The sequence below is a fragment of the Aquamicrobium defluvii genome (assembly GCF_004363725.1).
GTDB lineage: Bacteria > Pseudomonadota > Alphaproteobacteria > Rhizobiales > Rhizobiaceae > Mesorhizobium > Mesorhizobium defluvii.
In genome coordinates this window covers 1-101,723 of sequence record NZ_SNZF01000012.1, presented here as the reverse complement: position 1 = coordinate 101,723, position 101,723 = coordinate 1, and the positions used below count along the sequence as shown (strand labels likewise).

General features: G+C 59.0%; 103 protein-coding genes and 6 pseudogenes. 62 read left to right on the top strand and 47 right to left on the bottom strand.

Features of this window, described 5'->3' with window-relative positions:
* Nucleotides 1-107 precede the first annotated feature (107 nt).
* From DES43_RS11070 to DES43_RS23355, 3 genes and pseudogenes are all read right to left on the bottom strand, one after another.
* Entirely contained in the window at nt 108-986 is an 879-nt protein-coding gene (locus DES43_RS11070; protein WP_133675163.1) for a TniB family NTP-binding protein, read from the bottom strand.
* A complete protein-coding gene (locus tag DES43_RS11065) occupies nt 983-2,182 on the bottom strand; it encodes a transposase family protein (RefSeq protein WP_245514553.1) in 1,200 nt (399 codons plus the stop codon). The genes DES43_RS11070 and DES43_RS11065 overlap by 4 nt, the downstream gene beginning before the upstream one ends.
* 6 nt (nt 2,183-2,188) lie before the next feature.
* A pseudogene (locus tag DES43_RS23355) lies at nt 2,189-2,587 on the bottom strand (DNA-binding domain-containing protein); the annotation flags it as partial.
* Between the two features lie 73 nt (nt 2,588-2,660).
* On the opposite strand from DES43_RS23355, the gene DES43_RS11060 reads away from it, so the two are divergent.
* A complete protein-coding gene (locus DES43_RS11060; RefSeq protein ID WP_133675254.1) occupies nt 2,661-3,383 on the top strand; it encodes a hypothetical protein in 723 nt (240 codons plus the stop codon).
* A 218-nt stretch (nt 3,384-3,601) separates the two neighbouring features.
* Here DES43_RS11060 and DES43_RS11055 read toward each other — a convergent pair whose 3' ends face one another.
* Both DES43_RS11055 and DES43_RS11050 read right to left on the bottom strand, forming a co-directional pair.
* Nucleotides 3,602-4,114 carry a transposase gene (locus DES43_RS11055; RefSeq protein ID WP_133675252.1) on the bottom strand — a complete coding sequence of 171 codons (513 nt, stop codon included), beginning with the start codon at nt 4,112-4,114 and terminating at the stop codon, nt 3,602-3,604.
* A 544-nt stretch (nt 4,115-4,658) separates the two neighbouring features.
* Nucleotides 4,659-5,015, bottom strand: coding sequence for a hypothetical protein (locus DES43_RS11050; protein ID WP_133675250.1), 357 nt, complete (start codon nt 5,013-5,015; stop codon nt 4,659-4,661).
* Between the two features lie 1,091 nt (nt 5,016-6,106).
* Here DES43_RS11050 and DES43_RS23265 point away from each other — a divergent pair.
* The 24 genes from DES43_RS23265 to DES43_RS10935 all read left to right on the top strand — a co-directional run bounded on the left by DES43_RS23265 (nt 6,107) and on the right by DES43_RS10935 (nt 30,409).
* On the top strand, nt 6,107-6,304 hold the full coding sequence (locus tag DES43_RS23265) for a Fic family protein (protein WP_342636617.1): 198 nt from the start codon (nt 6,107-6,109) through the stop codon (nt 6,302-6,304).
* A 101-nt stretch (nt 6,305-6,405) separates the two neighbouring features.
* Nucleotides 6,406-6,777 (top strand): Fic family protein, encoded by a 372-nt coding sequence (locus tag DES43_RS22910; protein WP_245514561.1) that lies wholly within the window; start codon nt 6,406-6,408, stop codon nt 6,775-6,777.
* Between the two features lie 77 nt (nt 6,778-6,854).
* Entirely contained in the window at nt 6,855-7,316 is a 462-nt protein-coding gene (locus DES43_RS11040; RefSeq protein ID WP_133675248.1) for a hypothetical protein, read from the top strand.
* 91 nt (nt 7,317-7,407) lie between these two features.
* Entirely contained in the window at nt 7,408-7,917 is a 510-nt protein-coding gene (locus DES43_RS11035) for a FecR family protein (protein WP_166647736.1), read from the top strand.
* Nucleotides 7,918-8,129: 212 nt separating this feature from the next.
* The gene (locus DES43_RS11030; protein WP_133675244.1) at nt 8,130-8,939 is read left to right on the top strand and encodes a tyrosine-protein phosphatase; all 810 of its coding nucleotides are present in this window, start codon (nt 8,130-8,132) and stop codon (nt 8,937-8,939) included.
* 4 nt (nt 8,940-8,943) lie between these two features.
* On the top strand, nt 8,944-9,702 hold the full coding sequence (locus DES43_RS11025) for a polysaccharide biosynthesis/export family protein (protein WP_245514560.1): 759 nt from the start codon (nt 8,944-8,946) through the stop codon (nt 9,700-9,702).
* Between the two features lie 151 nt (nt 9,703-9,853).
* Nucleotides 9,854-12,226: a GumC family protein gene (locus DES43_RS11020; RefSeq protein ID WP_133675240.1), complete on the top strand. Its 2,373-nt coding sequence runs from the start codon at nt 9,854-9,856 to the stop codon at nt 12,224-12,226.
* Nucleotides 12,198-13,373, top strand: a complete 1,176-nt coding sequence (locus DES43_RS11015; protein ID WP_133675238.1) for a tetratricopeptide repeat protein — start codon at nt 12,198-12,200, stop codon at nt 13,371-13,373. Before DES43_RS11020 ends, DES43_RS11015 begins: the two co-directional genes overlap by 29 nt.
* Complete coding sequence (locus tag DES43_RS11010; protein WP_133675236.1) at nt 13,370-14,737, top strand: O-antigen ligase family protein; 1,368 nt, start codon at nt 13,370-13,372, stop codon at nt 14,735-14,737. Before DES43_RS11015 ends, DES43_RS11010 begins: the two co-directional genes overlap by 4 nt.
* Nucleotides 14,738-15,223: 486 nt before the next feature.
* Nucleotides 15,224-16,459 carry an exopolysaccharide biosynthesis polyprenyl glycosylphosphotransferase gene (locus DES43_RS11005; protein WP_245514559.1) on the top strand — a complete coding sequence of 412 codons (1,236 nt, stop codon included), beginning with the start codon at nt 15,224-15,226 and terminating at the stop codon, nt 16,457-16,459.
* A gap of 56 nt (nt 16,460-16,515) precedes the next feature.
* Complete coding sequence (gene glmS, locus DES43_RS11000) at nt 16,516-18,342, top strand: glutamine--fructose-6-phosphate transaminase (isomerizing) (RefSeq protein ID WP_133675232.1); 1,827 nt, start codon at nt 16,516-16,518, stop codon at nt 18,340-18,342.
* Between the two features lie 67 nt (nt 18,343-18,409).
* A complete protein-coding gene (locus DES43_RS10995) occupies nt 18,410-19,423 on the top strand; it encodes an NAD-dependent epimerase/dehydratase family protein (protein WP_133675230.1) in 1,014 nt (337 codons plus the stop codon).
* Nucleotides 19,420-20,721 carry a Vi polysaccharide biosynthesis UDP-N-acetylglucosamine C-6 dehydrogenase TviB gene (gene tviB, locus DES43_RS10990; protein WP_280960261.1) on the top strand — a complete coding sequence of 434 codons (1,302 nt, stop codon included), beginning with the start codon at nt 19,420-19,422 and terminating at the stop codon, nt 20,719-20,721. The genes DES43_RS10995 and tviB overlap by 4 nt, the downstream gene beginning before the upstream one ends.
* A 16-nt stretch (nt 20,722-20,737) precedes the next feature.
* Complete coding sequence (locus tag DES43_RS10985; RefSeq protein ID WP_133675228.1) at nt 20,738-21,679, top strand: Gfo/Idh/MocA family protein; 942 nt, start codon at nt 20,738-20,740, stop codon at nt 21,677-21,679.
* Nucleotides 21,679-22,266: an acyltransferase gene (locus DES43_RS10980; protein WP_133675226.1), complete on the top strand. Its 588-nt coding sequence runs from the start codon at nt 21,679-21,681 to the stop codon at nt 22,264-22,266. The genes DES43_RS10985 and DES43_RS10980 overlap by 1 nt, the downstream gene beginning before the upstream one ends.
* A complete protein-coding gene (locus DES43_RS10975) occupies nt 22,263-23,366 on the top strand; it encodes a DegT/DnrJ/EryC1/StrS family aminotransferase (RefSeq protein ID WP_133675224.1) in 1,104 nt (367 codons plus the stop codon). The genes DES43_RS10980 and DES43_RS10975 overlap by 4 nt, the downstream gene beginning before the upstream one ends.
* The gene (locus tag DES43_RS10970) at nt 23,356-24,705 is read left to right on the top strand and encodes a lipopolysaccharide biosynthesis protein (RefSeq protein WP_166647735.1); all 1,350 of its coding nucleotides are present in this window, start codon (nt 23,356-23,358) and stop codon (nt 24,703-24,705) included. The genes DES43_RS10975 and DES43_RS10970 overlap by 11 nt, the downstream gene beginning before the upstream one ends.
* Before the next feature lie 6 nt (nt 24,706-24,711).
* Complete coding sequence (locus DES43_RS10965; protein ID WP_133675220.1) at nt 24,712-25,293, top strand: acyltransferase; 582 nt, start codon at nt 24,712-24,714, stop codon at nt 25,291-25,293.
* A gap of 161 nt (nt 25,294-25,454) precedes the next feature.
* Entirely contained in the window at nt 25,455-25,796 is a 342-nt protein-coding gene (locus tag DES43_RS23350) for a UDP-N-acetylglucosamine 2-epimerase (RefSeq protein ID WP_208110834.1), read from the top strand.
* Complete coding sequence (locus tag DES43_RS10955) at nt 25,735-26,229, top strand: UDP-N-acetylglucosamine 2-epimerase (protein WP_133675218.1); 495 nt, start codon at nt 25,735-25,737, stop codon at nt 26,227-26,229. The genes DES43_RS23350 and DES43_RS10955 overlap by 62 nt, the downstream gene beginning before the upstream one ends.
* On the top strand, nt 26,226-27,515 hold the full coding sequence (locus DES43_RS10950; protein ID WP_133675216.1) for a glycosyltransferase family protein: 1,290 nt from the start codon (nt 26,226-26,228) through the stop codon (nt 27,513-27,515). The genes DES43_RS10955 and DES43_RS10950 overlap by 4 nt, the downstream gene beginning before the upstream one ends.
* Nucleotide 27,516: 1 nt before the next feature.
* A complete protein-coding gene (locus tag DES43_RS10945; RefSeq protein WP_133675214.1) occupies nt 27,517-28,722 on the top strand; it encodes a hypothetical protein in 1,206 nt (401 codons plus the stop codon).
* Nucleotides 28,723-28,871: 149 nt separating this feature from the next.
* A complete protein-coding gene (locus DES43_RS10940; RefSeq protein WP_245514563.1) occupies nt 28,872-30,017 on the top strand; it encodes a glycosyltransferase family 4 protein in 1,146 nt (381 codons plus the stop codon).
* Between the two features lie 74 nt (nt 30,018-30,091).
* Complete coding sequence (locus DES43_RS10935) at nt 30,092-30,409, top strand: hypothetical protein (RefSeq protein ID WP_133675210.1); 318 nt, start codon at nt 30,092-30,094, stop codon at nt 30,407-30,409.
* Nucleotides 30,410-30,513: 104 nt separating this feature from the next.
* Here the strand turns inward: DES43_RS10935 and DES43_RS10930 are convergent, their stop codons facing one another.
* The 6 genes from DES43_RS10930 to DES43_RS10905 form a co-directional block, all read right to left on the bottom strand.
* Complete coding sequence (locus tag DES43_RS10930) at nt 30,514-31,542, bottom strand: succinylglutamate desuccinylase/aspartoacylase family protein (RefSeq protein ID WP_133675208.1); 1,029 nt, start codon at nt 31,540-31,542, stop codon at nt 30,514-30,516.
* 1 nt (nt 31,543) lies between these two features.
* A complete protein-coding gene (locus DES43_RS10925) occupies nt 31,544-32,353 on the bottom strand; it encodes an amino acid ABC transporter ATP-binding protein (RefSeq protein ID WP_133675206.1) in 810 nt (269 codons plus the stop codon).
* Entirely contained in the window at nt 32,350-33,009 is a 660-nt protein-coding gene (locus DES43_RS10920; protein WP_133675204.1) for an amino acid ABC transporter permease, read from the bottom strand. The genes DES43_RS10925 and DES43_RS10920 overlap by 4 nt, the downstream gene beginning before the upstream one ends.
* Entirely contained in the window at nt 32,999-33,658 is a 660-nt protein-coding gene (locus DES43_RS10915; protein WP_133675202.1) for an amino acid ABC transporter permease, read from the bottom strand. The genes DES43_RS10920 and DES43_RS10915 overlap by 11 nt, the downstream gene beginning before the upstream one ends.
* Nucleotides 33,655-34,545, bottom strand: a complete 891-nt coding sequence (ehuB, locus tag DES43_RS10910; RefSeq protein WP_133675200.1) for an ectoine/hydroxyectoine ABC transporter substrate-binding protein EhuB — start codon at nt 34,543-34,545, stop codon at nt 33,655-33,657. Before ehuB ends, DES43_RS10915 begins: the two co-directional genes overlap by 4 nt.
* A gap of 88 nt (nt 34,546-34,633) precedes the next feature.
* Entirely contained in the window at nt 34,634-35,182 is a 549-nt protein-coding gene (locus DES43_RS10905; protein ID WP_133675198.1) for a hypothetical protein, read from the bottom strand.
* Nucleotides 35,183-35,532: 350 nt separating this feature from the next.
* On the opposite strand from DES43_RS10905, the gene DES43_RS10900 reads away from it, so the two are divergent.
* Nucleotides 35,533-35,835: a helix-turn-helix domain-containing protein gene (locus DES43_RS10900; RefSeq protein ID WP_245514557.1), complete on the top strand. Its 303-nt coding sequence runs from the start codon at nt 35,533-35,535 to the stop codon at nt 35,833-35,835.
* Nucleotides 35,836-35,846: 11 nt separating this feature from the next.
* Here DES43_RS10900 and tnpC read toward each other — a convergent pair.
* From tnpC to istA, 3 genes and pseudogenes are all read right to left on the bottom strand, one after another.
* Nucleotides 35,847-36,623, bottom strand: a pseudogene (gene tnpC, locus DES43_RS10895) (IS66 family transposase); the annotation flags it as partial.
* 603 nt (nt 36,624-37,226) lie between these two features.
* Nucleotides 37,227-37,982, bottom strand: coding sequence for an IS21-like element helper ATPase IstB (istB, locus tag DES43_RS10890; protein WP_133675196.1), 756 nt, complete (start codon nt 37,980-37,982; stop codon nt 37,227-37,229).
* A 14-nt stretch (nt 37,983-37,996) separates the two neighbouring features.
* Entirely contained in the window at nt 37,997-39,532 is a 1,536-nt protein-coding gene (gene istA / locus DES43_RS10885) for an IS21 family transposase (RefSeq protein WP_342636616.1), read from the bottom strand.
* Nucleotides 39,533-40,821: 1,289 nt separating this feature from the next.
* On the opposite strand from istA, the gene DES43_RS10865 reads away from it, so the two are divergent.
* Nucleotides 40,822-41,772, top strand: coding sequence for a GHMP family kinase ATP-binding protein (locus DES43_RS10865; protein ID WP_133675188.1), 951 nt, complete (start codon nt 40,822-40,824; stop codon nt 41,770-41,772).
* The gene (locus DES43_RS10860) at nt 41,762-42,793 is read left to right on the top strand and encodes a pyridoxal-phosphate dependent enzyme (protein WP_133675290.1); all 1,032 of its coding nucleotides are present in this window, start codon (nt 41,762-41,764) and stop codon (nt 42,791-42,793) included. Before DES43_RS10865 ends, DES43_RS10860 begins: the two co-directional genes overlap by 11 nt.
* 24 nt (nt 42,794-42,817) lie before the next feature.
* On the opposite strand, the gene DES43_RS10855 is transcribed toward DES43_RS10860, so the two are convergent.
* Nucleotides 42,818-44,098 (bottom strand): pyridoxal-phosphate dependent enzyme, encoded by a 1,281-nt coding sequence (locus tag DES43_RS10855; protein WP_133675186.1) that lies wholly within the window; start codon nt 44,096-44,098, stop codon nt 42,818-42,820.
* A gap of 219 nt (nt 44,099-44,317) precedes the next feature.
* Between DES43_RS10855 and DES43_RS10850 the strand changes: the two genes are divergently transcribed.
* The 4 genes from DES43_RS10850 to DES43_RS10835 all read left to right on the top strand — a co-directional run bounded on the left by DES43_RS10850 (nt 44,318) and on the right by DES43_RS10835 (nt 47,610).
* Nucleotides 44,318-44,509 (top strand): helix-turn-helix domain-containing protein, encoded by a 192-nt coding sequence (locus DES43_RS10850; RefSeq protein WP_245514556.1) that lies wholly within the window; start codon nt 44,318-44,320, stop codon nt 44,507-44,509.
* A gap of 320 nt (nt 44,510-44,829) precedes the next feature.
* Nucleotides 44,830-45,333 (top strand): GNAT family N-acetyltransferase, encoded by a 504-nt coding sequence (locus DES43_RS10845; protein ID WP_133675182.1) that lies wholly within the window; start codon nt 44,830-44,832, stop codon nt 45,331-45,333.
* Between the two features lie 825 nt (nt 45,334-46,158).
* A complete protein-coding gene (locus DES43_RS10840; RefSeq protein ID WP_133675180.1) occupies nt 46,159-46,887 on the top strand; it encodes a LuxR family transcriptional regulator in 729 nt (242 codons plus the stop codon).
* Between the two features lie 57 nt (nt 46,888-46,944).
* Complete coding sequence (locus DES43_RS10835; protein ID WP_133675178.1) at nt 46,945-47,610, top strand: acyl-homoserine-lactone synthase; 666 nt, start codon at nt 46,945-46,947, stop codon at nt 47,608-47,610.
* 608 nt (nt 47,611-48,218) lie between these two features.
* On the opposite strand, the gene DES43_RS10830 is transcribed toward DES43_RS10835, so the two are convergent.
* A complete protein-coding gene (locus DES43_RS10830) occupies nt 48,219-48,905 on the bottom strand; it encodes an outer membrane protein (RefSeq protein ID WP_166647733.1) in 687 nt (228 codons plus the stop codon).
* 281 nt (nt 48,906-49,186) lie between these two features.
* Here DES43_RS10830 and DES43_RS10825 point away from each other — a divergent pair, with 281 nt between their 5' ends.
* The gene (locus DES43_RS10825; protein ID WP_245514555.1) at nt 49,187-50,017 is read left to right on the top strand and encodes a thermonuclease family protein; all 831 of its coding nucleotides are present in this window, start codon (nt 49,187-49,189) and stop codon (nt 50,015-50,017) included.
* Between the two features lie 225 nt (nt 50,018-50,242).
* Here DES43_RS10825 and DES43_RS10820 read toward each other — a convergent pair whose 3' ends face one another.
* The 10 genes and pseudogenes from DES43_RS10820 to DES43_RS10775 form a co-directional block, all read right to left on the bottom strand.
* The gene (locus DES43_RS10820) at nt 50,243-50,893 is read right to left on the bottom strand and encodes an alpha/beta fold hydrolase (RefSeq protein ID WP_133675174.1); all 651 of its coding nucleotides are present in this window, start codon (nt 50,891-50,893) and stop codon (nt 50,243-50,245) included.
* 354 nt (nt 50,894-51,247) lie between these two features.
* Nucleotides 51,248-51,433, bottom strand: a complete 186-nt coding sequence (locus DES43_RS10815; RefSeq protein WP_133675172.1) for a hypothetical protein — start codon at nt 51,431-51,433, stop codon at nt 51,248-51,250.
* A 106-nt stretch (nt 51,434-51,539) separates the two neighbouring features.
* Nucleotides 51,540-51,848: a HigA family addiction module antitoxin gene (locus tag DES43_RS10810; protein WP_133675171.1), complete on the bottom strand. Its 309-nt coding sequence runs from the start codon at nt 51,846-51,848 to the stop codon at nt 51,540-51,542.
* A 10-nt stretch (nt 51,849-51,858) separates the two neighbouring features.
* Entirely contained in the window at nt 51,859-52,155 is a 297-nt protein-coding gene (locus DES43_RS10805; protein ID WP_133675169.1) for a type II toxin-antitoxin system RelE/ParE family toxin, read from the bottom strand.
* A 63-nt stretch (nt 52,156-52,218) separates the two neighbouring features.
* Nucleotides 52,219-52,467, bottom strand: a complete 249-nt coding sequence (locus DES43_RS10800; RefSeq protein WP_133675167.1) for a hypothetical protein — start codon at nt 52,465-52,467, stop codon at nt 52,219-52,221.
* Between the two features lie 376 nt (nt 52,468-52,843).
* A protein-coding gene (locus DES43_RS10795; protein ID WP_245514554.1) for an IS3 family transposase occupies nt 52,844-54,213 on the bottom strand; the annotation gives its coding sequence in 2 pieces (ribosomal slippage) (nt 52,844-53,863 and nt 53,866-54,213; 1,368 coding nt in all).
* A gap of 657 nt (nt 54,214-54,870) precedes the next feature.
* Complete coding sequence (locus DES43_RS10785) at nt 54,871-55,749, bottom strand: TniB family NTP-binding protein (RefSeq protein WP_133675163.1); 879 nt, start codon at nt 55,747-55,749, stop codon at nt 54,871-54,873.
* On the bottom strand, nt 55,746-56,945 hold the full coding sequence (locus DES43_RS10780) for a transposase family protein (RefSeq protein ID WP_245514553.1): 1,200 nt from the start codon (nt 56,943-56,945) through the stop codon (nt 55,746-55,748). The genes DES43_RS10785 and DES43_RS10780 overlap by 4 nt, the downstream gene beginning before the upstream one ends.
* A 6-nt stretch (nt 56,946-56,951) precedes the next feature.
* Nucleotides 56,952-57,350: pseudogene (locus DES43_RS23345) on the bottom strand (DNA-binding domain-containing protein); the annotation flags it as partial.
* 156 nt (nt 57,351-57,506) lie between these two features.
* A pseudogene (locus DES43_RS10775) lies at nt 57,507-57,656 on the bottom strand (IS6 family transposase); the annotation flags it as partial.
* Between DES43_RS10775 and DES43_RS23165 the strand changes: the two are divergent.
* The 3 genes from DES43_RS23165 (at nt 57,622) to tssE (ending at nt 59,951) form a co-directional block, all read left to right on the top strand.
* A complete protein-coding gene (locus tag DES43_RS23165; RefSeq protein ID WP_208110833.1) occupies nt 57,622-57,828 on the top strand; it encodes a type VI secretion system contractile sheath large subunit in 207 nt (68 codons plus the stop codon). The pseudogene DES43_RS10775 and the gene DES43_RS23165 overlap by 35 nt on opposite strands.
* Nucleotides 57,829-57,943: 115 nt before the next feature.
* On the top strand, nt 57,944-59,473 hold the full coding sequence (tssC, locus tag DES43_RS10765) for a type VI secretion system contractile sheath large subunit (RefSeq protein ID WP_133675159.1): 1,530 nt from the start codon (nt 57,944-57,946) through the stop codon (nt 59,471-59,473).
* A 4-nt stretch (nt 59,474-59,477) separates the two neighbouring features.
* On the top strand, nt 59,478-59,951 hold the full coding sequence (tssE, locus tag DES43_RS10760) for a type VI secretion system baseplate subunit TssE (protein WP_133675157.1): 474 nt from the start codon (nt 59,478-59,480) through the stop codon (nt 59,949-59,951).
* A 15-nt stretch (nt 59,952-59,966) separates the two neighbouring features.
* Here tssE and DES43_RS10755 read toward each other — a convergent pair whose 3' ends face one another.
* Both DES43_RS10755 and DES43_RS10750 read right to left on the bottom strand, forming a co-directional pair.
* Complete coding sequence (locus tag DES43_RS10755; protein WP_133675155.1) at nt 59,967-60,818, bottom strand: sulfite exporter TauE/SafE family protein; 852 nt, start codon at nt 60,816-60,818, stop codon at nt 59,967-59,969.
* Nucleotides 60,819-61,116: 298 nt separating this feature from the next.
* Entirely contained in the window at nt 61,117-61,767 is a 651-nt protein-coding gene (locus tag DES43_RS10750) for a helix-turn-helix domain-containing protein (RefSeq protein ID WP_133675153.1), read from the bottom strand.
* A gap of 138 nt (nt 61,768-61,905) precedes the next feature.
* Between DES43_RS10750 and dctP the strand changes: the two genes are divergently transcribed.
* The 5 genes and pseudogenes from dctP to DES43_RS22680 all read left to right on the top strand — a co-directional run.
* Entirely contained in the window at nt 61,906-62,898 is a 993-nt protein-coding gene (dctP, locus tag DES43_RS10745; RefSeq protein ID WP_133675151.1) for a TRAP transporter substrate-binding protein DctP, read from the top strand.
* A gap of 179 nt (nt 62,899-63,077) precedes the next feature.
* A complete protein-coding gene (locus DES43_RS10740) occupies nt 63,078-63,602 on the top strand; it encodes a TRAP transporter small permease (RefSeq protein ID WP_133675149.1) in 525 nt (174 codons plus the stop codon).
* Nucleotides 63,599-64,894 carry a TRAP transporter large permease gene (locus DES43_RS10735; RefSeq protein ID WP_133675146.1) on the top strand — a complete coding sequence of 432 codons (1,296 nt, stop codon included), beginning with the start codon at nt 63,599-63,601 and terminating at the stop codon, nt 64,892-64,894. The genes DES43_RS10740 and DES43_RS10735 overlap by 4 nt, the downstream gene beginning before the upstream one ends.
* Before the next feature lie 230 nt (nt 64,895-65,124).
* Complete coding sequence (locus DES43_RS10730) at nt 65,125-66,210, top strand: alanine racemase (RefSeq protein WP_208110832.1); 1,086 nt, start codon at nt 65,125-65,127, stop codon at nt 66,208-66,210.
* 161 nt (nt 66,211-66,371) lie between these two features.
* Nucleotides 66,372-66,554: pseudogene (locus DES43_RS22680) on the top strand (ATP-binding protein); the annotation flags it as partial.
* A 40-nt stretch (nt 66,555-66,594) separates the two neighbouring features.
* Here the strand turns inward: DES43_RS22680 and DES43_RS22375 are convergent.
* Nucleotides 66,595-66,882, bottom strand: coding sequence for a hypothetical protein (locus tag DES43_RS22375; RefSeq protein WP_166647731.1), 288 nt, complete (start codon nt 66,880-66,882; stop codon nt 66,595-66,597).
* 26 nt (nt 66,883-66,908) lie between these two features.
* Here DES43_RS22375 and DES43_RS10710 point away from each other — a divergent pair, with 26 nt between their 5' ends.
* Together DES43_RS10710 and DES43_RS10705 are read left to right on the top strand one after the other, a co-directional pair.
* On the top strand, nt 66,909-67,361 hold the full coding sequence (locus DES43_RS10710) for a DUF2924 domain-containing protein (protein ID WP_133675142.1): 453 nt from the start codon (nt 66,909-66,911) through the stop codon (nt 67,359-67,361).
* Nucleotides 67,358-68,500: a recombinase family protein gene (locus DES43_RS10705; protein WP_133675141.1), complete on the top strand. Its 1,143-nt coding sequence runs from the start codon at nt 67,358-67,360 to the stop codon at nt 68,498-68,500. Before DES43_RS10710 ends, DES43_RS10705 begins: the two co-directional genes overlap by 4 nt.
* 45 nt (nt 68,501-68,545) lie before the next feature.
* Here DES43_RS10705 and DES43_RS10700 read toward each other — a convergent pair whose 3' ends face one another.
* Together DES43_RS10700 and DES43_RS10695 are read right to left on the bottom strand one after the other, a co-directional pair.
* Nucleotides 68,546-69,058 carry an IclR family transcriptional regulator domain-containing protein gene (locus DES43_RS10700; protein WP_166647730.1) on the bottom strand — a complete coding sequence of 171 codons (513 nt, stop codon included), beginning with the start codon at nt 69,056-69,058 and terminating at the stop codon, nt 68,546-68,548.
* Nucleotides 69,059-69,170: 112 nt separating this feature from the next.
* Nucleotides 69,171-69,671, bottom strand: a pseudogene (locus tag DES43_RS10695) (P-type ATPase actuator domain-containing protein); the annotation flags it as partial.
* A gap of 379 nt (nt 69,672-70,050) precedes the next feature.
* On the opposite strand from DES43_RS10695, the gene DES43_RS10690 reads away from it, so the two are divergent.
* The 3 genes from DES43_RS10690 (at nt 70,051) to DES43_RS10680 (ending at nt 72,700) form a co-directional block, all read left to right on the top strand.
* Nucleotides 70,051-70,437 carry a DUF302 domain-containing protein gene (locus DES43_RS10690; RefSeq protein ID WP_133675134.1) on the top strand — a complete coding sequence of 129 codons (387 nt, stop codon included), beginning with the start codon at nt 70,051-70,053 and terminating at the stop codon, nt 70,435-70,437.
* A 530-nt stretch (nt 70,438-70,967) separates the two neighbouring features.
* A complete protein-coding gene (locus DES43_RS10685) occupies nt 70,968-72,278 on the top strand; it encodes a sulfite oxidase (RefSeq protein WP_166647729.1) in 1,311 nt (436 codons plus the stop codon).
* Nucleotides 72,279-72,289: 11 nt separating this feature from the next.
* The gene (locus DES43_RS10680) at nt 72,290-72,700 is read left to right on the top strand and encodes a cytochrome C-552 (protein ID WP_166647728.1); all 411 of its coding nucleotides are present in this window, start codon (nt 72,290-72,292) and stop codon (nt 72,698-72,700) included.
* On the opposite strand, the gene DES43_RS10675 is transcribed toward DES43_RS10680, so the two are convergent.
* The 3 genes from DES43_RS10675 to DES43_RS10665 are packed head-to-tail and all read right to left on the bottom strand — an operon-like array spanning nt 72,682 to nt 75,980.
* Complete coding sequence (locus tag DES43_RS10675) at nt 72,682-73,530, bottom strand: TlpA disulfide reductase family protein (RefSeq protein WP_133675130.1); 849 nt, start codon at nt 73,528-73,530, stop codon at nt 72,682-72,684. The genes DES43_RS10680 and DES43_RS10675 overlap by 19 nt on opposite strands.
* Nucleotide 73,531: 1 nt before the next feature.
* Nucleotides 73,532-75,355, bottom strand: coding sequence for a protein-disulfide reductase DsbD (gene dsbD, locus DES43_RS10670; protein WP_133675128.1), 1,824 nt, complete (start codon nt 75,353-75,355; stop codon nt 73,532-73,534).
* A 37-nt stretch (nt 75,356-75,392) separates the two neighbouring features.
* Nucleotides 75,393-75,980 carry a DsbA family protein gene (locus tag DES43_RS10665; protein WP_133675126.1) on the bottom strand — a complete coding sequence of 196 codons (588 nt, stop codon included), beginning with the start codon at nt 75,978-75,980 and terminating at the stop codon, nt 75,393-75,395.
* A gap of 355 nt (nt 75,981-76,335) precedes the next feature.
* On the opposite strand from DES43_RS10665, the gene DES43_RS10660 reads away from it, so the two are divergent.
* Nucleotides 76,336-76,998 carry a response regulator gene (locus DES43_RS10660; RefSeq protein ID WP_133675124.1) on the top strand — a complete coding sequence of 221 codons (663 nt, stop codon included), beginning with the start codon at nt 76,336-76,338 and terminating at the stop codon, nt 76,996-76,998.
* On the top strand, nt 76,998-78,329 hold the full coding sequence (locus DES43_RS10655) for an ATP-binding protein (protein ID WP_133675122.1): 1,332 nt from the start codon (nt 76,998-77,000) through the stop codon (nt 78,327-78,329). Before DES43_RS10660 ends, DES43_RS10655 begins: the two co-directional genes overlap by 1 nt.
* A 15-nt stretch (nt 78,330-78,344) precedes the next feature.
* Here the strand turns inward: DES43_RS10655 and DES43_RS10650 are convergent, their stop codons facing one another.
* From DES43_RS10650 to trxC, 9 genes are all read right to left on the bottom strand, one after another.
* Nucleotides 78,345-79,070 (bottom strand): L,D-transpeptidase, encoded by a 726-nt coding sequence (locus DES43_RS10650; RefSeq protein ID WP_133675120.1) that lies wholly within the window; start codon nt 79,068-79,070, stop codon nt 78,345-78,347.
* A 60-nt stretch (nt 79,071-79,130) separates the two neighbouring features.
* On the bottom strand, nt 79,131-79,748 hold the full coding sequence (locus tag DES43_RS10645) for an SAM-dependent methyltransferase (protein WP_133675118.1): 618 nt from the start codon (nt 79,746-79,748) through the stop codon (nt 79,131-79,133).
* 11 nt (nt 79,749-79,759) lie between these two features.
* Nucleotides 79,760-80,245 carry a thioredoxin family protein gene (locus DES43_RS10640; RefSeq protein ID WP_133675116.1) on the bottom strand — a complete coding sequence of 162 codons (486 nt, stop codon included), beginning with the start codon at nt 80,243-80,245 and terminating at the stop codon, nt 79,760-79,762.
* 29 nt (nt 80,246-80,274) lie between these two features.
* On the bottom strand, nt 80,275-81,057 hold the full coding sequence (gene dsbG, locus DES43_RS10635; RefSeq protein WP_208110830.1) for a thiol:disulfide interchange protein DsbG: 783 nt from the start codon (nt 81,055-81,057) through the stop codon (nt 80,275-80,277).
* A 112-nt stretch (nt 81,058-81,169) separates the two neighbouring features.
* Nucleotides 81,170-81,649 (bottom strand): cytochrome b, encoded by a 480-nt coding sequence (locus DES43_RS10630; RefSeq protein ID WP_133675112.1) that lies wholly within the window; start codon nt 81,647-81,649, stop codon nt 81,170-81,172.
* Entirely contained in the window at nt 81,650-82,069 is a 420-nt protein-coding gene (locus tag DES43_RS10625; protein ID WP_245514551.1) for an MAPEG family protein, read from the bottom strand.
* Between the two features lie 67 nt (nt 82,070-82,136).
* Complete coding sequence (locus DES43_RS10620) at nt 82,137-82,505, bottom strand: DUF5368 family protein (protein WP_133675110.1); 369 nt, start codon at nt 82,503-82,505, stop codon at nt 82,137-82,139.
* Nucleotides 82,506-82,517: 12 nt separating this feature from the next.
* Nucleotides 82,518-83,810: an NAD(P)/FAD-dependent oxidoreductase gene (locus DES43_RS10615; protein ID WP_133675108.1), complete on the bottom strand. Its 1,293-nt coding sequence runs from the start codon at nt 83,808-83,810 to the stop codon at nt 82,518-82,520.
* Between the two features lie 17 nt (nt 83,811-83,827).
* Complete coding sequence (trxC, locus tag DES43_RS10610) at nt 83,828-84,292, bottom strand: thioredoxin TrxC (RefSeq protein WP_133675106.1); 465 nt, start codon at nt 84,290-84,292, stop codon at nt 83,828-83,830.
* A gap of 89 nt (nt 84,293-84,381) precedes the next feature.
* Between trxC and DES43_RS10605 the strand changes: the two genes are divergently transcribed.
* From DES43_RS10605 to DES43_RS10560, 10 genes are all read left to right on the top strand, one after another.
* Nucleotides 84,382-84,702: an ArsR/SmtB family transcription factor gene (locus DES43_RS10605; RefSeq protein WP_133675104.1), complete on the top strand. Its 321-nt coding sequence runs from the start codon at nt 84,382-84,384 to the stop codon at nt 84,700-84,702.
* A gap of 56 nt (nt 84,703-84,758) precedes the next feature.
* Nucleotides 84,759-85,964 (top strand): MFS transporter, encoded by a 1,206-nt coding sequence (locus DES43_RS10600; protein ID WP_133675280.1) that lies wholly within the window; start codon nt 84,759-84,761, stop codon nt 85,962-85,964.
* A gap of 115 nt (nt 85,965-86,079) precedes the next feature.
* The gene (locus DES43_RS10595; RefSeq protein WP_208110829.1) at nt 86,080-86,964 is read left to right on the top strand and encodes an MBL fold metallo-hydrolase; all 885 of its coding nucleotides are present in this window, start codon (nt 86,080-86,082) and stop codon (nt 86,962-86,964) included.
* Nucleotides 86,964-87,278, top strand: a complete 315-nt coding sequence (locus tag DES43_RS10590; protein WP_378228759.1) for an ArsR/SmtB family transcription factor — start codon at nt 86,964-86,966, stop codon at nt 87,276-87,278. Before DES43_RS10595 ends, DES43_RS10590 begins: the two co-directional genes overlap by 1 nt.
* A gap of 113 nt (nt 87,279-87,391) precedes the next feature.
* A complete protein-coding gene (locus DES43_RS10585; RefSeq protein ID WP_133675100.1) occupies nt 87,392-87,613 on the top strand; it encodes a YgaP family membrane protein in 222 nt (73 codons plus the stop codon).
* Nucleotides 87,610-88,038: a YeeE/YedE family protein gene (locus tag DES43_RS10580; RefSeq protein WP_133675099.1), complete on the top strand. Its 429-nt coding sequence runs from the start codon at nt 87,610-87,612 to the stop codon at nt 88,036-88,038. Before DES43_RS10585 ends, DES43_RS10580 begins: the two co-directional genes overlap by 4 nt.
* On the top strand, nt 88,038-88,481 hold the full coding sequence (locus DES43_RS10575; protein ID WP_133675097.1) for a YeeE/YedE family protein: 444 nt from the start codon (nt 88,038-88,040) through the stop codon (nt 88,479-88,481). The genes DES43_RS10580 and DES43_RS10575 overlap by 1 nt, the downstream gene beginning before the upstream one ends.
* Nucleotides 88,482-88,483: 2 nt before the next feature.
* Complete coding sequence (locus DES43_RS10570; protein WP_425359067.1) at nt 88,484-88,846, top strand: protein tyrosine phosphatase family protein; 363 nt, start codon at nt 88,484-88,486, stop codon at nt 88,844-88,846.
* An 84-nt stretch (nt 88,847-88,930) separates the two neighbouring features.
* Entirely contained in the window at nt 88,931-90,715 is a 1,785-nt protein-coding gene (locus DES43_RS10565) for a SulP family inorganic anion transporter (RefSeq protein WP_208110828.1), read from the top strand.
* A gap of 8 nt (nt 90,716-90,723) precedes the next feature.
* Nucleotides 90,724-91,080, top strand: coding sequence for a response regulator (locus tag DES43_RS10560; RefSeq protein ID WP_133675272.1), 357 nt, complete (start codon nt 90,724-90,726; stop codon nt 91,078-91,080).
* Between the two features lie 15 nt (nt 91,081-91,095).
* On the opposite strand, the gene dinB is transcribed toward DES43_RS10560, so the two are convergent.
* The 3 genes from dinB to DES43_RS10545 are packed head-to-tail and all read right to left on the bottom strand — an operon-like array spanning nt 91,096 to nt 95,011.
* Entirely contained in the window at nt 91,096-92,241 is a 1,146-nt protein-coding gene (gene dinB / locus DES43_RS10555; RefSeq protein WP_133675095.1) for a DNA polymerase IV, read from the bottom strand.
* Between the two features lie 13 nt (nt 92,242-92,254).
* Nucleotides 92,255-92,926, bottom strand: a complete 672-nt coding sequence (locus DES43_RS10550) for an SOS response-associated peptidase (protein ID WP_133675093.1) — start codon at nt 92,924-92,926, stop codon at nt 92,255-92,257.
* A 15-nt stretch (nt 92,927-92,941) separates the two neighbouring features.
* On the bottom strand, nt 92,942-95,011 hold the full coding sequence (locus tag DES43_RS10545) for an ATP-dependent helicase (RefSeq protein WP_133675091.1): 2,070 nt from the start codon (nt 95,009-95,011) through the stop codon (nt 92,942-92,944).
* A gap of 193 nt (nt 95,012-95,204) precedes the next feature.
* On the opposite strand from DES43_RS10545, the gene DES43_RS10540 reads away from it, so the two are divergent.
* The 4 genes from DES43_RS10540 to DES43_RS10525 are packed head-to-tail and all read left to right on the top strand — an operon-like array spanning nt 95,205 to nt 100,936.
* Nucleotides 95,205-95,966, top strand: a complete 762-nt coding sequence (locus DES43_RS10540; RefSeq protein ID WP_133675089.1) for an ImuA family protein — start codon at nt 95,205-95,207, stop codon at nt 95,964-95,966.
* On the top strand, nt 95,881-97,404 hold the full coding sequence (locus DES43_RS10535) for a Y-family DNA polymerase (RefSeq protein WP_133675087.1): 1,524 nt from the start codon (nt 95,881-95,883) through the stop codon (nt 97,402-97,404). Before DES43_RS10540 ends, DES43_RS10535 begins: the two co-directional genes overlap by 86 nt.
* The gene (locus DES43_RS10530) at nt 97,401-100,661 is read left to right on the top strand and encodes an error-prone DNA polymerase (RefSeq protein WP_133675085.1); all 3,261 of its coding nucleotides are present in this window, start codon (nt 97,401-97,403) and stop codon (nt 100,659-100,661) included. The genes DES43_RS10535 and DES43_RS10530 overlap by 4 nt, the downstream gene beginning before the upstream one ends.
* Before the next feature lie 8 nt (nt 100,662-100,669).
* Nucleotides 100,670-100,936 carry a hypothetical protein gene (locus DES43_RS10525; protein ID WP_208110827.1) on the top strand — a complete coding sequence of 89 codons (267 nt, stop codon included), beginning with the start codon at nt 100,670-100,672 and terminating at the stop codon, nt 100,934-100,936.
* Between the two features lie 164 nt (nt 100,937-101,100).
* On the opposite strand, the gene DES43_RS10520 is transcribed toward DES43_RS10525, so the two are convergent.
* Nucleotides 101,101-101,723 (bottom strand): LysR family transcriptional regulator substrate-binding protein (locus DES43_RS10520; RefSeq protein ID WP_245514548.1); only part of this gene is annotated, 623 nt, incomplete at its 5' end.

The following is a 101,723-nucleotide window of genomic DNA, read 5'->3' as shown; positions in this document are numbered from 1 at the left end:
TGTCGATTTACACTTCAATCTGGGACTCTGGCTTTCTGCGCGAGAAAGTTACACTCCAATTGAGACTCAGGGCAGGAGAGTCTCAATTGGAGTGTAACGTCTGGTGGCTATGCGAACGCTGCTTCCTTTTCCAGGGCTGGTCTCCAGGATTCGATGCTTTCATCAGTGATGCGCTCGATTCCGTCCTTGATCGCCTCGATTGCGAGTTCGTTTAATATCCCGAACACCCGAGCCGTGATGCCATCACCGAGGCGAGAAAGATGGCGAAGGCTTTGGCTCGATAAACCCGATGGAAGTCTGAGCGGCAGGCTGCGCAGGATCGCGGTTACCAATTCCTGGAACTCCTCATCTGCCTTCCACCTGGGCAGTACGAACTGATCCAGCCGCCGGGCCAGTTGGGTGTCGCCGGCAATTGCGTCGCGTGCTTCCGACACGCCAAGACAGACAAGCGAGGCTTTGATCTCGTTGCTGAGATATCGCAGAAGCTGCAGGATCACGCGCTGTTCCCTCGGCGTCCCAGCGAGAAGGTTATGGACCTCGTCAAACACCAGAACGCGCACATTATTGCTTTTCAGCAAGAGGACGGTTCTGATCTCAAGTTCCATGAGGGTCAGGCGTTCGTTGATGCTGGCTCCCATTGCCATCAGCAACTGCCCATATATCCGGCGCTCTGTTGGGCGCGACGTCAATGTAATTGCCAGCACCGGCATGCTCTCCACGCCGGTGCTGTGGTTCATGGTGGGCGGATGATCGCGCTTGAACTTTTCGACGAGCATGGTCTTGCCCATACCGCTATGACCATAAATAGCGAGGCCGGGTGGGCGTGTTGTTGGCGGATGGTCGCATAACGCATCAAGATGCCGTAATACTCTACGAGCGCGATCAAAGCCGACCCATCGATCGGACCGAATGGCACGAATTCTTGTATGGTTTGGTCCATTTGCCAATGCGGCGGCGCCGGGTGCCAGGTGAGGGAATTCAATCATTGATCCCAATATTCCGTGTCGTCGTCTGAATGATTATGTTTTGTCAAATCGATAGATTGAACAGTGCTATGTCCTTCACGACTCGGTTCAGCTGGTCTTCTTGTAACACTCCGGCGTGCTTTTGCGCTTGAGGATGCTGCGATATCCTCGATCTGTCTCTGTTGTGCGATAGCCGCAAATATAACGTCCTCATGCAATTCAAGCCGTCCCTGGTCTCGAAGTGCCTTCTTGGCGTGCTTCCACTCCCACCAGGAAACAGGTGGGAATGCGAGATTGCGGTACCGTGCTTCAATAAACCTGCCATCTGATTGGCGAACGAATATTCGGGACAGGTCTCGTGGGTCATATTTGATCTCGAGTTCGGCGCCACGACCGACATCGCGTGATAATGCATCAGACCAGTACCGGATCTTTTCCAGATGGATGCCGTCTTTCAGCAGGCGCCGCCTTTCGCCAGGCAGGAAGCTGGTCCAGAATGCCATTCGATCAGATGGCAGGTTGAAGTCGACTTCGCCTTGCCGTTCGCGCCAGACCGCCAGGGGAGGGCGCAACAGCGAGGTATGTATCCGCTGGTGATATTTGCCAACGATCTCCAGCGCGATCCATTTTTCCAACTCGCGCAATGTAAGATTCGCGCGGCCCTCTGAATCGTAGCCGCCTCTGGTCTTCACGCTGCTGAAAGTTGTGCCGGGCAGCAGATGCACTGCTCCCATCATTGTGCCGATCAACCGTTCGATATGTCCGCCGAACCGGGGTGTGGCCGGCGGCCTGAACAGGAGTTTCATGCCGTACTCCCTGCAAGCATCGGCCAGCGCTCGTGACCTGAAATCTGCACCATTGTCGCAGTGAAGAACCTCGGGCAATCCGGCAACAGGCCAGGGGATGTCAATTCCTCGCTCATCCAGCCAGGCAGTCTTGTCGTATACGGAATGCAGGAGGCATAGACCGACTGACGTACTCGATGGGGCTTCCAATGATAGATGGAAACCCGCGACCATTCTCGTGCAAACGTCGATGGCGATCGTCAGAACCGGTCGGCCGATGGGCCGACGAAACTTTTCGTCAACAACAATGACGTCGACGATGGTATGATCGATCTGCCAAAGGGCATTCGGCTTTGCGACAGTGAACTGACCAGGGCTTGGCGTCGAGGCGGCTTCAATCTCGCGTTCCCCCCGTTTGCGGGCCGCTGCCATAGGGATAAGTTCGGACACTCTACGCTGGACGGTGCTCCGGTGAGGAGGGGACAGACCTTCCGTCAGGCAGACTTCCCGAATACGCCGCAAGAGTGCAGCAAAGCTTGGTTTTTCCTTTCTAAGCCAGAAGCCATCCACTTGCTCGGCAATGACACGCTCGGTTCTCGGGTCCAGCCTGACAGCACCTGCTTGTGTGCCGCGTTTTCTGGGGCAGAGACTGGATGTTCGTTGCGTCTTTCTGAACCGTGCAGCCAGCCGAAACAGCGTTGATCGCGGGATGCCAAATTTTTCACGTGCAGCCGCAACGACCTCCGCAGTTACCACACCGCCTGTACGGCGGAGCAGATATCGAAGGAATTCCTCCGGGCAATTATCGTGATCAGGGCAATCTGGGGATGAGATCATACGCGAGACTACGGTCGATCGACCGGTCGATCAATCTCATTTTGAGTGTAACGTATGCCTGATGGAGTCTCATTTGGAGCGTAAGGTGTTACACTTCAATCTCAAACAAGCCATTGAAATCACTCACTACGTGAGTCCCAGTTTCAAACATAAATCGACATGTGACTGGCCGTTCGAGTGCCAGCTCAGAACCTTCCCTTTGAATATCTTGCTGGATGTCGAGCGACGGTTGGCGGCTTTTCCGCTCCATGTCCCGTCCCAGGAAAAATCGGCTGCGAAGGCGCTTGAGGCCGACATCACGGCTAAACCATTGCGGCGGTGCTTGTTAGAAACGTGCGACGGTTCAGCATTTTTAACCTCGTTCCCCCAAAGCAATCAGACCAGATTATCCGACCTGGAACAGGTGCCGTCACCAAATTGGGTGACGCGGAGCCAAGCCAGACATGGTTCAATCGCCTTTTGCAAAGGTGGGAGGACAGACATGAGATTGATCATTGCGGGCGCGGCTATGCTTTTGATGCCGCATGTTGCATTTGCTGCGGATGTTCCCGTGCCGGCGGCAGAGCTGAAAACAATGGTCGTCGGCAAGACCATCAAATCTTCGGGAGCCAGGCTGCGATACGGAGCCGATGGCCGCTACACCTTTAACGGCGCGTCTCCCGGAAAATACACGATCTCATCCGGCAAGATTTGTGTGAAATTCGACGCTGGAGACAGCCGTTGCGACAGAATCGTGAAATCGGGGAACAAGTACTTCATGATCAACAGCCGGGGGAAACGTTTCCCATTCAACTGATGTCAGCAGATCTTCAGAATTTGAATGCAAGAATCTACCTTGTGATCCAGATGCCGTAATGGGCCGGCGCTCCTCGCATAATAGTCCATGGATGTCCCTCGCTTGATGCTTGCGGCCGACACGATCGGACCCCGTTCAACATCATCACTCTGAGGGACAGCCGCCTTCCTGGCTATGCGAGGAGCGCCGGGCCATTACGGCATCTAGCGCGCCCGAAGCTATGCGAGCCCCAGCTTCCTCTTGAGTTGGGCGTTTTCCTGGCGCAACTGTTCGGCCAATTGCTTCTTCAGACGCTCGTTCTCTTTTTCAAGAGCCAGCAGGTTCTGCAACTCTCCGCCCATCGACGCCGCTGCCGGCGCGGATGTCGCAGCCTTCTTCCAGTGATAATAGGTCTGCTCGGAAATGCCGGCCTGCTTGACGGCGTTCCTGATGCTTTCGCCGCGACCGACCGAACGATCGATTTGTGTCAGTTTCTGCGTGCGCTCTTTCTCGGAGTAGGCCTTACGCTTGCCATGCACTACGGCAGCGGGAGCCGCGGTCGGTTTCGCAATTTCCTTGACCTTGCTCTTGCGGGTTGACGGGGCAGGTGCCGCCTTCGTTTTGTCGGCCTTAGGCTTTCCCGCCTTGGCCCTTTTCTGCCGGGTGGCTCCCTGCTCCGGCTCCGGCGCCTCAACCTTGGCAGGTTCTTCGGTGACAACCGGCACTGCTTCAACTTCCTGAGGGTCTGCCATTATATGCTCCGTCCGCGTTTGTTGGCCTTCGCCAGCATTGTTGTGGGCCTGATCGGAGTCAACAGGCCGGGCGCCTTGATATTGAGCTGTTCCGATCTCATCTGTTCTTTCACTGAACGCCGCCAGGTCGACATCGCTCCACAGGGAGCTCCGGGTTCCCTGATTGCCGCGCTTGCGTTTGATTTCGACAACGAATGATTAGATCTTGCGCCGCATAATCCTTCTCTGTAACCGATGTTTCACTTTAAAAGAAGTTTGCCGGCTCATGTCGTTTGATGATAGCCGAACCTCAATGCTGCCGATCGCGCCAACGCGCATTTACCAGCCCATTAACGTCTACTTCAGGGGCAGTAACGTCATCAAGCTGAAACGAAAAAGGATAGATGTAAAACCGCTACACAACGCCCCTTGCTCCATGGCAACGCGGCCGCCAAATATGAACCCTTGGTAGGCCAGAGCCCCCGTTACCCCAGCCCTTTGCGATGACAAATCGATCGCGTCGCCCGCTACAGACCAAGTTTATTCTGACGATGGCATGTGGGCTTCATTTACATGAAAGGTTCTTCGCGCTGATCACCCCATCGATCACAGCGAGAACGAATGTCGCGCCTTCTCCTTCCACGATCACGCCATTCGGAGAATACAATTGAGCGACAAACCAATCTGACGGCTGATTGACGCCATCACCGATCTCCCATTCCGGCAAAACCATTGCGAAAAGGCCCATAACCGCGCAAAGGTCACCCTCGAGAGCTCCGCCTATAAGTGTGTCTGTAGAATAGCCGCTATCTTCTTCAATTTGCAGAGCTTGTGCGATACGCCTAGTTAAACGCATTTCTTCCTCGGTTCCCCGACGGACTGGCGCCTTCAGGCTTCGTATCGCTTTTGTAAGGCTACTCATCGATATAATTTCTCTGGCTGATGGAAGGTCTACTGCGTTGCATTGCTTGCGGCAACGGAGTGGCTCCCAGGAGTACAACTGCTGCTTTTAGCTTCGATCCTGGCGTGCCGACACCATAGTCACCCAGCCTCGGCAATCAGAAGGGAATTGACAGGCTCCGCTCACGCTTACCAGAATCTCCTTCGGAAAAGGAAGCCGCTGGCCAGCCAAAAGCTGCGCAACTGCAGCCGTTTCCGTTAGTTGCGGGAATTATGGATTGTTAAGAGTTTTCAAAACGGGCTAGGATATCCGGAGTGGTTCTCTGAGTGTTGGGTGTCTCGGAATGTCAGAAGTGCCGCCCCCATTTAAGTCTCAGGCATGGAAAGATTGTATACGACTGCATGCACAGTAACGTCGATTGCTATTTTATGGGGCCAAAACTGCGCCGATCGGTGGTCGATCTGCGGAGAGCGGCGCTTGTTGCAGTTTCATTTAGATGTATTTTTTCCAGCAAGAACGACACTCATCAGGAACAGGGAGGGCCGTTTACAAGCCAAGAGCCCGTATTTCCGATTTCAAAAGACCTGTTTTCTTAATATTCAGAATGTTTTTCCATTTTACCTCCCATGAGGCGCATCGATCTTGCAATTTCCACGTGCGCAAGGGCAGGAGCAGGCGTGGTCTGCACCCCTTGGAAAGGTGTTTGAGCGGTGACCATCGTACATAAATCTACAGAATATTACTTTGAGATGGAGGATGATTATCAAAAAATCATAACAATAAATGACATTAGCAATGAAGAAACTGAAATAAAAGTATTTTACTATGAAAGATTCGCAATTGCTAGAAGTTTTTCTAAAATAATCCCTAGTAAAAGATTAATAAGTATATCGAAGTACGATAAGTTCATTAAGGTGAAGTTATCATTATTTTCATTTACTCATTATATATGTAAGTCTTATTATATATAATATATTATTATATTTCATATCTTATGTCTAATCATCAAGATTACATTGTGACTAGAAATGGATTGCTCGGCTTTTATTGAGAAGCGTTAGCTTGGGATGCAAAATTGCGTGGCGTGAAAGGTTTCCCCGTAAGCGTAGCGAGTGGCGGGAAAATGGTCGAGCACCCGTATCATTGCCATCGCTTCCGCTCACCATCGTTTCAACTACATCCACCCGTTCCCTGACGGCAACGGCCGTGTGTCCCGGTTGATGTCGCATGTGATGGCGCTGAAAGCAGGCGTCGGGGGACATGGCTTGTGGTCGATTTCCAGAGGCCTGGCCCGGGGTCTCAAGGATTGAGGCGAATACAAACGGATGATGGACCACGCAGACAGCCCTCGTCACGGAGACCTCGATGGTCGAGGCAATCTCTCGGAAGCAGCCTTCAAGGATTTTTGCGAGTGGTTCCTTACCGTGCACTCGATCAGATGCGCTTCTCCACAGCGATTTTCGACCTCGATCGCCTGGAAGATAGGTACCGTCAATTGATCAAGGACATCAGCGACGACAAACGCGCGCCCGATCTCCTGGCAGCTGTCCTAAAATACGGATCGCTGGAGCGCGGTGATGTTCATCTCGTTCTCAAGGCATCGGAAAGAACGGCACGGAACACGATGTCAGCAATGGTTAGACAAGGCTTTCTTAAGTCGGGAACGCCCAAAGCCCCTGTCCGCATTGCTTTCCCGCTGGACTATCGCGAGAGACTCTTTCCGAATCTGTCCACCGATGCCGAATTGACTATACCTGATCCGCAACCCCTATCATTGCGCTGACAGCAGTTGACCTGACAAGCTTGATCTGGTGGCGGTTGCTACCGAATAGCGGAAAATTCCATAAACGAGATCTCTCAATGGGTACGAAGAAAATAGTTGTGTTGATACTCGCTGCGCTCGGTTTCGCGACCCTCATGCTTTATATGCTTACAACGCAAAATCGCCCTTTAACGCCATCGGCCGAGCGGAATACCCGGCAGGCGCTTGTTTTCAGCGGCAAGCTGGATATCCGTACAATGGACGATCTACGGATTGGTGGGCGGAAAATCCTGCTGTGCGGTGTCGGCTTCACAAGACCGCGAGCCCTTGAGCCCATGGCGCGGGAACAGGCACGCAAGGCTCATCAGAGGCAGCAGTTTGATTGCGTACAAGTCGGAGGGGGGACCCCTTGCGACGGGCGGATGGGGACGAGCTTCGATGGCGTGGCTGTGGTCCAATGCCGCACTGCACAAGGAGCCGATCTTGCGCAGGAACTGAGCGAACAGGGCTATTTATGCGATTTGCCGGCTCAGTCCGGGGGTATTTATCGCAACTGCTAACTGATGAATCTCTCGCTTAAAGGTTGCTTAACCCGGTCTGTGATGGTATCCACCGACCACTTTTCATGATGCGGAGAGCGTCGGAATGCGCATGTTTCCTTTGAGCCAGGTTCGGTCAGCTTCCGGTGCGGCGGTTGCCGCCGTCGTCTTAGCCGCGGCCGGCGGTCTTGCTGGCGTCAATGCCGCGAGCGCGCAGGCGGCTTCGTCTTGCGCCTGTCAGGTCCCCGTGGGGGCGTCGGGCGTCGTGGAAAGCGCTGCCGGAAACGTATTCGTGACGCAGGCGGGCGGCTCTTCACCGGCCCAGCCCGCCATGCGGCTTGTCGCGGGTGATGCCGTGCTGGTCGGTCCGCAGTCGAGTTCGGTCGTCAATTTCGGCGGCGGATGCACCTTGCGCCTGAGCGCAAACACCACTTTCGAGGTGCTTCCGCAGGGCGAGCAACTGTGCCTTGCCGTGAATCAGAACGCCGCAGAGGCTGGAGCCGTTGCTGAGGGCGGTGTCGGCGGCAGCGTGATGTCGGCGCCCGCCGGGATCGCAGCCGGCATAGGTCTGGGAGCCGTGGTTCTCTCGGTTTCTGACAAGGACAAGTCGGTCAGCAGGTAGTTCGGCGCTTGCCCCGTATTGGTGTTTTCCAGTTCGGGCACCGAAGAACGCCTTGGAATTCTTTTGCGCCAATGAGGTTGAAGCTTCATTGGCGCTATGCGGCTTGGGGCAGGGTGACTCTGCGGGCTCCGGAGAGCGTTTATTAAGGGTAGAGGAAATAGAGTAACGGTCATGGCCATTGCCGCGCCTCTCCAGTTCCGGCTGTGCTGTAGATGATCGACCTGCATTCCCACATCCTGTCCGCTCTGGATGACGGCGCATCCGATGTCGCCACATCGGTCGAGATGGCGCGGATCGCGGTGGCGGACGGCATCACGCATATGGCGTGCACGCCGCATATATTCCCGGGCAAATACGAGAATTCGGCGACGACGATCATGCCGGCCCTGCACAGCTTGCAGGCCATGCTCGACGCGCAATCCATTCCCCTTACCCTCTATTGCGGGGCCGATGTTCATATCGCGCCGGATCTTGTCGAGCGCCTGAAAAGCGGCGAAGTGCCGACTTTGAACCGTACGCGCTATTTTCTGCTTGAGCCGCCGCATGAAATCCTGCCGCCCCGGCTGGAGGACTTTGCGAGCCGTTTGCTGGAGGCAGGTTTCGTTCCTGTCATCACGCATCCGGAGCGGCTTTCGTGGGCCGGCCGGCATTTCGATGTCATCCAGCGCCTGTCCGATCTTGGCTGCCCGCTTCAGCTCACCGCGGATTCGCTGACCGGCGCTTTCGGCAGCGCGGCAAGACAGCTTTGCGAGCGTATCCTGAAGGAAGGCCGAGCGAGCTTCTTCGCCAGCGATGCGCATGGCGTGTCCTGGCGCAAGCCAGGCCTGTCCGGAGCCTATGCGATGATCGCCGAACAGTTCGGTCAGGAGGAAGCGGACCGGATGTTCCGCCGTCGCCCCGCAGCCATCTTGTCCAATGCGGAACCGGCGGCGGTTTTGCCTTCGTCTCGCGAAACGGTCGGTGCTGCGGCGGGACAGGGTTTCACCCGACGCCTCATCGACCGAATTTTCAGGAATGGATAGAGCCATGACCGCGCAAGGAATCCTTTCTGCGATCATGCTGGCGGCACTTTGCTTCGTGGCAGGCTGCACCAGCACCGCCAATACCGGATCGGCGCCCGGCGACGTGCTTTCGTTGCAGTCGGGGGCAGGGGGCGCGACCGCGGATGGTAGCCTGCGGCTGGTCACGAGCCTGCCTGCCCCGGCGGGCACCCGTGACGGAGCTGACCAGTTGCTGTCGGCGAACGATGTTCTGGAAATCAACGTCTATAGTGCCGACTCCCTCAACCGCACGGTTCAGGTCGATTCTTCCGGCCGCGTATCCCTGCCGCTGATCGGCGTGAAGACTGCGGCCGGCAAGTCCGTGCGCCAGTTCGAGGAAGAGCTGGAGAAGGCCTATGGCGCTTCCTATCTGCAGTCGCCGGATATCACGGTCTTCGTGAAGGAATCGGCCAGCCAGCGGGTGACGATCGACGGCGAGGTCGCCAAGTCGGGTCTTTACCCAGTCTCGGCCGGCACCACCTTGCTGGACGCCATCGCCCTTGCAGGCGGCTTCCGCGACGTCGCCGACCAGAGCAAGGTCTATATCTTCCGCGACGTGGGCGGTAGCAAACTGGTCGCCAACTACAATGTCGAGCAGATCCGAAGCGGCCGGCTGGCCAATCCGCGCGTCTATGGTGGCGACGTGGTCATGGTGTTCACATCGAAAAGCCGGGTGGCTATCAACAACCTGAAAGAGGCCCTGGGCATGGCGGTCAGTGCGAGCCGTCTGGCCGTCATTCCCTGATGAGTAAAGTGTATGGAAACGGCAGACCAACGGGACGGAATTCAGGTGAGACCTTTGAACCGATGCTGGATAGGGGATATCCGGCATCTGATTGAACCGGCCGCACAGCAGAGGCAGGTTGCCTGTCAGCGGCAAGGATTGGAATACAGGCATGCTTGATCGTCAACGCCAGATCGGCCCGAATCATTCCGGCGGCGGAGCGGTGGCCTTGCCCGGCGGCTACTACGATCCGCGCCTGCATATTCAGGATTATGCCTACGAGCCTTCTTCGCAGGAGGAAGGCATCGATGTTTTGCGGATCTTCCTTTATCTCGTGCATTATCGCTGGCTGCTGGCCACGCTGGTCGCGGTCGGCATCGTCAGTGCGTTGGCCGTGACCATGATGATGACGCCTCAATACCGGGCCACGGCCCAGCTGGAAGTTCTGGTGCCGTCGGCGAAAGTCTTTCAGGACATCGAGGTCACCGCGGAAGGCAGCGACATACGCTCCTACCTGACGGCGCGTGAAAAACTCCAGAGCCGCTCGCTTGCGCAGCGCGTGGTGTTCAACCTGGGCCTGGGGGAGCGTCAGGACTTCCTGTTCCCGAGGCCCAGCTTCTCGCCTTTGAATATCCTCAGCCGCGCCTTTGGCGGATCGACCAATACCGATATCTCTCAATATTCGGCAGATGAGCGCGCGCGCATGGCCGCCGAACGCGTGCTCGCCAACCTTTCCGTCGATCCGATCACCAACACCAGCCTGCTGTCCATCTCCTATTCCGACCAGCAGCCAAAATATGCCTATGAGATCGCCAACCAGATCGCCGAGAGCTTTATCGACCAGCGTGTCGACCAAGCCAGCGACACCTCTTCGCAGGCGCGCAAGTTCATTCAGGAACAGGTGTTGCAGGTCAAGGAACGGCTTCAGAGGTCCGAAGAAGAACTGGTCGACTACGCCAAGAGCGCCGGCATCACCATCACCGGCAGCGACAGTTCGCTGATCGCGGCGAACCTGACGGAGATCAACAAGGCGCTGGCGCTCGCCATGCAGGAAAGCCTGGATTACGGGCGCCTGGTCCAGCAGATCGACAATGGGCAGGGCGCCAGTCTCGAACAGGTGCTCAAGAGCGAGGGGCTGGAAAAGCTGCGCGGCAAGCTCGCGGAACTCAATGGGGAGTACCAGCAGAAGCTGGCGTTCTTCAAGCCGGGCTTTCCCGAGATGCAGCAGTTGCGCTCGCAGATTCGCGAGATCGAGAACCAGTTGAACCTGGGCGTCACGGCCGTGACGGATTCAATTCGCATCAAGTATGGAGAGACGCAGGCCAAGGTCGAGGATCTGAGGAACAAGCTGGCCGAACTGGAAGCCGAACAGGTCGCCTACCAGGATAAGAACATCCAGTACACGATCCTGAAGCGGGAGGTGGATTCCAACCGCTCCCAGTACGACAATCTCATCACCAAGCTGAACGAGGTTTCGGTCGGCTCCGAACTGCGGAACCAGAATGCAGCCGTGGTCGATATGGCGGTCATGCCGCGTTCCGCCTATTCGCCGCGCCTGTCTCTCAATCTGGCGCTCGGACTTGTCCTGTCCATGGCGGTCGGGGCAGCGGCGATCTATGTGCTCGAACTGCTTAATAACACCTTCACCAATCCCGAGCAGGTGGAGAAGGAGTTGCGGCTGCCGATCCTCGGCATCTTGCCGGCGCTTGAGGAAAAGGATTTCGGCCAGGCGGTGGCCGATCCGAAATCGGGCCTGTCGGAATCCTACCGGTCGCTGCGCACCTCGCTTCAGTTTTCCGGCGAGGAGGGCGCGCCACGCACGCTGCTCGTCACCAGCTCCGAGCCTTCGGAAGGCAAATCTACCACCGTCTACAAGCTGGCCGAGGACTTCGGCGCTCTGGGCGCGAAGGTTCTGGTCGTGGATGCGGACCTGCGCAAGCCGGCCGTGCATAAGATTTTCAAGGTCGACAATATCGTCGGGCTTTCGAATGTGTTGACCAACACGATTCGGCGCGAGGACCTGCCGAAGCTCATCAAGCCGGTCAACGCCAATGTTAGCGTGATCACGGCGGGAATGATCCCTCCCAATCCCGCCGACCTCCTGTCTTCCTCCCGCATGGGGCTGCTGCTGCAGAAGCTCTCGCGAAGCTACGATATGGTCCTGATCGACTCGCCGCCGATCATCGGTCTTTCCGATGCTCCGATCCTCAGCCGTCTGACCGAAGCGACGCTTCTGGTCGTCTCTTCAAATCAGGTGACGCGCAAAGCCGCGCGAGCGGCGCTGAGGCGTATCCAGGCCGCAGGTTCCAACGTGCTTGGCGTGGCGATGACCAAATTCGCGGTCCGCAAGCTCGATTACAACTACAGCTATAAATACCTCAGCTACAACTACTACAGCTATGGCGACGAAACGCCGAAGCTGGAAAGCAGGGCCGGTGAGGGGGGCTCGTCACAACATGCGAAAAACTGGTCGCTGGCTTCTGTGTCTGAGCGCATGCGCAAGCATTTGCGCGATCTTGGCGATCGCATCAAGTCGGCATCTTGAGGCAAGCGATCCTGAAGCGGCGCTGGCGCTTTATCCGCTGAACACGGAAGCGCTGCTTGCCGGGGCCGTCGCCCGGCTGAACAGACAGGATGGGGACAGCGCCATCGACGAGATGGAAGAGCAGGTCCGCGCGGCAGTGCCGGACAATGCCGGCGATGCGCGTATCTACAGCCTGCTTGGCGAAATCCTGCGCCGGCAGGGCCAGACCGAGGCCGCCTATGCCATGTTCGACCACGCCCTGACGCTGGCGAGCACCGAAATCCATGCGCTGCAATGGTCCATCCACAGAGCTGTGGAAGCCGGGGACCATGACAAGGCGGTGGCGGCGCTGGACGTGATGTTCCGGCGCTGGCCCGACAGGATCGGGCCGTTCGCGGCCGCGGTGCCGCAGGTGTTCTCGCTGCCCGACAGCTACGCCGCCTTGCTGGAGACGATTGCGCGAACGCCGCCCTGGCGCACGCCGCTGATCGTGGCCCTTGCGGATTTCAGCTCCGGAAACCTCGCCTTCACGGCGCGGCTTTTGCAGGATCTGACACTGGGTTCCACGCCGCCCACGAACCCGGAAACGGCCCATCTGCTCGCCAGCCTGTTCCGGCACAAACAATACGATCTGGCGTACCGCACCTTCCTGTTGACGCTGACGCCGCAGGAAAAGGATTTGTCGGGTTTCGTGTTCAATGGCCAGTTCCGTCAGGGACCCTCGGGCAGGAGGTTCGACTGGATGATCCGGCAGCAGCCCGGCATCGTCCTGACCCTGCCTGCCGGATCAGCCGACAGCGCATCGGGGCAGGGCCTTCTGCTGGAATTCGGCGGCACGCCCGTGCTTCGCATTGGGCTGGAGCAGAACCTCCTGCTTCCTCCGGGAGCCTATCAGTTGGAGTTTTCGGCTTCGGCCACCGGGGCCGAACTGCCCAAATCGCTGTTGTGGGCCATTGATTGTATCGATCCGGGCCAGCCGGTGCAGCGCGTCGAGGTGCCGGACGGGACTTATCAGAACCGTACCGTTCGCGGCGCGTTCACCGTCCCGCAGAACTGCCCCGTGCAAAACCTGACATTACGTACCAACGCCATGGTCGAGAGCTGGAGCAGTCGCTACAGCGGCAGGGTTCTGTTCCACAGCATTCGTATCTCGGCGGTGCAATCATGACGGTCGTCGAGGCGGGCGCTGTGAAAGGGCTGCGCGGCAGCCGCAACGCGCTGGGCCTTTGCCTGCTCGCATGTCTTCTGGTGGGCGGCGCTACGCAGCGCGGCGTACTGGTCGACGCCATCCTCCAGATGATCGTCATCGCCGGCGCGGCCTATGCGCTGATGTCGGCGCAGATGACGAAGCCGATGCGTGCGGGCATCGTCCTGCTGGTGCTGATCCTTGTGCTCGGCATTATGCAGCTTTTGCCACTGCCGCTCACGCTGCTCGAACTCGCCCGCCCCGCCGACCTGCTTCCGTTTGTCGGAAACGACCTGTCTGAGGCGGTCAGCGCCGCGCCGATCAGTCTCAGCGTTTCGCGCACCGTCGAGGCCACGATCTTTGCCTTGGCGCCGGTCGTGTTCTTCATCGCCGCAGTGAGCCTGCCGCAGGAAAAAATCGCCAACCTGCTGCCGTTTTTCGTCATAGGCCTCGTCTGCAACCTGATCGCCGGCGGCCTGCAATACTCATTCAGCACGGACGCTACGCTCGGCGACCTGCTCGGCTACGGCGTCATGGTCGGCATGTTCGCCAATGTGAACCATTTCTCCACACTGGTGTTCGCAAGCCTGCCGCTGATCGTCTATTTCGGCTTTTTCCACGACCGTGCGGCCATCGCCACGCTCCTGCTGGTGTTGACATTTCTCGTCCTGCTGGCGGCAGGCTCGCGCGCCGGAATCCTGATCGGGCTCGGCGTCGTCGCCATCTCCGTCGGTTCGCTCATCTGGCGCGGCCGCGTCGGCACCATCGCGATGGTGGTTCTGTTCGCCAGCTTTGCCGCCTATGGCTATGGCGCGTTGATCCAGATCGGCTCCCAGCAGCTCGACCCGGATTTCGGGCGCAAGGAATTCGCGCTCACCACCTGGAACGCAATATTGGACAACTGGGTATGGGGCACGGGGTTCGGCACTTTCGATCTCGTCTACCCGGCCTATGAAAAGCGCGACATGGTGCATAATCTATACGTCAATCATGCCCACAATGATTTCCTCGAATTGCTGCTCGAAGGCGGGGCAGCAGCGATGGTGGTCTTTGCCGTCTACGTCGCAATGGTGATCGTGCGCGCCGTGAAAGTCTACAATCGCCCGCTCCAGCGTCTGGCGCTGTTGTCGATCGTCGTTATCCTGCTCCACTCCATTGTAGATTATCCCTTGCGAACCATGGCGATCGCCATGACGTTCGCATTCTTCAATGTGCTGTTCTTTTCCGACATCGGTACGCGGCCGGGATTGCGGAAAGGTTACGAAGACAAACGCCGCCGAGCGCGCGAGGAGGTTTTGCCTCCCTATGCTAACGGAAGGAGGGAGGATTTACACGATTTCCAATAAGCATATTTTATCAATACTCAATATCATGTAATAATTATGAATGAAAATTCAGGAATTTTAAGAAAAAAATTGCGACAAAGCGTTTATTTTCTTGTCATGAATATTACATAAAAGTGAATATTGACTATCCAGAAATATTTGTTAAGAGAAGTCGCCAAGCTGTGTTTTTACATTGGGCGCTGACTGCGTTTTAGGAATGGACTGATGAGCATGCACTGGTTTTATGTCTGACTGGGTCGCCATAGCGACCAAGCTTCTGAGCAAGAACAGGCGGCATTTAATCTCAATAACCGAACTTGGCAGTTTGGTGTTGGCATCACACGCCACCCGACGAGCCAACCTGATTCTTACCGGAAGAGTGCTGAATTTAACAGCATTCCAGCTTGGGATACGGATATCAGGCGCTGGGTTCATGGTATCTGAAATTACGAAATGAACTCAGCTCCAAAATCTCAAACAATGGCCGTTGCGAGGCGTCATCCCCTTTTGCGGCTGCGCTATCAACTGGCGGGCGGCCTGCTGCTGGCCATCGGCCTGCCGCTGCTGGCGCGCATGGTGCTGGACCCGAGGGTGGTGTACTCGATCAACCATCAGGTGACGATCACCGCGGCCGTGGTTGCCCACATACTGGGCTACATGATCTACAGGCGTCTGGATTCCTTCCCCGGCGTTGCGAACTTCAGCACCATTTTGCCTGCTTTCGCGCTGGGCTACGGGCTCGTATTCATAGCCATCTTCTTTTTCCGTCTCGACTACAGCCGCTTTCAGGCCGCAGGCTCCTTCCTGGTCTCGATCCTGTGGTATTTCAGTCTCAGCGCCGTCTCGAACCGGCTGGAGCCAAATCGGCTGGCGATGGTGCCGGTGGGCGATGTCGACCGGCTTGAGGTCGTGGACAATGTGGTCTGGCACACGCTTCATACGCCAGGCATGATTCCGGAAAGGGTGCAGGGGGTGGTTGCGGACCTGCGGGCCGATCTTTCGGAATCCTGGCTTCGCTTCATCACCAATTGCGTGCTGTCGGGAATGCCCGTCTACCATGTGAAGCAGGTACTGGAGTCGCTCACCGGGCGCGTCGAGATCGAGCATCTGTCCGAGAACACGCTGGGTTCGCTGAATCCGAACCAGGCCTACATCAAGATCAAGCAGGCGATCGACTGGTTGGCCGCGCTGGCTGTTCTCGTCGTCGTCTCGCCGCTTCTGTTGATCATCGCGGTGCTGATCCGGATGGAGACGCCCGGTCCGGCACTGTTTCGTCAGGAACGTGTTGGCTATAGAGGCGCTGTATTCACCGTCTACAAATTCCGCACCATGCGTCAGGGCAGCGACAGCGCGCTGGCCGCCCGTGACAGGGCCATCACCCGTGAGAGTGATCCGCGTATCACACGTCTCGGCCGTTTCCTGAGGCGCACCCGGCTGGACGAACTGCCCCAACTCATCAACATATTGCGCGGCGAGATGAGCTGGATCGGACCCCGTCCCGAGGCGGTGGTCTTGTCACGCTGGTATGAGAGTGAACTGGCCTTCTATCCCTACCGCCACATCGTGCGGCCGGGCATTACCGGCTGGGCGCAAGTGAATCAGGGCCATGTCGCCGACGTCGATGAAGTGCATGAGAAGCTGCATTACGACTTCTACTACATCAAGAATTTTTCGCCCTGGCTCGACCTGGTCATCGTTATGAGAACGATCCACATCATGCTGACCGGGTACGGGGCGAAATGAATCGTTTCATCCAGAATTTTTTCCCACGATAGAATGATTGAAAAGAAAGCGTATTCATGTGCGGAATCGTAGCAATCGTGGGCAAGACGCAGGTTGCGCCCCTTATTGTCGATGCCCTCAAGCGTCTGGAATATCGCGGCTATGATTCGGCGGGCGTCGCCACCATCGAGCGGGGCGAGCTTGCCCGTCGCCGTGCCGAAGGCAAGCTGGTCAATCTGGAAAACCGCCTGAAGGATGAGCCGCTGTTCGGCACGATCGGCATCGGTCATACCCGCTGGGCGACCCATGGCGTGCCGAACGAAACGAACGCCCATCCGCATTTCTCGGGCGGCGTCGCGGTTGTCCATAACGGCATCATCGAGAATTTCGCCGAGCTGCGCGACGAGCTCGCCGCCGATGGCTACCAGTTCACCTCGCAGACCGACACCGAGGTCGTCGCGCATCTGGTCGAGCGCGAACTGAAGCGGGGCGCGGCTCCGGTGGAGGCGGCCCATGCCGCACTGAAGCGCCTTCAGGGCGCTTTCGCATTGGCCATCATGTTCAGGGGTGACGACGACCTGGTGGTGGGCGCGCGCAATGGGCCGCCGCTGGCTGTCGGCCACGGCGAAGGTGAGATGTTCCTTGGCTCGGACGCCATTGCGCTGGCGCCTTTCACCAACTCCATCACCTATCTGGAGGACGGCGACTGGGTGGTCGTGCGCCATGCCGGGGTTTCGATCTTCGACATTGACGGCAATGCGGTCGAGCGTCGTCGCCAGCAATCTCTGGGCGCTTCCTATCTGGTCGACAAGGGCAACCATCGGCACTTCATGGAAAAGGAAATCCATGAGCAGCCGGAGGTGATCTCGCACACGCTGGCCAATTATCTCGACTTCGCGAATGGCGCGACCCGGAAGATCGACCTGCCTTTCGATTTCAACTCCATCGATCGTCTGGCGATTTCCGCCTGTGGCACGGCCTATCTTGCCGGCCTGATCGGCAAATACTGGTTCGAGCGCTATGCGCGCCTTCCCGTGGATATCGATATCGCCTCGGAATTTCGCTATCGCGAGATGCCGCTTTCGGCGCGCGACGCGGCGCTGTTCATATCGCAATCGGGCGAGACGGCCGACACGCTGGCCTCCCTGCGCTACTGCCGCAGCGCCGGCATGACCATCGGCGCGGTGGTCAATGTGCGCGAATCGACCATTGCGCGCGAATCGGACGTGGTGCTGCCGACGCTGGCCGGCCCCGAAATCGGCGTCGCCTCCACAAAGGCCTTCACCTGCCAGCTATCGGTCTTGGCTTCGCTGGCGGTTCGGGCCGCCGCCGAGCGCGGCAAGATTTCCCCCGAGCAGGAGAAGGCGCTGGTGCGGGCCCTCTCCGAAACCCCGCGCTACGCCAATCAGGCTTTGCAGAAGGTGGAGCGCCAGATCGAGAAGCTGGCGCGCGAGTTGTCGCACTACAGGCATGTGCTCTATCTGGGCCGCGACACCAACTACCCGCTGGCCATGGAAGGGGCGCTGAAGCTCAAGGAAATCTCCTATATCCATGCCGAGGGCTATGCGGCCGGCGAATTGAAGCACGGCCCGATCGCGCTGATCGACGAAAAGATGCCGGTGGTGGTGATCGCCCCGCATGACCGCATTTTTGAAAAGACCGTCTCCAACATGCAGGAGGTGGCGGCGCGCGGCGGCAGGATCATCCTGATCACCGACGAGAAGGGGGCGGCCAACGCCACGGTCGAGACGATGGACACCATCGTGCTGCCGGACGTGCCGGAGATCATCTCGCCCATCGTCTATGCGCTGCCGATCCAGCTTTTGGCCTATTACACGGCCGTGTTCATGGGCACCGATGTCGACCAGCCGCGCAACCTCGCCAAGTCGGTGACGGTGGAGTAAATACTTTACGAATGATGATACGCTTACTATTAGGCAGAAGATAAACACCAGAACGAATGCATCAGTTATGACGAAAGTACTCATCACGGGCACGGCCGGATTCATTGGCTTCCATCTTGCAAAACTCCTGCTTTCTGAAGGATACCAAGTTCACGGCTATGACGGGATAACGAATTACTATGATGTGGGGCTCAAACGACGGCGCCACGCCATGCTGTTGCAGGATGGAAATTTCGCTGCCACCGAAGGCATGCTTGAGGACCAAGAACTATTTGACCAAGTAGCCGACAACTTCCGTCCCGACGTGATCGTTCATCTCGCGGCCCAAGCGGGAGTGCGCTATAGCCTCGAGAATCCACGCGCCTACCTCGACGCCAATGTGATCGGGACCTTCAACGTGATGGAAGCAGCGCGCCGGCTGGTGGTGAAACATTTGCTGATGGCTTCGACCTCGTCGGTATATGGCGCCAACGACGATATGCCCTTCGTAGAAACAGAGAAGGCTGATACACAGCTCACAATCTATGCTGCGACCAAGAAAGCCAATGAAAGTATGGCGCATGCTTATGCGCATTTGTGGGGTCTTCCCACCACCATGTTCCGGTTCTTCACCGTCTATGGTCCATGGGGGCGGCCAGATCTGGCGCTATACAAATTCGTCGATGCCATCCTCGATGGCAGGCCGATCGATATCTACAACCATGGCGACATGTATCGTGATTTCACTTATGTCGAGGATCTGGTGCGCGGCATCCGGGCTTTGATCGAGGTTGCACCGGCACGCCCTGCATCGAAAGAGGAAATCGAGCCTGGTGACAGCCTGTCTCCGGTCGCGCCTTTCCGCATCGTCAATATCGGCAATTCCGACAAGGTGCGACTTCTGGATTTCATTGACGCCATCGAAGATTGTCTCGGGAAAAAGGCCATCCGCAATTACATGGAGATGCAAAAGGGCGACGTGCCTGCTACTTGGGCAAACGCCGAGCTTCTGCAGCATCTCACAGGTTATCGGCCGCAGACAAATGTCCGGGACGGAATCGCCAAATTCGTGTCTTGGTTCCGTGATTATTACGGCAAATGATCGAGGCCCTGACGGACAATATGATAATGAGCGAAAATCCAACTCTTGCGGTCATTGGCCTTGGTTATGTTGGACTGCCGCTGGCAGTTGAGTTTGGCAAAAGGCGTCCAGTGATCGGCTTCGATGTCAACCATGCTCGCATCGATGAACTTCGTCGCGGAAATGATCACACGCTGGAGACGTTGTCTGAAGAATTGGCCGAGGCGCGGCATCTGAGCTTCACCGCCGATCCAGCCGACCTGGCTGGAGCTTCGATCTTTATTGTCACCGTCCCGACTCCGATTGATCCAAGCAAGCGTCCTGATCTGACTCCTCTGATCAGGGCCTCGGAAACTCTCGGTACAGTGCTGAAGAGGGGTGACATCGTTGTCTATGAGAGCACCGTCTACCCCGGTGCGACCGAAGAAGATTGCGTGCCGGTACTTGAGCGCGTTTCGGGCTTGACGTTCAACGAGGACTTCTTTGTTGGCTATTCGCCTGAGCGCATCAATCCGGGCGACAAGGCGCATCGTCTGACCACTATCCGAAAGGTAACCTCGGGCTCGACACCGGAAGTAGCTGAGGTAATTGACGAGCTCTATGCCTCGATTATCGAGGCAGGCACCTACAAGGCTGAAAGCATCCGCGTGGCAGAGGCTGCCAAGGTAATCGAAAACACCCAGCGTGATCTTAATATCGCATTGATCAATGAACTTGCCATTATTTTCAACCGCATGGGTATCGATACCGAAGCAGTGCTCAAGGCTGCAGGTACCAAATGGAACTTTCTACCCTTTCGGCCCGGTCTGGTAGGTGGGCATTGCATCGGCGTCGATCCTTATTATTTGACCCACAAGGCGGAGGCGCTTGGCTATCACCCGCAGGTTATCCTTGCCGGGCGGCGCATCAATGATGGAATGGGAGCGTATGTAGCCGGACAGATGGTCAAGGCCATGCTGAGGCGAAGGATTCAAGTCGAAGGCGCACGAGTGTTGATCCTGGGGTTGGCCTTTAAGGAAAATTGTCCCGATTTGCGCAACACCAAGGTTATAGATGTCGTCGCCGAGTTGAAGGATTATGGGATCAGCGTCGATGTCTACGATCCTTGGGTCAACAGCGACGAGGCCGAGCGGGAATACAGCCTCCGCCCCGTGGAGCAAGCGTCGCATGGAGGATATGATGGTGTTATTCTAGCCGTCGCGCATCAGGAATTTACAGAGCTGGGAGCCGAAGGCATTCGTGCATTCGGACGAGCCGCGCATGTGCTTTACGACCTCAAGCACATCCTGCCGACGAATGCCTCCGATCTTCGGCTTTGACCAAGGAATTGAAATCATGAAATCTTTTGCCCTGATTGGTGCCGCGGGCTATATCGCCCCTCGCCACATGAAAGCAATCCGTGAAACCGGCAACGAGTTGGTTGCGGCCTTTGATCCAAACGACTCGGTAGGAATCATTGACAGCTATTTTCCCGATTCCGACTTTTTCACCGAATATGAGCGGTTCGACCGCCATATCGACAAGTTGCGTCGCCAGGGTAAGGGTGTTGACTACGTCTCCATCTGCTCGCCCAACTACCTGCATGACAGTCATATGCGCTTCGCCTTGCGCGCAGGCGCGGATGCGATCTGCGAAAAGCCGCTAGTGCTGAACCCATGGAACATCGATGGGCTCGCGGAGATCGAGCGCGATACCGGCAGGCGGATCAACACCGTCCTCCAGCTTCGCTTGCACCCCGCTATCATCGCTCTGCGCGAGAGGGTGCAAACCGCAGCGCTCGACCGCAAGGTCGACGTGGATCTCACCTACATCACCTCGCGCGGACACTGGTATCTGCGGAGTTGGAAGGGGGACGATCGCAAGGCTGGCGGCATCGCAACCAATATCGGCGTACACTTCTATGACATGCTGCATTTCGTCTTTGGTGCACTGCAGGAAAACGTCGTCCATTTGCATGATCGCACCAAAGCCTCAGGCTATCTGGAGTATGAACGTGCGCGGGTGCGCTGGTTCCTGTCAGTCGATGTGAACGATGTTCCCGCTGCAGAGCGGGAGAAGGGGAAGCGAACCTATCGCGCCATCACTGCCGATGGCGAGAATATCGAATTTTCAGATGGGTTCACCGATCTTCATACCCGCAGCTATGAGGAGATTCTTGCCGGGCGAGGTTTTGGCCTCGAAGAGAACCGCGTGGCCATCGATACCGTCGCCCATATCCGCAACGCACCCATCACGAATGGCGGCGAGATGCATCCTTTCGTGCGAAAGGCACTATAATGCCCGTCAGCATCCATCCTTCCGCTGTTGTCGATGAGGGTGCCCGGATCGGGGAGGGGAGCCGGGTCTGGCATTTCGTGCATGTCTGCGGTGGTGCGCAGATCGGGCGGAACGTGTCGCTTGGGCAGAATGTCTTCGTAGGCAACAAGGTCGAGATCGGCGATCGCTGCAAGGTGCAGAACAATGTCTCGGTTTACGACAATGTGACACTCGAGGACGGAGTGTTCTGTGGACCTTCGATGGTGTTTACTAATGTTCACAATCCTCGCGCGCTGATCGAACGCAAGAGCGAATATCGCGATACACTGGTGAAGCGCGGAGCGACGCTGGGTGCGAACTGCACCATCGTCTGTGGCGTGACGGTCGGAGCGTTCGCCTTTGTTGGCGCGGGTGCGGTGGTTAGCCGCGACGTTCCGGACTTCGCGCTGATGTTGGGCGTGCCCGCCCGTCAGGTCGGCTGGATGAGCGCATTTGGCGAACGGCTCGATCTGCCGCTGGCGGGCGAAGGTGAGACCGTCTGCCCGCACACGGGGGACAACTACGTGTTGCGGGACGGGCGCGTGATCCGCACGGAGGGGGCCGCATGATTCCATTTGTCGATCTCGCCGCACAGCAGGATCGTCTCCGCGATCGTATCGAGGCGGGCATTGCCCGCGTTCTCGCGCATGGCCAGTATATCCTGGGCCCGGAGGTGGACGAACTCGAGGAAAAGCTCGCAGCTTACACCGGTGCCGCCCATTGCATCAGCTGCGCAAATGGCACCGACGCATTGCAGATCGCGCTTATGGCTCTGGGGGTCGGGCCGGGGGACGAGGTCATCACCCCGGGCTTCAGCTATATCGCGACTGCGGAAGCTGCCTTGCTGCTTGGCGCCAAAGTGATTTATGTGGACATAGAGCCGGCGACCTATAACCTCGATCCGGCCCTGCTCGAAGCTGCGATTACACCTAGAACGCGCGCGATCATCCCGGTTTCGCTTTATGGCCAGCCTGCCGATTTCGATACCATTAATGCCATCGCCGGGCGTCATGGTATTCCGGTCATCGAGGATGGGGCGCAGAGCTTCGGAGCCACTTATAAAGGCCGGAAGTCCTGCAACTTGACAACCATAGGCTGCACGAGTTTCTTTCCCTCAAAGCCGTTGGGTTGCTATGGCGACGGTGGTGCAATCTTTACTTCGGACCCTGAACTGGCGCGGGTCATCCGGCAAATTGCGCGCCACGGGCAGGAAAAGCGATATTATCATGTCCGTGTAGGCGTCAACTCACGGCTCGATACGTTACAGGCGGCAATTCTCCTGCCGAAGCTCGAGATACTTGACGAAGAAATTGCCGCGCGCCAGCAGGTTGCTGCACGTTATGATGCCGGTCTTGCCGAGCTGGATGTGACGCCGCCGCGAATTATGTCAGGTCATATTTCAGCTTGGGCGCAATATACGGTTCGTGTGCCAGAGCGGTCCAGGGTTCAGACGACGCTGAAGGGTGCCGGCATCCCCACCGCCATACATTATCCTCTTCCCCTTAACAGACAGCCGGCAGCTGCCGATTCCGCTGCACATCTGCCGGTGGGTGATCGGGCCGCTGACGAAGTCCTGAGCCTGCCTATGCACCCCTATTTGGAGGCAGAAACTTGCGGGCGGGTTCTCGATGCCCTTCGGCGGGTTCCCTCCGGCGAACATGAAGTTTAAAACCAATCTTAGCGCCTTGACCGGCAATGAAATCCTGCGGGATGTGGCGCGGCTGGTTTCGGGCACGCTCGGCGGGCGGCTTATCGTACTTGCTGCTCTGCCCTTGGTAACGCGGCTTTATTCGCCCGCAGATTTCGCGTTGCTGGCAGTGTATCTGGGGCTGGTTTCGATGATCTCGATCGTAGCCTGTCTTCGCTTCGACATTGCGATTCCCGTAGCCACTGATGAAGAAGATGCCGTGCATCTTCTGGTCCTGGCCCTTAGCTTTGCGGGCGGGATCGCAGCACTGGGATTTTTCGTGGTGCTGGTGTTTCCGAAAGGCGTGACGCGACTTCTGGGGCAGCCCGGTCTTGAGCCGTGGCTGTGGCTGGCACCTATCGGCATATTCATGGCAGCGGCATATTCTGCGCTGCAATTTTGGACGACCCGTGCGCGGCGCTTCGGTAGTATTGCAGTAACGCGGGTAACGCAAGCAGCGGCTGGGGTTGGCACCATGCTGGCTCTCGGCTGGGCCGGAATCGCGCCGTTGGGCCTGCTTCTCGGCAATATGCTGAACATCGGCGCGGGCAGTCTGCGGCTTGCACTCGATACGCTACGCCATGATCGGATCGCCATGACGAGGTTTCGTCGACAGGATCTGCCCCGTACTTTCCGCACCTATCACCGCTATCCCTTATATTCCACGTCGGAGGCTCTGGCCAATATAGCAGGCTTGCAGGTCCCGGTGTTGTTTATCGCCGCCCATGCCGGTGCTGAGGCGGGGTTTCTGCTTCTGGCCCAGCAGATCATGACCGCACCAATGACGCTCCTTGGCTCCTCAATCTCTCAAGTCTATACCTCGCGGGCGCCGGAGGAAATGCAAGCTGGACGTCTGGCGGAATTCACTGCTACCATTCTGCGCCGGTTGATGCAGATCGGGATCGCTCCGTTGATCCTCGTCGGACTGGCAGCGCCATATGTCTTCCCACTGATCTTCGGCGCGGAATGGACACGCGCTGGCGAGATCGTCGCCTTGATGGTGCCGTGGATTATCCTGCAGTTTCTTGCTTCGCCTGTGTCAATGGTTATGTTCGTGGCGGAGCAGCAGAGAACCATGCTCCTTGTGACATTATCTGGAGCAATATTGCGTATTGGAGCTGTTGTTTTGGCCACAGCTATGGGCGGCGACCATATAATTGCCGCGCTTGTGAGCTCCTCAGCGCTCTATTATGGGGGGTGCCTGGTGGTGTTCAGCAAAGTCGCTGGAATACGGTTCAAGGGAAAATTCCTGGGGTTGATGCTTGCGCTGCCGACTATTTTGATAGCGTACAGCTTATTTCTCCTCTTTCAGTATTTGTGAATAGCCATGAATGAGCGTATAAAATCCCTAATTTTTCTTGCCAAACCGGTGATGAAAGCCGTCTTGACACTGTTTTTTGATAGGCGTTATCTTGCAGGAAGGTATTTCGATAACTCCCTTTCCGGATATCTCTGGGGATTTCGAGCGATTTGGCAACGAAATATCTTAAGGCTTGGCCGTCCCATGCCATTTCCAGTTGGATTGACCTGTCGTGTATCGAATGGAAAAAGAATTTTATTCCATCCGGATGATCTCAATAATTTTCAAAGTCCTGGTACGTATCTGCAGAATTTCTCTGGAACTATAAAGCTGGGACACGGTTGTTATATCGGACCTAATGTTGGTATTATAACCTCCAATCATGATCCCCTCGATCTAGACAATCACCTTCCTCCTAAAGACGTAGAGATTGGCGAAAAATGCTGGATCGGAATGAATAGTGTTCTTCTGCCCGGTGTGGTTTTAGGGCCAAAAACCATTGTGGGAGCCGGCTCTGTCGTCACTAAATCTTTTCCAGAGGGTAAGTGTATCATTGCTGGAAATCCCGCAAGGAAAATCAAGATCCTTTCTGAGAACGTGCCGATCTAGAGAAGGCGCACGTGAAAATTTCTACTATTGTCGGTGATCGTTCACAAGTCATCAAAGCAGTTACTGTATCGGCAGATAGCTACCCATAATGGGATCAGGGAAATAAACATTCATACAGGTCAGCATTATGATGCCACTATGTTCGACGTGTTATCAACGAAATGGATATTCCCCAGCCAGATTACAATTTAGGAATTTGTGGCGGCACTCATGGCGTAGTGTCCGGGCACCAGCTTGAATCAATTGATGATGTTCTCATTTCCGAGAAACCGGACTGGGGACTTGTTTATGGTGATACTAACTCTACATTGCTGGGCGTGCTCGTGGCGGTGAAACCCCCTATCCTCGCGTCCTCATTGATTACGCTTGGGAAATGCCGTCTGATTGGCGATGTGATGTATGATGCCCCCTATTCTATCGTGATAGCGCACGGCAGCCGGTATGGCTTTCCTCTCTCGGACTTGCGCCCGGAACTTCATCCTCACCACCATCCATCGAGCTGAGAAAGCAGACGATCCGCTGCGACTGGCAGGCATTATGCGTGGAATGGAGAATGCCGGACTGCCGGTTATCCTGCCGCTGTACCCCCAAACCCGTGGTAAGCTGCGAGAATACAGGATCACGCCATCCGCCAACTTGTATATCGTCGATCCGGTCGGCTATCTGGAAATGGTGTGGCTTGAGGCGAACTGTAGCTTGGTGACCACGGATTCGGGTGGAGTGCAGAAGGAAGCCTATTTTTTCGCCAAGCTCTGTGCCACCTTGCGCGACGAAACGGAATGGGTGGAACTGGTGGAGAGTGGCTGGAACATATTGGCGGATGCGAATGAAGAGACAATCAGCGGCGCGATAGACACCGCGTGGGCACCCACTATTTGGACGCCCATATATGGGCAGGGAGCTGCATCCCTCAGGATAGTTGAGGCCTTCGTATGACCGGACCGCGTATTTTAATCGTCACCTATAACTGGCCACCGCGCAATGCCATCGGAACCCATCGACCCTATGCCTGGGCCAAATACTGGAGCAATGCCGGTGCCCAAGTGACCGTGTTGACCGCAGCAAAGCGCATATTTGATGCGCCACTTGACTTGCATTTGCCCGATCTGAACGGTGTGCGGGTGATTGAGGTGCCTTATGGGGGAGCGGGTTTATCACTGCTCGACCAACTGGTCCGAAATTTGAAGGTGCGCAGTTATCTGAAACGGGTCAGATCTTACTTGCGTCGTAGTTCTTCTTCTGCACCTGCTGATCCCCGGTCAGGCTGGAGAGGGGCGGCGATACCGCTTATTGCTGAACTCGCAAAGGATAACGATTTTGTCGTAAGCACGTATGGCCCTGATGCAAGCCATCTTATCGCCAATGATGCAAAGAGCGCGAATCCGGACATCATTTGGGTCGCGGACTACCGTGACCTTTGGAGCCAGAACCCCATGGCTGGATGGTCAGATGGCGTGCGGGCAAGCATTCGCTCTTTGGAGGAGGGAAGCGTCGGCCGGAATGCCGATCTCGTGACCGCCGTTTCTGAAGATATGATCCGTCAACTGGGGGAGTTCTGCAAAGGACGCCTCCTTCTGGCTCCAAACGGCTTCGATCTGGACATGGAGGATCTGGAGCAGGTTTTCGCCAGCCCGTCCAGACATTGTGCAAACCCGCTCAGAATTGTCCACACTGGGACGGTCTATCCCCCACATGGCCCGACGCCCCTCCTTGAGGTACTTGCCGGCATGGCAGATAAGGGGGACTTGGAACTCGGCGAGGTTACGGTCGACTTCTATGGCAGCCGAGTGGAACTGATTGTGCAACTGATGTGCAATCCACGCTTCCGACCCTTTCTGAGAACTCCGGGTCATGTCGCGCGGGAGGATGCAATCGAAATCCAGAGGGAAGCTGATCTGCTTCTCCTTCTTGCAAGCTCCGCACCCGAAGGGCGCGGGGTCCTGACAGGTAAAGTTTTTGAGTACATTTCTGCCGGCCGTCCGATCATTTGTGTCGGCAGCCGTCCGGATTTTGAGATCGGCCAGCTTTTGCGCCGCACTGGAACAGGCATCGTCTTCGATTACAATGAACCCGCCTGCATCGCGCAGGTCATCCGGGCTCAGTTGGACGGAAAGGGCTCGCCGGAATGGTTTGCTCCAAAGCTGGAGGAGATCGGTCGGTACACGAGAAAAAAGCAAGCTCTCGCACTTTTGGCGGAACTGACGGATGATAGGAGCAGATAATATGGGTTCTTCCCCATCTTGGTTTCCCGGGGGAAAGCTGCTCCTTCTCGCGGTTGCGCTATTTCCGTTCTATATTTTCCCCTCCGGCTCCCTACAACCTTCACATTTTGCTTTCTTACTCCTGTCGCTCGTGACAATCGGACGCTACGGGATGCCGAGGCAGGGCTGGATTCTTCTTCTTCTCCTTTTTACCGGCTACGCCTTTCTGGTTGAAATGATCGCCGGCGTAATCGCGGATAATCTACGCTATCTGATTCACCCGGCGTTCTTTCTGTTCAACTTTCTGCTCATAGCTGGCGTTTATCGAGTAGTGCTGCAATATGGGATCGCGGCGCTGAGGCTCGGCATCCTCGCCGCCGCCCTGTTTGCCGTAATTTCTGTTTATCTGAGTGGTGTCGACTTACGTGAAATGGGTGAAGGGGGGCGGCCCACCGGCACTTTCAACAATCCCAATCAACTGGGCTTTTTTTCAGTCTGCACTCTATCGCTAACCTATCTTCTTTACCTAGAGAAAGAGATTCGACTCCGCACGATGTTGAGCCTTCTAGCCACATCTCTGTTTCTGGCGATCGTCTCGCTTTCCAAGGCAGCAATTATTGCGAACCTCGCCGTTCTCGCTTTTACCCTGCGCCCAAGAAGAGGAGGATGGATGATAGCGCTGTGGATTGGCCTAACAGTCTCAGGAATTGTCGGGGTGGTCTACCTTGCTTCAACAGGATATTTTGCGGGATTTCTATTTTACAATCGTATCATAAACATGGGGCAGGAGCATGATAGCTCGCTGGTAGAACGAGGCTATCTTGCGTTCCTAGAAGGAAATCTCTTTGAGATTATCTTCGGTATGGGCAGCCCTGAAGTTCATCGAATCGTAGGGCATGAGGTGCATTCAACTTTTGCCAGTGTCTGGAATACGTATGGGGTTGTTGGATTTGCACTTTTTCTACCTATATTCGTTATTTGGGGCACTCTCCTCAACCGTACATACGGATTGGCCAACACGATTGTCCTAATAGGACCTGCAGTCCTTTATGGAATTACCCATAATGGCGCACGATTTTCCATCTTCTGGCTACTACTGGCAGCGTCCATGGCTATGGCGAAACGGAAGCATTTCAGTTTCATGACCAATATGCCTCACGCCAGGCCGGCTAGGGGGAGAGGAAACTTACTGCGCTCTGGGGTGCGGTCATTCGGGTGGAGAGATTGAAATGATTATTAAGGTGGCCCTACCAGTTTTGTCCTTTTCTGCAATGTCGGCCCTGCGAGTAACAACGGATTGCCTTTCACTCTTCCATGAGAACTGAGGTCGATATGACCCCCGATGGATACTCGTCCACGTCGTGTCACGCTTCTTCCCTGACAGCCACACGTGCCTCTCTCCTTCTTTCCATCAATACGTCTTGGAACATCGTCAACTTCCGAACCGGCCTAGTGCGGACAATGGTGGCGCAGTGTTTTAAGGTTGCCGCAGCGTCTCCCGATGATACCCATACGGCAAGACTAGCCGAAATCGGCTGCCGGCACATATCGCTTGCTATTGATAACAGGGGAACCAATCCAGTGAAGGATGCCGGCTTGTTTTTGCGGTATCTGGGCCTGATGCTTCGAGAGAAGCCCGATGTCTATCTTAGTTGGACTATCAAGCCCAACATCTATGGTTCGCTGGCCGCCCACATTCTTCGTGTTCCTGTAATCTGCAATGTCTCCGGCCTTGGGACCACATTCCTGCATGATGGTTGGCTGACGCGTTTCGTCAAGCTGCTCTATCGGGTCGCGTTCAGTCGCTCGGCAGTCATTTTTTTCCAGAACCGCGATGATCTCGACCTGTTTGTCGAATCACGTTTGGTGCGGCCGGAGCAGGTATGCCTTCTCCCGGGTTCGGGCATTGATCTTGACCGTTTCGCCCCAGCCCCAATTGCGCCACGCGAAGCCGATGATGGCCCTGTCTTCATCCTTGTTGCCCGTCTGTTGTGGGACAAGGGTATCCGCGAATATGTGGAGGCGGCACGGCGAATAAAAGCCCGGATGCCGCAGGTACGGTTCCGTCTGCTTGGCTTTCTCGACGTCGAAAACCGTACGGCCGTGCCGCGACAGGCAGTGGAGAACTGGGTCCAGGAGGGAATCATCGAATATCTCGGTCAGACCAACGATGTGCGCCCCCATCTCGCGGATGCCGACTGCGTCGTACTTCCGTCCTATCGTGAGGGGACCCCGCGAAGCTTGTTGGAAGCAGCGGCCATGGCGCGGCCGCTCATCGCAACCGATGTGCCCGGTTGCCGCGAGGTGGTGGATGATGGTGTGAATGGCTGGCTTTGCAAGGCAAAAGACACCGACGACCTTGTCGACAAGATGCTCCGCTTCGCCGAATCTTCCGGCGAGCGAAGGCTAGAGATGGGCCTGCAAAGCCGGCTGAAAGCCGAGCGGCAATTCAACGAACGCATCGTCATCGATGCCTATCTCGCCGCCATTGAACAGATACTCGCCCGCAGAGGCTCTTCCTAGATCATTTCATCGATTTCGTGGAAGGATGAAATGATTTAGCGGAAAAGCCTGTCTGGATCAGGACATTTTGATGCATGTGGTATCATTTTAAGGAACCCATCGTCGCGTTTTTCGGCATATCACGCGAGGCGCTTCATATCCATTTCGGGTTTGCCCTTTTTTTGCTTGGAGCAGTTTTGTTTCGTAATTCTCCCAGAAGGTTTTTCTATGCGTGGATTTTTGTGCTGGTTGCGCAATCCATAAACGAGTTGCTCGACTTCCACGACTCGTATCAATGGACGCAAAGCTGGAACTGGTACAAATCTTTGCAGGACTATGTTCACACCATGCTTTGGCCAAGCGTCCTGCTTATTCTTTTTAGCCGATGGGGAAGGATGCATCATGAAGACTGAATTGGATTTCGGGTTTGATGAGGCCGACCGGGAACAAGCTTAAATTGCGATGCCCGTCTATTGGCTTCATGCGATGCTATTGCGCTAGCCGCAGAATAACATCGCTACGGGCGTTCGATATCCGACAGCACTTTGAATAGGCAATCTCCGAGCTTTGTGAGGGCCGGGAAACGGCAGCAGGCAACGAAGCCTGGTCTGGTGAAGTATATGGCTTCGGTAGGCCGATGCGCTCCTTCGACCGGATGGATGTAGCCCGCGCATTGGCCGGCGTGAACGCTGTCGCCGATCTCGACGCAGCGCTCGAAGATTCCATGGCAGGGAGCGTAGATGAACGCGTCCTTGCCCTCCACCCGCATCAGGCGCACGGGCGGTGGCGGTTTGGTTTCCAAATCGGGCAAGGTACCGATATGCCTGAGAACACGGCGAATGCCTTGCGTTGCAATCGCTTCACCTGTGTGGGAAACACCGCCGCCACCGCCCAGCTCGGCAGTTAGGGCGGGCACGCCGCAAGACTGCGCCGCGGCCGACAGCGTTGTCGAAGCGCCACCACCTGAACCGTCGCTGATGGATCCTATGGGCGCACCGAAGATTTTCATCAATTCGACAAGCCGGGCTGTTTCTGCCTCCTTCCCTCCGTTGCGGATCAGGCAACAGGGATAATAGGCCAGCGACCTTCCGCCGGAGTGCAGGTCGATCACGAGATCGGACAGGGGCAATAGCACCGAGACGAGATAGTGAGCGATCATTTCGGTTGGCGTGCCGTTGACCTTGCCCGGAAACAGGCGGTTCAGATTGCCCTCGTCGAGCGGGGACAGACGCCGGCCAGCGGCCACGGCCGGATAGTTCAGGGCAGGCAGGATAATGATGCGGCCACGAACGTCAGCTGGCCCGATCTGTCGCGCCATCTTGCTGAGCGCGATCTGCCCCTCATATTCATCCCCATGATTACCCGCGATCAGCAGCGCCGTCGGTCCATCCCCATTCCTGATACAGGTGATCGGGATCGGAATGGTGCCATATGCGGAAAGGTCGCTCGAGAATGGCAGCCGCAGAAAGCCATGCTGCTTTCCGTCTTGTTCGAAGTCCAGGGTCGTCCAGATGCGCGTTTCGCCCGCCGGCATCGCAGCCGTCATATCAGTGCAGCAGGGTGCTGAGGAAGTTGCGAGCCCGTGGATGGCTCGGCGCCGAGAAGAAGGTGGCAGGGACGGCCTGCTCCACGATCGATCCCTGATCCATGAACACGACCTCATCGGCCACCTCACGGGCAAAGCCCATCTCATGGGTGACGCAGATCATGGTCATGCCGTCATGGGCAAGCTCGGTCATGACGTCCAAAACCTCGCGGATCATCTCCGGATCGAGCGCCGAGGTCGGCTCGTCAAACAGCATCAGGCGCGGGCTCATGCATAGCGCCCTTGCGATCGCCACCCGCTGCTGCTGGCCGCCCGACAACTGTGCAGGATATTTGTGTGCCTGTTCGGGGATACGAACTTTTTCGAGGTAGTGATGGGCAAGCGCCTCGGCCTCGGTCCGCGCCATGCCGGCCACCCGGCGCAAGGCAAGGGTGCAGTTGGCAAGCACGCTCAGATGCGGAAACAGATTGAAGTTCTGGAACACCATGCCGGTCTGCCGGCGGGCCAGCGCGGTTTGCACGGCGTCTTCTCCGAGTCTGGTCCCGTCAAGCATTATGGTTCCCTGCCGATACGCCTCCAGGCCATTGAGGCAGCGGATCAGGGTAGACTTGCCCGATCCCGACGGGCCGCAGATGACGATGCGGGAACCGTGCGCGACCCTGAGGTCGATGCCCTTCAGGACATGGAAGGCGCCGTACCATTTGTGAAGCGCGTCGATCTCGACGGCCAGGTTCTGTCGGGGGTCTTGCATGCAAAGCGAATCTTTCTGAAAGCGAAGGTTCATGGCTGTCATTGCTGTGGAGCTGCTCATCGCACTGTCGAAACGGCGAGGCGCTTCTCCAGCCATTTGACGCCCTGCGAGATGGCCAGCGCCAGCGCCAGGAAGATGATGCCGGCCACGGTGAGCGGCTCGGCATAGCGATAGGTGTCGGAGGCGATGTCGAAGGCGGCGCCGAGCATTTCCGGGACGGCCAGAACCGCCAGATAGGGCGTGGCCTTGAGGATCGAGACGAAGTAGTTGCCCATGGGGGCTGCGATATTGCGCAGCATCTGCGGCGCGATGACGAAGACGACCGTATCGAGCCGGCTGATGCCCAGCGCCCTTGCCGCCTCCTGCTGGCCTTTGGCGATGGCGTCGATGCCGGCCTTGAAGACTTCGGCCAGATAGCCGCTGTAATAGAGGCTGAGACCGGCGATGCCGACCGTCAGCGCGCTCAGCCGCACCCCGTAGAAGGGCAGGATGAAATACAGACAATAGAGCCACACCAGCACCGGCGTCGCCCGGATGAAGTCGATGAGGAAGCGCACGCCGAGGCCGACAAAGCCGCCCCTGCGCCGCACGATCTCAAGGCAGAAGCCAAGTGCGGCGGCTCCGAAGCAACTCGTGACCGCCACCAGCAAGGTCATGCCGATCGCGCCCAGGATCGCCGGCACGCTCGCCAGCGCAAAATCGAGGTCAAATCCCACGGCTCGCCTCCCTGACCGGGTTTACGCTCCGCTCCACCCACCGCCCGAAAAGGGCGATCGGATAGCAGACCATGAAATAGGACAGCAGCAGGGCGAGGTAGACAGGGACCGGGTCATATTCGACCTGGGCGATTTCCTTGGCCCGGAAGGTCATGTCGGTCAGCGTGATCAGCGAGACCAGCGATGTCGCCTTGACCAGCTGGATGACGAGGTTGATGAAGGTCGGGCTCATGGCCCGCAGCGCCTGCGGCAACTCGATGAGCAAGAGGATGGCCGCCCGCGAAAGCCCAAGCGCCTGTCCCGCCTCCTTCTGGCCGCGATCGAGCGCCTGCAATCCCGCCCGCACGGCCTGGCTGGCATAGCCTGCGGTATTGAGACCCAGAACCATGGCCCCCACGGTCATGGCGGACAAGGTGACGCCGACCACAGGCAGCGCATAGTAGAAGACGAACAGAAGGATGACGACCGCCGAGCTGCGCCAGAACTCGATCACGGAGGTGACGAGGAAACGGGCAAATCCGGTCGTCAGATATTGGGCGACGCCGAACACAAGGGCGAAAGGAACCGCGAATATCAACCCGTATAGCGTGACCGAGGCGGTGATCCGGAACCCGCCAAGGATTCCGGACCAGATATCGAACATGCTCATTTGCCGGCGCCGTCATTGCCGTTGCCACAGATTTGTTCGGTGGTGATGGTGTCCGGGACGGTCGCGTCGTCGGCAAAACCATACTTCTCCATGATCCTGGCGACCGCTCCGTCCTGCTTCAACGCCGTGAACCGCTCGTCGTAGAGCGCTCTCAGATCCTCGTCCTGTTTGCGAAAGGCCACGGCGGCGTAGTTGGCCTGCTCATCGGCGATGACGAACGGGTCTGCCCGCTCCACATCACGGGCGCTGCCGTCCTTCAGGAGCCCGAGCACTGTGGGCAGGGAAAGAAGCGATACATCGACACGGCCAGCGCGCAGGGCGGCCACGTTCGACTGAATGTCGGGAAACAGAAGCATGCGCTCGCTCGGTACGCCGGCTGCAAGCGCATTGCGCACCACCACGCTGCCACGGCCTGCGCCCATAACGATGTCCGGGTTGTCCACGATATCCTGATAGCCATGGATGGTCTTCGGGTTGCCGGGCAGCACCAGCGCCGCATCCAGTTCCTTCAGATCGGGCTTGCCGAAAGCGACCTGCTTGCACCGTTCCGGGGTGATGGACAGGCCCGAGGCCACCACGTCGAAGCGTCCCGCCAGCAAACCGGGGATGAGGGCGCCGAACTCGGTCACCCTGATGTCGAGCTCCTTCACACCAAGATCCGCGAAAGCCGCCTTCAGCAGATCGGGATGCCATCCCGCCACTTCGCCCGTCGCCTCGTCGCGATAGCCCCAGGGGGCGCGGTTGTGGATGCCGACCACGATCTTGCTCTCGCGCAGGATGCGTTCCTTCGTGGTTTCGGCAAACGCGGTATGGTCAACGGCGCCAAGCGCAAAGGCGCCCAGCGCCACGGCCAGCATTGCCCGCAGCGGACTCAATCGAAACTTCATCTTCTTCTCCCGGTTTATGAAGCTCTTGTTCTAACATCCTGTCATCAGGCACTTGATGCAGCTTCCGAACCTCCACCCGATCGGCTGCTCAGCGCGCCTTCGGCAGTGGCTGAAGGATGGCAATCCTTTCAAGATCGGCCAGCATTGACCGCAGATGCGGCCAGGGAAAGTCGGACGGGCCATCCCTGACCTCGCTCTCCCACACAATGACTTCCAGTTTTGCGATGAGGCCTTCGATCGACCGTGCCGGGGTCAGGACAAGTTCTTCCAGAAGCCGGCCCGCCTCCCCGGCGAAGTGTTCCTCCGCGGCCTTCGCCTTCGAATAGCCAAGGTCAGAGCTGCTCCGTATCCGGTGCGTGGTTCCCAAAACCTCTTCAGTGGAACAGGAGGGCAGAGAGCCTGTCGCCCGCGCGATCCTGCTTTCCAGCCGCTGCTGGCGGCGGCACAGCGCAAGGGCGCGCGCATGCGCATCGCGCCAGTGGTCCGCCAGCGCCAGAACCGGGTCCGCCGTGTCGGCCTTGCCTGCTTTGGAAGCAAGGTTCGGTTCCGCTGGCGTATTGCGGGAAGCCACGGTAATCTTCGACCCTTGTCGAAGGGTGACGAGAGGCAAAGAAATGCTATGGTCGGAATCAGCCATGATCCGAGCTCCACTCAGCTTGGTTGTGGTCAGGTCGAGCAGGGTGTTGCAGCATCCCGCTCGGCCGCTTGCCGATTATATCGTAACTCGCCTCGCTATCTGGAAAGAATGGGATCGAATGGTTCAAAGCTCACAACGCACGCGTGATGAGCCATACGAAATCCGGACATTCGTCTACGGATACCGAAAAGCAAGGAAATGCTATTGTCGGGGTCAACCATGATCCGAGCTCCACTCAGCGTCGTTTTGGTCGGGCCGAGCAGAGTGTTGCAGCACACTGTTCGACCATGCTTCCGCTCTAGGTTCCTTCATAGAAGGGACCTTACCAGGCTATGTACACATAGGTTTAGATGACCCCACCTGATTTTTCAAGCCCTTTGGCATCAAATGAGCCTAAAAGTAGTATTATTTTGATGAGCGAGCATATTCGTGCAGCGCGTGCTTTACTCCAATGGGATCAAAAGACCCTAGCCGAAAAATCGAATGTGTCAGTTGCCACCATTAAGAGGCTGGAACCGCAACCCGGTCCTTTAAAAGCCAACAAGGTGACAATTGCCGCTTTGAGACACGCATTGGAAGCTGCCGGTATAGAGTTTATTCCGGAAAATGGTGGTGGTCCGGGTGTCCGAATGGCACGCCGTTCAAGTCCATAGTTCCGTAAGCGCTATCCGTTCCGACGCTGCGGCAGTTCTGTGAGGACGTGTCGCACCCACGCGAAGGGCTCGACGCGTGATGCGCGGCAGGTCAGCATCAAACTGTAGACGACGGCGCTGACCTTGGCTCCGTCGACGGTGTCGCTGAACAACCAACTTTTCCGGCCTTTCGCAAAGATTCTGATGTCGCATTCGAGAAGGTTGTTGTCGATCGGCATCCTGCGGTCTTGCGTATAGCGCGTCAGATATTCCCATTGATTGAGCGTATAGGAGACGGCGTCGCCAAGCTTGGTGTCTGGCACGACCTTTGGAGTGATTGCGTCGAGCCACGCCTTGAGGGCGTTCAGGACAGGGACGCTGTGCTGCTGGCGAAAGCGGCGCATGCAGTCGCCCTGGGTTTCGCCGTCCCATGGCCTTTCATCTCGTACCTGCCTTTCAATCCGATAAACTTGGTCGAAGAACTTGAGGGTCTGCGCCGGTGGCCCGCCGGGTTTCTTCCGTGCCTTGAGAGCTTCGACAAAGCGCCGCCTGGCGTGGGCCATGCATCCAATATGGGTTGCGCTTTCCAGCGTTCGCCAAGCGGTGTAGCCATCGCTCATCAATGTCCCACGATAATCGCCGAGGAAGGTCTGCGGGTGGATCTGGCCGCGGCCTGGCTGGTATTCGAGCAGCACGATCGGCTCGTCACTGCCCTCGCTGCTGCGATAGGCCCCCATATAGGATATGTCGGCCGCCTGCCGGTCCCTTTCCTTCAGGACCTGAACCGTCGTCTCGTCGCCATGGATGAGGAACCGGTGACCCGGACGACCGATGGCCAGAAACGTCCCCGAAGCATAGCTCACATTGCCCGTGTAGAAATTACGTCATTATGAAGGGGTGACTCATCCAGCAATGCTGTGGCGAACAAAAACAGCGAGTCTGATACAACGAGTGGTAGAAATCTCGATTGCAAACCTGAAACCAGGAGCATACCATTAACAATAGGGCTATATATAGCGGGTGGGGCTTGTCATCATTTTTCCGGCACGCAGTTCATGTGCAAAGCAAATTTCCCGCCGATGTCGCTTTCCCAAAGTGGCTAACCTTCTTAGTGGCGACATTTTTTTTCACGATGGTGCTTGGCGCGCACGATGTGCTCCAGGCTGGATCAAGCGGGAACACGATCTCCCCTCGCATCGAGCAGATCGATAGCCGTTCCATGAATCCGGATCCCTTGCAAAGAGTGCCGCCGTTCTCTCGACCTGTGCATTCCGACGAAGCCGGCCGGTGATTCCGATCAATTACCGGCCACCCATTCCAATTTCATTCCGGCCGGGGTTCCGATTTGAAGCCGGCCACCTTTTTGGATCACCTGGGTCATTGTTGAGGTTTGGTTCGAGTTTCGTTTCTGGTCAAGCCTGAGCTGCTTCCGGGTTTTCCGGCGCGCGCCGCTTTCGCATGCTGTCGCCGGCCAATTCGATGCGGTAAGCGTTGTGCACGAGGCGGTCGAGGATGGCGTCGGCGATGGTGGGATTTCCGATGATCTCGTACCAATGGTCGACGGGCACCTGACTGGTGACGATGGTCGATCGCCGCTCATAGCGGTCCTCGATAATCTCGAGGAGATCGCGGCGCTGTTCGTCGTTGAGCTTTTCGGGTCCCCAATCGTCAAGGATGAGCAGGTCGGTGCGGGCCAGCGCCTTCAGCATCCTGGCATAGCGACCGTCGCCCCTTGCCAGGGCAAGCGTGGCGAAGAGCCGTGGCGCGCGGTGGTAGACGACGGAGAAGTCTTCCCTGCAGGCCTTATGGCCGAGAGCGCAGGCGAGCCAGCTCTTGCCGACGCCGGCGGGGCCTGTGATCAGGAGACCGTGGCGCTGGCGGATCCAGTCGCAGCCTGCGAGCTTGAGGAACAGGGAGCGGTCGAGCCCGCGTTCGGCACGGAAGTCGGCGTCTTCGACCTGCGCGTCATGGCGCAGCCTTGCGGCGCGGGCACGCGCCTCGAAGCGCTTCTGGCGGCGCAGTGTCGCTTCCTGCTCCAGCAGGATGGCGAGCCATTCGCCATGGTCGAGGGCGCGGGCTTCCGGCTGGGCGTCGAGATCCTGGAAGCCTTTGGCCATGCCGTGCAGGCCGAGGTCTCGCAGCATGTCGAGGGTGGGATGGGTCAGCATGATCTGTTGTCTCCTCAATGGAAGTAGCCGGGACCACGCAGATTGGCGTGATCGATGATGGCGCCGAGATTGCCGGCAGGCCGGGCGGTCTTGTGATTGGTGATGAGGGCGGCGATGCTCTTGCAGGTCAGCCCGCCGATCTCGACGGCGCGTGCCGAGACCGCCTCGGCGCGATCACGGTGGAGATCGCGGTAGAGGCGCAAAACGCCAAGGCATGTGCGGAAGCCCTGTTCCGGATGTGGCCGGCTGGCCAGAATGGCGATGATCAGCCCCTCGGTCTGTGGCCCGATCGATGCAGCCCACCTGCGGAAACGTGCCGGCGTCCATTCGGCATAGCGGCGGTGGGAACTGGGCATGTGCTCGGGGTTGGTGCCGTAGCGCCGTCCGCCATAGCGGCGCTGGTGGACGGCGACGCGCTTGCCGCGGTGGAATATCTCGATCGTCCTGACCGTGGCGCGGATGTCGACCTGCTGGCGGATGAGGCTGTGCGGCACCGAATAGAAGAAGTCCTTGAACTCGACATGGTAGTCGGTGGCGACGCGGGCCAGGCGCCATTCGGCAAACTCGTAGTCCTGCACGGGCAGGCTCGCCAGCGCCGGCCGTTCCACCGTCTCGAACAGCTGGCGACGGCTGACGCCGAGACGGCGCATGACATGGCCGTTGATGCGATCGAGCGCCCCGGCAATCGCGGCATTGGCCTCGGCCAACGAGAAGAAGGTCTGCCGCCGCAGCCGGCCGAGGATGCAGGTCTGGGCAAAACGCACGCCGTTCTCGACCTTGGCCTTGTCCTTCGGGCGACGCGGCCGCGCCGGCAGCACGCCGACGCCATAGTGCGAGGCCATCATGCCGTAGCTGCGGTTGATCTCCGGATCATAGAAGGAGGCATGATTGACGCCGGACTTCAGGTTGTCGGGCACGATCAGGCGCGGGACGCCGCCGAAGAAGCTGAACATGCGCACATGCGCGCCGATCCAGTCCGGCAGCGCCTGCGTCCAGGTCGCTTCCGCATAGGTGTAGCCGGATGCACCCAGGACGCCGACGAAGATCTCCGCCTCACGGACCTCACCGGTCACCGGGTCGATGATGGCGATCTTCTTGCCGGAATAGTCCACGAACACCTTGTCGCCGGCGACATGTTCCTGGCGCATGGTTGGCGACAGGCGCTTCTCGAAGCCACGGAACAGGTCGCAGAAACGGCTGTAGCCATAGCCGCCGGAATGGACGGCGCGATACTCTTCCCAAAGCAGCATCAGCGTGACGCCCGGCTTCTTCAACTCCAGCGCCAGATCCGCCCAGTTCGGCTCCGGCAGCCGGCGCAGGCCCTGCTTCACCCCGGCGCGGGCGAACAGCCGGTTCTCCAGCGCGTCGTCGGTCAGGTCGCCTGGCAGCGGCCAGATCAGTCCCGCCACCGTCGCGCGCTTCAGATTGTCCTGCACGGTGCTGCGCGCGATGCCCAGCCTCTGTGCGATCTCGCGGGCGCTGGTTCCATCACCGGCAAGCCGCAGCATCTGTCGTAGTTGTCTCATGGTCAGCCTTCTCTTTGCCGGCATTACGCGTCCCTTGTTCAAAAGGACCGTCATGCCAAAGTTGCTGACCCAGGTGCTCCTGCTCAGGCCTCAAAGCGGCCGGATATTGATCGGAATGGTGGCCGGCTTCACGTCGGAACGGTGGCCGGCTTCAGGTTGGAATGCCCGGCCGGATAACGTCGGAATCCGCACTCGACCAGAGGAGACCGTCTGCAAATCTGGACTTCGGCTTGATCCGTTTAAGATTTGGGCTGACGTCGGAGGTCCCGAAGACGCGTTACGATTGTTGCGCAGGAATTATGAGCGACTGGCATCGTTAGAAGAGTTCGCCGACTGGCTACGGTGCCAAGGCTTCCATGTCAACGTGTGGCACGGCCCCTCCGAGATACTTCAGAAAGGTGAGGTTCGAATGTACGCGGGCTTCATTTTGTCAGAGCACGAGGGGGAAGGGCTTTGGCGAACATACCTTGTATGGCCACCGCTGCATGCACACACATTCGACATGAGGTTCGATGTATCCGGTAAGATCAAAGAATTGCGATACGGATACACACGGGAATAGACTTATTTTTTGATCGCGAGGGGCGGCTCATGCAAAAGTTGTACTTGTCTGGCAATCAGATCGGCCCGAGCATGTGGGAACATCTACAGATTGTTGGCTTTGACGGATCTGATCTTTTTGAAACCGAGGCTCAAGCTCCGTGGCCAGGGGGCGTGGCATGGGACATTAACAACAGTGGTTACCGTCCCCACAATTCCCAAACCACGCCGCATTTTGGTAAGCGCCTTGCCGATCACCTATGGATTCGGGCTTGACGTTCTGCTCTGCGGATGACCCTTGATGATGGCGTCGAGGGTTTCGGCGAGGTAGGCAATGGGATTGACGTCGGCCGCTTTCGCAGACACGCGATAGGCCCGTCCCGCCAGCTTGTCGAAAGCAGGGCAGCCGACGCAAGGCAAAGCCGCCGCCAAGGGCGGCCTTGCAAACATGATATACCACTGGGTGTGCAACGCGGTTCAGCGCGCCATTAAGAGCCATACCAAATATGCCGCCCTGCGGCCGAGGTCACAGCCATGGTCGTGCGTTTCGCTCCGTAGCCGATCGTCTGCTTAACGCCGCATGCGCAATGCTCAAAACGGTGCAACCTTCAAAACCAACCATCGTGCGGAAGTAACCACTTGATAAACGACGGGAGTGCCCCGGCCATTTCCATGGCTGTGTGTTTCTTCCGGTCAATACCAGATTACCAGAAGTGATTTGTGCCGACGGAGTGTTCACTTTGCTAGTGAACACTCCGTTCGGAGGTAAGCCCGTGACGACCGTCGAAGAAGCATCTGGACCGAATCCATCTTTATATACCGGACGGGGAGAAGGGCATGCTATCGGACATCATGGCGAACTGATCCAGGGTGTATTCGAAGACGAGCAGGGGCTTTTGCACCGTGGTCTCGTTACAATTCCGCTGGATGGCCTGCGATCGACAGCCGAACTTATCCTTGATGACAGAGAAAACCTCCGTGTCGAACCTCGCGAAAAGACAAAGGCGCTACGCGCGGCCCGCCTGACACTTGAACAACTGGGGCGTCCGAAAGCAGGGGGCCTGCTTCGCATCGAAAGCCATATCCCGATAGGGCATGGCTACGGATCTTCGACGGCGGATGTCGTTGCGTCGAGCCGAGCGGCCGCTTCGGCGTTGGGAAAAAAACTTATGCCGGTTTCGATCAGCCGTCTGGCGGTCGCCGCCGAGACTGCATCCGATGCGACCGCATTTGAAAGCGAGGCCCTGCTTTTTGCGCAGCGGGAAGGGGAGGTTCTCGAGCATTTTGGCGGCTCATTGCCGCCATTCGTCCTTATCGGTTTCAAGGCAGATGGAACAGGTGGTGTCAGCACGCTCGATCTGCCGCCCGCGCGATACAGCCTTGAAGAAATCCAGCTATTCCGTGTCTTGCGGGGGTTGGTGGCCCGAGCGGTCAGCCATCAGGATCCCTGTCTTCTCGGCCGTGCGGCGACACTCAGCGCCCGTGTCAACCAACGGCATCTCTCAAAACTCTCCTTCGATTATGTGATCGAACTTGCCGACCACCATCGAGCGCTCGGCATTCAGGTTGCTCACAGCGGATCTCTGTACGGGCTTCTGCTGGATCCCGCGTCCGCCGGCCTGACTTCCGTCATTCGCGAGATTTCGAGCGAATTGAGCGATGCCGGGTTTCAGGACATCGGCATTTTTTCCGTGAACGGGGCAGGGGGCATTGATGTCCGTTGAGATTGACTATTTCCGCGCGTTGGAAACGCCCCGGCTTGCGCGGCTCGGTCCGAACATCGTTACGGCCGCTTTTCCCCTGATGAAGCTGATGCCAGCGCGCTTCATTCTCGATCAGGCGCAGAAGTCCGGCGAACTCAAAGCCGATAGCCACATTATAGAAACGACCTCGGGCACATTCGGCATGGCAATGGCGCTTCTTGCCGCCGCGCGGAGCTATCGGCTCACGCTGGTGACAGCAGCGACTTTGATCGACGCGCCTTACAAGCGCCGCCTGGAACTGCTCGGCGCAAATGTCGTGGTGCTGGAGGACGAGAAAGGAGACGGGAATCAACCGGACAGGTTGGCGTATCTCAGGCAGGCCATGGAGGATCAGCCCGGCACATTCTGGACGCGGCAGTACGACAGTCCTGGAAACTGGCTGTCATACGCCCGGCTGGCAGAACTGCTTGTGAGATCCACAGGGCAGATCGACTGGCTGGTCGGCTGCATCGGAACAGGCGGTTCTTTATGTGGAACAGGCACTTTCCTGCGACAGCTCTACCCACACTTGAAGATTGCAGCTGTCGATACCCACCGCAGTGTCCTGTTCGGCCAACCGGTGGGTAAGCGTATGTTGCGCGGGCTGGGAAACAGCGTCATTCCGGCAAATGTCAGGCATCACCTGATCGACGAGGTTCATTGGGTTGGCGCCTATGCCGCATATCATTCCGCCCATGCGCTGTTGCGTAACCACGGTATTTTCCAGGGACCGACAAGCGGCGCATCTGCCCTGGTCGGGGCATGGATCGCCCGCACTTACCCTGACGCCACGGTTGCAGTCATCATGCCCGATGAAGGCTTCCGACATGCGGATACGGTCTACAACCGGGGATGGCTGGATCGCCTCCCCGGCTGGCCGGGCGAAGCCCTCCATGAACCTGAGACCCTCTCCGCGATCGAGCCACGAGAAGAATGGGAATGGACACGATATGAATGGGGCAGGGCGCCTTTGAATGCCGACATGCAGCCTTCGCGAGTGTAGATCAAAGGCCGGACATTACAGAAATCATGCCCTAACACGAACGCCTGGGCCTGCTGCTGTTCGTTCAAGTGCCCATTTCCATGCATCTTCAACGCTCTCGAACGGCTTCTCTCTCGCTGTAGTTTCGACCGAGATATCGAGATCCTTCAATCCACTTGCCGTAACGACCGTTATTACCCGGTCACTTTGGGCAATTACCTTCTGGCCCCGCAGGCGTTGAACAGCGACAAGCGGCGCGACAGATGCCAGTTCGGCAAAGATACCCTCTTTGGCGGCCAGCATTCGTTGCATGGATGTGATCTGGTCGTTGGATACACAGACCGCGCACCCTCGCGTATCCCGAAGCGCTTTCAGCGCCTGATAGGTGCTGCGCGTCGTGCCGATCGAGACAGCGACGGTTTCGAATGCCTGGCTCTGTTCTTCGATCCTGTCGTGTCCACTTTCAAGCGCGGCCGACAGTGAGCCATGCACCTCGGCCGCAACGAGTCTGGGCACGCGGCTGATCTTGCCCATCTCAAGCAATTCGTGAAATCCTGCGGCAAGGCCGGCCAACGCATCGCCGTAACAAACCGGCAGAACGCACCAGTCCGGCAAGCGATCACCTGACTGGTCGACAATCTCGTAGGCAAGCGTCTTGTAGCCTTCGATACCAATCGGATGACTGCCGACGACGGGGTGGTGATAGGGGGAAGTGACAAACCATCCGAGCTGATCGGCAGCCTTTTCGAGAAGCGCCCATCTGTCCGTTTTGCGGGCCATCGGGAAAACCGACGCGCCATATGCGCGGATTTGTGAGATCATGGCGTCGGCAGCGCCGGCAAAGGTCGCAACGACACATTGAAGTCCAGCCTTGGCAGCATAAGCCGCCAGCGATGCTCCGGCGTTACCTGATGATGCCGTCGCCACGACCTTTGCCCCTTGGTTGAGGGCGGCCGATACAGCGACAGTCGAAAAGCGATCCTTATGGGACCAGGTCGGATTGCGGCTCTCGTCCTTAATAAAGAGGTGCGGCACATCCAGGATCTGGCCGACACGTCCAGCATGGACAAGGGGCGTCAAGCCTTCGCCAAGCGACACGATCCCGGCGCCAAATGGAGGAAGGTGGGACGCATATTGCCACAGGGATTTTCCGGCATGATTGTTCGTGCCGGAAAGGTCAGCGTAACCGTTTCCGACCGGATAAAGAGGCCGAAGGTTTGATGGGCCGGTTTCAAGGCAACTCGGGCAGCCCCTCGTATCCAGCCTCTGATCGGATGGGTATCGGGTCCCGCAACGGATGCAGCGGTATCCAGCGATAATATTCATTCGATGAAACTCCCCGTCTAAAGCGGTCTGGCCTGCACCACAGCGTTCAGCGCATTTTACCGCCCGGACATATGGCGCGCAGGTCATTGGTCCTGCCTGCGATCCATCTCGTTCAAGCAGCACGCTCGCCTCACGTCAATGAAAATGTGCATTATAATGCGTTGCATTACAGTGCACATATGAAATCCTCGAGCGATGGACATACGAGGCATATTCGGCTTGAACCTGCAGCGGCTACGCCGGGAGCGTGGCCTGTCCCAGGAGCAATTGGCGCATCTGTCCGGTAGTCCCCGAGCCTATCTCAGCGGCGCCGAAGCCGGTCGTCGCAATGCGACACTTGAAACCGTTGAAGCACTGGCGCGCGCCCTTGATGTCGATCCGGCAGAGTTGATCAAGAAGCCTGATCCATAAAAGACGACAAAAAAATCAATAGGAAATCGGGCTGCAGCATCCTGACAATCCAAAAAAATATGTATGGGTGGATTGGTGAGGGATAAGTACGATTGGCATGTCTTCTTCAGGCGCCGCTCTGGCGCGCCCACCGAAGGGGATCGATAGGCTGCTGCAGGGCGGCATCCGATCGATCTCCCTTCCGGTGACACGCAGAAATTCAACAGCATAAGGGATAGTTGCTGCAACATGCCCCGGGCTGCTGGATCATAGCGGCGCGCCCGCAGGCCACCCCGCGCGGGCCAGTATGATCATCGGTGAAAAGCCTACGGACCATACGCATGGATGTTTCCCTCAAACTGATCGATCCCGCTAAGATTGCCGCGGTTGCCGGCATCGAACTGAGCGCCAGCGAAGAAGACTTCGCTGGTGGAAGCATGATCGGGATAGCGGGGCGTTTGAAGGCCCGGCCGAACTCAGAAGGCTGCTTCCCATTTCTGATCATCGCAGATTGCAAGATTGCCGGGTTCCTTATGCTTCGAAAGGGGCAGGCATTGCCCGATTGGGCCGCCCCGGATGCAGTCAGCCTTCATAATTTTCGTATCAGCGGGAGAATGCAGAGGCGGGGATGTGGAGCGACGGCCGTTGTTCGCGCCGCCCATTGGATTGCGACACACTGGCCGCAAGCTTCAAAGCTGATGCTCAGTGTCAACGTCGAAAACGTCATTGCCAGGGAATTTTATCTGCGCTGTGGCTTCCAGGAGACCGGCGAATCTCACAATGGGCGGCTCGGAGTGGAAGATATCCTGTCGTGTCGGGTATCCGATCTCATGCAGAAATCATAGGCGCGCGCCAGGCAGCGGGTCCTGGTAAATGATAATCTGGCATTTGGGTGCGATCTGGTCGGTCGAAAGACAGCAGGATGCACATAATGCGTGTCGCGGTCAGCCTGATGGGGCAGGATGGCTACACGGCTCACAGCCCACAGGCTTGATGCCGCAGACGGTCCCTCTTCTGATCGCGCATTGTCGCGAACGTCGAGAGGATCCGAGCCTTTCACCTGCCATCGTTCCGCCATGGCTTCCTCAGTCCGGATTTCTCGCGGCGGAATCGCAGTCGAGACTATCGAGGTGACAAACATCGCGCTCAAGAGGCGATGTTTGCCCGTGTGAAGGCCGCGGGTGAAGGTCTTGCCGACCGCGATTACGGCCCGCAAATTCATCTGCCGCGATCCCGAGGGCAATCTGTCGTGCTTCGGGACCTGCTGCCCGAAGGCGGACAAAAGGCATGAGCTTCAGACGTCGGACTGCACCTGATTGCATGTGAAGACTTTCTTTGGTCGATCTGTACGCTGCAGTCTTCGATCGAAGGATGGCGCGGAATCCATGCCAACGGTCATCTATCGCATTCTATGTCTGGACGAAAAAAGGCGAAAACGTTGGCACACTTGCGCCTGGCGCCGCCTCGACGGCATCCAGCACGAAGCTTCTACCAAGGATTGGCGACGCGCCTGACCTGACTTCCTGCTATCCAGCTCAACACATCAGCGTGAATGAACCAAAAAATGCAAACTATAATGAACATTATTCTTTTTTGACATTGAGCCGTCTCATATTGCCCAACTAGTCTGTGACAGACAGACAAAGGGTGCACCATGTTTTTCTGCTGCCATGAACGTTGAGACGATATCAAAATTGGCGACAGTACTTGCACACATCGACGCCGCCAGGACATCGGCCGGAGTTATAGAAGGTTTGTCTCCCTTTCTTCACCTCTTCGGCTTGCGCCATCTTCTGATTGCAAGACTGCCTCGGACAGATGAGAGACTTTGGCCGCGATCGGTCCTCTATGACGGTTGGCCGGAAGAATGGTCCGCACACTACACCACCAGCGATCACTTCTCCCATGATCCCTGTGTTATGCAGTGTCGCATTTCAGGCAAGCCGTTTCTATGGAGCGAGCTCTCGCGCTCACGAATGTCCGCCAAGGAGTTGCGCGTCATGGAAGAGGCCACTGAGTTCGCCATGTTGGATGGCGTGTGTATCCCTGTTTACGAGCCCTGCAAGGCGCCTGCTGTCATTACCGTGGCAGGAGACCGTATCGCCTTGGGCAGAAACGACCTGCCTGTCCTTGAAATGGTGTCCATCCACGCCTTCAGGGCTGTACAACAATTGCGCGGCGCAGCCGATGAACCAGCTCAGAAGAAACTGACCAACCGGGAGCGGGATATCCTGGCGTGGACGGCTGCTGGCAAATCCGCCGAGGATGTGGGCTGCATCCTATCCATCTCAAAACTGACCGTCGAGCGCCACCTCAGCAATATTCGCGAAAAATTGGACGCGACAAATTCAACGCACGCGGCGATCAAGGCAATACTGCGCGGCGACATTCATCTCTGACAATACCCAAAAACCAGTATGGTCCGAGGATGTGGCGTAAGCTACGCATCGCTCGCCATGTTCAAGATTCACATTGTCAACTGGTCGAACCGCAAGGCATATGAAGAGCCTCTGGAGCGCCATTTTCGCCTTCGTCATCAGATTTATGTCGGCGAACGAAACTGGCGTCAGGTGGAACGGCCTATTCCTCTCGAAATCGACGCGTTCGACAACGCAGATGCGATCTATCTTCTAGGTATCGATGACAATGGCAATCTATGCGGGGGATCTCGCTTTGTTCCCACGCTTAAACCGCATCTGTTGTCAGACGTCTTCCCAATGCTTGCGGACGGAGACGTTCCAAGAGGCCACGATATTTACGAATGGACACGGATTTTCGTTGCGCCTTTGCTGCGCAAGCCTGGAGAACCTTCTCTTGCTGCCGGCATTGTTCTTTGCGGCTTGCTGGAAGCTGCCTTTGTGCTCGGCATCCAACAAATCAGCGTTGTATGCGAAACTTTCTGGCTTGATCGACTGGAGCGGCTGGGCTGGCCGATAAAAAGGCTGGGACCGACCATCGACCATCCTGATGGTGCGATCATCGCCCTGTTGATTCAAGTTACCGAGGCTGCGTTGGCGTCATCACGTGCTGCCTACGGACTTGATGATGTAAGCGTGCTTGCTGCGTGCCAATTAAAAAACAGTCAGAAACCGGAGCCACCGGCTATCGTCATCCAAGCATAAGCGTATGGATGTAAATGACATTGTATGCACATACTGTCGAAGCATTCGCACCGGTCACTGAACCCGAATACATCGCCAAAAAAGTTCGTACCGAACTGAACCGGACCGGCAATGCCGGGCGGTTCAATGGTCATATGCGGAAAAGCTGAGGATCAGCGATGGGATGTACCAAAGCCGGCAGGCCGGAACTATCCGTGTTGCAGGCAGAGAAATCCGTACGCGTCAGCGCCTGCCGAGAAATGTGAATGAATATCCCCCGATCCTCAAAAGTTCTTTTTCGGCGCGGCGGACTGCAAAGGCGGGTTTCATTTTCAGCCTGCCCAGCAGCGGTATCCAGATTTCCATAACTCGAACTCCTAACCCAAACCCGCTACGAATAGAAGCACGGTTAGAGATGAGAGTCGAATCATGACCAAAATCGTAAACTTAATCATCGCCTAAAGGGAAACGGGCCGACGCGCTCTGCTTGGGGGAAGGGAGCACGCTGGCCCCTGGGGCCATTGAGAAGCCGCGCTGGCAGAATAGCGCGCAAATGTGACCTGACTATCGCCGAGGTGAAACAGAAAAGGCCCCGCGCATGGCGGGGCCTTCTGGAAATGTCGAGAGGATCAGAATTTATAGTTGATACCAAGACGGAACACGTCAAAGGAACCGTCCCCTTTGAACGATCCTCCGCTGCTATCCGTGCCGAACGGGATGTCTCCAAGATCGACGTGCAGATATTCAGCCTTGGTGGTCCAATGCTGGTTCCATGCGAATTCAACACCGGCGCCAGCCGCCCAACCTGTGGCCGATCCGCTACCCTGTTGTTCCGAGTTGTGAATGCCGCCCTCAACATGGCCAAAGGCGAAACCACCGGTGCCGTACACCAGAAAACGGTCAACCGCATAGCCGAGACGGCCGCGCACCGTGCCGAACCACTCGATATCGGCATTACAATCACCCGAAATGCAAGACCATGATGGCCCGAAGGTTCCTTGGGCCGTTTTACCCTCAGGTCCATTAGAGATATCGGCTTCAATGCCAAGGACGATGCTGTCCAATTGCCAATTATAGCCCGCCGTAAGGCCGCCAAGGAAGCCATCGATATCAATGTTCGGGCCGGTTTCGCCGTCAGCAGGGCTGAACGGTGTGTAATCGCCCCATCCATATCCGGCATGCGCGCCGAGATAAAAACCTGACCAGTCGTAAGAGGTCGACGCCACTGGTGCCGGCTCGTAGATAACGGCATCGGCGGCCTGTGCGGCCGAGAAGGTGAGCGCGGTCAGCGCCGATGCTAGAAAAAGCTTTTTCATAGTAGTCTCCCGTAAAACTTGACGCAACACCAGCATTGATCCGGGCACGCCCGTCAACTGAATTGTCCGCCAAAAGCGGTATGGCCACCTCTTTTGGCTACAACTGTGGCGTGCTGACAACAAAATGCCCTCCGTCCGATAATTCGAAAGGAACTGACATAACGAACGTACCAAGCCGTGAGGGCGCCGGCGACGTGAATTATTTGACCGGTTGCCGAAACCGCTCTTTCAGGTTTCCGTGCTAGGGTGCACATGGGCAAATCAGGGGTATCCACCGACCGATGGGCAAGGTCGTCTATTTCAAACAGCAGAAATCCGGCAGGGCAGGGGGCATCGTTCCCATTCTCGCCGCCATGGGCATCGCCGGAGCCGCCGGGTATTTCGGACCGGGTCTCGTGCAGCAACTACCGCTACCGCGTGCGGCGCAGGTCGTCACTTCCAGCACCACGGAAACCATCGTCGGCGCCGCATCCGTAATCGACGGCGACACCATCGAGATTCACGGTGAGCGAATCCGCTTCAATGGGATCGACGCGCCGGAATCCGCGCAGCTCTGTTCGGACAGCGGCGGCCGGATGTACCGGTGCGGCGCCCAGTCGGCCAATGCCTTGTCAACCTGGCTGGCGGCATCATCGCCAACATCGTGCTCTTACGTGGATCGAGACCAATACGGCCGTTTCGTCGGCAACTGTTCCCGTGCAGACGGCGCGAGCGTTCAACGATGGCTGGTCAGAAACGGGCACGCAATGGATTGGCCACGTTACAGCAGCGGCGCATTCTCCAAGGAGCAAGCCGCCGCCAAGGCTGAGAAGATTGGCATCTGGCAAGGATCATTCCAGGCACCTTGGGAGTGGCGAGCCGTCCAGCGCCAGGAAATGAACTCCTCCATGGTGCCGTTGGTATCGTCATCCGGCACATCGGCGGCCTCGGCATCCGACAATTCGGGAGCGTGCGATATCAAAGGCAACATCTCGAAGGGCGGCGAGCGGATTTATCACGTCCCGGGGCAGAAATGGTATTCGAGGACGAAGATCACGACGTCGAAAGGCGAGAGGTGGTTCTGCTCTGAACAGGAAGCCCGTGCAGCTGGCTGGCGGCGGGCGAAGCAGTGAATACTACCGGTCTCACGGCCGACGCCAGTACTGAGCCGAGCAGCTGATCCAGCTTCGATGCTTTAGGTGCGATTTTCAATGCAAGCGTCCCGAAACTCCGCAATCAACGGTCTGGCGTTGACGCGATTCCCTTCGAGGGACCTTCTACCAGTTTCTCGGTCTGCAACGATCCCCACAAGGAAATGGGCAATAACCTTGCTATCGGGTTGAGGCCACGCCCGCCGATCACACCTGAGCCAACAAGATCTCGGCCAGAGCATCTGGTTGCAGTCGCGCTACGTTGTGCCCGCAATCGAGAGCAATCGTCGACCAATCCGGATCGCCCGCTAGTCGCGTATACAGATCACGGAACGGACTCCCGTCCCATCCATGTGCGCCGACATAGGTCTTGCGAGGAACCTCACGCCATCTTCCAGTAAGCCGGATCGATTGGAGGAAAGTCCCCATCGGATGCGGGCGGCATCGAGCATCCATGCTGGGGGACGGTGCACAATTCAGTCCGTCGCCCTTCGCTCCCTCGATGAACATTTCCCGAAATTTGGGAGTCGTCAGTGACCAGACAGAGTCGCCGGAATCGGGAACGTAAGCGTCGACATAAACCGAAGCCCGGATTCGAGCCGGATCGATATCGGCTGCGCCACTGACAACCATGCCCGCATATGAATGCCCGACAAGGACGACGTCTTCGTACGATTTCATCACGTCAACGACTTCCTGGATATGAGTATCCAGATTGGCTGTCGGCGCGGGAACGTCGCCGAGCCCGGAGAGTGTAATCGGCAGCGTATTGTGCCCGTGCGCGGTGAGAATCTCCGCAACTTTTTCGTAGACCCAGCCGCTCTGCCAGCCCCCGGCAATCAGTATGAATGTGGCCATGTGATTTATCCTGACATCAGGCGGTGGAGAACGGGGGCAGCCCCGCTCATTTCGCATGAGACCATAGCACGGTCATCCTGACAGCCACCTGGCAGGAGACCGAGCCGGAGCGACAGTACCTAAAATACTCGGTGTTCCCGTCCTGAAAACGCCCACTTTATGAGGCGTTCTCCGGCTCTGCTTCCGCTACCCGCCAGGAATGCAGCCCACTGCGAAGTGTGTAGCCCTCGCAGGGCTTCGACATCATCGCGTTCTTCGGAAGATTGAAACAGACATACTGGTAGCGGCGATTTTCAAACAGCCACCAGTCCCGATTTGCGCCGCCGGCGTAGACTTTCGCTTCCGGCAAAAGCTTCAGGTAGCCCGTGCACCATGAGCGGCCGGCGAATTTCTTGGGGTCGCGGACAGGGGGCGGTGATAGCCGCCCTGCTCGACGCGTACGATCTCGGCAAGCTCGCGGCGGGTGGCGTCCTCGCTCTGGGGGCGCTCGCGATTGAGCCGATTGCTTTCCGTGTAGGCGCGCACGGCTTCTTGTGTCATTCTGGCGTCATCATGCGTTCGCGCAGGCCGGTCAGCACGCGGGCCTCCAGAACCTTACGGTCCACGGTGCGGGCGTTGTCCTTTTACCGTAGATCGCGAACCGCCTTCACGCGGCAGAAGCCAGCGGTCTGGCCCGGTCGATTCGCTCACGCTCGCGTGGAGAATGCATCGCCTCCCACAAATCGGTGCGGCGCTGCACGTTCAGCCAGAAGTCGGGGCTGTTGCCGAACACGCGCGCCAGAATGAGCGCGGTCGGTGCCGTCACGGTGCGCCGGTCGTTGCAAAGCTCGTTCACATGCTTGCGCGGAACGCCCATCGCCTCTGACAACGCCGATTGCGTCAATCTCAAAGGCTGCATGAACTCTTCCACCAGAATTTCCCCGACTGTCGCCGGTTTACGCGCGGTCATAAGCATTTCCGTCACCTCATCGATAGCTGTGGTCGTCCAGATAGAGGCTGGACGCTTCGCCCCTGCTTCCATCCCATCGGAACACCAGCCGCCATTGCCTGTTGACGCGGATGGAATGGAAACCGTCGAGATTGCCTTTCAGCTTCTCGAAATGATTGCTCGGCGGCACACGCAAGTCCTGGTCGGTCATGGCATCGTCGATCATCTGGAGCTTGCGAAACAGACGGCTTTCGAGATCGGCCGGGATGTTGCGGGAATGAACGTCATCCACGAAAAAGGCCCCTAACCATTCATCTCGAAACCCTAGGATCATTCCCTGCCTCTGACGCTGTCACAATGTACCACCTAATGGTACATATGGCAATCTGTTTCTTCGTCATTGCTGTTCGGTCATCAGAGTCGCATCTGGTGTTCCCAGCGCGGAAGCCGGCTGTTGCGCCTCCGGCCCCACTTGCACCGTCTGCTGCTGTATATTCTGCGCTGAGTCAGGTTGCTGCGCGATGACCTCCGTCGACAGCATCAGCGCGGCGGCCAATGCGAACGTGATGCAGCCCGGAACATGACGGGATGCAGAACCAGAGATCAAATTGCGCAGCGGTGACTGGAACAAACTGAAAAGGGGCATGATATGCTCTTCTTCATTATCCGGCGACACGCCATTCAGGACCTGACTCCAGCACCGGCCTCGGAGGCCAGTATGTGACGATCAATATGGTCGTTCAGCCTCCACATGGTTCGTCCATGGCGGGCATATCTGATGAGCTCGCAATCCAGACAATTCGTCCGGCTGCCCGCTGGATGTGCAATGAGATCGGCGATGGTGAAGCCGTCAAAGGTGGAGAGGTACGTCTCCCAGGCCGCAAGGCGCAGCGCGCTGAAGGAGGGCGTTGCCGTATCCTGGCGCCGCACGCCACCAATATTGGAATCTGTCCGTCGTCAGAACATTCGGCACAGATCGGGGCGTAAATTAGCGGAGTGCGGGCCTCGTCTGGGGTTTGATATTATGCGGTGCGCCTGCGGTGCTGCAAGCGCCGATATTCGATGGTCTGTCGCTTGATCCTTTCACGCTGTTTGATGATGGCTGGCGCTCTGCCGAAGTAGGCGTCGGCGGGCGTCACGTTGTTCAGGCTCTCGTGATAACGCTGGTGGTTGTAGTGCTCGACGAAGGCCTCGATCTGGGCCTCAAGGTTGCCGGGCAGGAAGTAGTTTTCCAGCAGGATGCGGTTTTTGAGGGTCTGGTGCCAGCGTTCGATCTTGCCCTGTGTCTGGGGATGCATCGGGGCGCCGCGGACATGGCTCATCTTGTTGGCTTCGATATATTCCGCCAGTTCGCCTGCGATGTAACTGGGGCCGTTATCGCTGAGCAGCCTGGGCTTGTGCAGCACCGTGGCACTGTCACAGCCGGACGCCGCGAGTGCGAGGTCCAGCGTGTCGGTGACGTCCTCAGCCCGCATGTTGGTGCATAGTTTCCCGGCGATGATATAACGCGAGAAGTCATCAAGCACGGTCGACAGATACATCCAACCCCACCCGATGATCTTGAAGTAGGTGAAGTCGGTCTGCCACATCTCGTTCGGCCGGGTGGTCTTCGTATGGAACGCATCGGCGGCCTTGATCACGATATAGGTCGGACTGGTGATCAGGTCGTGAGCCTTGAGCAGGCGGTAAACCGTGGATTCCGATACGAAGTAGCGCTTCTCGTCGGTGAAGCGCACCGCCAGTTCGCGCGGGCTGAGATCGGTCGCGTCAGCTTCCAGTGCCATCTCGATGATCTGCTGCTGGATGTCGCCGCCGATGCGGTTCCACACCCGGCTCGGCGTCGATGGCCGATCCTCCAGCGCTTCCGGCCCGCCTTCGAGGTAGCGGTCGTACCAGCGGTAGAACGTCCGGCGAGGAATGCCGAGCTGGTCCAGCGTGCGCTTGGCCGGCAGGTGCGACTGCTCGACGATCCGGATGATCTCAAGCTTCTCGGACGCAGGATACCTCATTCGTCGTCGCCCCCATCCGCGATCATGCTTTTTTTGAGCAGCCGGTTTTCCAGCGTCAGGTCGGCCACGCATTCCTTCAGGGCGCGGGCTTCGCGGCGCAGGTCCTGGACCTCACCGGTGGTCGCGGCACGGGCAGTATCGCCCGCTAGGCGGCGTTTGCCCGCTTCCATGAACTCCTTCGACCAGGTGTAGTACAGGCTCTGGGCGATGCCCTCCTTGCGACACAGCTCGGCGATGCTGTCATCGCCACGCAGGCCTTCAAGCACGATGCGGATCTTGTCCTCAGCCGAGAAGTGCCGCCGGGTCTGGCGCCGGATGTCCTTCACCACCTGCTCCGCAGGGGTCTTGGCCGCCGATTTTGCATTGGAGGATTTGGGCTTCATCTTCGTTCCTTCGTCACTACGACGAAGCCCAAATCCTCCTTAAATCACAACCTCAAATCTGTGCCATTGGTGCTGACGGGGGACACGGAAGCCAAATAGCTTTGTACGGTTGAACTGAAAGACGCGGCCACACCACCACTGTATCAAAAGATTTGACGCTACGACTTACGGTAGATGCCGTCGGGCTCGCCGATCGCTTATGTCTGGGGATTGGCTTTACGCAACAAGCGACGTTCGACGGCATGGTTCAGACTGATCTTACTTGCTGGTTCGACCTTCGAAGGTGCGGAAGAACGAAAAGCGTTTGCCGAAAGTAGGTGAAACTTCCTTGTCGAACAGGTCGTGAAAATTCATCGTGTGACTGGCTTCGCCGTCGCTCGTTCCTCAGCCAAGGCAGATAGCTCATCAGTCAGGCTCGTTCAGGCCCTTCTGAAACGCGTCCGTCACTGAAACTTAGCGGGCTCTAACGCTATCCTCACAAAGACGCTTGTTCGTCGACTCCAACCTACCAATGTAACTATAACTTGTCGTACCAAAGCTTGTCGAAGATTGTCGATTTACACTTCAATCTGGGACTCTGGCTTTCTGCGCGAGAAAGTTACACTCCAATTGAGACTCAGGGCAGGAGAGTCTCAATTGGAGTGTAACGTCTGGTGGCTATGCGAACGCTGCTTCCTTTTCCAGGGCTGGTCTCCAGGATTCGATGCTTTCATCAGTGATGCGCTCGATTCCGTCCTTGATCGCCTCGATTGCGAGTTCGTTTAATATCCCGAACACCCGAGCCGTGATGCCATCACCGAGGCGAGAAAGATGGCGAAGGCTTTGGCTCGATAAACCCGATGGAAGTCTGAGCGGCAGGCTGCGCAGGATCGCGGTTACCAATTCCTGGAACTCCTCATCTGCCTTCCACCTGGGCAGTACGAACTGATCCAGCCGCCGGGCCAGTTGGGTGTCGCCGGCAATTGCGTCGCGTGCTTCCGACACGCCAAGACAGACAAGCGAGGCTTTGATCTCGTTGCTGAGATATCGCAGAAGCTGCAGGATCACGCGCTGTTCCCTCGGCGTCCCAGCGAGAAGGTTATGGACCTCGTCAAACACCAGAACGCGCACATTATTGCTTTTCAGCAAGAGGACGGTTCTGATCTCAAGTTCCATGAGGGTCAGGCGTTCGTTGATGCTGGCTCCCATTGCCATCAGCAACTGCCCATATATCCGGCGCTCTGTTGGGCGCGACGTCAATGTAATTGCCAGCACCGGCATGCTCTCCACGCCGGTGCTGTGGTTCATGGTGGGCGGATGATCGCGCTTGAACTTTTCGACGAGCATGGTCTTGCCCATACCGCTATGACCATAAATAGCGAGGCCGGGTGGGCGTGTTGTTGGCGGATGGTCGCATAACGCATCAAGATGCCGTAATACTCTACGAGCGCGATCAAAGCCGACCCATCGATCGGACCGAATGGCACGAATTCTTGTATGGTTTGGTCCATTTGCCAATGCGGCGGCGCCGGGTGCCAGGTGAGGGAATTCAATCATTGATCCCAATATTCCGTGTCGTCGTCTGAATGATTATGTTTTGTCAAATCGATAGATTGAACAGTGCTATGTCCTTCACGACTCGGTTCAGCTGGTCTTCTTGTAACACTCCGGCGTGCTTTTGCGCTTGAGGATGCTGCGATATCCTCGATCTGTCTCTGTTGTGCGATAGCCGCAAATATAACGTCCTCATGCAATTCAAGCCGTCCCTGGTCTCGAAGTGCCTTCTTGGCGTGCTTCCACTCCCACCAGGAAACAGGTGGGAATGCGAGATTGCGGTACCGTGCTTCAATAAACCTGCCATCTGATTGGCGAACGAATATTCGGGACAGGTCTCGTGGGTCATATTTGATCTCGAGTTCGGCGCCACGACCGACATCGCGTGATAATGCATCAGACCAGTACCGGATCTTTTCCAGATGGATGCCGTCTTTCAGCAGGCGCCGCCTTTCGCCAGGCAGGAAGCTGGTCCAGAATGCCATTCGATCAGATGGCAGGTTGAAGTCGACTTCGCCTTGCCGTTCGCGCCAGACCGCCAGGGGAGGGCGCAACAGCGAGGTATGTATCCGCTGGTGATATTTGCCAACGATCTCCAGCGCGATCCATTTTTCCAACTCGCGCAATGTAAGATTCGCGCGGCCCTCTGAATCGTAGCCGCCTCTGGTCTTCACGCTGCTGAAAGTTGTGCCGGGCAGCAGATGCACTGCTCCCATCATTGTGCCGATCAACCGTTCGATATGTCCGCCGAACCGGGGTGTGGCCGGCGGCCTGAACAGGAGTTTCATGCCGTACTCCCTGCAAGCATCGGCCAGCGCTCGTGACCTGAAATCTGCACCATTGTCGCAGTGAAGAACCTCGGGCAATCCGGCAACAGGCCAGGGGATGTCAATTCCTCGCTCATCCAGCCAGGCAGTCTTGTCGTATACGGAATGCAGGAGGCATAGACCGACTGACGTACTCGATGGGGCTTCCAATGATAGATGGAAACCCGCGACCATTCTCGTGCAAACGTCGATGGCGATCGTCAGAACCGGTCGGCCGATGGGCCGACGAAACTTTTCGTCAACAACAATGACGTCGACGATGGTATGATCGATCTGCCAAAGGGCATTCGGCTTTGCGACAGTGAACTGACCAGGGCTTGGCGTCGAGGCGGCTTCAATCTCGCGTTCCCCCCGTTTGCGGGCCGCTGCCATAGGGATAAGTTCGGACACTCTACGCTGGACGGTGCTCCGGTGAGGAGGGGACAGACCTTCCGTCAGGCAGACTTCCCGAATACGCCGCAAGAGTGCAGCAAAGCTTGGTTTTTCCTTTCTAAGCCAGAAGCCATCCACTTGCTCGGCAATGACACGCTCGGTTCTCGGGTCCAGCCTGACAGCACCTGCTTGTGTGCCGCGTTTTCTGGGGCAGAGACTGGATGTTCGTTGCGTCTTTCTGAACCGTGCAGCCAGCCGAAACAGCGTTGATCGCGGGATGCCAAATTTTTCACGTGCAGCCGCAACGACCTCCGCAGTTACCACACCGCCTGTACGGCGGAGCAGATATCGAAGGAATTCCTCCGGGCAATTATCGTGATCAGGGCAATCTGGGGATGAGATCATACGCGAGACTACGGTCGATCGACCGGTCGATCAATCTCATTTTGAGTGTAACGTATGCCTGATGGAGTCTCATTTGGAGCGTAAGGTGTTACACTTCAATCTCAAACAAGCCATTGAAATCACTCACTACGTGAGTCCCAGTTTCAAACATAAATCGACAGTCCAGCGGTGAATGGTCGTGTGGTCAACGGCAATGCCTCGCTCGGCCATCATTTCTTCCAGGTCCCGCAGGCTCAGACTGTAGGCCAGGTACCAGCGCACGCAAAGCAGGATGACTGACTGGTCAAACTGGCGGCCCTTGAACATTCAATCCTCCGAAAGATCAGAAGCTCTCCTTGCCACAAAAACGGTATTCAAAACGTTGCAACACAACCCGCCCGGCTCCTACAATGCCGTGGCATATCTTCGCCCGTGGTTGCAGATGGAAGAGCTTTCCGCTTCCATGCGTCTGGTTGCGCGCATCCCGCAGATGGGCTGAGGCAGGGCATCGGACCAGAAAGGGATTCTTTTTTGTTGAAGTATCCGATGCTTGATCACGAGAGATCGTCGCGTGCGCGTCCGAAGCGACGCGCGGCGAACTGACGGCCGGGGCGATGGACAACCTCGACAGGGTGGTCGCGGACACCGAAAGCCGCGACCTGCCGCCCGAACATATCTCCGGCCTGCGCAGCACGCTCGTGCAGGCCGTTCTCGATTCCGATCCCGATTTTGCGGGATCGCTGCAATCCTTTCTTGAAGAAGACGACCCGTTCCGCGCGCTGAAGCGCTGGGTCGGACAGACCGGCTCTGACGGCGGGACCGTCACGGCGATGGTCCTGCGTGACATCGCGGCGATCGACACGCTGATCGGCGATCAACTCGATGCCATCCTGCATCACGAGGGCGTACAAAGCCTCGAAGCGTCCTGGCGCGGGGTCGAGATGCTGCTGGACACGGTGCGCGGCGACGACAAGGTCCGCATCCGGGTTTTCAACGCAACCTGGTCCGAACTTGCCCGCGACTTCGACCGGGCGATCGAATTCGACCAGAGCGTCATGTTCGCGAAAGTCTACAGCGAGGAATACGGCATGCCCGGCGGCGTGCCCTACGGTCTCGTCCTGTGCGACTATGCGGTGCGCCATCGTCCTGCCGCCGGTACAGGGTCGGTCACCGACGATGTCAGCGCGCTGGCCGGGCTTGCGCAGGTTGGCGCCGCCGCGTTCACCCCGTGCATCGTCGGTGCCGCGCCCGAACTCTTCGGTGTGGGCAATTTTGCCGACCTCTCCTATGTCCAGCGGCTTGATGCGGGCTTCCGGCTCGTCGAATACCAGCGCTGGCAGCGCCTGCGCGAGCAGGAGGACAGCCGCTTTCTCGGCATCGCGTTGCCACGCATCCTCATGCGCGAACCTTACGGCGTCGATTCGGCGCGCGAAGACGGCTTCCTCTACCGCGAAGGCGTTGCCGAACTTGGCTCATGGCTTTGGGGCAATGCCGTCTACGCCGTTGGCGCACTCACGATCCGCACGTTCCGTGAGACGGGCTGGTTCGGCAATATCAGGGGAGGGCGCATGGGTGACGACGCGCATGAGCCGATGATGCCCATGCCGGCCTTCTCCACCGGCGAGCAGGTTGCGTTTCGCCGCCCGCTGGAGGTCGAACTCACCGACAAGAAGCAGAAGGCGCTGGAAGAGCTTGGTTTCCTGCCGCTCAGCCCCGCCCCTTTCGCGCGCTCGTTCATGCTGCTCGGCGCGCAGTCGCTTTACGCCGCGCCGACCAGCGCCGATACCGCCGAACGCGCCAATGCGCGGCTGTCGTCGATGCTGCAATATGTGCTCTGCGTCAGCCGCTTCGCGCATTATCTCAAGGTCATGGCCCGCGACCGGGTTGGCCGCTTCACCACCGCGACCGCCATGGAGACGATGCTGGGCGACTGGCTGCGCGACTATACGACAGGCAACGCGGATGCGAGCCCGGAGATCAAGGCGCGCTATCCGCTCAGCAATGCCAGCGTCGAGGTCAGGGAGGTGGTCGGCAAGCCGGGCGTGATGAGCTGCATGTTCCAGCTCCAGCCGCACTTCCAGTTCGACCAGATGGTCACCGGTCTGAAGTTGCGTACGGATCTTGAACCGGGCGGAGGACGCTAGGCCCATGGCGCGATCCCCATCCGTTCCGCCACCGCGTCTGCCGCTGTTCGACCGTCTGTTGCAGGGCGACAGCATCGAGACCGACCGCAACGCCGACAACGCCATGCGTGAACTGCGCGAGAGCGTGCGGCGCGACCTGGAAATGCTGCTCAACACGCGCCCGGTTGGCGATCTTCCGGCGGGGTTCGACGAGCTTTCGACCTCGGTTCTGTCCTATGGCCTGCCGGAATTGCAGAACCAGAACCTTGCGACGCCTGCCCAGCAGGAAGGCTTTCGCAAGAAGCTCGAAACGGTGATCCGCCGCTTCGAGCCCCGCTTCCGCGAGCTTTCCGTCGAGCTTGTCTCCGGGGACAGCACGTTGGATCGGACCTTGCGCTTTCGCATGCGTGCCGTGCTTCAGGCCGACACGACCAGCGAGGCCGTCGTCTACGATACCGTCGTCGACCCCGCCACCGGAGGCATGCGCATCCTCACCTGATGTGAGTGCGGCCGCTCATGCGAACAGGCTGGCGGCGAACCGGATGCAGACGAAGGCGAGGAACAGCCCGAACATGATTTCGAGCCGGCGCTTCGACATCTTGTGCGCCAGGTGCGCGCCGATCGGAGCGACCAGGGTGCTGGTGGGGATGAGCAGGATCGTGCCCAGCAGCGAGACGTAGCCTAGCGCCAGCGGCGGTTGCAGGATGGCGACATCCGGATAGTTCGCGACGTTTGGCCAGCCGGCATAGACATAGCCGATCACGCCGGGGATCGAGATCAGGATGCCGAGGCCGGAAGATGTCGCGACGGCCTGATGGATCGGCCGGTTGTAGAAGGTCATGAACAGGCTCGAAAGCTGGCCGCCGCCGATGCCCATCAGCGCCGACAGGACGCCGATGATCCAGCCGTAGACGGACATGACGACACGTCCCGGCATGTCCATGCCAAGGCGCCAGCTGTCCTTGCCGAAGAGAAGCCGCGCAGAAGAGACGCCCGCCACCACGACGAACACCGCCTTGAAAAGCTCGGCCGGCGCAAACCTTGCGATGAAGCTGCCGGCGATGACGCCCACAACGACGGGGATTGCCCAGATTTTGAGGATCGACATGTCCACCGCGCCTTTGGCCCGATGCGCATTGAAGGAGCGGATCGACGTGGGAACGATGACGGCAAGCGATGTGCCGACGCATAGCGGCATGCGTACTTCCTCGGGCACGTCGAGGAATCGGAAGAACTCGTAGAGGATCGGCACCGCGACCGCGCCGCCCCCGACGCCGAAGACGCCGGCGAGCATGCCGGTGAGTGCGCCGGCCAGAAGCAGCGCGATGAGCACGCCTGCTAATTCCCAGGTGAATAGATCCAGCATGTCCCGCCCGCCGTTGAAGCTGCCCAAAGGTGAGCGCGACTTCAAGCAGGTTTGAGGTCGATAGTCACCTGCGAAAGGTTGCTGCCTCCGCCGAGCCTGCCAGGCAATGCCGTGGCGCAACGGGCAATTTCAGCGCGGCGTTCCTCGCTCGGTGGGCAATCGGTTGTCCTAGATCGTTTCCGCTTTTCTTGGAATCGCGGAAGCGCCCTATCTCTTTGTTTTACGCAATTCCGGACGGAAAACCGCTGCGCACTTTTCCTGGAATTGCTTTAAGCATCCATGGGCTTGCTATCCGGCGTCAGTCTCCGGCTTCCTCGTCATGGACCAGCACGCGACCGTCCATGTCGGACTTGCCCATCAGGCAAACACACAGGATCCGTGCTTCGCTCTCGCCGCAGGAGGCAAATCCATGCTTGGATGAGCCATCGAAATAGACACTGTCGCCGGGGTTCAGCAGCAGCGGCGCGTAGGGCTCGAGGTAGAACTCGACCGTACCCTCGATCACGAACAGGAATTCCTCGCCACTGTGCGAACTTCTGAATTGCGGAGCGCGCTTTCGCTTCAATGGAACGGTGACGACCATCGGCTGCATGGTCTTGGCGGCCAGTTCGCTCGCCATAGCCAGATACCGGCCGATGGGCGTCTCGTAGGCGGAACCTGCGCCTGCGCGCGTCACCGCACGCATGCCTGGCGCGAACACCGGCGCCTGCATGTCGAGGAATTCGACAAAATCGACGCCCAGGCCCGCAGCCAGGCGGGTCAGGACGCCATAGGTCGGGGCACTGATATTGTTCTCGATCTTCGATAGCGTGGAGATCGAGACGCCGGTGCGCTCGCTCACCTGTGCGAGTGTCCATCTGTTCTCGCGGCGTATGCCGGACAGGATCTCTCCCACTGAGCGCTGGGCCAGCCGGAGTGATGCTTTTTTCGATTTGTCAGTTCCTGCCATGGTCTTCCGCAAAGCGAGGTCCAATCCCTTGTTGCAATTTTCTAACTCTAAAATTGTTTGACATCAAGAAAAACAGCGGTAGCGTAATCGATGAGCGTGCCATTGGCATGAACTCAAAAGAGTGGAGGGAGGAAAACAATGAACATACGGGCATATGGGTCGGTTGCCGTGCTCGCGGTGGCTTTCGGATTTGCGTCTGGCGGCATCGCGAATGCCGTAGACCTCAAGATCGCCGGTCAGCATCCGATGGACAACATCGCGACCAAGGTCCTGGAGGAAACGATCAAGGAGATCGCAGACGCCAATGTCGACCTCAACATAAAGCTGTTCCCGGCGGGGCAGCTTGGTAGCGGTGAGCAGGTCTTCGGTGATGTCGCGCAGGGCGTGATCGACATGGGGCACACCTTCATCTACAGCCACAATGACCCGATACTCGAGATCAATTCGATACCGTATCTTGTCGGCACTTACGAGCAGATGCGGAAAGTCTACTCGCCCGGCTCCAATTTCTATCGCGTCTACGACGAGCATCTGGCGGCGCAGGGCATCAAGCTGCTCGGAGTGTTTGCCGAGGGTTTCATCGGCGTCGGTGTCACCAAGAAGCCTGACAACGCGACGACTACGGGGCCGAAGAACGTAAACATCCGCATTTTCAGCGCTGAGGTCGCGAAACTCACCACCGATGCGATGGGCTTCAACTCGACGACGGTCAATTGGTCCGACGTCGTGCCTGCATTGCAGCAGGGCATCGTCGACGGTGCGATTGGCGGAACCGCCGAGACGAACCTTACGGTTCTGGGCGATGCCATCAAGTACTTCGTTCCCTACAACACCTTTGTCGAGAACACCGCATTCTATATCGGCCAGGCGAAGTGGGATTCGCTGTCGGCTGAGCAGCAGACGGTGATGAGTGATGCCTTCGCCAAAGCGTCCCAGAAGTCCTTCGAGCTTAGCGAGAAGGTGGACAAGGAATATATGGGTAAGCTGGCGGAGCATGGGATCGAGGTGATCGCCCTCAGCGACGATGAACTCAATGCCATCGCCGATCACATCAAGGCCGAGGTCTGGCCCAAGCTTGAAGGCAAGTTCGGCAAGGAACTGCTGGAGCAGCTGAAGCAGGACACCAAGTAGCACGCGGGTCGATCCTCGGCGGGCTGGCGCTCGATTTGCGAGCGCCGGCCCGCCGGGTGAATCCGCAGGTCGGCCTGCTCTGTTTCGTGCCTCGGTGAGGCGCCGACCGACGGGGTTCGCCTGGACCGAAAGCATCCGGCACAGGTTCTGGTCGGCACAATGGCGTTGGGAGGCGGCGCATGAATTGGATTGAGCGGATAGCCAGGCTCGAAGGGTGGATCATAGCGCTCTGTAGCCTGATTGTTGCGGCCGCGTTTTCGATGGTCGTCTTCGTGCGCTATGTCTTGGGAGGCGATCTGTTCGCATATGAAGAGATCGTTCTTCCCGTTGCGTTCGTTCTCTACTTCATCGGCGCGGCGCGTGCATCGCACGATGATATGCACATCAAGGCGGACCTCGTTGTCGAAGGCCTGAAAAACCCTCGTGCCCGAAAAGCCTATCAGATTTTCATCTTCTGTGTGGAAGGTCTGATTGCCGGGATATTCGCCTATCTGGGCTTGAAGATGTTCATCGCTGAATTTGCGAAATATCCGAGCATGGCAAGAACGTCCGTGTACAGCATCCCTTTGGCTGCGCCGCGCTTTTTCATCTTTGTCGGTTTCTCGTTGATGGCGCTGCATTCATTCGCGCATGCGTATCGCCACTACCTGATCTTCAGATCGGGTCAGGTGGCGCAATTGAAGAGTGAGAGGGGATCGTCATGACCATTCTGGCGGTTTTCGTCATCCTGTGTGTCACGCTTGCCATCGGCATCGCGGTGCCGTTCGCCTTCGGCCTGGCCATTTTGTACATCGCGTTCGTTGGCGACACGGACCCCTCATTGTACCTGGCCTCGGGCCATTGGGGGATGAACACCATCGTCCTTCTTGCCATTCCGCTGTTCATCATGGCCGGCGGTATCATGAACCATGGCAAGATCGCGGGTCCGATGATCGATCTGGCGGAGCTCTTCGTCGGGCGGCTGAAGGGCGGGCTATCTGCTGTAGTGGTTCTCGCCAGCATGACGTTTGGCGCGATCTCGGGCAGTGCGGCGGCTACGCTTACATGCATCGGCTCGGTCATGCTGCCCAGATTGCGGGCGGCCAACTATCCGCCCGGATTTTCGGCCGCACTGGTGGCGAACGCAGCGCCGCTGGGGCTCCTGATCCCGCCAAGTTCCATCCAGATCATCTATGCGTGGATCACCCGGCAGTCGGTGTTGAAGTGTTTCCTCGCGACCGTCGTGCCGGGCCTCATCCTCGTCGTTCTGCTCTGCGTCGTGAATTTCGTGATGATGTCGCGGCAGAAGCTGCGCGAAGGCGACCCAATATCGAGAGAGGAATGGCCGGCCGAGATGCGGAAGCGGACGGTGCGGGCGACGCCCGCGCTGCTTATGCCGGTCGTTATCCTTGGCGGCATCTACGGTGGCATCATGACGCCGACGGAAGCAGCGGGCATCGCGGTTCTCTACGCCATCCCGGTGGGCTTTTTCATCTACAAGGGGCTCAACCGCGACACCTTCATGGAGGCGCTGGTCGAAACCGCTGTTACGACGGGTGCCGTCATGGTCATGTTCTTCATGGTCATGATCGTCAGCAGGCTGCTGATATTCGAGAACGTCCCGGAAATCGCGTACGGCTTCATATCGTCGATTTCGGACAATCCGATCGTCATATTGCTGATGGTGAACCTGGTTCTGATAGCGATCGGAATGCTGATGGATGACGTGTCGGGCGTTCTCCTCTCCGCGCCGTTGCTGCTGCCCATCGTGCAGAAAGTCGGCATCGACCCCATCCACTTTGCTGCAATCATCGGGGTCAATCTGGGCATGGGCAACATAACCCCACCGACTGCGCCGCTTCTCTATCTTGGCGCGCGCGTAGGAAACACGGCGGTAGCATCGATGCTGAAGCCGACATTCATCATGATCCTGTTCGCATGGATCCCGACATTAATATTGACGACATACATTCCGGAAATCGCGCTGGCGCTGCCAAACTTTTTCCTTGGGAAATAACTCAACTGAATCCATGGGTTTCGCACGCCTGACCTGCATCTGTGGCAGGCGTGTCGATGTCTGCTCCGTCCATCAGGTCAAGGGTCCGAACGGGAGGGACCGGTGACCTGCTTCCGGATGGGGCAGGAAAGAGCAATGCGGAGAAGCACATGTCTGACGACAAACGACAAGAAGCCGAATTGTATCAGCGCAGGTTTCCGCTTGCCGCGATGCGCACGCCATATATCGAGGTGGACGATCTGATCCTCCAGCGAAACCTGGTCCGGGTTCAGGACAAGGCTCGGGAAGCCAATGTGCTTTTGCGGCCGCATCTGAAAACGCACAAGTCGTTGCTCGTCGGGCGACGTCAGATGCAGCTTGGCGCGGTAGGACTGACAGCCTCAAAGCCCAGTGAGGCCATGGTGTTCGTCGACGCGGGATTCACGGACATCACGCTGGCCTATCCCGTGATCGATCCGGCCAGCGTAGAAGACCTCATCGCGCTGGCAGCCGCGAGAAAGGCGCGCGTCGGCTACATCGCCAGCAGCCGGGAAGGCGTCGATGCATTGGACGCCGTCGGAACACGTTTTGGCGTGCGTCTCGACTGCTCGCTGAAGATCGACGTTGGCCTTCATCGGGTGGGTGTGCGCCCGGACGATCCGCTGGCGCTTGACCTTGCTGCGGATATTGCCTCGCGTCGTGGCCTCAGGTTCACTGGCCTGCTGTCGCATGCCGGACAGGCCTACAGTTCGACCGGCAGCGACGAATTGCGCCGGATCGCGCTTGAAGAAGCCGAACTCCTTACTGCATTGCGGGACAAGCTGATCCTGGCGGGGCTGCCCGCCGTGTTCATCAGCACCGGCAGCACGCCGACGGTGCTCGGCGCGCCCATTGCGCCCGGCTCGGACGAAATCCGGCCCGGAAACTACGCATTCCTCGATATGACGGCGGTCAGGCTGGGACTGTGCGGGCCCGAGGACCTCGCCCTGACGGTGGTGGCGCGGGTCGTCGCGACGAACGAAAGACACGTCATTATCGATGCGGGATCCAAGACATTGAGTTCGGATTTTGGACCGCATGGTACCGGCGGCGGCGGTTTTGGCCTGGCGGTGTCTTCGCACGTGGCGGCGTCACGCGAACTATACCGGGTAGAGCGCCTGTCCGAGGAGCACGGTTTCGTTGCCTGGTCCAAGGAGTGCCCGCCGATCGGAAGCCTGATGCGCATCTATCCCAACCACAGTTGTGCGGTCATGGCGCAGTTCGACAGTTTCGTGCTGACGTCCGAGGGTGCCGAGCCGCAAGTCGCTCCGGTTGACGCTCGAGGCAGGCTCACCTGACAAGGCTCCGGCTGTCGCATCAAAAGCGTGTCGCGGCGATGGCCGCAAGGCATCGATGAAGCGCGTCTGCTCGGCGGGAAAAAGCTCATCCCACAGCGGATCCAGCCTGGCCACCGCCGCGCGGGCGTCGGCCTCGCTGATCTCACCGTCCTGCGCCCGCGTCGGAGCGGCTAACCGGCGCGCTGCTCGACCGCCTGACACACCATGTCCACATCCTCACCATGAATGGCGACAGCTACCGCCTCAAACAATCTGCCGGACGGCGTCCCGCCGCTGCCACGGCCGACGCGGCGGAGCAAAACCAGGCCACCGCCGAAACGGGCGATCAGCCAGGCACCGTCTGACCCGCGACAACCACGCCAAATCCTGACGGCCGCTCGCTCGCTACTGCGCTATGGAAAAGCGCGCTTCGCGAGCGGCCTCCGCCGCGCCCAGACTGGCCCGGTTTGGCGTGGTGCTGAGTACTTGACTGGGGATAACCGTTGAGGGTGGGTCCCCATGAATATTCCAAATCCATTGCCACCTGAGCGCATGACATCCACCGAACGTCATGCCGAACTGTGCCAATTGCTGGCACGCGGCATCATTCGGCTGCGTCAGCGCGAATGTGCTCATCCTGTTGAAGGTAATGGAGAAAATTGCCTTCACTTCATGCCCGACCGATGCCGTCATGCAACTCCAACTCACCGGAGAATTTGATGACGACGCACGATCCCATCCCCGCGCGCCTGGTGGCGCTGAAGACAGCCACAACGCCGGAACTGAAAAAGCAGTGGCGCGATCTGTTCGACAGCGAACCGCCCGCTTTTAATCGGCGCTATCTCGAAAGCAGGCTGGCCTATCGGATTCAGGAGTTGGCCTATGGCGGGCTGAAGCCCTCGACAATCGATCGGCTTGAAGCTTTAGGTGAACAGCTTGATGGCGGCAACTTGATGGTACGTCGCAACCGAGCTGACGACCGACCGATTGTCGGTACCCGCTTGATCCGCGAATGGCAGGGTGTCGAGCACACCGTCACCGTGTTGGCCGATGGGTTTGAATGGCAGGGACGCCCCTACAAGAGCCTGTCTTCGGTTGCCCGCGCTATCACCGGTACGCGCTGGAATGGCTGGATTTTCTTCGGCCTGAAAAATCACAGGAGCCGGACATGACGAAACCAACCATTCGCAAGCTCCGCTGCGCCATTTACACCAGAAAATCCTCCGAGGAAGGGCTGGAGCAGGAGTTCAACAGCCTCGATGCGCAGCGCGAGGCCTGCGAAGCCTATATTGCCAGCCAGCGCTCCGAGGGTTGGGTGCTGGTGCGTGATCAGTATGATGATGGTGGTATTTCCGGCGGCACATTGGAACGTCCAGCGCTGAAACATCTGCTTGCTGACATAGAGGACGGATTGATCGACGTGGTGGTCGTTTACAAGATCGACCGCCTGTCGCGCTCCTTGATGGATTTTTCCAAGCTGGTCGAGGTGTTCGACAGAAATGGCGTCACCTTCGTCTCCGTCACCCAGTCGTTCAACACCACCACCTCGATGGGCCGGCTGACGCTGAACATTCTGCTATCCTTTGCCCAGTTCGAACGCGAGGTCACCGCCGAGCGCATTCGTGACAAGTTTGCCGCCAGTCGCAAGAAAGGCATGTGGATGGGCGGTGTTGTTCCGCTCGGCTATCGGGTGGAAAGCCGCAAGCTGGTAATCGAGGAAACCGAGGCTGCCATGGTGCGCATGATCTTCGAGCGGTTTGTCAGCGTCGGCTCGGCAACTGTACTGGCAAAAGCTCTGGCTGCCGAAAATATGCGCACCCGCCGGGGCAAACTGGTCGACAAGGGCGTTCTCTACAAGCTGCTCAACAACCGGGTCTATATCGGCGAAGCCATGCACAAGGGCGAAAGCTATCCTGGTGAGCATAAGGCGATCATCGATCGTGCTCTATGGGACAAGGTCCATGCCATTCTTCAGACAAGCCCACGCAAACGCGCCAGCAATACGCGGGCGCAGACGCCGGCATTGTTGAAGGGCCTGCTGTTTGGGCCGGATGGCGCCGCGTTTTCGCCGACCCACACGAAGAAGGGCAATAAGCTCTATCGCTATTATGTCAGCCAGTCGGTGCTAAAGCGTGGCGCTGACGCTTGCTCGATCGGTCGCGTGCCGGCCGCCGAGGTGGAGAGTGCCGACAAACACGCCTCGCCTCAGGCAGCGTCCAAGCTGCGCGGTTCACTGACTGTAGCGCCTGCGGTCAAATTCATCGGCGTCGACCCCTGTCGCCGGACGTCGCCACGGCCACGGGAGTCCTGAGCCGAGGCATGAAAGAAGCTCGAACAGACGCAACTAAAGAAGCAGTCAGGCCACTTCCATACGTGTCCAGAACCGGTCGCCAAACTGTGAACCGAGCTCCTGGGCCGATCGTACCAGATGATCGCGCACCTCCATAGCGCCTGCCGAAGAGAGCGAGCCGGCTGGGAACGAAAGACTATATCCGTAAGCTTCTTTCCCATCTGCCGACGCGATGGAGACACCGATCGCCCTAACGTCGGAGACCGAACTCATGTCTAGTTCGATCCATCCTTGCCCTCTAACCTGCTGGAGAACCTCCAGAAGCTCGTCTAGAGATTGGGGAGCGCGTGGATAGAACGCATTGAACTGATCCTTGTAGAGCGCGCGCACCTCATCATCAGTCATGCGACTGAGCAAGCAAATCCCCCCGGTTATCGAATGCGCCGGCATCCGATATCCGGCATTCCATGAGTAGCGAAACGAGTGTTTCCCCTGGATGGATTTGAGGGCGATTATGGGTAATCTGGGGGTGAGATCATACGCGAGACTACGGTCGATCGACCGGTCGATCAATCTCATTTTGAGTGTAACGTATGCCCGCTGGAGTCTCATTTGAAGCGTAAGGTGTTACACTTCAATCTCACACAAGCAATTGAAATCACTCACTGCGTGAGTCCCAGTTTCAAACATAAATCGACACCTGTCCTTCGCGGATCACGCCGTCGACGGGCACCTTCGCACCTGGACGCAGCACCATGTGATCGCCGGGTTGCAACTGCCGGACGGGCACCTCCGTCACCGAGCCGTCCGGCTGCCGCAGCAGCGCCGTGTCGGGCCGAAGACTCATCAGCGCCTCGACCGCCCGCCGCGCCCGGCCCATGACGCGGTGCTCCAGCGTCGTGGAGATGCTGAACAGCGTCAGCAGCACCGCGCCTTCCAGCGCCGCGTCAACCGCCGCCGCCGCAACCGCGGCGATGACCATGAGAAGGTCGATGTCGAGACTGCGCTCCCGCCAGAGGGCGGTGAGGGCGCGGATCGAAGCCGGCCCGCCGCCGAAAACGTAGACGATTGCAAGGCCGACCGGTCCCCAGACGCCTGGGAGGCAGAATGCATCCAGGGCGGCGAGGCACATTCCCCCAATGGTGAGGGCTGTCGCCACTGTCATCATTCGAACGGAAGAACGCTGTTCCATGCAGTTTCCTGGCTGTGCCGGGTCGGGCGGCAATGGCTGGGTGAAGAGAGCGATGACAATGTAGCGGGAGGAACTGATGAAGTCCTGGGACGATCCGGCCGATTAATGCCTCCACAACGTGGACTGATAAATCTGCCGGCTGACAAGCATGGGCGAGTGCAAGCTGCTGGGGCAGTTCAACGAGATATCCAGTAGCGACCCGTGCAAAGATTGACAACAGATGCTAATCAGCGTAGCTACGTAATCACGCAGATATATGCATGTTGGAGCCACCTATCGACCGCATGGACATTGTGGCAGGGGATGAGAGTGCCCCGTGCTGGCGCTCGTCATAGGTCGACTAGTGTGCTCCCTAATTCAATAGTGGAAGGATAGTCCCGTGAGCTATACTCTTGACCGCATCATTGCAGATGTCTCCCTCGATGAGATCGATGCGCGTACCCGCAAAGCTCTTGCCGATCACGGTTTTGGCGTGCTGACTGAAATTGATGTTCGCACGACGATGAAATTGAAACTCGGGATCGACATGCCCGGATATCGTATCCTTGGAGCCTGCAACCCAAAAATGGCCTATCAGGCAATTGGCATCGAGCCTCGGGTCGGCGCAATGTTGCCCTGCAACGTCATCCTGCGGGAGGTCGATACTGGGGTGGAGGTCAGCGCCGTCGATCCGGTGGCCTCCATGCAAGCAATCGATAACGCGGCACTGAAAGAAGTCGCAGGCAAGGTCGGAGATATGCTTGCCAAGGTTGTCGGCGAGATTTGAAACGACAATATTGAACAACGCCCCGTCAGCAATCCACGCATCAACAGCTCTGCGCTCCAAGACAATTCTTTGGAAGGCATGCCCTGCGGGCTCGCGGCTGGTCCGCAGGGCTAGGAGCCGCTGCGCTGCAGAATGTATGCGTCGCGTGAGGATGGACGCCTGCTTGCAGCCGAGATGGTTGCGCCGGCGGCCGAACATATGGTCAGCTTCTCGCGCTGTCGATTGGCGAGAGACTGACCGTGCACGATCTGCTTCGCATGCCGTTCAACGTCCTGCGATGGGAGAGGGCCTGTCCGCGGAGTTGCGCATGGCCCTGCGCGAACTGTCGGCCTGCAACATATCCGATCTCGTCGGCTGCGGGTCGATGGGTGCCAAGGCGCTGGAGTAGCGCAAATGACGCGAGGTTATTGACCAAGGGTGGCCTGTAAGGATCTCCTCGTCTACATTGCTGGAGGAAATATCGACTGAGGATTTCGCGTTCATGATCTAAGCGGTTGTTTTGCAGGCCGTAACAGATGCCCAGGGAGGTAATGATGGTGCTTTCAATCGACAGGAAAGAAGATCGGGATCATTCTGAGGAGATCACGACAACAATACTCGACCGGCTATCCATTTCCGATCGACGTGGCTTCCTGAAAAGTACCGGCCTGACCGCCATTGGCGCAGCGCTCGGAATGGCGGTGCCTTTTGGACGCCACTTCCCCGATGGTCTCGTTCCCGCGGCGTTCGCGCAAGATACCGGCGCTGACTTGATGTCGGAGAAGGACGGCCTGACGGTGCACAATGACCGGCCGCTCAACGCCGAGACACCTGCACACCTGCTGGATGACGACATCACGCCCTATTCGCGGCTGTTTGTGCGCGCCAACGGCCTCGTTCCGCAGTCGGCGCTCGACAAGGATGCGAGCGACTGGACGCTCACTATCGACGGCGAAGTAGAAAACGAGCTTTCCCTCACCATCGATGACCTCAAAAGCGATTTCGAGCACGTCACCCTGGCGCTGGTGCTCGAATGCGGCGGCAATGGCAGGGCATTCTTCCAGCCCGGCGCTTCGGGCAACCAGTGGACGGTCGGCGCGGTCGGGTGTCCGCAATGGACAGGCGTGCGGCTGCGAGACGTTCTTGAAAAGGCTGGCGTGAAATCTTCGGCCGTCTATACGGGCCATTACGGCAATGACGTCGATATTTCTGGAGACCCCGACAAGGTGGTGATTTCGCGCGGCGTGCCGATCGAGAAGGCGATGGAGCCGGAAGCCCTGATCGCATGGGCGATGAATGGCGAGGACATTCCGGCGCTGCACGGCTTCCCGATACGTCTTGTCATCCCTGGCTATCCAGGCTCGGTGTCGCAAAAATATCTGACGCGGATCTGGATCCGCGACAAGGAGCATGACGGGCCGAAGATGGGTGGCTATTCCTACCGCATGCCGAAATATCCGGTGGCGCCCGGAACCGAGGTTCCGGAAGAGGATATGGAAGTCCTTACGGTCATGCCGGTGAAGTCGATCATCACCGCGCCGGCGACAGGCGCGGAAGTGACACAAGGACAGGCCGTAGAAGTGCGCGGCCATGCCTGGGCGGGCGATGGTGACGTGAAGGCGATGCATGTTTCGCTCGACTTCGGCCAAACCTGGCAGGAGGCCACGCTTGAATCGGCCCCGAACAAATATGCCTGGCAGCGCTGGCGCGCCGAGGTGACGCCGCCGGAGCAGGGCTACTACGAGGTGTGGGCGCGGGCGACGGACATGAACGACGTCACGCAGCCCGCGGTCACGCCCGGATGGAACCCGCGGGGCTATGGCAACAACATGATCCATCGCATCGCGCTGTTTGCCAGCTGATCGGACTGATTGTGAATTTCCACCTTCTTTTGAGAGCAGCTATCGCTTGCGCCGCGGTGACAGGAGTTTCACTGTCCGCCGCAGCGCAAGAAAACGACTTTCGCACCGGCGAAATTCTGCTCGCCCAAGCAGCCGGTTACGATCCGATGCGCCCGGCAATGCCGTTACCGGGTGCTTCTCCGCGCCCTGAAGGCAACCCGGAATTCGACGGTTTGATCGACGGTCCGGGCGCGGAAGACACCTTTTATATGTGTTCGGCCTGTCACTCTATCGCCCTGGTGAAGCAGCAACGCCTGTCGGACGCGCGCTGGGATTATCTATGGACCTGGATGATCGAGGACCAGGGCATGGCCGATCCGGGTGAGGAGTTGCGGGAAACCATTCTCGACTACTTGAAGGAGCACTACTCGTCGGAACGGTAACCAGGCCACTTGCCTGAATCGCTCCCCGTGTCCTGCAGTTTCTGGATCCCAGTCAGCAGGCCTTCGCGCGAAATCTCACCCATATGGACAGACTGGAGCGCTCCGTCGCTGCCGATGAAGAATGTCGCTGGCAGGCCGGGAACCTCGTAGTGGCGTCCAAACTCGCCAAGCGAATCCAGAACCACATGGTCCAGTTCGAGGTTTTCAGTGGTGAGAAAGCGCTGGATGACGTCCGCGCCTTCGCCCTGGTTGACGAACACCAGCCGGGCGTCGTCGGTGTTCGCTGCGACGTCCGCCATCATCGGCATTTCGCGCCGGCAGGGCGGGCACCATGTCGCCCACAGATTGATGACCGTCGGTTGGCCTTCCAACATGGTTGGCTCGAACGGCTCGCCGGCTAACGTGCGGAACATGCCTCCCGACGGCAGCGGGGTAGCCGGCGCTCCTGCGGTTAGTTGCAGGATGAAGAAGGCTGCATAGGCAGAAATGACGGCCGGCAGCGCCGCCCACAATGCAAGGCGTAGCTCGCTCCGAAATTGGATCAACGTATAGGCAATTGCCAGTGCAACGCCCGCTCCGATCATGAAGCCGCCCTGCCAGATGAACAGGGCGCGCAGTGGATCGGCGAGAAAGTTTTCCCCGTGCTGGATGACGTGTCCGGCACGCGCGCCGAAAATAAAGGCGAGCGTCGCACCCCAGGCCCAGGAAGAGAAGCGCTGGTCGACTTTCCTCGCAAGGATCTCGCTCAGGATCAGAAACACGGCGATTGCCAGAATGGCGGCGAAACGGTCGGGCGCGAAGACCAGCGGGCCGATGGCTATGGCGTTCATGTCAGCGTCTCGCCAGCTCGAGCGAGGCTTTCAGCGTCGCGATCGTCGCGTCGCCGATCAGGCGGGAGCCGCTCGCCTCCTTCGAGTCGCCGTCGAAGAAGATCATGGTTGGTGGCCCGACGACTGCCAGGTCTCGCATCATCTCCTGATTGGTCTGATCGAGCGCGGTCAAATCGACCCGGACGCGCTGGAAGCCGTCGAGACCAGCAATGATCTCGGCATTTTGAAGAACATCGCGTTCAATGGTTTTGCAGATCACGCACCAATCCGCGGTGAAATAGACGAAGGTCGGCCGCCCGTCTGCTGAAGAGATCACCTGCATGAGGTCCGGCATCGATCCGGCTTCGATGAATGTAGTCGATGTTTCAGCGACGTGCTGTTGCGAACCGCCACTGCCGGCGCCGAAATGGCCAAGCGGGCGCAGCGGATCGCCTCCGCCGGACGCCGCGCCGATGGCGAAAATCACGCCGGCGAGAGAGAGCGCCAACCCGGCTGCTTTGCGAAACCGCGGTCCGGCGGCCGCCTCCGCTGTCAAGCGGTCGGCGACGCCGATGAAGACGGCCGCCGTTAGCAACAGGAGCGCCCAAAGGGCGAGGGTGGCCTGGGGCGGCACGATGCGACCCGTCATCCAGATGGCGGCGCCAAGGAAGACGAAACCGAAGACATACTTGATCTGCACCATCCATGCGCCGGCGCGCGGCAAGGCGCGGCTGCCGATCGTGCCGAAGGCGATCAGCGGGATCCCCTGGCCGAGCCCCAGCGCAAACAGGGCGGCTGCGCCGAGATATGCGTCACTGGTCTGGGCGATGTAGAGAAGGGCGGCGGCAAGCGGCGCCGTGACGCAGGGTCCGACGATCAGCGCGGATAGAAAGCCCATGCCGGCGGCCCCGCTGACCGATCCGCGCGATCCGGCGGTTACGCCAGCCATTCGGTTGACCCATGCGCTCGGCAGCTGCAATTCGAACAATCCGAACATCGACGCCGCCAACACGACGAAGAGGACGGAGACCGCGCCGATCGCATAGGGCGATTGCAGCACCATTTGCAGGTTCTGGCCCGACCAGGCCGCGACGATGCCGAGAAGGCCGAAAGCCGCCGCCATCGCCAACACATAGGAAGTGGACAATACGAAGCCGCGCCGCGCTGTCAGCGCCTCGCCCTCGCGCGCCAGGGTTGCGCTGAGGATTGGGTACATCGGCAACACGCATGGCGTGAAGGCGAGAAGCAGGCCGAACACCAAGAAGCTAGCAATCACCCAGCCCGCGCCGCCGATGGCCAGCAGCGAGCCGATCATGCCGCCATTCTGCGTCTCGTCGGCGAGCGTGAAGCCGCCGATTTCTGTATTCCCGGCAGACGGCGATAAAGGCGCGGCGATGCCGAATCCAACGACAGGCTCGGAAAGCTGCAAACTGCCAGTATCCAGCGCCACTGTCATCGGTGGGTAGCAGATGGAATCCTTCTTGCAGCCCTGGTAGGTGATGGCGACTTCGCCGGGCGCATCGGCCCCGAGCCGGGCGACGGCCTCAAGATAATAGACTTCGGACGGCCCGAAATTGGCGTCTTCAGCTTCAACGATACCCGGATCGGTGTGAAGGGCGACTTTTTCCCCTGTTGCTCGGTTCTTTGCTTCCAGATGGTCGCGGTAAAGGTAGTAGCCGTCCTCTATCTGCCAGCGCATCTCGATCGTGTCGTTAGTTTCACGCTCGACTGTGAGGCGGAAAGCTTCTTCCGCTTGCAGCAGATCCTGCTGCTGGGCCGCGGCGGAAAGCGACCAGAGCGCGACGAACAGGGACGTGATTAGGCGAAGGAAGATCTGACGGGGCATAGTCTTTCTCGGCGTATTCCAGTGGTCGACGAAGCCGTCAGGCAGCGTCGCGTGCGTCCTTCACAACCTGTCGGAACCCGGCTTCGTCGAGCGCCGAAGCGACGAGGAACTGCCCTACCAGAAATACGGGTGTGCCGCGCAAGCCCAGCCCCTCTGCTTGCGCGTTGTTGCGTTGGAGCAGGGTGGTGATGTCCGCATCATACTCGTTCGCGTCTGCCTCGAGCTGGGCCATATCGAATCCGGCGGCTTGCAGGGCCTGCCGCATCCTGTCTTCCGGGATTCGGGAACCCTCGATGCCCATCAGGGCGCGATAGGCGTCCTCGTAGCGGTTCTGATATTTGGCGGCGAGAGCCAGCTTTGCGCCATATACAGAGGATTGGGCAAGGATTGGCCAATCCTTGTAGATGTGGCGGATGTTGCCGTCGGATGCGAGCACAGCGCTGAGCGGATCGACCGTGCGCTTACAGAAAGGGCAATTGTAGTCAAAGAAGGAGACGATGTTCAGATCGCCATTCGGGTTTCCACCTATCGGCGCATCCGGATCGTTGAGGATCATTTCCGCGGAAAGATCATCAGCGCCGACCCGTGTCGCAATGCCCGCGCCAATCAAGGCCGTCAGACCCATCAGAATCGAGCGCCGATCCCATGCGGCAGTGGCAAAAGGTGTGGCAGTTCTGTGTATGCGGTGATTCTGCATCATCCGGCTCCGGCTGTTCCATTTCGGCCGAGGTCGACGGTGAACCTTAAGGCGGGCTTAAGGTGCCGCGATATGACGATCCCCTCACCGGCAACGGCGGGACCGCAGGGCGCGTTGATCTGGTTCAAGCACGCACCCGTGTTGCACGAAGATGTCCGACAGCTGCCGCAGTAGGATCCGGTGCCGCCTCACTGCATGATCGCTTTGCCAGGCGATGTCTGGAAATTCTTAAGCTTGCCTTAAGCCTGTCGCAGGATGGCAGGCTTTCTGTCGAGGTGATCTGATGCGCGTGCTTATTGTCGAGGACGATGCCGTTCTTCGTGACGGCTTGCGGGTGGGGCTTGGGATCGGTGGCTTCAACACCGACGCCGTCGAAACCTGTGAGGAAGCCGATGCGGTACTGAAGAACCACGAATTCGACGCGCTGGTGCTCGACCTGATGCTGCCCGATGGCTCCGGCCTTGACGTGCTGAAGTCGATGCGCGAGCGCCGCGATACCACGCCGGTGCTGCTTCTGACCGCGCGCGACCGGGTGGCCGATCGCATCGTCGGGCTTGATGCCGGCGCGGACGACTATCTTGGCAAGCCGTTCGATCTCGACGAGGTTGCCGCGCGCCTGCGAGCGCTTTTGCGGCGCGCAGCGGGCAGGCCGGGTGCGCGGCTGGAATGGAGCGGTCTCAGCCTCGATCCGGCCAAGCAGAAGGTCGAGCAGGACGGTAAGCCTGTGCACCTGTCACGCCGGGAATATGCCGTGCTGCACGCGCTGATGGCCCATCCCGGCCAGATCCTCTCGCGCAGCCGCATCGAGGAAAAGCTCTATGGGTGGCAGGAGGAGGTCGAGAGCAATGCCATCGAGGTCCACATCCATCATCTTCGTGCCAAGCTGGGATCGGACGCGATCCAGACTGTGCGCGGCATTGGCTACCGGCTGGGAGGCGAGATGTGATGCCTTCGATCTCCAAACGACTTTTCATCATCCTCGCCGTAACCACCAGCCTCGTCTGGCTTTCGGCAGTGGTGTGGATTTATCTGTCGACGCGCGCCGAGGTGGAACGGGTGCTTGACGCCAGGCTGATGGAGGCCGGCCGCATGGTCTCCTCGCTTATCGTCAGCCAGGAGATCCTTGTCGATTCGACACCGAGCTCCACCACAGGCCTGCCTTTGCGTGCCCACAGCACCTATGATCGCCAGCTTTCCTGCCAGATCTGGTCATTGCAGGGTGCGCTGATTGGGCGCTCCGATGGCGCGCCTGACGAGCGGCTTTCCGAACACGCTGACGGGTTTTCCGAAACCGTGATCGGCGGCGAGACATGGCGCGTCTACGCCGTCACCAATGAAGAACTCGGCGTGCGGGTCCTCGTCGGCGACAGCATGTGGATCCGCGACCGGCTGGTGAACGATGTCATTCGCGGCCTGCTGCTGCCGGCGCTGCTGATCCTGCCCATCCTCGGCGGGTTGATCTGGCTCAGCGTGCGGCGCGGGCTCGAGCCGTTGCGCAAGATCGCCGGCGACCTCGAGACACGCCATGCCTCGGACCTCAGCCCGATCGACGGTGCGGCGACGGCGACTGAAATCGCGCCGGTGCTGCATTCGCTGAACGGGCTGTTCGCCCGCGTCGCGGGGCTGCGCGAGCGCGAGCGGAACTTCACCGCCTTCGCGGCCCATGAACTGCGAACGCCACTGGCGGGGCTGAAGACGCAGGCGCAGGTAGCGCTGGCCAGCGACGATGCCGCCATACGAAAACAGGCACTGAGCCAGATCGTGATCGGCGTTGACCGAACCTCCAGGCTGGTCCGGCAACTTCTCGATATGTCCTCGCTGGAAGCGTTCGATCAAGTGGAGAGGAAGGGCTCGGTTCGAGCTGGCCCGGTGCTGCGCGCGCTGGCCGAGGAACTGGCCGATCTCGTGCGCGAAGTGACGGTGGAGATCTCTCCGGCACTCGACATGCTCACCGTCGAGATCGAGCCGGAACTGTTCACGCTGGCGGCCCGCAATCTTCTCGAAAATGCGGTCAATCACTCACCGCAGGGCGGCGTGGTGCGCTGCCGCGCAGCAGAGACAGGCGGTATTGTCATCGAGGATGACGGCCCGGGCATCCCGCAGGAAGAGCTGCCCAGAATCACCGAGCGCTTCTTCCGCGGCCGCCACAAGGCCGCCGTCGGCAGCGGCCTGGGTCTTGCCATTGTCGAACTGGCGTTGGGGCGAAGCGGCTGGCAGTTGCAGCTCTTTAACCGCGAGACTGGCGGTCTGAGCGCCGTCATCGGCGTTCATGCCTGATGCGCCACGCACAGCTTAGGTCGTCAGCAGATGCCTCATCGCAGGATCGGCGATCACCACCAGCGGACTGCCGTCACGCACATTGTCGGCGAGGTGGATGACGTCCTGATTGACCATTCGTATGCAGCCCGATGATACGGCCTGGCCGATCGTCCACTCCTCGGGACTGCCGTGGATGCGATAGATCGTGTCCTGGTTGCCCTCGTGGATATAAAGCGCGCGTGAGCCGAGCGGATTGTTCAGGCCTGGATCCATGCCGCCATTGGCGATGCTGACCGGCTCCAGCTCTGGTTGGCGCGCGACCATCTCGTCTGGCGGGTTCCAGCGGGGCCATTCGCGCTTATAGGCGATGTGGCGGCCACGTCCCGCCCAGGAAAACCCGTCCCTGCCAACGCCGACGCCATAGCGGACCGCGCGCCCACCAGGCCGCACGTGATAGAGATAGCGGTTCGGCGTATCGACGATGACGGTGCCGACCCGTTCGTCGGTCGGATAGGCGATTTCAGTGCGCCACCATTTGGGGTCGATCCTGGAGACATCGACAGCCGGGACCGGAAACCGCTCATGGGGCATCGCATAATACATGGGTGGTATTGGACGTGAGGGCGGAGGCGGAGTTGCCGGCGCTGTCGTCTGAGAAGGTCGGGTTGTCGCCGAGCAGCCTCCCAGGACCAGCGCACCTGCACCAATAAGAAACCCGCGCCGCCCCAGCGTATTGGGATAACGAATCTGCGTACTCAAAACAGTGTCCTTGCATCACTTGCTGTGTGCGCAGGACATGGGCGCCACCTTAAGCCAACCTTAAGGGCTGACGGCGGGCCGGCGTGCGACGAGGTCGATAAGGGCCGAAGGCCCGCTATGACCGCTGCCTTCGTGGATCGTCGCATCATGCTCCTGCAGGTGCAGGATTTCGAAGTCGCCGAATGCTGAGATCAGCAGATCGCGCGTATACATATTCTCGGGCTGCGGCGGCCCACCTGTGCCAAGCTCCACCTGCTCGGGACGATAGCCGTGCAACAGCAAGAGCCCGCCTGGTCTCAGGGCGCATTTCATCGCCTCAAAGAGATGCGCCCGCATTGCCGGGTCCGCGAACTGGATGAAGATCGCGACAACGTAGTCATAGGTCTCGCGTGGCCAGCACCAATCGGCAAGATCGGCTTGTTCAAGCTTGATCTCAACGCCTGATTCACGGGCCAGGCGCGCGCTTTTTTCCAGCGCGACAGATGAGGCGTCGATGGCATGTACCTTGAGACCGAGACCGGCGAGAAACACGCCGTTTCGTCCTTCGCCATCGGCGACCGCAAGGACGCTGCTACCCTTTGCGAAGCGATCGGCTTCACGCTTCAGGAAGGCGCTCGGCTCGCGCCCAAATAGATAGTCCTCGCCGCGATAGCGTTCGTCCCAGCGGTTTACCGTCATCCGTAGTTCCTTCAGATCCCCGAAAACGGCGCCAGGCGCCGGATCAGATTGCGTCTTGAAAACGATCCCAGCGATCGGGTCTGATCGTATTCCGCGCCCGTTGCGGCGTCCACGACGAAGAACGTGGGCGGGCCGCTGGCGCGAAGATGAGCAAGAAGCTGGCGATTGGCCTCGTCCATGGCCGTGACGTCCACCTTCAGCAGCGGCACATGTTCAAGATTTCGCCTCACCGTCGGGTGGGAAAGGATTTCGCGCTCGATACGATGGCAGACCGCGCACCAGTCCGCCCTGATGTCCACCAGCGCAAAGCGGTGTTGCCCGACAAGCGCGGCGAGCGCCTGGTGATAGGAAGAGACATCTCGCACCAATTCGCCTGAAGCGGCGGGCACCGGTGTCGCCAGCAGCACAGCCGGCGCGGCAAGGCCGCCCGCCAGAAGCGCTCGCCGCGTTAATCGCGCTCGCTTTTCTTCCCTTGTTTGCGCTGTTTCTGGCTGCATCGTTCCTGCCTCTTGTGACTTTCGGCTTGCTAAAGCGGTCCGAACAGCTCCTCGAGCGCCGCCCCGCGCGGAACACCGCTCTGGAATCTCAGCGATCCGTCGTCGTTTTTGGCAATCAGCCCCGGCGTGCCGCCGAAGCCGAGCTGACGCATCAGCTCGACATTGGCGTTGAGCTGGGCATTACTTTCGTCGGAAATGGTTTCGAGCGGAGCGATCCCGCCTTCGGAATGATGGATTTCGTTGAGGGAAAGAGCGGCTTCCGGGTCCTCAGCCTCGAGGATCGCCGCCGCCTTCGCGGCCGAGTCTGCCCGGATCACGCCCACCATGACATGGCGCAACTGCACCCTGCCGGCCTCGACCCAGGGTCGCGCCGAGGTCCATAGCTGATTGCAGAACGGACAATTGGCGTCAGTGAAGACATAGATGATACGCTCGGCATCGGGCCTGCCATCACCGACCCAGCCGGCGGCCTCCAGCGAGTCCCACGCATCCTGTTCCAGCGGCTCACTGACGATGCGACGCAGCTCTTCGTCAGCAACCGGATTGCCCGCTTCGTCGATCAACGTCCCGATCAGAGCATAGCCGGAGTCAGGCATGACGTAGACGGCAAGCGCCTGCGTACCGGCGCTGGCAGCGAATGCATCGAGACCGCCGGGCACATCGAGCGGACCGAGGATGGTGAGCCCCTGGGCTTTCAGGGTATCGAGCACTGGCGCGTCGGTGTTGCTCGCAGGACTGCCCCCGGGCTCATTGCTATCGCTACACGCGGAAAGCGCGGAGGCAAGGACCGCGGTGAGCAGGAGCTTCTTCATGCTTTTTGGTTCAGCCTGGTACGTGGAGTTCATGGTCGGCCGATCGATCGCTCTCGATCCTTAAGGCAGGCTTAAGGCCGGAACTTCCTCACTCGCGCGCGGTGCCTTGATGTCAGACCATCCGTTTCAGTATCGGGTTTTTCAGGATCAGATGATGGAAAATGACCGCAAGCAGATGAAGGGCTATCAAGGCGATCAGCGGGACCTTCAACACACCGTGAGCGGTCGCGGCCGCCTCGACACCACCCAACCAGGCCGCCATCCCGGACATCGACATGGCGGCGAGCAGACCATAGAGGCTCCAATGCGCCACCTGCGCCGCCATCCGTAGCAGGGCGGGTTCGTTGTCCGGCGGCGGAGGCGCGGCCCTTTGCGATTTCAGGACGAGTCGCCAAGCGACTAGTGCCAGAATCAGCACGCCGCCGGCGACATGCGCCAGAATCAGCGGGTTGAACGAAACCGGCAAGCCATCTGCGGCAGCGTTCCAGGCCTGAGCAATCGGCTCGTTGAACAGATATTGGCCGACGACCAGAACTGACACGGTCCAGTGGAGCGCAATTTGCGTAGTTGAATGGCGCATCGTCTTGGTCATTTAGAGCAGTCCGGCGAGCACAAGCAGGGAAGAAATCAGGATCACGCCCCAGGTGCCAAGGACGCCGAAGCCGCGAAATGGTTTTTGCAGCGGCGAACCCTCAGACGCGGCCATGCCGATCGGGTGAGCGATGCGCGCGAGCACAAGGATTGCGCCGAGTGCGTGAATCCCCCAGGAATCCAGGCCGCCCATTTCATTGAATGCGATCAGGATCAGCCCCAAGGGCACGTATTCCGCAAAGTTAGCATGGCTCCGGATGCGCAGGATCAGCGAGAATTGCCCGCCATCTCCCATTGCAACCTTGTGGTGCGCGCGGGCCTTGACCACCCAGAACGACAGGCCTGTGAAAACCAGACCAAGCAGAGCGGCATAGAACGCCGTCACCTGTGGGAAGACCATCAGAATACCTTTGCTGAACATAAATGATTTGTTTTCGACCGACGATGGCTCGCCAGGCGGGCTATCGGAAATGCTTACTCGTCCTTGATCAGGCGATTGCCGCCACACGGCGATTGGAAGCGAAAGCCATGATGACGAACACGGCCGATCCAACCACACCGCCTGGCACAAGGGCAAAGAGAACCGCAAACAGGACGTCGATGGGTGCGGCGAGAGCGCCGGCTCCGGCCAGGGTCCAGATTGGAACGAGGAAGGTGAAGATAATCGTGGTCACCAGGCCCGCCACAAGCGCGGCAACCAGTGGGCGCCGGGCCGGCGTGTCGTTCTTCCGAAGCGTCATGATGCCGGCCACGATCGCGGCGAGAAGCAGGAGGGCGAGGGCGACGAACCCCCAGAGCCAGCCGCCCATGCTCTCGGAGAGGATGAAATAGATCGTCGTCAAATCGAAATCGCTCATGATGCTTTCTCCCTATGCGCGCCCGCGCAGCATGGCGCGATAGGCCCCGAGCAGGCCCTTTTCCTCGATCAGCCAGGACACCCACAATTCCTTCAGCGGATCGATGAACGGGAAGGAGGGGATCAGATTGCCGTCATAGTCGAACTCGATCAGCATCGCTTTCCCGATGCCGGTGACCATCGGGCAGGAGGTGTAGCCATTGTAGACCGCCTGCGGGCTACGCCCCGCAGTCTCGGCGACGAGGTTGTCGACGACCACGGGCACCTGCCACTTGACGCTGGCGGCTGTCTTGCCGCGCGGAACGCCGGCGATGTCGCCGACAGCGAAGACGTTCGGATATCGCGGATGGCGCAATGTCGCCTTATCGGCCTCGATCCAGCCATCGGCGGCGAGCGCGCCGTCCTGCCAGGGCAGGGGGCTTGCCAGCACCGCATTAGGCGCGCGCATGGGCGGGACAACGTGGATGAAGTCGTAGTCGAGCGTGATATCGCCGCTTTCAGTGGCGTAGGTCGCTTGCTTCGCGCCCGGATCGATCGCCTTCAGCACATGGCTGTAGTTGACGGCGATATCGCGGCCGGCGAACATTTCCGTAACCTTGTCATTGACCGGCGCAACGGAAAAAACAGCGGGATTGTGTGCATTATAAACGAGCTCAACCGCACCGCGGCGACCCCGGCTTCGTGCCTTGTCGTCGGTGATGAAGGTGATCTTGAGCGGCGCGCCGGCGCATTTCATCTCGCCTGCCGGGCGTCCGAAGAGGCCGACACCGCCCGCCTCGATGAAGCGGTCGATTGCGGTCGCTGACGCATTGGCCTGCTCGGGTCCCGCATAGATCGAGGCGATGCCGTCACGGCCGATCAGCGACACGTCCATGCCCTCGATCGCTTCGTAATTGAGGTTAAGTCCGGTTGCGACCAACAGAAAATCATAATCGATCCGCTGGCCGGTGGTGGTCACCACGCCATTTGCGTCGGGATCGAACTCGGCAACGGCGGCTTCGACCCATTCCACGCCGCGCGGAATGTAGTCCACATTTTGCTCCGTCACTTGGGCCGGGGACCAGATGCCGGCGCCGACCAAGGTGAAGCCCGGCTGGAAATGATGTTCCTTCTTGGCGTCGATGATTGTGATAGTCGCGTTTGGCATGGAGCGGCGCAAACGTGAGGCAAGCGCCAGCCCGGCCGCACCTGCGCCCGCTATGACGACGCGGGCTCTGGAATCGGACGTCTGGGCCTGTGCGGCTTCCGTGCCTAAACCAACTGAGGCAAGAGCTGCGGCTCCCACCAGAAATTGCCGTCTTTCCATTTCTCTCTCCCTCGGAATTACGATGCTTTGTGCGCGGCGGGAGCCCGTGAGAGCTGGTCTCTGGCCCAACCGACGATCTGTTGAGTGTTCATGGCTCCGGAAATGCGTCCGATCTCGCGGCCGCCGACGTAAAGCAGCATGGTCGGAATGCCTCTTATGCCGAGGCGACCCGCAACCTCTTGCTCCTCCTCGGAGTTGAGCTTGATCAGGCGCATGTCCGGTTCGAGGATGGCGGCGGCCGCCTCGAAGGCCGGGGCCATCATGCGGCAGGGGCCACACCAGGGCGCCCAGACATCAACGAGAACCGGAATCTCCGAGCGGCTGGTCTGACGTGTAAACATCGGGGCATCAGCGTCGAGCGGCTTGCCGCTGAACAGCGCATTCCCGCATTTGCCGCACTTGCCCGCACCGGCGGGCTTGTCCGCAGGCACGCGATTGATCGCGCCGCATCCTGGACAGACGATCTGGCGGTTACCAGACATATGATCGATACTCCGTTGACGGCCCGCCTCCGGCTGATAGAGGAGGATTTCTATTGACTAGATATACGCAATAACGTAGATACGCAAGAATGAATAGTAAAGTCACTATCAACCCGGATGAAATGCGCGCCGCCGTCGATCAGGCGAGCGAGCTGATGAAGGCATTGTCCAACCAGCACCGCCTGCTGATCCTTTGTCGCCTGATCGACGGAGAGAAGTCCGTTGGCCAGCTCGCGGAGTTTGTGGGAATTCGCGATTCGACGGTGTCGCAGCATCTGGCCCTGTTGCGCCGTGAAGGCATCATCGCCAACCGCCGCGATGGACAGACCATCTGGTATCGCATCGAATCCGACATCGCCCGTGAGGTCGTGAGCGTGCTCTACGCTCACTACTGCGCGCCCGACACCTGACCCCTAACGGCCCCAACCCTCGCGATGCTCTTCGCCAGGGCAAAGCGAGAATGAACATGACTCCGGACAATCAAGCGTTTGCCCGACGCAATATCTATGTGCTTACCGCAGCGCAGGCGTTAGGCGCCGCCAGCCCGCCTATCATCATTTCCTTGGGCGGTCTCGTCGGCCAGCAATTGTCGTCCGATCCGGCACTGGTGACGCTGCCGGTCAGCCTGTTCAATCTCGGGCTTGCCGTTGGCACCCTGCCGGCAGCGTTCGTCATGCGCCAGATCGGGCGGCGCAACGGCTACCTGCTCGGGACGGGTTTTGGCATGGCAGCCGGGCTGGTGGCTGCGTGGGGCATTTTTGCTGCTTCATTCGTGATTTTCTGCATTGGCACGTTCATCGCCGGCTTTTATGCCGCCTACGTGCAGAGCTATCGCTTCGCGGCGACCGATGCCGCAACGGGAGAGCTCAAGGCCAAGGCGATTTCCTGGGTGATGATCGGTGGGTTGATCGCCGCGATCATCGGTCCACAGCTCGTCATCTGGACCCGCGATGCGGTTCCCGGTACGCCCTATGTCGGCAGCTTTCTCAGTCAGGCCGCGCTTGCATTGATGGCGGTGCCCGTCCTCTTGCTGCTGCGTAAGCCAAAAGCTACGGCAACAGCGAAAGGCCGCGAGGATACCGGACGTCCGTTGATCCAGATCCTGCTGATGCGGCGCTACATGCTGGCGGTCGCGGCTGGCGTGGTCTCCTATGGGTTGATGGTGTTCGTGATGACGGCGGCCCCGATCGCCATGGTCGGCCATGGCCACTCGGTCGATCACGCCGCGCTCGGCATCCAGTGGCACGTGCTGGCGATGTTTGCGCCCAGCTTCGTCACCGGGCATCTGATGGCCCGCTTCGGCAAGGAGCGGGTGACGGCGCTCGGTCTTCTGCTGATCGCGGTCTCTGCTATCTTCGCTCTCGCCGGATTGCAGCTCGTCCATTTTTATGTGTCGCTGATCCTTTTGGGCGTGGGCTGGAATTTCGGCTTCATCGGCGCGACCGCCATGGTCACCGACTGCCATACCGATGCAGAGCGCGGTAAGGCGCAAGGTGCCAACGACTTCCTGATCTTCGGCACGGTTGCCGCGGCATCCTTTTTCGCCGGCGCGCTGCTGCATGCGTCCGGCTGGCAGACGATCAATTGGATGATCTTTCCGGCCGTCGCGCTGATCCTCGTGCCGCTGCTTTGGCAGAGCGCCCGAACCGTGCCCGCGACGCCGGCGGAATAGGCTCGCAAGGCAAAACTTATCAATCACAAAATAATGCTTGCGAAAAAATGTAATAGATATTATGTGAGTGTCAGCCGTTCAGCGGTCGCAAGAAATGAGCAAGAGGAAAAACCCCATGACAACCAAGCCTGAAGTCACTGGCTTCTTCGATCCGCGCACCTGGTCGATCCAATATGTCGTCGCCGACCCGGAGACGAAAAAATGCGCCATCGTCGATCCGGTGCTCGACTATGACGAGAAGTCGGCGGCGACCGCCACGACGCATGCCGACAATATTCTCAAGTTCATTGCCGAGAAGGGCTACGAGGTCGAATGGATCCTCGACACGCACCCGCACGCCGATCACTTTTCTGCCGCCGCCTATCTTAAGGACAAGACCGGCGCGCCGACGGCCATCGGCGAGAAGGTCGTCGAGGTCCAGAAGCTCTGGAAGGATTTCTACAATTGGCCCGACTTCCCGGCCGATGGCTCGCAGTGGGACAAACTTTTCGCTGATGGCGAGACCTTCAAAGTCGGCAATATCGACGCGAAGGTGATGTTCTCGCCGGGTCATACGCTGGCTTCGATCACCTACGTGATCGGAGACGCGGCCTTCGTTCACGACACGCTGTTCATGCCCGACAGCGGCACGGCCCGCGCCGACTTCCCCGGCGGCAGTGCGCAGCAATTGTGGAAATCGATCCAGGATATTCTGGCCTTGCCTGACGAGACCCGCATCTTCACCGGCCACGATTATCAGCCCGGCGGGCGCGAGCCCTTGTGGGAATCGACCGTCGCCGAGCAGAAAGCCAAGAACATCCATATGTCGGTTCACAAGACCGAAGCGGATTTCGTCGCTGCACGTGACGCGCGGGACAAGACGCTTGCTATGCCCAAGCTGATCCTGCACGCCTTGCAGATTAACACCAATGCGGGGCGGCTGCCTGCACCTGAAGACAATGGCAGGCGCTATCTCAAGATCCCGATGAACCTGCTCGAAGGCGCCGCCTGGGACGATTGATGGAAATGATGCTGATTTCGGATGAAGCCCGGGAGCTGAAGGGGAAGGTCGGTGAGGCCACCACTTTCCTCAAGAAACTTGCCAACCCCGATCGCCTGCTGGTCGCCTGCGCCCTCGTCGAGGGCGAACGCTCGGTGCGAGAACTCGAGGATGGGCTCGGGATTCGTCAGCCAGGTCTCTCCCAACAGCTCGCCGAACTGCGCGAGGCGGGCCTGATCGTCGGGCGGAAGGAAGGCAAGCAGGTCTTCTATCGGCTCGCCGATCCGCGTATCGAAAGCTTCATTCACACCATGCATCAGCTCTTCTGCAAATAGGCGGGCGGGACGCTGCCCAGGGTTTTCATTTGTCCTATATCTGCGTTATTGCGTAGATACAGAAATTCGACTATTCTACCTGTTCCAATCCTTACCAGAGAAAGAGAATAGCCATGAAATTCAATGTCGGAACCCCGGACCGCATCGCCCGCCTCATCATCGGCGTCCTCCTGCTGGTCGCCCCTTTCGTCACCGGCTGGGCGCTGTTCGCCAACCCGGTCTGGACCTGGGTCTTCGTCATCGTCGGGCTCGTGCTCGCGGTGACAGGCCTCGTCCGCTTCTGCCCGGCCTATGCGATTTTCAATCTTTCGACATCAAGGACCAAGGATAAATGACAGAGTTCACTCCATGGCTGTCGCTGTTCGGTGGCAGCCTGATCGGCCTTGCCGCCGTGCTGCTGATGGCGTTTCACGGCCGCATCGCCGGCATGACCGGAATCCTTTCCGGTCTCGTGCCGCCATTTTCTCATGACTGGGGCTGGCGGGCGGCCTTTCTTGCTGGCGCCGTCGGCGCGCCGGCTCTGATCGTCGCCATGTCCGGCTACACCATTCCTTTTGAAAGCCCCACACCCGCGCCCTGGCTGGTTGTCGGCGGGCTGATCGTTGGCGCCGGCGTCTATTTCGGCTCGGGCTGCACGTCCGGTCATGGCGTGTGCGGCATGGCGCGCGTCTCGCCGCGTTCCATCGTCGCAACGCTGACCTTCATGGTCTCGACCGCCATCACCGTCTTTGTCGTCCGCCATCTCATTGGAGGCTTGTAATGGCCCGTGTTCTTTCCGCTCTCATTATCGGACTGGTCTTCGGGTCAGGCATCGCGCTTTCGGGCATGGCCAATCCGGCCAAGGTGCTGAACTTCTTCGATTTTGCCGGAACCTGGGATCCCTCGCTCGCCTTCGTCATGGGCGGCGCGCTGATCGTCACGGCGATCGGCTATGCCTTGGTCCTCAAACGGGACGCTCCTGTGTTCGACCGCCTGTTCCATCTGCCGACGCGCCGGGATCTCGATTTTCCGCTGGTGGCCGGTTCCGCCGTGTTCGGCATCGGCTGGGGCATTACCGGCTTTTGCCCGGGTGGGGCCATTCCGGCATTGGGGCTGGGCCATGGCGATGCCTGGCTGTTCGTCGGTTCGATGGTTGGCGGCATCGCCGCCGCCCGGCTCGCCCGGCACACGCTGGCCACGCACGTGATGGCGAAAGCAAGTTGACTATGTGGCCCTTCAATCTCTTTTGGAAATCTGGAAAAATGAACATCAGGAAGATCGACGACCGATTTGCCACAACGGGCCAGGTCCGTCCTGACGACGTCGCGCAGCTGGCGCAGGACGGCTTTGCCGCTATCGTGTGCGCGCGGCCCGACAATGAGGAGCCGGGCCAGCCGGCCTTCGCGGCAATTGCCCGCGAAGCCGAAAAGCACGGCATGAAAGCGGTTCACATCCCCGTCACAGGCGCGCCGTCAGCTGCACAGGTCGACCGTTTCGAAGAAGCGATGGAGACTATCGACGGGCCGGTTTTGGGCTATTGTCGCTCCGGCGCCCGGTCGGCTGCGCTTTATTCGTCAATCGGACAGTAACCCCCACTGTCCGACCGGGCGCTGTCACACCCCCCTCTACGTGACAGCGCCCGCCCCCATCTCCTCTTGCCGGCGCAATCGTTCATGATCAAAGCCTCCCGCTATTTCCCGTTCCTCCAATGGACCAAGACCTACGATGGGACGGTTCTGACCAGCGACCTGCTCGCGGCGGTGATCGTCACCATCATGCTGATCCCGCAATCGCTGGCATATGCGATGCTCGCCGGCCTGCCGCCTGAAGTCGGTCTTTACGCGTCGATCCTTCCGCTGGTCGCCTATGCGATCTTCGGCACCAGCCGCACGCTGGCGGTCGGACCGGTGGCCGTGGTCTCGTTGATGACGGCATCCGCGGTTGGGCAAATCGCCGCTGAGGGCACGCTCGACTACCTCACCGCCGCCATCCTCCTTGCGCTGCTGTCTGGCGGCATGCTCGTGGTTATGGGGATCTTCCGGCTCGGCTTCCTCGCCAATTTTCTGTCGCATCCGGTGATCTCGGGCTTCATCACCGCATCCGGGCTGCTGATCGCCGCCGGGCAACTGCGCCATATCTTTGGCGTTTCGGGCGGGGGTGACACTCTTCCTGAAATTCTCTTTTCCCTCGCGAACCAGCTTGGCGCCGTCGATCCGACGACGCTTGCCATCGGCATCGGCGTTCTGGCTTTCCTCTATTTCGCCCGCAAATATCTCAAACCGCTGCTGATCTCGATCCGCGTGCCCGCACGCCTTGCCGACATGATGGCCAAGGCCGCACCCATCCTTGCCGTCGCCGTGACAGTTGTCCTGGCCGCTGGCCTCGATCTCGGGTCACGCGGGGTCGCGCTCGTCGGCGAAATCCCGCAGGGTCTGCCCGCATTCGGCGCTCCTGCCCTTTCGCTTGACCTGATCTCGGCGCTGCTTGTGCCAGCCTTCCTGATTTCCGTGGTGGGCTTTGTCGAATCCGTGTCGGTCGGGCAGACGCTCGCCGCCAAGCGGCGGCAGCGTATCGATCCCGATCAGGAACTCATCGGTCTCGGCGCGGCCAACATTGCCGCCGGTCTCTCGTCCGGCTATCCGGTCACCGGAGGCTTCGCCCGTTCGGTGGTCAATTTCGACGCCGGCGCGCAGACACCTGCGGCCGGAGTGTTCACTGCGGTCGGCATCGCGCTCGCCGCATTGTTCCTGACGCCTTTGCTTGCCAGCTTACCGCAGGCGACGCTCGCCGCCACCATCATCGTCGCGGTGCTGTCGCTGGTCGACTTCGGAACCGTGCGCCGGGTCTTTGCCTATTCTAAGTCCGATTTCGCCGCCATGGCCGCCACCATCCTGGTGACGCTGGGTTGGGGCGTTGAACTAGGCATCGTCGCCGGGGTCCTGTTGTCGCTGCTCCTGCACCTCTACCGCACCAGCAAGCCGCATACGGCCATCGTCGGGCAGGTGCCCGGCACCGAGCACTACCGCAACGTCGAGCGGCACGCCGTCATCACCAGCCCGAAAATCCTGTCGCTCCGCGTCGATGAGAGTCTTTATTTCGCCAATTCGCGGTTTCTCGAAGACACGGTTGCCGCCCAAGTTTCCGAGCGGCCGGACCTCGAGCACGTCATCCTGATGTGCTCGGCCGTCAATGCCATCGACGCATCGGCGCTGGAAAGCCTGGAGGAAATCAACCGTCGTCTCGCCGACGCAGGCATTGGGTTTCACCTTTCCGAGGTGAAGGGCCCGGTGATGGACCGGCTCAAAGGCACCGAGTTCCTCAAGCACCTCAACGGCAGGGTGTTCCTCAGCCAGCATGAGGCCGTTTCGATGCTCGATCGAAACCATACTGACGACAGTGAGGCGGCGAAGCCAACGTCGGAAGGAACGCAAACTTCTGCAGGCGCCCCCCGATCGTGAGCGAGTTGATGCATTCGAGCGAGCATGTCGTATTGGTTGTGGACGACCATCCTTTGATAAGGATGGATACGGCGGATCTCATCGTCTCCTGCGGATGCACGACGATCGAGGCGATTAACGCCGATGACGCCGTTGCGCATCTTGAGAGACGGTCAGATATCAGATGCGTGGTTACTGATGTCGAGATGCCCGGTGGTATGGACGGCATCCGACTGGCGAAGCTCATTCGGGCGCGATGGCCTGATATTGCTATCGTTGTCGTGAGTGGAAGGACGCTCGTGGATTCAGATGACCTGCCCGACGGGATACCGTTTCTAGCGAAGCCTTTGCGCCGTGATTGTCTCCGCCCCCACCTTAGACCCTGACAGTCTTGGTGCGTTTCAATCAATCAATCTGAGCTGAAGCTCCTCCCGCTCGGGCGGTATCGGTTGGAAACCGGAAACTGTTACACCTAGCAACCGGATGCCTTTGCTGAACGGAAACACCCCATCGAGAAGTGTGGCGGCCAGATCGATAAGATCGTTGCCGCCTGTCAATGCCTCTCCGATGGTCCTTGAACGTGTAACCTGCTGGAAGTCATTGTACTTGACTTTCACAGTGACCGTGCGTCCACGCGAACCCTTGGCTTCGCAAGACTGCCAGACTTTCTGGGTGAGGCGCTTTAGTTCGGCCTGCGCGACCTTGATATCGTAAATGTCCTCGGGAAACGTATCTTCTGTCCCGATGGACTTCCTTTCGCGGTTCGGTTGAACTGGTCTTTCATCGATTCCGCGCGAAATGTGATAGTACCAGCTTCCTGATTTCCCGAAATGTTGCTGAAGGAAGTCGAGAGGCTTCTCGCGCAGGTCGGCGCCAGTTAAAATACCCAGACGCTCCATCTTCGCGGCCGTCGCCGGACCCACACCGTGGAATTTCTTGACCGGTAAGTCGGCGACGAATTGCGGCCCCCTGGTCGGTGTGATGACCGCTTGGCCATTCGGCTTGTTGAGGTCGCTCGCCATCTTTGCGAGGAATTTGCAGTAAGAGATCCCGGCCGAGGCGTTGAGGCCGGTCACCTCCTTGATTCGAGCCCGGATCAGCGTCGCAATTTCGGTGGCGAGCGGAATGTTCTGCTTGTTGTGCGTGACGTCGAGATAGGCCTCGTCGAGTGAGAGCGGCTCGATCAGGTCCGTGTGCTCCGCAAAGATCTCGCGGATCTGCGCGGAGACGGCGCGATAGACCTCGAAGCGCGGCTTGACGAATATGAGGTCCGGGCAGCGGCGTTTCGCGGTCACCGAGGGCAGCGCCGACCGAACCCCGAAGGCCCGCGCCTCGTAACTGGCCGCCGCCACGACGCCGCGTGCAGCCGATCCGCCGACGGCGACCGGCTTGCCTCTTAGCTCGGGATTGTCGCGCTGCTCGACGGAGGCGTAGTAGGCGTCCATGTCCACATGGAGAATCTTGCGGACGCGAGGCTCTGGCTCGTCACCAGCACCGGCATTTCCAACCCCGCTCTCGCCCACCGTTTCGATTGTTCGTGTCGCCATGATCGGATCCGCCCTAGAGCGGAAGATCTTCCGCTGGCGTTGCCGGTGGCTCCACCATTACGAGCATATTGCTGGGCAGGGGCCGCTGGAGATGTTTGACCTCATTCCATTCTCCGGTGAGCCAGAGATCGACTTCCTCCGGTGTTGTCAGGATCGCCGGCATGGCCTTCTGATGAATTGGGCTTACAATCTCATTGGGCAATGTGGTCAGAAATCCGTAGAGTTCGAACTCGCGCTCGCCGTCACGAACTTTTTTCACCCTTGTCCATGGCGTCCAGAATCCAGCGAAAAACATCAGCGGCCGGTCGGCGTTGCGCGCGAACCAGGCGTTCGGCACGCGCCCGCCTTCTATCTTGCTTGCCGGATCAGGTTCGGCGAACGAGGTAAAGGGCACCACACACCGACTGGTTGGCCCGAGCCAACGGCGCCAGTGGGGTGAATTGACGTTCCGGATGTTGGTGACGCCGGGATCGTAATTGCCCTTGATGTAGGCGGGTGGTGTCGGCATGCCCCAGGTGAGGCTTGCGATTTCGCGCTTCCCGTCGGCGCCAGTCCTGACGATGGGCGCGAGTGTGTTGGGATAAACGTCGAGCGACGGTTCGTTCCAGCCCGCCTTGTCGGCAAATGCCTTGGTGAACTCCAGGACGGCATCTCGCGTCGTCGTCAGATTATAAAGATTGCACAACGGAGTTTCTCCCTTCTACCGCCACATGCCGCGCATCCTGGCGCCGACATCGAGGCGAACCTGCCGAGGCCCGACGCTCGGGTCGGAACCGGGAGCGACCACCGGCCAGGCGCGACATTCGAACAGCTCGACCAGGTTAGCCGGAATAAACCGCGTCCGCGAGGCATAGACATGGCGGTCGCCGGTTGGAGACTGGCCGTGCGTGAAGAACCGTTGCGGCACGACGAGGTTGAGGCTGTCTCTGGCGCGCGTCATCGCGACATAGAGCAGTCGGCGTTCCTCCTCGATCTCGTCGGTAGTTCCTGCGCCCAGGTCGGAAGGGATGCAACCATCGACGGTGTTCAGGACGAAGACCGAGCGCCATTCCTGCCCCTTTGCCGAATGAATGGTCGAAAGGATGAGATAATCCTCGTCGAGCAATGGCACACCCGCTTGTCCCGAAGTGGCATCCGGAGGATCGAGGGTGAGGTCGGTCAGGAAGCGTTCGCGCGTCGGATATCCTGCGGCGATCTCCTCGAGCTGAAGCAGATCAGCCCGGCGCATCTCGAAATCTTCATGAATTCGCTCAAGATGCGGTTCGTACCAGGCGCGGACCTGTCCGATCTCGGCCGGCCATCCTGATGCACCGGACCGCAACCCGGCGAGCAATTCGACCAGACTTGGCCAGTCGACCTGGGCGCGGGCGGGGCAGGGGAGTTGGTCGAGGGTTTCGATCGGATCCGCGCTATCGGCGATCGCATCGAGCGCGGCCTGCGCCGTGGCAGGGCCGACCCCAGGAAGGAGCTGCATCAAACGGAAGCCCGCAACCCGGTCACGCATGTTCTGGGCAAAACGCAGAGCCGCCAGCATGTCTTTGACGTGTGCACTGTCGAGAAATTTGAGCCCGCCGAACTTGACGAAGGGGATATTGCGTCGCGTTAGCTCCACCTCCAACGGGCCGCTATGGTGGCTTGTCCGGAATAGGACCGCCTGGTCCTTGAGCCGCATGCCGGCCTCGCGATTTTCCAGCACCTCGTCGGTCACGAACTTCGCCTGATCGACCTCGTCACGTACAGTGACGAGACGCGGGCGTTCGTTAGAGGCCCGCTCCGTCCAGAGATTTTTGGTGAAGCGCTCGCGCGCAAGCCCGATCACGCCATTGGCGGCGGCAAGGATCGGTTGAGTCGAGCGATAGTTCCGATCGAGCGTAATGATCTCGGCCGCGGGCGAGAACTCCTTCGGGAAGTCGAGAATGTTCCGCACTGTGGCGGCGCGGAAGGAATAGATGGCCTGGGCGTCGTCCCCGACCACGGTGAGGCCACGTCCGGCAGGTTTTAGACCCGTCAGGATAGTTGCCTGCAGGCAATTGGTGTCCTGGTATTCGTCAACAAGGACATAATCCCATTTGTCCCCGATCTCGTCGGAGAACGCTGTATCGCTCATCGCCTGCGCCCAATAGAGCAGCAGATCATCGTAATCGAGGACGTTCTGGGTCTGTTTAGCTTCGACATAGGCCGCGAACAACTCACGCAGCTCCTTATGCCAGCCGGCGCACCAAGGGTAGTTGGCGCGCAGAATGTCTTCAAGCGGGGCTTCGGCGTTGACGGCGCGCGAATAGATCGAAAGGCACGTCCCCTTGGCCGGGAACCGGCTTTCCATTTTCGAGAAGCCGAGATCGTGGCGGGCGAGGTTCATCAGGTCGGCGGAATCCTCGCGATCATGGATCGTGAACTGCGGGTCGAGACCGAGCTCAATGGCGTATTCGCGCAGAAGACGCGCACTGATGCCGTGGAACGTGCCTGACCAGGTGAGTGCGTCGGTCAGGATGCCGCCCTTGTCGCCAAGCACTTTGGCGCAGATCCGTTCAACCCGCTTGCCCATCTCGGCGGCGGCACGGCGAGAGAAGGTCATCAACAGGATGCGGCGCGGATCGGCGCCAGCGATAATGAGGTGTGCCACCCGATGCGCGAGTGTGTTGGTTTTGCCTGATCCGGCACCAGCGATGATCAGCAAGGGGCCGCCCACCTTGCCATCCGGCAGCCCGATGCCGTGGATGACCGCGGCACGTTGACCCTCGTTCAATTTTTCCAGATGCGCCGCACTCATTCCAATCCCGCCTCGTATCCATATGCGAATCAACGACAATCGGCCGAGACTTGCTCGTTGCTTGCCGTTAGCTCCCCATCCGCACCGGAAGACTCTCACATGAGTCCGATTGACTCATTTTCGGAAACGGAACAAATAATGAACATAACAGCGCTCCGGCGCGTTGAAAAGTCTTTTGGAGATCCTTTTCGCCATGCCGCACCGCGTGGACAGGCCTGTCATTGCCGAGCTTCGGGAGCGGATCGCGCACCTGGAGAGCGGTGCCGGCCGTGCGCGCGAGATTCTGCCGTTCGGCGTTCCTGAGATCGACCGGCGGCTGCCGGGAGGAGGGCTGGCGCTGGGGGCGCTGCATGAGGTGGCCGGCGGCGCCAATGGGGCCGTCGATGGTGCTGCCGCGGCGCTTTTTGCCGCTGGGATTGCCGCCCGGACGAAAGGGAAGGTGCTCTGGATCGTCACGCGCTCCGATCTCTTTGCGCCGGCACTGGCTCAGGCAGGCCTTGCGCCCGATCACGTTTTTCACGCCGAGGTCTGTGACGAGAAATCAGTGCTGGCCTGTTTCGAGGAGGGCCTGCGTCATGGCGGTCTTGGCGCTGTCGTGGCCGAGACAGCGCATCTGTCAATGACGGCCTCGCGTCGGTTGCAGCTCGCTGCCGAGGGCGCCGGAACCATCGGCCTCGCCATACGCCGCTGGCGCAGGCAAAGCGAAGCGGGAGATTTCGGGCAACCGACGGCCAGCGCCACGCGCTGGCGCGTATCGGCGCTGCCCTCAGACCCCCTGCCTGTCCCAGGTCTCGGCCGGGCACGCTGGCTGGTCGAGTTGATCAGGGCGAGGGCTGGGGAAAGTGCGGATTTTGAAGTGGAGGCTTGCGATGCCAAGGGTCGTATCGCTGTTCCTTCCGAGGTGGCCTACCGATCGCCTCAGAAGGAAGTTGGGCGACGCATCGCCTTCCTCTGAGGCGCCGCTCGTCCTTGCCGGCCGCCTCGGTCGGCGCAGATCGGTCACCGCACTTGACGCCAATGCACAAAGCCTTGGCGTCAGCATCGGCATGGCCGTGGCAAAGGCCCAGGCGCTCGTGCCGGGGCTTGTGGTCCTCGATGCCGATCCTGCGGCCGACAGGGAAGGGCTCGACAAGCTCTCGCTGTGGGCGCTGCAGAGAATTTCACCGGTCGTTGCCGCCGATCCGCCGGACGGGCTGATGATCGACACTACCGGCGCCGATCATCTGCATGGCGGCGAAGCGGCCATGCTGGAAACGATGGTGGAGAAGTTTGCGCAGTCAGGCGTCGACGCCCGCGCCGCCGTGGCCGACACATGGGGTGCGGCCCATGCGGCGGCACGCTACATGCGCCTGCGCACGGTGATCGTTCCCGCCGGTGAAAGCAAAGCTGTTCTGCTCCCCCTTCCACTCGCCGCCCTGCGGCTTGAAGTCGAGACGGTTGCGGCTCTGCACACGCTCGGTTTCGAAACCATCAGAGATCTGATCGACCAGCCGCGTCCCCCGCTCACCCTGCGCTTTGGCCCGGAGATCGAGCGACGCATCGACCAGGCGCTGGGCGTGATTGGCGAACCTGTCGATCCGATCCGTTCGCCGGAGCTGGTCGAAGTGCGCCGTGTTTTCGGCGAGCCGATCGGGGCCGCCGAAACCATCGCCCGCTATACCGCCAAGCTGGTTGAAGCCCTGTGCAAAGAGCTCGAACAGCGCGGGGCTGGCGCGCGCCGGCTAGATCTTCTCTTTCATCGCGTCGACAATACAATGCAGTTCGTCAGGGTGGGGATGGCGCGGCCAGTGCGTGACCCCAGACGCTTGACGCGCCTGCTTTGCGACAAGATCGAGACCGTCGATCCGGGCTTCGGCATCGAGATCATGGTGTTGGTGGCAATCGAAACCGAGCCGCTGCGCGAACAGCAGGCCATCTCCTCTCTGATCGAGGCTCCCGAAGCAGACGTATCGGACCTGATCGATGTGCTCGCCAACCGGATCGGTGAGAACCGGATCTGCCGCTTCGTTCCTGCCCAGAGCGACGTGCCTGAACGCTCGGTGGCGCGCGTGTCCGCTCTCTCTCCGGAGACTGGTGCCACATGGGATGGCGAATGGCCACGTCCGCCGCGGCTCCTGACTCGGCCCGAACCGATCGAAACGATGGCATTACTGCCCGACCACCCTCCGGCCTGGTTCACCTGGCGGGGTGTGCGCCGGCGCGTGCGCCGTGCCGACGGCCCCGAGCGCATTCGGGGCGAATGGTGGAAGCGCGACGCCGAACTGACAACGGTGAGGGACTATTTCCGCGTCGAGGACGAGACAGGTGAGCGCTACTGGCTGTTCCGCTCCGGCGATGGCGAACACGCCGAGTCCGGATCGCATCGCTGGTTTCTGCACGGGATTTTCGGATGAGCACGCCCCGCTATGCCGAATTGCAGGTGACCTCGCACTTCTCGTTCCTGCGCGGGGCGAGCAGCTGCGAAGAGCTATTCGCCCAGGCTGCCGCGATGGGTATCGAGGCCCTTGGCGTCGTCGATCGCAATTCTCTCGCTGGCATCGTGCGGGCCTATGAAGCTGCCAAAAGCACTGGCATCCGCCTCATTGTGGGGTGTCGACTCGATCTCGTCGACGGCATGTCGGTCCTGGTCTATCCGGTCGACCGTCCAGCCTATGGGCGCCTTTGCCGCCTGCTCACGCTGGGCAAGAAGCGGGCGGGGAAGGGCAAATGTCACCTCGAATGGTGTGACGTCGTCGCTTATGCAGAAGGGCTGGTCGCGGTCCTCGTGCCTGACTTCGCCGACGAGACCTGTGCGTTGCAGCTGCGTCGCCTGCGTGAGACGTTCGGCGACCGTTCCTATGTGGCGCTGACACTGCGCCGTCGACCCAATGACCAACTCCGCCTCTGGGAGCTTTCCAATATGGCGGCAGCAAGCCGTGTCCCTGCGGTTGTCACCAATGACGTGCTTTTCCACGAGTCATCCCGCCAGCTGATGCAGGACGTTGTGACCGCCATTAGGCACAATGTCACCATCGACGAGCTCGGACACCGCCGCGAACGGTTCGCCGACCGCTATCTCAAGTCCCCCGAAGAAATGCATCGGCTGTTCAAGCGCTATCCGGAAGCGGTTGCACGCTCGATCGAGATCATGGAGCGCTGTCGGTTCTCGCTCGATGAGCTCGCCTACCAATATCCGGAAGAAAAGCTCTATCCGGAGCTGACGCAGCAGCAAGCGCTTGAAAAGCTGACCTGGGAAGGTGCCGCAGAGCGCTATCCTGAAGGACTACCCGACAAGGTCCGGGGCAATCTTCAGCATGAATTGACCCTGATCGAGAAGCTCGATTATGCACCTTATTTCCTGACGGTAAACGCCATCGTGCGGTTTGCGCGCTCAAAGGGCATCCTGTGCCAGGGTAGGGGCTCGGCCGCAAACTCGGCAGTCTGTTTCGTGCTCGGTGTGACCTCGGTAGATCCTGATCGCAACGATCTGCTGTTCGAACGCTTCGTGTCCGAAGAGCGGCGCGAGCCGCCCGACATCGATGTGGATTTCGAGCATGAGCGGCGTGAAGAGGTCATCCAATGGGTTTACGAGACCTATGGTCGCGAGAGGGCGGCATTATGCGCAACCGTCATCCGCTACCGCGCCAAAGGTGCTCTGCGCGACGTCGGGAAGGCACTCGGTCTACCAGAGGACCTGACCAAAGCCCTGTCTTCGCAGGTCTGGGGCTGGTCGGAAGGTGTCGAGCAGAAACATGCCGAAAGACTTAACCTCAACACGAGCGACCGTCGCCTGAGGCTGGCGCTGGAGATCGCACACCAGCTTGTCGGCACGCCACGCCATCTTTCTCAGCACCCCGGAGGCTTCGTGCTGACGCATGATCGGCTCGATGAGCTGGTGCCAATAGAGCCTGCCGCAATGGAGGACCGGCAAGTGATCGAATGGGACAAGGACGACATCGATGTCCTGAAATTCATGAAGGTCGACGTCCTGGCGCTCGGCATGCTCTCTTGCATGCGCCGCGCCCTCGATCTTCTCGCCGACCACAAGGATATAAGCCTCGATCTGGCTTCCATCCCGGCCGAGGATCCCAGCACCTATGCGATGATCCGCAAGGCCGATACGCTCGGCACCTTCCAGATCGAATCCCGCGCCCAGATGGCGATGCTGCCGCGCATCAAGCCACGAACCTTCTACGATCTGGTCATTCAGGTCGCAATCGTCCGTCCCGGACCGATCCAGGGCGATATGGTTCATCCCTATTTGCGCCGGCGCGAGGGCAAGGAGGACGTGACCTATCCAAAGCCCGAACTCGAGGCGGTGCTCGGCAAGACATTGGGGGTGCCGCTTTTTCAAGAGCAGGCAATGAGAGTCGCGATTGAGTGTGCGGGATTCTCCGCCGGCGAAGCAGACCAGCTTCGTCGCGCGATGGCGACCTTCAAACACACGGGTACGATCTCGTCCTTCGGACAGAAACTGATCTCCGGCATGGTGGCGAACGGCTATACGCCTGAGTTCGCGGAGCAAATTTTCCGCCAGCTCGAAGGATTCGGCTCTTACGGCTTCCCGGAAAGCCATGCTGCGTCGTTCGCGCTCATCGCCTACGCCTCCTCCTGGATGAAGTGTTGGCACCCTGATGCTTTCTGCTGCGCGCTGCTTAACGCCCAGCCCATGGGCTTTTACGCGCCGGCGCAAATCGTACGTGACGCTCGTGAACATGGGGTCGAGGTGCGGCCGGTTTGCGTCAACGCATCACGCTGGGATTGTACCCTCGAACCAACGGACCTCGATGATAGTCGTCTCGCGGTCCGGCTCGGTCTGCGAATGGTCAAGGGGCTCGGGAACGCTGAAGCGGCGCGCCTTGTATCGTGCCGCGAAGACCGCTCCTTCGCCTCGGTCGACGACCTCTGGCGCCGTGCTGGCATCCCCGCCGCCGCCTTGGTCGAGCTCGCCGAGGCTGATGCCTTCCGGCCTGCGCTCGGTCTCGCGCGACGCGAGGCGCTTTGGGCGATCAAGGCGCTCAGGGACGAACTCCTGCCTCTTTTTGCGGCCGCCGCGCGGCGGGAGACTGAGGTTCTGCCCGAGCAGAGCGAGCCAACAACCATGCTGCGCCCGATGGCGGCCGGAAGGGAAGTCGTGGAGGATTATGGTCGTCTCGGATTGACCCTGCGCCAACACCCCGTTTCATTCCTGCGGTCGGACCTTGCCCGCCGGCGCATCATGACTTGCGCAGAGGCGACCGCTTGCCGTGACCGACGCTGGGTCCATATCGCCGGGCTCGTGTTGGTGCGCCAACGTCCTGGATCGGCGAAAGGTGTGATGTTCATCACGCTTGAGGATGAGACCGCTGTGGCCAATCTCGTCGTCTGGTCCAAGGTCTTCGAAAAATATCGCCGTATCGTACTTGGCTCAGGGATGATTGGAGTAAAGGGCAGGCTGCAGCGCGAGGGTGATGTCATCCACATTGTCGCCCATGAACTGCTCGACCTGTCGGAGGAACTGGCCAGCGTCGGCGCGCGTGAATTGCCATTTCTGCTGCCACGTGGTCGTGGCGACGAGCTCCAGCACGGTTCGCTAGCACCTGATCCGCGCGGCCTGCCAAAGCCAGCGAACCTGGCCGATGATCACGGACGCCCAGACGAAATCAAAGTGAAGACGCGGGATTTCCGATGATATGGAGCGTGGCTGCTTCCGACCTCATTGTCGCCGTTCGGAGCGCCGCGTTCGGCGCCCGAAACCTGCCGTTCATTCACTTCCACCCGACGGCAAAGTCGGGGCCGTCTGCTGAAGAGGTCATCAGGGAAATCAAGCGGCTCTTCAAGATTGAAAAGAACCCACCCACTGTTACCCGCGCCGAAGGTCGCCTCACGCGGCGCGGTGGCTTCTTGAAGAGTACGGCCTCGTCACCGACGACTATCACCGCACACAATGGGTGTGGTTCGCTGTGACCTTCACCGCAATCTGGCGCAATTTCTCCAGCGCTAAGTGGCGGATTGCGGGCGAGATCTCGAAGAAAAGTAGAACGGACGTTCGAGCGTGATGCCGCGAAAGTCTGGTCTGAGCCCAAAGTGACGAATGCTGCACGATGGGCGAATGTCGATTACCGACCTCACTACGCCAGCGTGCGCGTCATCTCACGGATCAGATCATTTGTCTCTGGTCTCGTCGTTTGGTGCCGATATCGAAGGGCCAAAACAGTTCTTGATATTTCAAGGCCATCGATGGGTTTCGACACCAGGCCCATGTCCGAAGGAATAGCGGTGGCTGGCAGGATCACCGCACCTGACCCTTGCCGAGCAAGTTCAACTAACCAATCCACGCGATTTGACCGATAGGCCGCGTAGAGTTCGTGACCATGATCCGCGCAGGTCCCATGCAAAACATCCCGCATTTCGCAATTTAGGCGGTCAAGCATGTCAGTTTTAGCAAGAGCCGAAAGAGAGATCGCATTTAGTTCAGCCAACGGATGCGACTTTGACACCACGACCTTGTAGTCCTCTTCATAGAGATGGTCTATACGATAGAGGTCTTCACTGACCTTCTCTGCGGTGACTACAACGTCAAATTCACCATCTCGTAACCCGGCAAGAAGCTCGGAGGTTGACGCAACGATCAATTCGATTTCGGCTTGCGGCAATCGTGTTGATTTCCGCTGAGAGCTGACCCGGGATTGAGGGATTTTTCCATTGAGAAGTGACCCATGTTTGAACCCACCCCTGCTGGTTGATTGCAGGG

Excerpts from the sequence above, each read along its gene's own strand:
- DES43_RS11070 (WP_133675163.1), bottom strand. The coding sequence starts at position 986 with ATGATTGAATTCCCTCACCTGGCACCCGGCGCCGCCGCATTGGCAAAT.
- DES43_RS11065 (WP_245514553.1), bottom strand. The coding sequence starts at position 2,182 with ATGGCAGCGGCCCGCAAACGGGGGGAACGCGAGATTGAAGCCGCCTCG.
- DES43_RS11055 (WP_133675252.1), bottom strand. The coding sequence starts at position 4,114 with ATGGCAGACCCTCAGGAAGTTGAAGCAGTGCCGGTTGTCACCGAAGAA.
- DES43_RS11050 (WP_133675250.1), bottom strand. The coding sequence starts at position 5,015 with ATGAGTAGCCTTACAAAAGCGATACGAAGCCTGAAGGCGCCAGTCCGT.
- DES43_RS11040 (WP_133675248.1), top strand. The coding sequence starts at position 6,855 with ATGGGTACGAAGAAAATAGTTGTGTTGATACTCGCTGCGCTCGGTTTC.
- DES43_RS11035 (WP_166647736.1), top strand. The coding sequence starts at position 7,408 with ATGTTTCCTTTGAGCCAGGTTCGGTCAGCTTCCGGTGCGGCGGTTGCC.
- DES43_RS11030 (WP_133675244.1), top strand. The coding sequence starts at position 8,130 with ATGATCGACCTGCATTCCCACATCCTGTCCGCTCTGGATGACGGCGCA.
- DES43_RS11025 (WP_245514560.1), top strand. The coding sequence starts at position 8,944 with ATGACCGCGCAAGGAATCCTTTCTGCGATCATGCTGGCGGCACTTTGC.
- DES43_RS11020 (WP_133675240.1), top strand. The coding sequence starts at position 9,854 with ATGCTTGATCGTCAACGCCAGATCGGCCCGAATCATTCCGGCGGCGGA.
- DES43_RS11010 (WP_133675236.1), top strand. The coding sequence starts at position 13,370 with ATGACGGTCGTCGAGGCGGGCGCTGTGAAAGGGCTGCGCGGCAGCCGC.
- glmS (WP_133675232.1), top strand. The coding sequence starts at position 16,516 with ATGTGCGGAATCGTAGCAATCGTGGGCAAGACGCAGGTTGCGCCCCTT.
- DES43_RS10995 (WP_133675230.1), top strand. The coding sequence starts at position 18,410 with ATGACGAAAGTACTCATCACGGGCACGGCCGGATTCATTGGCTTCCAT.
- tviB (WP_280960261.1), top strand. The coding sequence starts at position 19,420 with ATGATCGAGGCCCTGACGGACAATATGATAATGAGCGAAAATCCAACT.
- DES43_RS10985 (WP_133675228.1), top strand. The coding sequence starts at position 20,738 with ATGAAATCTTTTGCCCTGATTGGTGCCGCGGGCTATATCGCCCCTCGC.
- DES43_RS10980 (WP_133675226.1), top strand. The coding sequence starts at position 21,679 with ATGCCCGTCAGCATCCATCCTTCCGCTGTTGTCGATGAGGGTGCCCGG.
- DES43_RS10975 (WP_133675224.1), top strand. The coding sequence starts at position 22,263 with ATGATTCCATTTGTCGATCTCGCCGCACAGCAGGATCGTCTCCGCGAT.
- DES43_RS10970 (WP_166647735.1), top strand. The coding sequence starts at position 23,356 with ATGAAGTTTAAAACCAATCTTAGCGCCTTGACCGGCAATGAAATCCTG.
- DES43_RS10965 (WP_133675220.1), top strand. The coding sequence starts at position 24,712 with ATGAATGAGCGTATAAAATCCCTAATTTTTCTTGCCAAACCGGTGATG.
- DES43_RS23350 (WP_208110834.1), top strand. The coding sequence starts at position 25,455 with ATGGATATTCCCCAGCCAGATTACAATTTAGGAATTTGTGGCGGCACT.
- DES43_RS10955 (WP_133675218.1), top strand. The coding sequence starts at position 25,735 with ATGGCTTTCCTCTCTCGGACTTGCGCCCGGAACTTCATCCTCACCACC.
- DES43_RS10950 (WP_133675216.1), top strand. The coding sequence starts at position 26,226 with ATGACCGGACCGCGTATTTTAATCGTCACCTATAACTGGCCACCGCGC.
- DES43_RS10945 (WP_133675214.1), top strand. The coding sequence starts at position 27,517 with ATGGGTTCTTCCCCATCTTGGTTTCCCGGGGGAAAGCTGCTCCTTCTC.
- DES43_RS10935 (WP_133675210.1), top strand. The coding sequence starts at position 30,092 with ATGTGGTATCATTTTAAGGAACCCATCGTCGCGTTTTTCGGCATATCA.
- DES43_RS10930 (WP_133675208.1), bottom strand. The coding sequence starts at position 31,542 with ATGACGGCTGCGATGCCGGCGGGCGAAACGCGCATCTGGACGACCCTG.
- DES43_RS10925 (WP_133675206.1), bottom strand. The coding sequence starts at position 32,353 with ATGAGCAGCTCCACAGCAATGACAGCCATGAACCTTCGCTTTCAGAAA.
- DES43_RS10915 (WP_133675202.1), bottom strand. The coding sequence starts at position 33,658 with ATGAGCATGTTCGATATCTGGTCCGGAATCCTTGGCGGGTTCCGGATC.
- ehuB (WP_133675200.1), bottom strand. The coding sequence starts at position 34,545 with ATGAAGTTTCGATTGAGTCCGCTGCGGGCAATGCTGGCCGTGGCGCTG.
- DES43_RS10905 (WP_133675198.1), bottom strand. The coding sequence starts at position 35,182 with ATGGCTGATTCCGACCATAGCATTTCTTTGCCTCTCGTCACCCTTCGA.
- DES43_RS10900 (WP_245514557.1), top strand. The coding sequence starts at position 35,533 with ATGACCCCACCTGATTTTTCAAGCCCTTTGGCATCAAATGAGCCTAAA.
- istB (WP_133675196.1), bottom strand. The coding sequence starts at position 37,982 with ATGCTGACCCATCCCACCCTCGACATGCTGCGAGACCTCGGCCTGCAC.
- istA (WP_342636616.1), bottom strand. The coding sequence starts at position 39,532 with ATGCCGGCAAAGAGAAGGCTGACCATGAGACAACTACGACAGATGCTG.
- DES43_RS10860 (WP_133675290.1), top strand. The coding sequence starts at position 41,762 with ATGTCCGTTGAGATTGACTATTTCCGCGCGTTGGAAACGCCCCGGCTT.
- DES43_RS10855 (WP_133675186.1), bottom strand. The coding sequence starts at position 44,098 with ATGAATATTATCGCTGGATACCGCTGCATCCGTTGCGGGACCCGATAC.
- DES43_RS10845 (WP_133675182.1), top strand. The coding sequence starts at position 44,830 with ATGGATGTTTCCCTCAAACTGATCGATCCCGCTAAGATTGCCGCGGTT.
- DES43_RS10840 (WP_133675180.1), top strand. The coding sequence starts at position 46,159 with ATGAACGTTGAGACGATATCAAAATTGGCGACAGTACTTGCACACATC.
- DES43_RS10835 (WP_133675178.1), top strand. The coding sequence starts at position 46,945 with ATGTTCAAGATTCACATTGTCAACTGGTCGAACCGCAAGGCATATGAA.
- DES43_RS10830 (WP_166647733.1), bottom strand. The coding sequence starts at position 48,905 with ATGAAAAAGCTTTTTCTAGCATCGGCGCTGACCGCGCTCACCTTCTCG.
- DES43_RS10825 (WP_245514555.1), top strand. The coding sequence starts at position 49,187 with ATGGGCAAGGTCGTCTATTTCAAACAGCAGAAATCCGGCAGGGCAGGG.
- DES43_RS10820 (WP_133675174.1), bottom strand. The coding sequence starts at position 50,893 with ATGGCCACATTCATACTGATTGCCGGGGGCTGGCAGAGCGGCTGGGTC.
- DES43_RS10815 (WP_133675172.1), bottom strand. The coding sequence starts at position 51,433 with ATGACACAAGAAGCCGTGCGCGCCTACACGGAAAGCAATCGGCTCAAT.
- DES43_RS10810 (WP_133675171.1), bottom strand. The coding sequence starts at position 51,848 with ATGCTTATGACCGCGCGTAAACCGGCGACAGTCGGGGAAATTCTGGTG.
- DES43_RS10805 (WP_133675169.1), bottom strand. The coding sequence starts at position 52,155 with ATGATCCTAGGGTTTCGAGATGAATGGTTAGGGGCCTTTTTCGTGGAT.
- DES43_RS10800 (WP_133675167.1), bottom strand. The coding sequence starts at position 52,467 with ATGCCCCTTTTCAGTTTGTTCCAGTCACCGCTGCGCAATTTGATCTCT.
- DES43_RS10785 (WP_133675163.1), bottom strand. The coding sequence starts at position 55,749 with ATGATTGAATTCCCTCACCTGGCACCCGGCGCCGCCGCATTGGCAAAT.
- DES43_RS10780 (WP_245514553.1), bottom strand. The coding sequence starts at position 56,945 with ATGGCAGCGGCCCGCAAACGGGGGGAACGCGAGATTGAAGCCGCCTCG.
- DES43_RS23165 (WP_208110833.1), top strand. The coding sequence starts at position 57,622 with ATGACTGACTGGTCAAACTGGCGGCCCTTGAACATTCAATCCTCCGAA.
- tssC (WP_133675159.1), top strand. The coding sequence starts at position 57,944 with ATGGACAACCTCGACAGGGTGGTCGCGGACACCGAAAGCCGCGACCTG.
- tssE (WP_133675157.1), top strand. The coding sequence starts at position 59,478 with ATGGCGCGATCCCCATCCGTTCCGCCACCGCGTCTGCCGCTGTTCGAC.
- DES43_RS10755 (WP_133675155.1), bottom strand. The coding sequence starts at position 60,818 with ATGCTGGATCTATTCACCTGGGAATTAGCAGGCGTGCTCATCGCGCTG.
- DES43_RS10750 (WP_133675153.1), bottom strand. The coding sequence starts at position 61,767 with ATGGCAGGAACTGACAAATCGAAAAAAGCATCACTCCGGCTGGCCCAG.
- dctP (WP_133675151.1), top strand. The coding sequence starts at position 61,906 with ATGAACATACGGGCATATGGGTCGGTTGCCGTGCTCGCGGTGGCTTTC.
- DES43_RS10740 (WP_133675149.1), top strand. The coding sequence starts at position 63,078 with ATGAATTGGATTGAGCGGATAGCCAGGCTCGAAGGGTGGATCATAGCG.
- DES43_RS10735 (WP_133675146.1), top strand. The coding sequence starts at position 63,599 with ATGACCATTCTGGCGGTTTTCGTCATCCTGTGTGTCACGCTTGCCATC.
- DES43_RS22375 (WP_166647731.1), bottom strand. The coding sequence starts at position 66,882 with ATGACGGCATCGGTCGGGCATGAAGTGAAGGCAATTTTCTCCATTACC.
- DES43_RS10710 (WP_133675142.1), top strand. The coding sequence starts at position 66,909 with ATGACGACGCACGATCCCATCCCCGCGCGCCTGGTGGCGCTGAAGACA.
- DES43_RS10705 (WP_133675141.1), top strand. The coding sequence starts at position 67,358 with ATGACGAAACCAACCATTCGCAAGCTCCGCTGCGCCATTTACACCAGA.
- DES43_RS10700 (WP_166647730.1), bottom strand. The coding sequence starts at position 69,058 with ATGAGATTGATCGACCGGTCGATCGACCGTAGTCTCGCGTATGATCTC.
- DES43_RS10685 (WP_166647729.1), top strand. The coding sequence starts at position 70,968 with ATGATGGTGCTTTCAATCGACAGGAAAGAAGATCGGGATCATTCTGAG.
- DES43_RS10675 (WP_133675130.1), bottom strand. The coding sequence starts at position 73,530 with ATGAACGCCATAGCCATCGGCCCGCTGGTCTTCGCGCCCGACCGTTTC.
- dsbD (WP_133675128.1), bottom strand. The coding sequence starts at position 75,355 with ATGCCCCGTCAGATCTTCCTTCGCCTAATCACGTCCCTGTTCGTCGCG.
- DES43_RS10665 (WP_133675126.1), bottom strand. The coding sequence starts at position 75,980 with ATGGGTCTGACGGCCTTGATTGGCGCGGGCATTGCGACACGGGTCGGC.
- DES43_RS10660 (WP_133675124.1), top strand. The coding sequence starts at position 76,336 with ATGCGCGTGCTTATTGTCGAGGACGATGCCGTTCTTCGTGACGGCTTG.
- DES43_RS10655 (WP_133675122.1), top strand. The coding sequence starts at position 76,998 with ATGCCTTCGATCTCCAAACGACTTTTCATCATCCTCGCCGTAACCACC.
- DES43_RS10645 (WP_133675118.1), bottom strand. The coding sequence starts at position 79,748 with ATGACGGTAAACCGCTGGGACGAACGCTATCGCGGCGAGGACTATCTA.
- DES43_RS10640 (WP_133675116.1), bottom strand. The coding sequence starts at position 80,245 with ATGCAGCCAGAAACAGCGCAAACAAGGGAAGAAAAGCGAGCGCGATTA.
- dsbG (WP_208110830.1), bottom strand. The coding sequence starts at position 81,057 with ATGAAGAAGCTCCTGCTCACCGCGGTCCTTGCCTCCGCGCTTTCCGCG.
- DES43_RS10630 (WP_133675112.1), bottom strand. The coding sequence starts at position 81,649 with ATGACCAAGACGATGCGCCATTCAACTACGCAAATTGCGCTCCACTGG.
- DES43_RS10625 (WP_245514551.1), bottom strand. The coding sequence starts at position 82,069 with ATGTTCAGCAAAGGTATTCTGATGGTCTTCCCACAGGTGACGGCGTTC.
- DES43_RS10620 (WP_133675110.1), bottom strand. The coding sequence starts at position 82,505 with ATGAGCGATTTCGATTTGACGACGATCTATTTCATCCTCTCCGAGAGC.
- DES43_RS10615 (WP_133675108.1), bottom strand. The coding sequence starts at position 83,810 with ATGGAAAGACGGCAATTTCTGGTGGGAGCCGCAGCTCTTGCCTCAGTT.
- trxC (WP_133675106.1), bottom strand. The coding sequence starts at position 84,292 with ATGTCTGGTAACCGCCAGATCGTCTGTCCAGGATGCGGCGCGATCAAT.
- DES43_RS10605 (WP_133675104.1), top strand. The coding sequence starts at position 84,382 with ATGAATAGTAAAGTCACTATCAACCCGGATGAAATGCGCGCCGCCGTC.
- DES43_RS10600 (WP_133675280.1), top strand. The coding sequence starts at position 84,759 with ATGACTCCGGACAATCAAGCGTTTGCCCGACGCAATATCTATGTGCTT.
- DES43_RS10595 (WP_208110829.1), top strand. The coding sequence starts at position 86,080 with ATGACAACCAAGCCTGAAGTCACTGGCTTCTTCGATCCGCGCACCTGG.
- DES43_RS10590 (WP_378228759.1), top strand. The coding sequence starts at position 86,964 with ATGGAAATGATGCTGATTTCGGATGAAGCCCGGGAGCTGAAGGGGAAG.
- DES43_RS10585 (WP_133675100.1), top strand. The coding sequence starts at position 87,392 with ATGAAATTCAATGTCGGAACCCCGGACCGCATCGCCCGCCTCATCATC.
- DES43_RS10580 (WP_133675099.1), top strand. The coding sequence starts at position 87,610 with ATGACAGAGTTCACTCCATGGCTGTCGCTGTTCGGTGGCAGCCTGATC.
- DES43_RS10575 (WP_133675097.1), top strand. The coding sequence starts at position 88,038 with ATGGCCCGTGTTCTTTCCGCTCTCATTATCGGACTGGTCTTCGGGTCA.
- DES43_RS10570 (WP_425359067.1), top strand. The coding sequence starts at position 88,484 with ATGTGGCCCTTCAATCTCTTTTGGAAATCTGGAAAAATGAACATCAGG.
- DES43_RS10565 (WP_208110828.1), top strand. The coding sequence starts at position 88,931 with ATGATCAAAGCCTCCCGCTATTTCCCGTTCCTCCAATGGACCAAGACC.
- DES43_RS10560 (WP_133675272.1), top strand. The coding sequence starts at position 90,724 with ATGCATTCGAGCGAGCATGTCGTATTGGTTGTGGACGACCATCCTTTG.
- dinB (WP_133675095.1), bottom strand. The coding sequence starts at position 92,241 with ATGGCGACACGAACAATCGAAACGGTGGGCGAGAGCGGGGTTGGAAAT.
- DES43_RS10545 (WP_133675091.1), bottom strand. The coding sequence starts at position 95,011 with ATGAGTGCGGCGCATCTGGAAAAATTGAACGAGGGTCAACGTGCCGCG.
- DES43_RS10540 (WP_133675089.1), top strand. The coding sequence starts at position 95,205 with ATGCCGCACCGCGTGGACAGGCCTGTCATTGCCGAGCTTCGGGAGCGG.
- DES43_RS10535 (WP_133675087.1), top strand. The coding sequence starts at position 95,881 with ATGCCAAGGGTCGTATCGCTGTTCCTTCCGAGGTGGCCTACCGATCGC.
- DES43_RS10530 (WP_133675085.1), top strand. The coding sequence starts at position 97,401 with ATGAGCACGCCCCGCTATGCCGAATTGCAGGTGACCTCGCACTTCTCG.